The sequence below is a fragment of the Serratia marcescens genome, from assembly GCF_029846115.1.
Lineage (GTDB): Bacteria > Pseudomonadota > Gammaproteobacteria > Enterobacterales > Enterobacteriaceae > Serratia > Serratia marcescens_L.
This window is the reverse complement of record NZ_JARVZZ010000001.1, coordinates 2006232-2119742: the sequence shown is the minus strand read 5'-3', so window position 1 is coordinate 2119742 and position 113511 is coordinate 2006232. Positions and strand designations below refer to the sequence as shown.

At 60.9% G+C, this 113511-nt stretch carries 106 protein-coding genes, 1 tRNA gene, 1 other RNA gene and 1 other annotated feature (2 of these 109 running past the window's edge); of the genes, 46 read left to right on the top strand and 62 right to left on the bottom strand.

Translation table 11 applies throughout. From position 1 onward, the window contains the following. Both QDT79_RS09850 and QDT79_RS09845 read left to right on the top strand, forming a co-directional pair. Positions 1 to 314 carry the 3' portion of a TetR/AcrR family transcriptional regulator gene (locus QDT79_RS09850; protein WP_308316445.1) on the top strand. 283 nt of this gene lie to the left of the window's left edge, so only the last 314 of its 597 coding nucleotides appear in the window; its start codon lies beyond the left edge, outside the window; the stop codon is at positions 312 to 314. 6 nt (positions 315 to 320) lie between these two features. After that, positions 321 to 1511, top strand: a complete 1191-nt coding sequence (locus QDT79_RS09845) for a multidrug effflux MFS transporter (protein WP_063991079.1) — start codon at positions 321 to 323, stop codon at positions 1509 to 1511. A gap of 57 nt (positions 1512 to 1568) precedes the next feature. On the opposite strand, the gene cspE is transcribed toward QDT79_RS09845, so the two are convergent. Next, positions 1569 to 1778: a transcription antiterminator/RNA stability regulator CspE gene (cspE, locus tag QDT79_RS09840; RefSeq protein WP_004940030.1), complete on the bottom strand. Its 210-nt coding sequence runs from the start codon at positions 1776 to 1778 to the stop codon at positions 1569 to 1571. Between the two features lie 346 nt (positions 1779 to 2124). Here cspE and QDT79_RS09835 point away from each other — a divergent pair, with 346 nt between their 5' ends. The 6 genes from QDT79_RS09835 (at position 2125) to QDT79_RS09810 (ending at position 8041) form a co-directional block, all read left to right on the top strand. Further along, positions 2125 to 3288, top strand: coding sequence for a M20 peptidase aminoacylase family protein (locus QDT79_RS09835; RefSeq protein ID WP_063991078.1), 1164 nt, complete (start codon positions 2125 to 2127; stop codon positions 3286 to 3288). Between the two features lie 188 nt (positions 3289 to 3476). Then, positions 3477 to 4802, top strand: a complete 1326-nt coding sequence (locus tag QDT79_RS09830) for an LLM class flavin-dependent oxidoreductase (protein WP_063991077.1) — start codon at positions 3477 to 3479, stop codon at positions 4800 to 4802. 26 nt (positions 4803 to 4828) lie between these two features. Further along, entirely contained in the window at positions 4829 to 5749 is a 921-nt protein-coding gene (locus tag QDT79_RS09825) for an ABC transporter substrate-binding protein (protein WP_063991076.1), read from the top strand. Positions 5750 to 5758: 9 nt separating this feature from the next. Continuing rightward, the gene (locus tag QDT79_RS09820; RefSeq protein ID WP_107227266.1) at positions 5759 to 6286 is read left to right on the top strand and encodes a GNAT family N-acetyltransferase; all 528 of its coding nucleotides are present in this window, start codon (positions 5759 to 5761) and stop codon (positions 6284 to 6286) included. Between the two features lie 30 nt (positions 6287 to 6316). Next, positions 6317 to 7204 (top strand): amino acid ABC transporter permease, encoded by an 888-nt coding sequence (locus tag QDT79_RS09815; protein ID WP_063991074.1) that lies wholly within the window; start codon positions 6317 to 6319, stop codon positions 7202 to 7204. Positions 7205 to 7213: 9 nt separating this feature from the next. Further along, the gene (locus tag QDT79_RS09810) at positions 7214 to 8041 is read left to right on the top strand and encodes an amino acid ABC transporter ATP-binding protein (RefSeq protein ID WP_015376924.1); all 828 of its coding nucleotides are present in this window, start codon (positions 7214 to 7216) and stop codon (positions 8039 to 8041) included. Positions 8042 to 8077: 36 nt separating this feature from the next. On the opposite strand, the gene QDT79_RS09805 is transcribed toward QDT79_RS09810, so the two are convergent. Continuing rightward, the gene (locus tag QDT79_RS09805) at positions 8078 to 8587 is read right to left on the bottom strand and encodes a VOC family protein (protein ID WP_038877409.1); all 510 of its coding nucleotides are present in this window, start codon (positions 8585 to 8587) and stop codon (positions 8078 to 8080) included. Positions 8588 to 8753: 166 nt separating this feature from the next. On the opposite strand from QDT79_RS09805, the gene QDT79_RS09800 reads away from it, so the two are divergent. Continuing rightward, positions 8754 to 9233: a cold-shock protein gene (locus QDT79_RS09800; RefSeq protein ID WP_004940042.1), complete on the top strand. Its 480-nt coding sequence runs from the start codon at positions 8754 to 8756 to the stop codon at positions 9231 to 9233. Between the two features lie 81 nt (positions 9234 to 9314). After that, positions 9315 to 9476, top strand: a complete 162-nt coding sequence (locus tag QDT79_RS09795; protein ID WP_216637450.1) for a YnfU family zinc-binding protein — start codon at positions 9315 to 9317, stop codon at positions 9474 to 9476. Positions 9477 to 9482: 6 nt separating this feature from the next. On the opposite strand, the gene QDT79_RS09790 is transcribed toward QDT79_RS09795, so the two are convergent. The 3 genes from QDT79_RS09790 to QDT79_RS09780 all read right to left on the bottom strand — a co-directional run bounded on the left by QDT79_RS09790 (position 9483) and on the right by QDT79_RS09780 (position 13136). Continuing rightward, positions 9483 to 10931 (bottom strand): GGDEF domain-containing protein, encoded by a 1449-nt coding sequence (locus tag QDT79_RS09790; protein WP_063991178.1) that lies wholly within the window; start codon positions 10929 to 10931, stop codon positions 9483 to 9485. A gap of 629 nt (positions 10932 to 11560) precedes the next feature. Beyond that, positions 11561 to 12112 carry a flavodoxin family protein gene (locus QDT79_RS09785; RefSeq protein WP_004940045.1) on the bottom strand — a complete coding sequence of 184 codons (552 nt, stop codon included), beginning with the start codon at positions 12110 to 12112 and terminating at the stop codon, positions 11561 to 11563. 118 nt (positions 12113 to 12230) lie between these two features. After that, positions 12231 to 13136, bottom strand: a complete 906-nt coding sequence (locus tag QDT79_RS09780; RefSeq protein ID WP_063991072.1) for a LysR family transcriptional regulator — start codon at positions 13134 to 13136, stop codon at positions 12231 to 12233. A gap of 97 nt (positions 13137 to 13233) precedes the next feature. Here QDT79_RS09780 and QDT79_RS09775 point away from each other — a divergent pair, with 97 nt between their 5' ends. Further along, complete coding sequence (locus QDT79_RS09775) at positions 13234 to 14298, top strand: aldo/keto reductase (protein ID WP_308316444.1); 1065 nt, start codon at positions 13234 to 13236, stop codon at positions 14296 to 14298. 180 nt (positions 14299 to 14478) lie between these two features. Here the strand turns inward: QDT79_RS09775 and QDT79_RS09770 are convergent, their stop codons facing one another. The 5 genes from QDT79_RS09770 to QDT79_RS09750 all read right to left on the bottom strand — a co-directional run bounded on the left by QDT79_RS09770 (position 14479) and on the right by QDT79_RS09750 (position 17546). Further along, entirely contained in the window at positions 14479 to 16011 is a 1533-nt protein-coding gene (locus QDT79_RS09770) for a glycosyltransferase family 39 protein (protein WP_308316443.1), read from the bottom strand. 125 nt (positions 16012 to 16136) lie between these two features. Next, the gene (locus tag QDT79_RS09765) at positions 16137 to 16280 is read right to left on the bottom strand and encodes a hypothetical protein (RefSeq protein WP_162846218.1); all 144 of its coding nucleotides are present in this window, start codon (positions 16278 to 16280) and stop codon (positions 16137 to 16139) included. Positions 16281 to 16388: 108 nt separating this feature from the next. Beyond that, positions 16389 to 16715: a gamma-glutamylcyclotransferase family protein gene (locus tag QDT79_RS09760; protein WP_063991069.1), complete on the bottom strand. Its 327-nt coding sequence runs from the start codon at positions 16713 to 16715 to the stop codon at positions 16389 to 16391. Between the two features lie 131 nt (positions 16716 to 16846). Next, positions 16847 to 16923, bottom strand: a tRNA-Arg gene (locus QDT79_RS09755). Positions 16924 to 17336: 413 nt separating this feature from the next. Further along, a complete protein-coding gene (locus QDT79_RS09750) occupies positions 17337 to 17546 on the bottom strand; it encodes a hypothetical protein (RefSeq protein WP_074181293.1) in 210 nt (69 codons plus the stop codon). A 205-nt stretch (positions 17547 to 17751) separates the two neighbouring features. Here QDT79_RS09750 and folD point away from each other — a divergent pair, with 205 nt between their 5' ends. Both folD and ybcJ read left to right on the top strand, forming a co-directional pair. Then, positions 17752 to 18618 (top strand): bifunctional methylenetetrahydrofolate dehydrogenase/methenyltetrahydrofolate cyclohydrolase FolD, encoded by an 867-nt coding sequence (folD, locus tag QDT79_RS09745; protein ID WP_004940177.1) that lies wholly within the window; start codon positions 17752 to 17754, stop codon positions 18616 to 18618. 10 nt (positions 18619 to 18628) lie between these two features. Continuing rightward, the gene (ybcJ, locus tag QDT79_RS09740) at positions 18629 to 18841 is read left to right on the top strand and encodes a ribosome-associated protein YbcJ (RefSeq protein ID WP_055312584.1); all 213 of its coding nucleotides are present in this window, start codon (positions 18629 to 18631) and stop codon (positions 18839 to 18841) included. Between the two features lie 61 nt (positions 18842 to 18902). On the opposite strand, the gene cysS is transcribed toward ybcJ, so the two are convergent. Further along, positions 18903 to 20288: a cysteine--tRNA ligase gene (cysS, locus tag QDT79_RS09735; protein WP_308316442.1), complete on the bottom strand. Its 1386-nt coding sequence runs from the start codon at positions 20286 to 20288 to the stop codon at positions 18903 to 18905. A gap of 309 nt (positions 20289 to 20597) precedes the next feature. Here cysS and ppiB point away from each other — a divergent pair, with 309 nt between their 5' ends. The 4 genes from ppiB (at position 20598) to purK (ending at position 23563) form a co-directional block, all read left to right on the top strand. Then, positions 20598 to 21092: a peptidylprolyl isomerase B gene (gene ppiB / locus QDT79_RS09730; protein WP_004940183.1), complete on the top strand. Its 495-nt coding sequence runs from the start codon at positions 20598 to 20600 to the stop codon at positions 21090 to 21092. Positions 21093 to 21102: 10 nt separating this feature from the next. Beyond that, on the top strand, positions 21103 to 21825 hold the full coding sequence (locus QDT79_RS09725) for a UDP-2,3-diacylglucosamine diphosphatase (RefSeq protein WP_063991023.1): 723 nt from the start codon (positions 21103 to 21105) through the stop codon (positions 21823 to 21825). A gap of 149 nt (positions 21826 to 21974) precedes the next feature. Then, the gene (gene purE, locus QDT79_RS09720; RefSeq protein ID WP_033653219.1) at positions 21975 to 22499 is read left to right on the top strand and encodes a 5-(carboxyamino)imidazole ribonucleotide mutase; all 525 of its coding nucleotides are present in this window, start codon (positions 21975 to 21977) and stop codon (positions 22497 to 22499) included. After that, a complete protein-coding gene (gene purK, locus QDT79_RS09715) occupies positions 22496 to 23563 on the top strand; it encodes a 5-(carboxyamino)imidazole ribonucleotide synthase (RefSeq protein ID WP_063991022.1) in 1068 nt (355 codons plus the stop codon). The genes purE and purK overlap by 4 nt, the downstream gene beginning before the upstream one ends. Positions 23564 to 23627: 64 nt before the next feature. Here purK and QDT79_RS09710 read toward each other — a convergent pair whose 3' ends face one another. The 3 genes from QDT79_RS09710 to ybbA all read right to left on the bottom strand — a co-directional run bounded on the left by QDT79_RS09710 (position 23628) and on the right by ybbA (position 28503). Further along, positions 23628 to 25034, bottom strand: a complete 1407-nt coding sequence (locus tag QDT79_RS09710) for a sugar porter family MFS transporter (protein ID WP_033642138.1) — start codon at positions 25032 to 25034, stop codon at positions 23628 to 23630. Between the two features lie 353 nt (positions 25035 to 25387). Beyond that, positions 25388 to 27820, bottom strand: a complete 2433-nt coding sequence (gene ybbP, locus QDT79_RS09705) for a putative ABC transporter permease subunit YbbP (RefSeq protein WP_107227214.1) — start codon at positions 27818 to 27820, stop codon at positions 25388 to 25390. Then, a complete protein-coding gene (gene ybbA / locus QDT79_RS09700; RefSeq protein WP_063991019.1) occupies positions 27817 to 28503 on the bottom strand; it encodes a putative ABC transporter ATP-binding protein YbbA in 687 nt (228 codons plus the stop codon). The genes ybbP and ybbA overlap by 4 nt, the downstream gene beginning before the upstream one ends. On the opposite strand from ybbA, the gene tesA reads away from it, so the two are divergent. The 3 genes from tesA to QDT79_RS09685 all read left to right on the top strand — a co-directional run bounded on the left by tesA (position 28474) and on the right by QDT79_RS09685 (position 30847). Then, a complete protein-coding gene (gene tesA / locus QDT79_RS09695) occupies positions 28474 to 29112 on the top strand; it encodes a multifunctional acyl-CoA thioesterase I/protease I/lysophospholipase L1 (protein ID WP_199200131.1) in 639 nt (212 codons plus the stop codon). The two genes, ybbA and tesA, sit on opposite strands and share 30 nt — an antisense overlap. Positions 29113 to 29138: 26 nt before the next feature. Continuing rightward, on the top strand, positions 29139 to 29915 hold the full coding sequence (locus QDT79_RS09690) for an SDR family oxidoreductase (RefSeq protein WP_107227211.1): 777 nt from the start codon (positions 29139 to 29141) through the stop codon (positions 29913 to 29915). Between the two features lie 77 nt (positions 29916 to 29992). After that, positions 29993 to 30847 carry a co-chaperone YbbN gene (locus tag QDT79_RS09685; protein WP_033647233.1) on the top strand — a complete coding sequence of 285 codons (855 nt, stop codon included), beginning with the start codon at positions 29993 to 29995 and terminating at the stop codon, positions 30845 to 30847. Positions 30848 to 31130: 283 nt separating this feature from the next. Here the strand turns inward: QDT79_RS09685 and cfa are convergent, their stop codons facing one another. The 5 genes from cfa to QDT79_RS09660 all read right to left on the bottom strand — a co-directional run bounded on the left by cfa (position 31131) and on the right by QDT79_RS09660 (position 37229). Beyond that, the gene (gene cfa, locus QDT79_RS09680; RefSeq protein ID WP_107227210.1) at positions 31131 to 32282 is read right to left on the bottom strand and encodes a cyclopropane fatty acyl phospholipid synthase; all 1152 of its coding nucleotides are present in this window, start codon (positions 32280 to 32282) and stop codon (positions 31131 to 31133) included. Between the two features lie 194 nt (positions 32283 to 32476). Then, positions 32477 to 33379 (bottom strand): carbamate kinase, encoded by a 903-nt coding sequence (locus QDT79_RS09675; RefSeq protein WP_107227209.1) that lies wholly within the window; start codon positions 33377 to 33379, stop codon positions 32477 to 32479. Positions 33380 to 33400: 21 nt separating this feature from the next. Beyond that, positions 33401 to 34270, bottom strand: a complete 870-nt coding sequence (locus QDT79_RS09670; RefSeq protein WP_107227208.1) for an oxamate carbamoyltransferase subunit AllH family protein — start codon at positions 34268 to 34270, stop codon at positions 33401 to 33403. A gap of 16 nt (positions 34271 to 34286) precedes the next feature. Continuing rightward, complete coding sequence (locus tag QDT79_RS09665) at positions 34287 to 35552, bottom strand: YlbE family protein (protein WP_107227207.1); 1266 nt, start codon at positions 35550 to 35552, stop codon at positions 34287 to 34289. 9 nt (positions 35553 to 35561) lie between these two features. Beyond that, complete coding sequence (locus QDT79_RS09660; protein WP_308316441.1) at positions 35562 to 37229, bottom strand: acyl-CoA synthetase FdrA; 1668 nt, start codon at positions 37227 to 37229, stop codon at positions 35562 to 35564. A 358-nt stretch (positions 37230 to 37587) separates the two neighbouring features. Between QDT79_RS09660 and allD the strand changes: the two genes are divergently transcribed. The 4 genes from allD to allE all read left to right on the top strand — a co-directional run bounded on the left by allD (position 37588) and on the right by allE (position 42157). Continuing rightward, positions 37588 to 38637 (top strand): ureidoglycolate dehydrogenase, encoded by a 1050-nt coding sequence (gene allD, locus QDT79_RS09655; protein ID WP_060423493.1) that lies wholly within the window; start codon positions 37588 to 37590, stop codon positions 38635 to 38637. Positions 38638 to 38809: 172 nt separating this feature from the next. Further along, the gene (gene allC / locus QDT79_RS09650) at positions 38810 to 40057 is read left to right on the top strand and encodes an allantoate deiminase (protein ID WP_308316440.1); all 1248 of its coding nucleotides are present in this window, start codon (positions 38810 to 38812) and stop codon (positions 40055 to 40057) included. After that, complete coding sequence (locus QDT79_RS09645) at positions 40054 to 41313, top strand: MFS transporter (protein ID WP_130017554.1); 1260 nt, start codon at positions 40054 to 40056, stop codon at positions 41311 to 41313. The genes allC and QDT79_RS09645 overlap by 4 nt, the downstream gene beginning before the upstream one ends. 58 nt (positions 41314 to 41371) lie before the next feature. Beyond that, positions 41372 to 42157: a (S)-ureidoglycine aminohydrolase gene (gene allE, locus QDT79_RS09640; RefSeq protein ID WP_308316439.1), complete on the top strand. Its 786-nt coding sequence runs from the start codon at positions 41372 to 41374 to the stop codon at positions 42155 to 42157. 53 nt (positions 42158 to 42210) lie between these two features. On the opposite strand, the gene QDT79_RS09635 is transcribed toward allE, so the two are convergent. From QDT79_RS09635 to QDT79_RS09605, 7 genes are all read right to left on the bottom strand, one after another. Continuing rightward, entirely contained in the window at positions 42211 to 43353 is a 1143-nt protein-coding gene (locus tag QDT79_RS09635; protein WP_063991009.1) for a glycerate kinase, read from the bottom strand. 129 nt (positions 43354 to 43482) lie between these two features. After that, positions 43483 to 44736 carry an MFS transporter gene (locus QDT79_RS09630; protein ID WP_308316438.1) on the bottom strand — a complete coding sequence of 418 codons (1254 nt, stop codon included), beginning with the start codon at positions 44734 to 44736 and terminating at the stop codon, positions 43483 to 43485. Between the two features lie 254 nt (positions 44737 to 44990). Further along, positions 44991 to 45872, bottom strand: coding sequence for a 2-hydroxy-3-oxopropionate reductase (gene glxR, locus QDT79_RS09625; RefSeq protein WP_033647242.1), 882 nt, complete (start codon positions 45870 to 45872; stop codon positions 44991 to 44993). Positions 45873 to 45882: 10 nt separating this feature from the next. Beyond that, positions 45883 to 46662, bottom strand: a complete 780-nt coding sequence (gene hyi / locus QDT79_RS09620) for a hydroxypyruvate isomerase (protein WP_039566969.1) — start codon at positions 46660 to 46662, stop codon at positions 45883 to 45885. Between the two features lie 11 nt (positions 46663 to 46673). Beyond that, on the bottom strand, positions 46674 to 48455 hold the full coding sequence (gene gcl / locus QDT79_RS09615) for a glyoxylate carboligase (RefSeq protein ID WP_063991006.1): 1782 nt from the start codon (positions 48453 to 48455) through the stop codon (positions 46674 to 46676). Positions 48456 to 48574: 119 nt separating this feature from the next. Then, positions 48575 to 49390 (bottom strand): HTH-type transcriptional repressor AllR, encoded by an 816-nt coding sequence (gene allR, locus QDT79_RS09610; protein ID WP_308316437.1) that lies wholly within the window; start codon positions 49388 to 49390, stop codon positions 48575 to 48577. A gap of 70 nt (positions 49391 to 49460) precedes the next feature. Then, positions 49461 to 49946 (bottom strand): ureidoglycolate lyase, encoded by a 486-nt coding sequence (locus tag QDT79_RS09605; RefSeq protein WP_308316436.1) that lies wholly within the window; start codon positions 49944 to 49946, stop codon positions 49461 to 49463. Positions 49947 to 50299: 353 nt separating this feature from the next. Between QDT79_RS09605 and allS the strand changes: the two genes are divergently transcribed. From allS to QDT79_RS09590, 3 genes are all read left to right on the top strand, one after another. Continuing rightward, entirely contained in the window at positions 50300 to 51214 is a 915-nt protein-coding gene (gene allS / locus QDT79_RS09600) for an HTH-type transcriptional activator AllS (RefSeq protein WP_308316435.1), read from the top strand. 72 nt (positions 51215 to 51286) lie between these two features. Further along, positions 51287 to 52192, top strand: a complete 906-nt coding sequence (locus QDT79_RS09595) for an SPFH domain-containing protein (RefSeq protein ID WP_004940203.1) — start codon at positions 51287 to 51289, stop codon at positions 52190 to 52192. A gap of 2 nt (positions 52193 to 52194) precedes the next feature. Beyond that, complete coding sequence (locus QDT79_RS09590) at positions 52195 to 52656, top strand: NfeD family protein (RefSeq protein ID WP_025301808.1); 462 nt, start codon at positions 52195 to 52197, stop codon at positions 52654 to 52656. Here the strand turns inward: QDT79_RS09590 and cueR are convergent. Next, complete coding sequence (gene cueR, locus QDT79_RS09585; RefSeq protein ID WP_047728634.1) at positions 52653 to 53054, bottom strand: Cu(I)-responsive transcriptional regulator; 402 nt, start codon at positions 53052 to 53054, stop codon at positions 52653 to 52655. The two genes, QDT79_RS09590 and cueR, sit on opposite strands and share 4 nt — an antisense overlap. A 108-nt stretch (positions 53055 to 53162) precedes the next feature. On the opposite strand from cueR, the gene copA reads away from it, so the two are divergent. From copA to ybaK, 3 genes are all read left to right on the top strand, one after another. Next, entirely contained in the window at positions 53163 to 55874 is a 2712-nt protein-coding gene (gene copA / locus QDT79_RS09580; RefSeq protein WP_308316434.1) for a copper-exporting P-type ATPase CopA, read from the top strand. Between the two features lie 133 nt (positions 55875 to 56007). Next, a complete protein-coding gene (locus QDT79_RS09575; RefSeq protein ID WP_130017551.1) occupies positions 56008 to 56814 on the top strand; it encodes a TraB/GumN family protein in 807 nt (268 codons plus the stop codon). A 227-nt stretch (positions 56815 to 57041) separates the two neighbouring features. Then, a complete protein-coding gene (ybaK, locus tag QDT79_RS09570) occupies positions 57042 to 57521 on the top strand; it encodes a Cys-tRNA(Pro)/Cys-tRNA(Cys) deacylase YbaK (protein ID WP_004940240.1) in 480 nt (159 codons plus the stop codon). A gap of 10 nt (positions 57522 to 57531) precedes the next feature. Here the strand turns inward: ybaK and dacB are convergent, their stop codons facing one another. Together dacB and ushA are read right to left on the bottom strand one after the other, a co-directional pair. Continuing rightward, a complete protein-coding gene (gene dacB / locus QDT79_RS09565; protein WP_308316433.1) occupies positions 57532 to 58998 on the bottom strand; it encodes a D-alanyl-D-alanine carboxypeptidase/D-alanyl-D-alanine endopeptidase in 1467 nt (488 codons plus the stop codon). Positions 58999 to 59148: 150 nt separating this feature from the next. Next, positions 59149 to 60801 (bottom strand): bifunctional UDP-sugar hydrolase/5'-nucleotidase UshA, encoded by a 1653-nt coding sequence (gene ushA, locus QDT79_RS09560; RefSeq protein ID WP_063990997.1) that lies wholly within the window; start codon positions 60799 to 60801, stop codon positions 59149 to 59151. Between the two features lie 178 nt (positions 60802 to 60979). Here ushA and QDT79_RS09555 point away from each other — a divergent pair, with 178 nt between their 5' ends. Together QDT79_RS09555 and ybaL are read left to right on the top strand one after the other, a co-directional pair. Next, entirely contained in the window at positions 60980 to 62200 is a 1221-nt protein-coding gene (locus tag QDT79_RS09555) for an MFS transporter (RefSeq protein ID WP_130017548.1), read from the top strand. Between the two features lie 245 nt (positions 62201 to 62445). Further along, a complete protein-coding gene (ybaL, locus tag QDT79_RS09550) occupies positions 62446 to 64137 on the top strand; it encodes a YbaL family putative K(+) efflux transporter (RefSeq protein WP_004940247.1) in 1692 nt (563 codons plus the stop codon). Between the two features lie 58 nt (positions 64138 to 64195). Here ybaL and QDT79_RS09545 read toward each other — a convergent pair whose 3' ends face one another. From QDT79_RS09545 to QDT79_RS09490, 12 genes are all read right to left on the bottom strand, one after another. Next, on the bottom strand, positions 64196 to 65500 hold the full coding sequence (locus QDT79_RS09545) for an inosine/guanosine kinase (protein WP_025301797.1): 1305 nt from the start codon (positions 65498 to 65500) through the stop codon (positions 64196 to 64198). Positions 65501 to 65590: 90 nt separating this feature from the next. After that, positions 65591 to 66553 (bottom strand): ferrochelatase, encoded by a 963-nt coding sequence (gene hemH, locus QDT79_RS09540; protein ID WP_063990995.1) that lies wholly within the window; start codon positions 66551 to 66553, stop codon positions 65591 to 65593. Positions 66554 to 66672: 119 nt separating this feature from the next. Then, a complete protein-coding gene (locus QDT79_RS09535; RefSeq protein ID WP_063990994.1) occupies positions 66673 to 67836 on the bottom strand; it encodes a glycerate kinase in 1164 nt (387 codons plus the stop codon). Between the two features lie 9 nt (positions 67837 to 67845). After that, positions 67846 to 69111, bottom strand: coding sequence for a GntP family permease (locus QDT79_RS09530; protein ID WP_308316432.1), 1266 nt, complete (start codon positions 69109 to 69111; stop codon positions 67846 to 67848). A gap of 119 nt (positions 69112 to 69230) precedes the next feature. Next, positions 69231 to 70364 (bottom strand): sugar diacid recognition domain-containing protein, encoded by a 1134-nt coding sequence (locus tag QDT79_RS09525; RefSeq protein ID WP_308316431.1) that lies wholly within the window; start codon positions 70362 to 70364, stop codon positions 69231 to 69233. Positions 70365 to 70529: 165 nt separating this feature from the next. Next, positions 70530 to 71174, bottom strand: coding sequence for an adenylate kinase (gene adk, locus QDT79_RS09520; RefSeq protein WP_004940261.1), 645 nt, complete (start codon positions 71172 to 71174; stop codon positions 70530 to 70532). Positions 71175 to 71376: 202 nt separating this feature from the next. Further along, positions 71377 to 73242 (bottom strand): molecular chaperone HtpG, encoded by a 1866-nt coding sequence (gene htpG, locus QDT79_RS09515; protein ID WP_165384402.1) that lies wholly within the window; start codon positions 73240 to 73242, stop codon positions 71377 to 71379. Between the two features lie 144 nt (positions 73243 to 73386). Further along, positions 73387 to 73992 (bottom strand): recombination mediator RecR, encoded by a 606-nt coding sequence (gene recR / locus QDT79_RS09510; RefSeq protein ID WP_004940263.1) that lies wholly within the window; start codon positions 73990 to 73992, stop codon positions 73387 to 73389. Next, entirely contained in the window at positions 73992 to 74321 is a 330-nt protein-coding gene (locus tag QDT79_RS09505) for a YbaB/EbfC family nucleoid-associated protein (RefSeq protein WP_025301790.1), read from the bottom strand. Before QDT79_RS09505 ends, recR begins: the two co-directional genes overlap by 1 nt. Positions 74322 to 74362: 41 nt before the next feature. Further along, on the bottom strand, positions 74363 to 76321 hold the full coding sequence (gene dnaX / locus QDT79_RS09500) for a DNA polymerase III subunit gamma/tau (protein ID WP_107227191.1): 1959 nt from the start codon (positions 76319 to 76321) through the stop codon (positions 74363 to 74365). Further along, positions 74966 to 75030: a sequence feature (DnaX frameshifting element), on the bottom strand. (Overlaps the previous gene by 65 nt.) A 92-nt stretch (positions 76322 to 76413) precedes the next feature. Further along, complete coding sequence (apt, locus tag QDT79_RS09495; protein ID WP_063991172.1) at positions 76414 to 76965, bottom strand: adenine phosphoribosyltransferase; 552 nt, start codon at positions 76963 to 76965, stop codon at positions 76414 to 76416. 279 nt (positions 76966 to 77244) lie between these two features. Further along, positions 77245 to 77625 (bottom strand): DUF454 family protein, encoded by a 381-nt coding sequence (locus tag QDT79_RS09490; protein ID WP_063990990.1) that lies wholly within the window; start codon positions 77623 to 77625, stop codon positions 77245 to 77247. 134 nt (positions 77626 to 77759) lie between these two features. On the opposite strand from QDT79_RS09490, the gene priC reads away from it, so the two are divergent. Both priC and rsmS read left to right on the top strand, forming a co-directional pair. Beyond that, positions 77760 to 78296, top strand: a complete 537-nt coding sequence (gene priC, locus QDT79_RS09485; RefSeq protein ID WP_033637350.1) for a primosomal replication protein PriC — start codon at positions 77760 to 77762, stop codon at positions 78294 to 78296. Positions 78297 to 78404: 108 nt separating this feature from the next. Next, on the top strand, positions 78405 to 78584 hold the full coding sequence (gene rsmS / locus QDT79_RS09480; RefSeq protein WP_016928837.1) for a pleiotropic regulatory protein RsmS: 180 nt from the start codon (positions 78405 to 78407) through the stop codon (positions 78582 to 78584). A gap of 41 nt (positions 78585 to 78625) precedes the next feature. Here the strand turns inward: rsmS and mscK are convergent, their stop codons facing one another. The 3 genes from mscK to acrR form a co-directional block, all read right to left on the bottom strand. After that, positions 78626 to 82009 carry a mechanosensitive channel MscK gene (gene mscK / locus QDT79_RS09475; RefSeq protein WP_308316430.1) on the bottom strand — a complete coding sequence of 1128 codons (3384 nt, stop codon included), beginning with the start codon at positions 82007 to 82009 and terminating at the stop codon, positions 78626 to 78628. Positions 82010 to 82109: 100 nt separating this feature from the next. Next, a complete protein-coding gene (locus QDT79_RS09470; protein WP_308316429.1) occupies positions 82110 to 82463 on the bottom strand; it encodes a DsrE/DsrF/TusD sulfur relay family protein in 354 nt (117 codons plus the stop codon). An 11-nt stretch (positions 82464 to 82474) separates the two neighbouring features. Continuing rightward, positions 82475 to 83149, bottom strand: coding sequence for a multidrug efflux transporter transcriptional repressor AcrR (gene acrR / locus QDT79_RS09465; protein ID WP_063990987.1), 675 nt, complete (start codon positions 83147 to 83149; stop codon positions 82475 to 82477). Positions 83150 to 83291: 142 nt separating this feature from the next. Between acrR and sdeX the strand changes: the two genes are divergently transcribed. The 4 genes from sdeX (at position 83292) to ykgO (ending at position 88236) form a co-directional block, all read left to right on the top strand. Further along, complete coding sequence (gene sdeX, locus QDT79_RS09460) at positions 83292 to 84479, top strand: multidrug efflux RND transporter periplasmic adaptor subunit SdeX (protein WP_063990986.1); 1188 nt, start codon at positions 83292 to 83294, stop codon at positions 84477 to 84479. Between the two features lie 17 nt (positions 84480 to 84496). Then, a complete protein-coding gene (gene sdeY, locus QDT79_RS09455; RefSeq protein WP_060423439.1) occupies positions 84497 to 87643 on the top strand; it encodes a multidrug efflux RND transporter permease subunit SdeY in 3147 nt (1048 codons plus the stop codon). Positions 87644 to 87828: 185 nt separating this feature from the next. After that, positions 87829 to 88083 carry a type B 50S ribosomal protein L31 gene (locus QDT79_RS09450; protein WP_004940303.1) on the top strand — a complete coding sequence of 85 codons (255 nt, stop codon included), beginning with the start codon at positions 87829 to 87831 and terminating at the stop codon, positions 88081 to 88083. Between the two features lie 12 nt (positions 88084 to 88095). Further along, positions 88096 to 88236: a type B 50S ribosomal protein L36 gene (ykgO, locus tag QDT79_RS09445; protein ID WP_004940304.1), complete on the top strand. Its 141-nt coding sequence runs from the start codon at positions 88096 to 88098 to the stop codon at positions 88234 to 88236. Between the two features lie 106 nt (positions 88237 to 88342). On the opposite strand, the gene QDT79_RS09440 is transcribed toward ykgO, so the two are convergent. Genes QDT79_RS09440 through QDT79_RS09430 form a run of 3 tightly spaced genes read right to left on the bottom strand, consistent with a single transcriptional unit; the run spans position 88343 to position 90814 of the window. Next, positions 88343 to 89221 (bottom strand): metal ABC transporter substrate-binding protein, encoded by an 879-nt coding sequence (locus QDT79_RS09440; protein ID WP_049199910.1) that lies wholly within the window; start codon positions 89219 to 89221, stop codon positions 88343 to 88345. Positions 89222 to 89246: 25 nt separating this feature from the next. After that, positions 89247 to 90104, bottom strand: coding sequence for a metal ABC transporter permease (locus QDT79_RS09435; RefSeq protein ID WP_063990984.1), 858 nt, complete (start codon positions 90102 to 90104; stop codon positions 89247 to 89249). Then, positions 90101 to 90814, bottom strand: coding sequence for a metal ABC transporter ATP-binding protein (locus QDT79_RS09430; protein ID WP_308316428.1), 714 nt, complete (start codon positions 90812 to 90814; stop codon positions 90101 to 90103). Before QDT79_RS09430 ends, QDT79_RS09435 begins: the two co-directional genes overlap by 4 nt. A gap of 409 nt (positions 90815 to 91223) precedes the next feature. Here QDT79_RS09430 and QDT79_RS09425 point away from each other — a divergent pair, with 409 nt between their 5' ends. The 3 genes from QDT79_RS09425 to hha all read left to right on the top strand — a co-directional run bounded on the left by QDT79_RS09425 (position 91224) and on the right by hha (position 92357). Beyond that, positions 91224 to 91577 carry a hypothetical protein gene (locus QDT79_RS09425; RefSeq protein WP_063990982.1) on the top strand — a complete coding sequence of 118 codons (354 nt, stop codon included), beginning with the start codon at positions 91224 to 91226 and terminating at the stop codon, positions 91575 to 91577. Positions 91578 to 91735: 158 nt separating this feature from the next. Next, on the top strand, positions 91736 to 92104 hold the full coding sequence (gene tomB, locus QDT79_RS09420; RefSeq protein WP_004940312.1) for an Hha toxicity modulator TomB: 369 nt from the start codon (positions 91736 to 91738) through the stop codon (positions 92102 to 92104). A gap of 49 nt (positions 92105 to 92153) precedes the next feature. Continuing rightward, entirely contained in the window at positions 92154 to 92357 is a 204-nt protein-coding gene (hha, locus tag QDT79_RS09415; protein ID WP_004940313.1) for a hemolysin expression-modulating protein Hha, read from the top strand. Between the two features lie 331 nt (positions 92358 to 92688). Here hha and ffs read toward each other — a convergent pair. Further along, an RNA gene (gene ffs / locus QDT79_RS09410) (signal recognition particle sRNA small type) lies at positions 92689 to 92785 on the bottom strand. Positions 92786 to 92941: 156 nt separating this feature from the next. On the opposite strand from ffs, the gene QDT79_RS09405 reads away from it, so the two are divergent. Next, positions 92942 to 93256, top strand: coding sequence for an MGMT family protein (locus tag QDT79_RS09405; protein WP_019454177.1), 315 nt, complete (start codon positions 92942 to 92944; stop codon positions 93254 to 93256). A gap of 64 nt (positions 93257 to 93320) precedes the next feature. On the opposite strand, the gene QDT79_RS09400 is transcribed toward QDT79_RS09405, so the two are convergent. Continuing rightward, positions 93321 to 93812, bottom strand: coding sequence for a YbaY family lipoprotein (locus QDT79_RS09400; protein ID WP_060426627.1), 492 nt, complete (start codon positions 93810 to 93812; stop codon positions 93321 to 93323). A 231-nt stretch (positions 93813 to 94043) separates the two neighbouring features. On the opposite strand from QDT79_RS09400, the gene tesB reads away from it, so the two are divergent. Continuing rightward, positions 94044 to 94907 (top strand): acyl-CoA thioesterase II, encoded by an 864-nt coding sequence (gene tesB / locus QDT79_RS09395; RefSeq protein WP_004940320.1) that lies wholly within the window; start codon positions 94044 to 94046, stop codon positions 94905 to 94907. Positions 94908 to 94997: 90 nt separating this feature from the next. On the opposite strand, the gene amtB is transcribed toward tesB, so the two are convergent. The 5 genes from amtB to QDT79_RS09370 form a co-directional block, all read right to left on the bottom strand. Next, the gene (gene amtB, locus QDT79_RS09390) at positions 94998 to 96284 is read right to left on the bottom strand and encodes an ammonium transporter AmtB (protein ID WP_063990981.1); all 1287 of its coding nucleotides are present in this window, start codon (positions 96282 to 96284) and stop codon (positions 94998 to 95000) included. 36 nt (positions 96285 to 96320) lie between these two features. Further along, a complete protein-coding gene (gene glnK, locus QDT79_RS09385; RefSeq protein ID WP_004940327.1) occupies positions 96321 to 96659 on the bottom strand; it encodes a P-II family nitrogen regulator in 339 nt (112 codons plus the stop codon). Between the two features lie 278 nt (positions 96660 to 96937). After that, positions 96938 to 98716: a multidrug efflux ABC transporter permease/ATP-binding subunit SmdB gene (smdB, locus tag QDT79_RS09380; protein ID WP_063990980.1), complete on the bottom strand. Its 1779-nt coding sequence runs from the start codon at positions 98714 to 98716 to the stop codon at positions 96938 to 96940. Beyond that, positions 98709 to 100484 (bottom strand): multidrug efflux ABC transporter permease/ATP-binding subunit SmdA, encoded by a 1776-nt coding sequence (gene smdA, locus QDT79_RS09375; RefSeq protein ID WP_063990979.1) that lies wholly within the window; start codon positions 100482 to 100484, stop codon positions 98709 to 98711. Before smdA ends, smdB begins: the two co-directional genes overlap by 8 nt. Before the next feature lie 92 nt (positions 100485 to 100576). Further along, complete coding sequence (locus QDT79_RS09370) at positions 100577 to 101038, bottom strand: Lrp/AsnC family transcriptional regulator (RefSeq protein ID WP_004940330.1); 462 nt, start codon at positions 101036 to 101038, stop codon at positions 100577 to 100579. Positions 101039 to 101160: 122 nt separating this feature from the next. Here QDT79_RS09370 and QDT79_RS09365 point away from each other — a divergent pair, with 122 nt between their 5' ends. Next, positions 101161 to 102201, top strand: coding sequence for a PLP-dependent cysteine synthase family protein (locus tag QDT79_RS09365; RefSeq protein ID WP_015376851.1), 1041 nt, complete (start codon positions 101161 to 101163; stop codon positions 102199 to 102201). Between the two features lie 60 nt (positions 102202 to 102261). Here the strand turns inward: QDT79_RS09365 and cof are convergent, their stop codons facing one another. Beyond that, positions 102262 to 103086, bottom strand: a complete 825-nt coding sequence (cof, locus tag QDT79_RS09360) for an HMP-PP phosphatase (RefSeq protein WP_107227185.1) — start codon at positions 103084 to 103086, stop codon at positions 102262 to 102264. 104 nt (positions 103087 to 103190) lie between these two features. On the opposite strand from cof, the gene QDT79_RS09355 reads away from it, so the two are divergent. Both QDT79_RS09355 and queC read left to right on the top strand, forming a co-directional pair. Beyond that, positions 103191 to 104906 carry an SgrR family transcriptional regulator gene (locus QDT79_RS09355; RefSeq protein ID WP_308316427.1) on the top strand — a complete coding sequence of 572 codons (1716 nt, stop codon included), beginning with the start codon at positions 103191 to 103193 and terminating at the stop codon, positions 104904 to 104906. Between the two features lie 114 nt (positions 104907 to 105020). Beyond that, positions 105021 to 105719 (top strand): 7-cyano-7-deazaguanine synthase QueC, encoded by a 699-nt coding sequence (gene queC / locus QDT79_RS09350; RefSeq protein WP_025301770.1) that lies wholly within the window; start codon positions 105021 to 105023, stop codon positions 105717 to 105719. 35 nt (positions 105720 to 105754) lie between these two features. Here the strand turns inward: queC and QDT79_RS09345 are convergent, their stop codons facing one another. The 7 genes from QDT79_RS09345 to clpP form a co-directional block, all read right to left on the bottom strand. Further along, positions 105755 to 106168, bottom strand: coding sequence for an acyl-CoA thioesterase (locus QDT79_RS09345; RefSeq protein WP_063990977.1), 414 nt, complete (start codon positions 106166 to 106168; stop codon positions 105755 to 105757). A 154-nt stretch (positions 106169 to 106322) separates the two neighbouring features. Then, positions 106323 to 106700, bottom strand: coding sequence for a ComEA family DNA-binding protein (locus QDT79_RS09340; protein ID WP_063990976.1), 378 nt, complete (start codon positions 106698 to 106700; stop codon positions 106323 to 106325). 138 nt (positions 106701 to 106838) lie between these two features. Further along, the gene (ppiD, locus tag QDT79_RS09335) at positions 106839 to 108722 is read right to left on the bottom strand and encodes a peptidylprolyl isomerase (protein WP_130018527.1); all 1884 of its coding nucleotides are present in this window, start codon (positions 108720 to 108722) and stop codon (positions 106839 to 106841) included. A gap of 178 nt (positions 108723 to 108900) precedes the next feature. Further along, positions 108901 to 109173, bottom strand: a complete 273-nt coding sequence (hupB, locus tag QDT79_RS09330; protein WP_004940351.1) for a nucleoid-associated protein HU-beta — start codon at positions 109171 to 109173, stop codon at positions 108901 to 108903. Between the two features lie 216 nt (positions 109174 to 109389). Next, entirely contained in the window at positions 109390 to 111744 is a 2355-nt protein-coding gene (gene lon / locus QDT79_RS09325; protein ID WP_033647305.1) for an endopeptidase La, read from the bottom strand. A gap of 194 nt (positions 111745 to 111938) precedes the next feature. Continuing rightward, positions 111939 to 113210 (bottom strand): ATP-dependent protease ATP-binding subunit ClpX, encoded by a 1272-nt coding sequence (clpX, locus tag QDT79_RS09320; protein ID WP_004940354.1) that lies wholly within the window; start codon positions 113208 to 113210, stop codon positions 111939 to 111941. Positions 113211 to 113353: 143 nt separating this feature from the next. Then, a protein-coding gene (gene clpP, locus QDT79_RS09315; RefSeq protein WP_016928858.1) for an ATP-dependent Clp endopeptidase proteolytic subunit ClpP crosses the window boundary here: on the bottom strand, positions 113354 to 113511 show its final stretch. 466 nt of this gene lie beyond the right edge of the window; the window shows 158 of its 624 coding nt (coding positions 467-624); its start codon lies beyond the right edge, outside the window; its stop codon occupies positions 113354 to 113356.

The following is a 113511-nucleotide window of genomic DNA, read 5'->3' as shown; positions in this document are numbered from 1 at the left end:
CGCTGTTTCAGCAGCCGGGCGAAAGCGAAACCGATCACATGCTGATGCTGGAAGTGACCGCCGAAGCCACGCGCAACCCGGTGGTGGCCAAAATGCTCAGCGATGCGGAAGCGCGGCTGTTTCGCCACGTGTGCCACAATCTGCAGCGGCTGTATCCCCATTTCAGCGCGGAGGAGATCGCCGCGCGGGTGGAATTTATCGCCGTCATGAGCGAAGGCACCGGTTACCGTATCCTTACCACGCAAAAAGCCGATGCGTCCCTGCTGCGCGATCTGTATCAGCAGGCCATTTCTCACCTGTTCAGGAAATCTTAATCTCCCATGACCAAACACTTAGCCAGACAACGTCTGGTGTACGCCGTCGTGCTTGGCCTGTTGGCCGCGCTGGGGCCGCTGTGCACCGATCTCTACCTGCCCGCCCTGCCGGAAATGGCGGGCGAGCTGAATACCTCCACCGCCGCCGCGCAGCTCAGCCTGACCGCCGGGCTGCTCGGTCTGGGCGTCGGCCAGCTGATTTTCGGCCCTTACAGCGACAAACTGGGCCGCATGCGCCCGCTGTTGCTGTCGCTGATCCTGCTACTGGGCGCTTCGCTGTGGTGCGCGCTGGCGCCCACCATTGACCAGTTGCTGATCGCCCGCCTGCTGCAAGGCATCGCCGGCGCCGGTGGCGCGGTGATTTCCCGCGCCATTGCCCGCGATCTGTACGCCGGCCATGAGCTGACCCGCTTCTTCGCCCTGCTGATGCTGGTCAACGGCCTGGCGCCGATCGTCGCGCCGGTACTGGGCGGCGTTATGCTGCAGGTGATGAACTGGCGCGGTATCTTCGGCGTGCTGGCGGCCATCGCCGTGCTGCTGTTCAGCCTGTCGGCGCTGAAACTGCGCGAATCCCTGCCGGTAGAACGCCGCAGCCAGGGCGGTATCCTGGCGATGCTGATGTCGCTGGGCAGTCTGTTGACCCAACGCTACTTCATGGGCCTGTGCCTGACGCAGGGCTTCGTGATGGCCGGCATGTTCGCCTATATCGGCGCCTCGCCTTTCGTCTTGCAGCAGATCTACGGCCTCAGCCCGCAGATGTTCAGCCTGTGTTTCGCCATTAACGGCGTCGGGCTGATCATTGCGGCGCAGCTGGCCAGCCGCCTCAGTTCACGTTGGGGGGAGCGTCGGGTGTTGAGGGGCGGGCTAACGCTGGCGGCCGTCGCGTCGCTGTTGCTGCTGTTGGCCGCCGCGCTGCATGCGCCACTGGTATTGTTGCTGGTCCCGCTGTTCTTTTCGGTGGCGGTGATCGGCATCGTCGGCCCGACCGCCTCTTCGCTGGCCATGCAAAGCCAGGGTGACAAAGCGGGCAGCGCGTCGGCCTTGATCGGCGTGTGCATGTTCGCGCTCGGTGCCTGCGCCGTGCCGCTCACCGGGTTGGGCGGCACTTCCAGCCTGTCGATGGCGCTGACCATCGTCGGCTGCTACGCCGTCGCCATCCTGCTGTTCAGTCTGTTAGGCCGCCGTAGCGAGGCATAACGTACCCAATAAAAAACCCGCTCAATGAGCGGGTTTTAAGAAATTCAGCTACGCAGCTTAGATAGCAGTAACGTTAGCGGCAGATGGGCCTTTGGCACCGTTCGTGATTTCAAATTCTACACGCTGGCCTTCAGCAAGCGTTTTGAAACCGTTGCTAACGATGGCAGAGAAGTGAACGAAAACGTCCTTGCTACCATCTTCCGGAGTAATGAAACCGAAGCCTTTGGATTCATTAAACCACTTAACGCTACCTTTAATCTTAGACATCAAACTTACCTTTAACGTGAATGAAAGACACAAAACCTGTGTCGATTACAGTACAGCAAGCAGGCAGGATTTTGTCCACCACCGCGATCACAGAAATCCGATAAAGAGTGAAAAAATCCGTGTTGTCCGGTGTAAATGCATTGCACCGGTTGCGATAAGTTACCGTTCCAGGTCAATCCTCTCCATGCGCCGGCGAACAACGCGCGAACGCCCAAACCCGCCCGCTTACCCCAGCATTGACGCACCCGTGCAGACGCAATCGCTATGAAATATAACCAGATGGTCTTTTTGCTTCGGCGGCCGCTGCACTAGGGTTAGGGTTTATTTCCCACTGTGAGCCAAGCCTATGACCAGCCAGTTGGCAGACAAAATCATCGCCTATCGGCGTGAGCTGCACCAAAACCCGGAGCTTTCCAATCACGAATTCGCCACCACCGCCCGGCTGACGCGCTGGCTGCAAGAGGCGGGCATTCGTCTGCTGCCGCTGGCGCTGAAAACCGGCGTCGTGGCGGAGATCGGCAGCGGCAAGGGGCCGATTATCGCGCTGCGCGGCGACATCGACGCCCTGCCGATCGACGAAATCGCCGACGTGCCCTTCAGCTCGCAAAACCGCGGCGTGATGCACGCCTGCGGCCACGACTTTCATACCTCGGTGATGCTCGGCGCCGCACACCTGCTGAAAGCGCGTGAGGCCGACCTGCCCGGCACGGTGCGCATCTTCTTCCAGCCGGCGGAAGAGACCTTCAACGGTGCCCGGCACCTGATCGACGCCGGCGCACTGGATAACGTCGCGGCGGTATTTGGCCTGCATAATGCGCCGGAGCTGCCCACCGGCACTTTCGCCACCCGCGCAGGGCCGTTCTACGCCAACGTCGATCGCTTCCAGATCCTCATCACCGGCAAGGGCGCCCACGCCGCCAAACCGGAACAGGGCGTCGACACCATCGTCACCGCCAGCCAGATCGTCGGCGCGCTGCAGACGCTGCCCAGCCGCAGCTTCAGCTCGCTGGAATCACTGGTGGTGAGCGTAACGCGCATCGAAGGCGGCAATACCTGGAACGTGCTGCCGCAAACCGTGGAGCTGGAAGGCACGGTGCGCACCCACAGCGATGCGGTGCGCCGCCAGGTGCCGGACAAAATTCGCCAGGTGATCGACGGCATTGCCGCCGCGCTGGGCGCACAGGCCGAACTCCGCTGGCAGCCGGGGCCGCCGGCGGTGATCAATGACCCCCATTGGGCGGCGTTCAGCAAAACCGTCGCCGCCGAGGCCGGCTACCAGGTCGAAGAGGCGGACTTGCAGATGGGCGGTGAAGATTTCGCGCTGTATCTGCATCACGTGCCGGGCGTATTCGTCAGCATCGGCTCCGCCAGCGAGTTCGGTCTGCATCATCCGCGTTTCAATCCCGATGAACGCGCCCTGTTCCCCGCCGCGCAATATTTCACGCTGCTGGCGGAACGCACGCTGCAACAATTAACCACCGCGCCGGAAAAAGCCCTCAGCAACGCCTGAATAATGAAAAGTAGTATTTCCCCGACGCCGCACATGCCGCGTCGGGCTTTATTATTTCACCCGTCATGATATTTGCAGTTTTCAACATTTGAATATGCTGTTTTGTTGTTTTACATCCCGCCGCCGCTCATCAATAGTGAACCCATCAGACACCGCGCGCCTCTGCGGCGCATGACAGGATAATCACGATGAGCGACAACGCGAATAATCAACGGCAATTGCGCCTGGGCGCCATTCTGCATGGCGCATCGGGAAATATGTCCGCCTGGCGCCATCCGGACGCCACCGCCGACGCCAGCATTAACCTCGAATTTAATATCGCCTCGGCGAAAAAAGCCGAACAGGGGAAATTCGATTTCGTCTTCGTCGCCGATGGGTTATATATCAACGAAAAATCCATTCCGCATTTTCTTAATCGTTTCGAACCGCTCACCCTGCTGGCCGCGCTGTCCGCCGCCACCGATAAAATCGGCCTGGTGGGCACCCTCTCCACCTCCTATAGCGATCCGTTCACCGTCGCCCGCCAGTTCGCCAGCCTCGATCACCTGAGCAACGGCCGCGCCGGCTGGAACGTGGTGACGTCGCCGCTGGAAGGCTCGGCCAAAAACTTCTCGCGCACAGAACACCCGGAACACAGCCTGCGTTACCGTATCGCCGGCGAATTTCTCGACGTCGCCAAAGGGCTGTGGGATTCCTGGGAAGACGACGCTTTCGTGCGTAATAAGGCCAGCGGCGAATTCTTCCGCACCGGCAAACTGCACACACTCAATCACCAGGGGGAATTCTTCTCGGTGCAGGGGCCGCTGAACATCGGCCGCACGCCGCAGGGGCGCCCGATCCTGTTCCAGGCCGGCGCCTCAGAAGACGGCAAGCATCTGGCGGCCCAACACGCCGATGCGATCTTCACCCATCACGACACGCTTGAGCAGGCACAGGATTTCTATCAGGACGTGAAGCGGCAGCTGGTGGAACAGGGGCGCGAACCGGACGACCTGCGCATCTTCCAGGGCGTCAGCGTGATCGTCGGCGACGACGACGCGGACGTCGAGCGCCAGTACCAGGAGACCGCCCGCCTGGTCAGCATCGAGAATGCCCTCAACTACCTCGGCCGCTACTTCGAGCATTACGACTTCGCCCGTCATCCGCTGGACGCGCCCTTCCCGGACATCGGCGATCTGGGGCAAAACAGCTTCCGCAGCACCACCGACGCCATCAAGCGCAGCGCCCGCGAGCGTAATCTCACGCTGCGCCAGGTAGCGCTGGAGGCCGCCTCGCCGCGCCCGGTGTTCAGCGGCACGCCGGAAGCGGTGGCGGACGGTCTGCAACGCTGGTTCGACGGCAAAGCCGCCGACGGTTTCATCATCAGCGGCGGTACGCCCAACGCCTTCGGCCACTTCGTCGATCGGGTGGTGCCCGTCCTGCAACAACGTGGCCTGTTCCGCCAGGCGTACCACGGCGACACGCTGCGCGAACACCTGGGCCTGAAGCGCCCGTTGAACAGATTCACCCAATAATAAGATCGCTTTCAGGGATACCCGCTATGCAGAAAACCGTTACCGCCGCCCTCGTGGCGGCCTTGCTGAGCCTGACCGGCGCCGCGCAGGCGGGCACCGGCATCGATTTACAGGCCAATGAAATCCCGATCCACGCGCCGAAAAATCCGCAGGCGATCGCCAAACTGCCGGCCGATTTCCACTTCGTGAAGCCGGGCCAATTCACCGTCGCGATCGCCGCGCTCAACACGCCGCCGCTGGCGCTGTTCGCTGCCGACAACCGGCGGCTGATCGGCAGCGAAGTGGATATCGCGCAGCTGGTGGCCGACAGCCTGGGCCTAACGCTTAACGTGGTGCAAACCTCGTGGGAAGACTGGCCGCTCGGGGTGGTTTCCGGCAAGTATGATGCGGCCATCACCAACGTCACCGTGACCAAAGAGCGCAAAACCCGCTTCGACTTCGCCACCTACCGCATCGACTCGCTCGGCTTTTACGTCAAAACCGGCGGCAAGATCGCGACGATCAAACAGCCTGCCGATATCGCCGGATTAAAAATTATCGTCGGCTCCGGCACCAATCAGGAAGCCATCTTGCTGGCGTGGGACAAGCAGAATCAGCAGCAGGGGCTCAAACCCTTCCAGCCGATCTACGTGACCGACGATGCGGCCGCCACGCTGGCGATCCAGTCTGGTCGGGCCGACGCCTACTTCGGGCCGAACGTGCTGGGCGCCTATAAGGCGGCGCTGAACGGCCGCACCCGGCTGGCGGGCACGGTGGAAGGCGGTTGGCCCAAGGCGGCGCACATCGCCGTCACCACCCGTAAAGGCAACGGGCTGGTGCAGGCGGTGAACGAAGCGCTGAACGGCGCGATCCGCGGCGGGCAGTACGATCGGGTGCTCAACCGCTGGGGCGAGAGCGTCGAACGCCTTGCGCAGTCGGAAATCAACCCGCCCGGCCTGGGCGATTAGGAGCGCGCGATGACGCAAGACACCTTCATTCAAACGCTGCCGACCGATCCGCTGATCGCCCCGGTGATCGAGGGGCTGTTCGGCGAATATCGCCAGCGTTACGGCGACTATTTTGGTGACCAGGAACCGGAAGCGCTGGATCTGTACGCGCCGCCGCAAGGGGCCTTCATCGTGCTGTTGCGCGCCGGCACGCCGATCGCCATGGGCGCCTTCAAACGCTATGACGCACAAACCGCCGAGCTGAAGCGCATCTGGACGCGGGGCGATCTGCGGCGCCAGGGCCTGGCGCAGCGGGTGTTACAGCAGCTCGAAACGCTGGCGCTGGCGCAGGGATATCGCCGGCTCTATCTGACCACCGGTTTTCGCCAGCCCGAAGCGGTGGGCCTGTATCTGCGCAACGGGTATCAGCCGCAGTTCGATCCCACCGTCGACAGCGAGGTTTACAGCCGCCCGCCCTACGATGGCCGCCTGCCGTTCCGCAAAAGCCTGATTGCAGAGGACGCGTGTTGTTGCGCGTCGGAAAGGAAAATCGCCTAAGGCCCCTTTATCTGTATCAGGAGACATAAAATGTCCAAACAAGACGTCTTGAAAGTGGTGCCCGCCCGCTATCCGCTGCGGCTGATCGGCGCGCTGTTTTCGCTGTTTATTCTGGCCGCCATCGTGCAATCGGTGGCGGGCAACGCGCGCTGGGAGTGGGGCGTGTTCGCCGAATGGTTCTTCGCGCCGGCGGTGCTGGCGGGGCTGGGGCAAACCCTGCTGCTGACGCTGCTCGGCACGTTGTTCAGCATCCTGTTCGGCACCCTGCTGGCGCTGGCGCGGCTGTCGCGCTCTTACCTGTTGGCGTCGCTGGCCTGGGGTTATATCTGGCTGTTTCGCTCACTGCCGCTGATTCTGGTGCTGATCATCCTGTACAACTTTTCCTACCTGTACGAGGCCATCTCGCTGGGCATTCCCTTCACTTCCGTGGTGTTCGCCAGCTACCCGACCATCGACATTCTCGGCCAGTTCGCCGTGGCGGTGCTGGGCCTGACGCTGGTGCAGTCCGCCTACACCGCCGAGATCATCCGCGGCGGCATCCTGGGTGTGGATTACGGCCAGCACGAAGCGGCGGCGGCGCTGGGCCTGCCGGGCTATCGCCGCACCTTCCGCATCATTCTGCCGCAGGCGCTGCGCTCCATTATTCCGACCGGCTTCAACGAGATCATCAGCCTGGCGAAAGGCACCTCAATCGTTTACGTGCTGGCGCTGCCGGAGCTGTTTTACACCATTCAGGTGATCTATAACCGCACCCAGCAGGTGATACCGCTGCTGATGGTCGCCACCGTCTGGTATCTGTTCATCACCACCGCACTGTCGGTGATCCAATACTACATCGAGCGCTATTTCGCCCGAGGCGCAGTGCGCGAACTGCCGCCGACGCCCTGGCAGAAACTGGCCGGCTGGCTAAAACGTTAGGAGACCCACATGTCTGAAGCCATTGATTATTATGCCTTGCCCGAGCAGCCGGCGCGCAATCTCACCCCGGTGCCGGCACGCGGCCTGATCGAAATCAGCAACGTCAGCAAGTTCTTCGGCAAACACAAAGCGTTGGACGACGTTAGCCTGACGCTGCAGCCGGGTACCGTGACCGTGATCCTCGGCCCTTCTGGTTCCGGCAAGTCGACGCTGCTGCGGGCGATCAACCACCTAGAGCGCGTCGATGAGGGGTTTATCCGCATCGACGGCGACTACGTCGGCTATCGCCGCAAGGGCAACCGGCTGTATGAGCTGAAGGAAAAGGCCATCCTTCGGCAACGCATCAACGTCGGCTATGTGTTCCAGAATTTCAACCTGTTCCCGCACCTGACGGTGCTGGAAAACATCATCGAAGCGCCGGTGGTGCACAAGATCCACTCCCGCGAACGGGCAAAAGCGGTCGCCTATGAGCTGTTGGACACCGTCGGGCTGCGCCACAAGGCGGACGCCTACCCGCGCCACCTCTCCGGCGGCCAACAGCAGCGCATCGCCATTGCGCGCGCATTGGCGCTGAACCCGAAGGTGATCCTGTTCGATGAACCCACCTCCGCGCTCGATCCTGAGCTGGTCGGCGAAGTGCTGGACGTGATAAAGGGGTTGGCGGATCTGGGCGTCACGCTGGTGGTGGTTACCCATGAAATCGGCTTTGCGCGCGAAGCGGCGGATCGGGTGGTGTTTATGGTCGACGGGCAGATTGTCGAGCAGGGCGATGCCAGGCAAGTGCTGGCTCAGCCGCAGCATCCGCGCACCGTCAACTTCCTCAACAAAGTGCTGTGATCGTCGGGGCGCCGCGGCGCCCCGTACCCGAGCCGCTTACCGGCCGGCGAAACGCCGCTTTTCGGCGGCGAAATCCAGTGGGCGGATCCCCTGCTGGTTTTTGTCCTCGTCGGTCAGCAGCGCCGGCGGAATAAACCAGGTCACCTCGAACAGCAGCCCGTCCGGATCGTGACCATAAATGCTCTTGTGCACGCCGTGATCCTCTTCCAGCCCGAGAATGCCGCGTTCGGCCAACTGGTGACGAATGCGCTCCAGCTCCTCCAGGCTGTCCACTTCCCAGGCCAGATGGTACAACCCAGCCGGTGGCTCATGCTCCGCCGGCGGCTCGTTGTTGGCGCGAAAGACCCCGGCGCGCTGCTGGCCCAGGTTCTTGCTGAACAGCGCCAAATCGTGATCGTTGTCCGAATCGGCGGCCTGGGTAAACACCGCCCGATCGGGGCTGTCGGACGGCTTGAGCTTAAACCCCAACACCTGATGATAAAAGTCGGCGCTCTGCCGCACGTCGCTGACATACAGCACGGCGTGATTGAGACGTTTGATGCCCATCGATATTCCTTTTTCGCATTGAATGAAGTCAGCATGAACATAGCATGTGGGGGGAAAGCCGCTAAATGCCGTTATCGCATGACTAAATGCCGCCCGCGCAATCTGTCGCTGCAAGGCATTCCGCGCTATCATAAGCGCTGTATAGAACCCTTTTGTGAGAATAGCGATGAACGGCAAGATAACGACTTTTTTTGAAGACAAAGGCTTCGGCTTTATTACCGACGAGAACGGAGAAAATCGTTATTTTCACGTGATTAAAGTGCAAAACCCGGAGCTGATTAAGAAAAACGCAGCGGTGACCTTCGAACCGACCAACAACACCAAAGGCCCGTCGGCTTATGCGGTCAAAGTATTGGCGCCCAGCAAATACATCATCATCGCCAATGAAAGAATCAAGATCACCAGCATCAAGTCTTTCAATACTTTCACCAAGGAAGTGCCGGTCAAAGCCGACGTGGATAAAGAGAACACCGTGCTGTCGGTCGGCCTGCTGATGAACCGCATTCGCCCGCAGTCAGAAGACCAGGCGCAGGCCATGCAAACGCTGCGCATGCTGACCATCACCACCTTCCAGAACACCACCCATACCTTCTCCGAGCACGAGATCGATATGGATGAGACCATCAAGGCGCTGAAGAGCCTGTAAGCAGCGATGTGCAGAAAATAACCAACGTAATTTATCGTCTCCTGTGTTAGCGTGAGTTTTCACCTGGCACAGGCTATCGATATGTCCGATTCCCACAGCGTCAAAGGTTTTACCAACCGTTCCACCAACATCGTCTGCCCTAAATGCGGCTATGTTACCCGGCAAAAATGCGCGGCGATGCTGCAAGACGTAATACTGATTTGCCCTAATTGCGAGACCCGATTCGAACCCAGACAGGGCTGAAAACGCTTAGCGAAACAGGATATGCTCGACGCTGTTGCCGCTCACCACATTGAACGACTCCACCCGATTACGCCCCTGCGATTTGGCGCGATACAGCGCGATATCCGCCATATTCATCAACTGCTCCAGCGATTTGACCTCGTTCATCGCCAGGCTGGCGACGCCGACGCTGATGGTGATTTTCAGCGTCTGTTTGCCCTCCGCCTGCAGCTGCGCCTGCTCCACCAGCCGGCGCAGATGCTCCCCCAGCGCCACGCCCTGCGCCGCCAGCGCGCGCGGCAGCATGATGGCGAACTCTTCCCCGCCCAGGCGGCCGAACAGCTGATCGTGGCGCAGCTCGCGCCGCACGATGTGCGCGAACGACGCCAAAACCTGATCGCCGGCGCTGTGGCCGTGCGTATCGTTGATCTGCTTGAAATGATCGATGTCGATCAGCAGGAGCGACACCGCCTCTTTCGAGCGGTGCTTGTGCTCCAGCAGCTCGCCCGCTTTGCGCGTCATCGCGCTGCGCGCCAGCACCCCGGTCAGAAAATCGTGGTTGGCGCTGTGCTCCAGACGCCGCATCAGCTTGCGATTGGCGGCGATAGAGCTGGCGAGGATCAGCGGCCCCATCACCAGCATGGCGATGCCCAAGCGGGCGGACATCAGCGTGTCGAGGAAGGCGTTGTGGTTGTTCGGCGTTTCGTACAGCACCAGGTTGGCGGAAATGCTGCTGATTTCGGTCATGCCGGTCAACAGCGTCAGCAACGTCACGGGGAACAGCGGGTAGCGCACCGCGCACCACAGCAGCGCCGGGATCGGGAAGGCGATGGCGCCCGGCCCGCCGATATAGACGCTGAACACCAGCGACAGCAGCAGCGCCAGCAGCGGCAGGCAGCCTTTCAAACGCCAACGCACCTGCATGCGCAACAGCTGCTTCAGCCGCGGCGCCGCCATCAGCACCGGCAACAGCAGCAAGGTCGTCGAGAACTGCTCGCTGAACCAGGCCAGCCAGGCAACCACCACCGTGTTGTTGTACAGGCTGTCGTTGCGCAGCACCGACAGCGTCGACGCCACCGCCGCACCGGCCAGACTGGCGCTGAACATATAGAGTATCGCCTGGGGTTTACCCATGCGCCGTTGAGACTGGGGCAGCATCAGCATGATACCGTAACCGACGGCGATCAGCGACATGTTGCAGGCGTTCAGCCACAGCGCCAGGGACCAGCCTTCGCCGGTGCTGAGATCGGCGGCGACCATGCCCAGATAGGTGGTAAGCCAGCCGAGCGGCGTGGCATAAACGGGTTTGCGCAGCAGCAGGCCGAGCAGAATCGCATTCACCGGCCAAAATAAGGAAAGCGAGCCAATCGGTCGGCTAAGAATACCCACCAGAGAAAGTAAAAAAGCCAGCATGAAAAGATTGATCAGCTGAACCGTTAGCGGCAGGCCATGCCTGGCGTTTATTCTGGCGTTCATCGCCTCGCCCATATTTTGCTAATAACCAGAATAATAATATGCATACTCTCTCGCCCGGCCAGTGAGGGATAGTCAATTCGAATTTCAACCAAAAAAGCCAGACAAATCAATAATAAAAATCGTTAACATTTAATTAACAGACTTTTCTTAGCCTGATGCGACCGCGGCGGTCTCACCCGCATAGCGTCAGCAAATAATGCCGACTCTGCTGTCAGCATAGCGCATAGCGTAATAGGCCGCCGACGGCGTTAATTACATTAATAATTTTGTGGTTATTGGTCGTTGAATGATGTTTGAATAACTGCGCGATTATTTTCCTGCAACTGGGCCGCCCGTGCAATAACAACCCAAAAAAAGCCCGCATAGCGCGGGCTTGCCTGAACAACAGCAAATCGACAGTTACAACACGGCCATGCATTGCATGCCCGTGCTGCCGCGCAGTATAGCGGTGAAAGCTTAAGCAGACCTTAGCAACAAAAAACCCGGCCTAGGAACCGGGAATATTTGTACGAAATGCAGTGTTAGCCCAAGCAGGCTAATAACATTTCGCAGCTTACACGCCAATTGTGCAGAGAAAATGAACGCGGCGTCCGTTCAACCGCACCGCCGCTCTCTCTGCACGGAAGGCCTTACGCCAGTTTGGCGGCAAAGCCCGCTACGCGCTGGCCATAGAGCTTGGCGGTCGCCAGATCGCCCGACAACATCTCATCCACGCCGGCATCCGCCGGGGTCTGCACCAGCAGCCCCACCGAACCGCCCAGGTTATTGACGTCGGTGCGCTGCGCCGATTTGGTGTTGGCCGGCAGCAGCCCCAGGCTGACCCACAGGCCACCATGTTGCGAAGCCAGCGTCTGCAGCGCGATCAGCGTCACCTGCTTGTCGCCGTTCAGGCTGGCGCTGTTGGTAAAGCCGCCGAACACTTTGTCCTGCCACTTGCGGCCGAACCAGGCCTTGGAGCTCGCGTCGGCGAACTTCTTGAACTGCCACGACGGGCCCCCCATATAGGTTGGCGAACCAAAGATGATGGCGTCCGCCTCATCCAGCGTCTGCCAGGCTTCGTCGCTGATATCACCGTTCTGATCGATGGCGATCAGTTCCGCCCCGGCACCTTCCGCTACCACTTTCGCCAAACGCTCGGTATGGCCGTAGCCGGAATGAAACACCACTACTGTCTTCGCCATAGAAATTCTCCACTCATTGCACAAAGGCACCGACGGCACCCCTCTCGCGTTCAATCTAATCAAGCGCGCAGCGGCTGAATACCGAATAAAACTGACGGTGTTATTCAAAAAAATCGCGTTACACGCCCTGCTCTGCCGGTTGACGAGCAAAGTCGATAAAAGCGCGCAGCGGGCGCGGCATTTGGCGATTTGCCGGATAGTACAGATAGAAACCGGGGAACGGCGGCGTCCAGGCATCGAGCAGCGGCAACAACCGGCCATCGGCCATACCGGCGGCAACCTGTTGCTCAAACAGGTAGGCAATGCCAGCCCCATCCATCGCAGCCCGCACCAAGACTTCCGGCTCATCGACTATCACCGGCCCTTCCACGGCGATCTCCTGCTTTTCACCGTCGCGCTCAAATTCCCAGCGATACAAACTGCCGTTGGTCGGCCAGCGGTAATTCAAACAGCGATGTCGATGCAGGTCGCTCGGTGTTAACGGCCGGCCGTGACGCGCCAAGTACGCCGGCGAAGCGACGACGCGCATCCGCACCTCCCCGCCCAGTTTGACCGCCACCATATCTTTCGCCAGTTTCTCGTGCAGCCGCACGCCGGCGTCAAAACCGCCGGCAACGATATCCACCAGCCGCTCCTCAACATTAAGATCGAGCGTAATATCGGGGTATTGATGATGAAACGGCGCGATCAAGGGCGCCAGAAAATGCAACGCCGCCACGCGAGTTACGTTAAGCCGCAAAAGACCTGAGGGGTTCTGGCGTTGCTCTACCGCCTGCGCCACCGCCGCGTCGATCTCGGCCATCGCGGGCGTCAGGCGCGCCAACATCAGTCTTCCGGCTTCAGTCGGCGCCACGCTGCGAGTGGTGCGATTCAGTAAACGCACGCCCAGACGCGCCTCCAGGTTGCGCAGCGTTTGGCTGAGCGCCGAAGCGGACACGCCCAAATGTGCGGCGGCACGGGCGAAACCGCCGTGCTCAACAATCGCGGCAAAGGCGCGCAACTCGGCGAAATCACTGCCCCTCATTATGCTCTCTCTCCTTAATAATTCATGAAGATTATAGCGCATTCCTTAAACAACCTGCGGGCGCTATCGTAGACGCTACCTACACGGGAGAATGCCTATGAACACCTCACTATCGCTGGATCACTATCGTTTATTGGGCCGTTCCGGCCTGCGCGTTTCACCGCTGGCACTGGGCACCATGACCTTCGGCGCCGACTGGGGTTGGGGTGCCGAACAGGCCGAGGCTCGGCGCCTGTTTGACGTTTATGTCGAACGCGGCGGCAACTTTATCGATACCGCCAACCGCTATACCGAGGGCAGCGCCGAACGTTTCGTGGGGGAATTCGCCACCGGGCGCCGCGATCGGCTGGTGATCGCCACCAAATACACCCTGCCGATGCAGCCGGACGATCCCAATTCCGGCGGCAACCATCGCAAAAGCATGCTGCGATCGGTTGAAGAAAGCCTGCAACGGCTCAATACCGACTACATCGACCTGCTCTATCTGCACGCCTGGGATTTCACCACCCCGGTGGAAGAGGTCATGCGCGCCCTGGACGACCTGGTGCGCGCCGGGAAAGTGCTGTATGTGGCGGTGTCCGATCTCCCCGCCTGGCAGGCGTCCAGAATGCAAATGCTGGCGGACCTGCGCGGCTGGTCACCGCTGATCGCCCTGCAAATCGAGTACAGCCTGCTGGAACGCACCGTCGAACGCGAACTGCTGCCGATGGCGCAAGAATTGGGGTTAGGCGTGATCCCCTGGTCGCCGCTGGCCGGCGGCGTATTAAGCGGCAAATACCGGCGACAGGATCTGCAACCGTCGCCGGATGAAGCGCGCACTCGGCGCGAAGCCGTGCGCGCCAAGGGGACATTGAACGCACGCAATCTCGGTATCGCCGACGCCGTCAACCAGATAGCTCACGAGACCGGGTATACCCCATCACAAATCGCGCTGGCCTGGACTCTGCGTCACCCGACGGTTACCGCGCCGATTGTCGGCGCCCGTACCCTGTCGCAATTGGAAGATAACCTCGGTGCATTGAAGGTGGCGCTGGCGGAAGATCATTGGCGACGGTTGGACGATCTCAGCGCCATCGAGCTGGGATTCCCGCACGATTTTCTCGCCCTGCCGGTCACCCGCAACATCATGACCGGCGGCGTGCATCTCGCCCGGCGCAGATAAAAAAAATCCCGCACAAGGCGGGATAAACTTAACAGGGATGGGGTAATACACTACAGGGAATGGATAACACACAACATCATCGGGTAGAGCTACAGTACCAATCCCAATGTATAGAACTGTCATCCCCGCGTAAGTTTGCTCGGCCAGATGTAACGCCGAATGGGAAATATGACATTTTTCTCAACGCACCACGAACAGGCGTGACTCAAAACCGCCGCTTTTGAAGGTGCTGGTATTGACCCATCCCGGCGGCGAACGGCCGAAGTCCTGATTGAAATCGCCGCCGCTGACCAGCCAGACCCGGCGATGGCCTTTCGATAAAACGCTGAGCTTATCGACGTAGGTCTGCGCCGCCCGGTCATGGAAGAAAGTGCCGAAACCATAGGCATTGGGCTTGCCCGAAATGCCGTTGGGCCTGGCCGGGGTATACAGCAGAGCGCGATAGCCCTTCTTGTTGTAATACACATAGCTGAGGTAGTTGAACATATTGCTGACCACCACCGCATCGTTGGGCTGATAGTGGCTGTTGATGTAGTGCACCATCGCCTTGAACTCATCTTTCTCGACCGGGTAATCGTTACGCACGCCGCAGCCGAACAGCAAACTGAAGAACAACAGCAAAGAGATCCCCCGCACCCGGCTTTTCGTTCCTGCGATCAGCACGCCCAACACCAACGGAATGCCGAGCGCAGCCGAGTAGAGATAGCGATCGACAAACAGCGGCGAACGCCAGGAAATGGCGAATACCAACGTCACCGGGATCAGAATGCCGCCGAGCAGCAGCAGCGAGAATGTTCTCGGCGTCTCCCGCCGCCACAGTAGCAATGAACATAGGGCGATAAACATCGCCGGCAGCAGCCAGAGAATGACCGTCGGATAATTGCTGCCATCATGACCGGTGAGAAAACGCCAATACATCGCCGGCAGATCGCCCCAGGAAACCTGAGGGATCCAACCGACGTCGCCGCCGACCCGCAGCTCGGCGATATGCGCCAGCAGATTGAACAGCACCAGCAGCCAGGGAATGTAGGCCACCCCGATCGCCACATTGGCCAGCCACCACGCCGGCTGCTTGATGTAACGTACGCCTTCGCGGCGGCACGACAGCGCCAGCAGCACCAGCCAGTGAGCGATCAGCGTAAAAATCGTGAAGTAGTGGGTATAAAAGCTCAGCGTCATCAATAACGCATACAGCGCCAGGTAACGGTGGTTATCCGGCGTTTTCAGCCACTTCGCCAACGCCATGGCGGCGGCGATCGCCAGCATCCCCATCAGCGCGTACATGCGCGCCTCCTGGCTGTAACGCACCGCCATCGGCATGATTGCCATCAGCCACCCCGCTATCAGCGCCGCCCGCTCATTGGCCAACCAACGGGTAAAGCGCATCGCCAGCGCCACCGTCATTACGCCGAACACCAAGCTCAGCGAGCGGGCCGCCATGATGCCGTCGCCAAACAGCGCCATCCAGCCATGCAGCAACAGGTAATAAAGCGGCGGGTGAACATCGAAAGAAGCGTGGTACAGCAAAGCGCCCACGTCATAGCGGCTGGTCAGTACGCTGGAGGCTTCATCGCACCAAAAATACCGATCTGATAAGGAAATAAATCGCACGATCGCCGAAAACGCCACGATCGCCAACGCGAAATGTTTGTAACCGATGCCCTTTAAGCCGTTGTTGCTCAAAGAAACATTCGATACCTGCTGCAGTGACATAACGGCATTCCGCCCAAGAGAACCACACCGTGTGGAGACGCAGCGTCATCATTGCCGACGGCGGGTAAATGGCGGGTAAATCAGTGCGAAAAAGTCGGTGCAATCACCGCGGCGCCGCGTGGCTCTCAGCGGATTTCAACGGTGATATCCGGGTAAGCTTTCTCGCCATCGCTGAGGTAATGCCCCAGCGCCCGGTAAGCCATGACGTACAGCACGGCGGCGGCGCACAGGCACAGCAAGGTCACGAGCAGGAATCTGGATTTGCGCACGATAGGCTCCACGGGGAAATTTTCGCCTATTGTAGCGCGGCAAAATAAACGAAAGTTCAATTGCCGGCGGGTCAAGCACCTCGCACCCACTCGGCGAGGCGGTTCGTATCATTTCTTCAACATGTAGATAAACGAATCGACGGTTTCGCCGCCGGCGGTGGTGACGCTGACCGCCACCCGCGCATAACCCTCGCCTTCGAACGCATCGAGAGTCGGCCAGTGATTGACGAGATTAGCTGAACGGAACAGAAAACCGTTCACCCGATTGCCGCTGTTATCCAGCACGATGCCCGGGTAGCCCATCTCGGCGCCCCAGCCTTGGTTAAGCAGCGATCCGCCGACGCTGCCTTCTTCCCAGCTGCCGCCGATGGCTTCCATGATGTGCGCGTTGGGTCTGCCCGGCCCCAGGGTGCCGTATACGAATAAGCTTTGCATTTTTCACTCTGCCACTGTCTTAAATTTAGCGAACGAACATAGCATGGCGCTCAATGGCGAGCCAACGGGAGTATGGATTACACAGTCGAATTTTCAAGGGAAAAAGTAGGGGGAAGAACATCAGGGAGTAATGGCACGCCCTATAGGATTCGAACCTATGACCTACGGCTTAGAAGGCCGTTGCTCTATCCAACTGAGCTAAGGGCGCATTGAGATGCGGCAACCTGCGGCTGCGGGTTGGGATTATACGGTCAGAGGTTAGCGAGTCAATGCCTTTTCATGACGTTACGGCGGCGGCCGTGCTTTATGGCGTTTTTTCCGCCAGCGCCCGCGCGGCGAGGGTTCCCGTCAACCGGTCGCCACGATGCTGAACCAGACCGACGCCTACGTAAATCGGCGCGCGTTCAGACCACTGCCGCACGTCGCCCCGCCACCGGCAAAGGTGAGCTGACTGCACCACCGCGGCGATGTTACCCCAATCCGCAAGCTCAACCCCCCGTGCGTTGCAGGTCGTCGCCATCCTTTCCCCCAGTGTAGCGTCAGGGCGTGCGCTGTTTAAAGAAGCCTGGCTCCACGGCGCCCAAACCAACAATAGCGTGCAGCCTACCCAGGCGCAGCCCTTCATGCGCACAGCCTCCGCCACAGCGCGCTCAAGCGCGCCCGCCACGACGGCGCTCCTTCATGCTTACCGAGCTGATGCAGCGCGGTGAGTTGCGCGCTGTCCGCCGGATGCAGCGAAGAATCGAACACCGTTTCTCCCACATGTTTAGGCTCCACCGGTTGCTCGCCAGGCTGGTGATGCAACGGATAAAGCCGGGTTATCGCTCTCATGATCCTGCCCTCTTTCGCCCTGTGTATGGCCCCAGCGTATGCAAATGCAGGTAAAAATGGCGTAGAGGATCCTGAGGCGGGCATAAAAAAAGCGTAAATCGCCGCCGGCAACGGTCGCGAGGGTGATTCTGCGCCTGACAGCGCGCTCAGCTTCTGCCAGAATAGCGGCATCCCCGCTTTTCTTAATTGATGGATTTCCACACTGATGTCAGCAAAGATTATTGATGGTAAAACGATTGCGCAGCAGGTTAGAAACGAAGTGGCTGAGCAAGTGAAACAACGTCTGGCGGCCGGCAAACGCGCCCCAGGGCTGGCGGTTGTGCTGGTCGGCGAGAACCCGGCTTCGCAAATTTACGTCGCCAGCAAGCGCCGCGCCTGCGATGAAGTCGGCTTCCTTTCCCGCTCCTACGACCTGCCCGCTGCCACCAGTGAAGCCGAGCTGCTGGCGTTGATCGACCAGCTGAACGCCGATGAGGAAATCGACGGCATTCTGGTGCAGCTGCCGCTGCCGGCCGGCATCGATAACGTCAAGGTGCTGGAACGCATCCACCCGGACAAAGACGTCGACGGCTTCCACCCATACAACGTCGGCCGCCTGTGCCAGCGCGCCCCTAAGCTGCGCCCGTGCACGCCGCGCGGCATCGTCACCCTGCTGGAGCGTTATAACATCGATACCTACGGCCTGAACGCCGTGGTGGTCGGCGCGTCCAACATCGTCGGCCGCCCGATGAGCATGGAGCTGCTGCTGGCCGGCTGCACCACCACCGTCACCCACCGCTTCACCAAGAATCTGCGTCATCACGTCGAGAACGCCGATCTGCTGGTGGTGGCGGTCGGTAAGCCGGGCTTCATTCCGGGCGACTGGATCAAACCGGGCGCCATCGTGGTGGACGTCGGCATCAACCGCTTGGAAAGCGGTAAAGTGGTGGGCGACGTCGATTTCGACGCCGCCAGCGAGCGCGCCGCCTACATCACCCCGGTGCCGGGTGGCGTTGGCCCGATGACCGTTGCTACACTGATCCAAAATACCTTGCAGGCCTGCGAGGAATATCACGACGTTCAACCTAAATAAGTAAGGCAGTATGGAAATTTTCAATCTGGACAATCATCCCCACGTCGAACTGTGCGATCTGCTGAAGTTCCAGGGCTGGTGTGAAAGCGGCGGCGGCGCCAAAGAAGTCATCGCCGAAGGGCGGGTGAAAGTCGACGGCAAGGTCGAAACCCGTAAGCGCTGCAAGATCGTCGCCGATCAGGTAGTGGAGTTCAACGGCGGCAAGGTCGTGGTTAAACCCTAACCCGCAGCCATAGAAAAAGGCGCTGAATTCAGCGCCTTTTTTGTTTTTCCCTGCGGCCGGATTACTTGCGGCGCCAGGTGGTGCCCTGTGGGCCGTCTTCCAGCACGATATTCATCTCGTTCAACCGATCGCGAGCGGCATCCGCCAGCGCCCAATCCTTCGCGGCGCGCGCTTCGTTACGCTGTTTGATCAGCGCTTCGATCTCCGCCACTTCGCCGTCGTCAACCTGAGCGCCCCCTTGCAGGAACTGCTCTGGCTCCTGCTGCAGCAGGCCGAGCACGTTCGCCAGCTTGCGCAGTTCCGCCGCCATGCCGTTGGCCGCCACCATGTCTTCACCCTTGAGGCGGTTAACCTCGCGCGCCAGATCGAACAGCGCCGAATAGGCTTCCGGGGTGTTGAAGTCGTCGTCCATCGCTTCGCGGAAGCGGGCTTCGAACGCTTCGCCGCCGGCCGGCGCGGCGTCGGCATCGGTGCCGCGCAGCGCGGTATAGAGGCGCTCCAGCGCGGTGCGCGCCTGCTTGAGGTTCTCTTCGCTGTAGTTCAGCTGGCTGCGATAGTGGCCGGACATCAGGAAGTAACGCACCGTCTCCGCATCATAATGGCCGAGCACGTCGCGAATGGTGAAGAAGTTATCCAGCGATTTGGACATCTTCTCTTTGTCGATCATCACCATGCCGGAGTGCATCCAGTAATTGACGTACGGACCGTCGTGGGCGCAGCTCGACTGCGCGATCTCGTTCTCGTGGTGCGGGAACATCAGATCGGAACCGCCGCCGTGGATGTCGAAGTGGGTGCCCAGCTGCTTGCAGTTCATGGCGGAGCATTCGATATGCCAGCCCGGACGGCCCGGCCCCCACGGCGACTGCCAGCTCGGCTCACCCGGCTTGGACATCTTCCACAGCACGAAGTCCATCGGGTTGCGCTTCACGTCGTCGATCTCTACGCGCGCGCCGGCCTGCAGCTGATCCAGATCCTGGCGCGACAGCAGCCCGTATTGCGGATCGCTGTCGATGGAGAACATCACGTCGCCGTTGCTGGCCACGTAGGCGTGATCGCGATCGATCAGGCGCTGGGTGATCTCGATGATCTCGGCGATATGCTGGGTCGCACGCGGCTCTTGATCCGGGCGATCGATCAGCAGCGCGTCGAAGTCGGCGTGCATTTCCGCCAGCATACGTTCGGTCAGCTGGTCGCAAGTCTCATGATTTTCCGCTGCACGGCGGATGATTTTGTCGTCCACGTCGGTGACATTGCGCACGTAGTTTAGCGAATAGCCGAGATAGCGCAGGTAACGCGCCACCACGTCGAAAGCGACAAAGGTACGACCGTGCCCGATGTGACACAGGTCATAGATGGTTACCCCGCACACGTACATGCCCACTTTCCCGGCATGAATGGGTTTGAATTCCTCTTTTTGACGACTCAGGGTATTAAAAATCTTTAGCATCGGGAGATTCCGTGGTGTGCGTGATAACAAAAAAGATAACCGGGCTTCAGGTTTTCCGCCCGGTAGCGTATTGAAACCTGAAGCCTGATCTATTGCAAGGTTAAGGCCATGCTTTGCTGACTTCACGCGAATAAAATGCACGAAATTCAGCGGCCGACGTAATTGTTATAATATAACAACTACGCGATTACCACAGACAGTGCGCGGTTGAGCCGCTGCTGACTCGCTGGGGCGGATATGTTATAAGGGCGGTCTGAATGTTCACTCGCTTTACGTGACGTCTCACTTCACCTTGTTAGGATTAAAACTATGGTTACTTTCCACACCAATCACGGCGATATCGTTATCAAGACCTTTGCTGACAAAGCGCCGGTTACCGTTGAAAACTTCCTGAACTACTGCCGCGCCGGTTTCTACGACAACACCATCTTCCACCGTGTGATCAACGGCTTCATGATCCAGGGCGGCGGTTTCGAGCCGGGCATGAACCAGAAAGCGACCAACGCGACCATCAAGAACGAAGCCAACAACGGTCTGAAAAACACCATCGGTACCCTGGCAATGGCGCGTACCAACGATCCGCACTCCGCCACCGCACAGTTCTTCATCAACGTGGCTGACAACGACTTCCTGAACTTCCGCGGCGAAAACGTGCAGGGCTGGGGCTACTGCGTGTTCGCTGAAGTGGTTGAAGGCATGGACGTGGTCAACAAGATCAAAGGCGTGAAAACCGGCCGCAGCGGCATGCACCAGGACGTACCGGTAGAAGACGTCGTGATCAACAGCGTGACCGTCAGCGAGTAATCGCGGCTGCATGAGTACGCTGTTCATCGCAGATCTGCACTTGTGCGCACAGGAACCGGCAATCACTGCCGGTTTTCTGCGTTTTTTACGGCGCGAAGCGGTGCACGCCGACGCGCTGTACATCCTTGGCGACCTGTTTGAAGCCTGGATCGGCGACGACGATCCCGAGCCGCTGCACGCGGAGATCGCCGCGGCGCTGAAAGCGCTGCAACAGGCCGGCGTGCCCTGCTACTTCATCCACGGCAACCGCGATTTTCTGCTCGGCAAGCGCTTCGCTCGCGCCAGCGGCATGCAGCTGCTGCCGGAAGAAAAAGTGCTGGAGCTGTACGGCCGCAGGATCCTGATCCTGCACGGCGACACCCTGTGCACCGACGATCAAGCCTATCAGCAATTCCGCCGTAAAGTGCACAACCCGCTGATTCAAAAACTGTTCCTCGCGCTGCCGCTGCGCTGGCGACTGAAGATCGCCGCCAACATGCGCGCCCGCAGCCAGCAATCCAACCAGGGCAAGTCGGACGCCATCATGGACGTCAACCCGCAGGCAGTCGAACAGACGATGCTGCACCACGACGTGCACTGGATGATCCACGGCCATACCCATCGCCCGGCGGTGCACCGGCTGGCGTTGAGCAACGGCGAAGCCCATCGCGCGGTGCTGGGCGCCTGGCACGTCGAAGGATCGATGATCAAAGTCAGCGCCGACGCCGTCGAGCTGATCCAATTCCCATTCTGAGCCCCGGGCTGGCGCGCGAGTGAAAATTCGCGCTTTCGGCGCTGAAAACCGGCGACGCAACCGTTTTCCTCGCCGTGCGCTCATGGTATGCTCTACGCCCTCATTCGGCCCTCAGCCGACGCCAGAAAAATCACAGGAGCCTTACACCCATGGGAGCCAACGCCGCTTCAGCCGCCACTACCGGGGCGAAAATCGCAATTGTAATGGGATCGAAAAGTGACTGGGCCACCATGCAGTTCGCCGCCGAAGTCCTGACCCAGCTCGATGTCCCCTTCCATGTCGAAGTCGTTTCCGCTCACCGCACGCCGGACAAGCTGTTCAGCTTCGCCGAGCAGGCTACCGCCAACGGTTTTGACGTGATCATCGCCGGCGCCGGCGGTGCGGCGCACCTGCCGGGCATGCTGGCGGCGAAAACCCTGGTGCCGGTGCTGGGCGTGCCGGTGCAAAGCGCCGCGCTGAGCGGCGTAGACAGCCTGTACTCCATCGTCCAGATGCCGCGCGGCATTCCGGTGGGCACGCTGGCGATCGGCAAAGCCGGCGCCGCCAACGCCGGGCTGCTGGCGATGCAGATCCTGGCGCTGCACGATGCCGCATTGGCACAACGTTTGGCGGACTGGCGTCAGGCACAGACCGAAGACGTCTTGAACCACCCCGATCCGCGGGAGGACGCATGAAGCCGGTTTGCGTACTGGGCAACGGCCAACTGGGGCGCATGCTGCGCCAGGCCGGCGAACCGCTGGGCATTGCCGTCTACCCTGTCGGCATCGATGCCGAGCCCGAGGCGGTGCCGTATCAGAACAGCGTCATTACCGCCGAGATCGAACGCTGGCCGGAAACCGCGCTGACGCGCGAGTTGGCGACCCACAGCGCCTTCGTCAACCGCGACATCTTTCCGCGTCTGGCGGATCGCCTGACGCAAAAACAGCTGCTCGACCAGCTCGGCCTGGCGACCGCGCCGTGGCAGCTGCTGGCGAGCGCCGCCGAATGGCCGCAGGTATTCGCTTCGCTGGGCGAGTTGGCGATCGTCAAACGCCGAGTCGGCGGCTATGACGGCCGCGGCCAATGGCGTTTGCGTCCGGGCCAGGAAGCCGAACTGCCGGCCGACGCCTATGGCGAGTGCATCGTCGAGCAAGGCATCAATTTCTCCGGCGAAGTATCGCTGGTGGGCGCACGCGGCCACGACGGCCGTTCGGTATTCTACCCGCTGACCCACAACCTGCATGAAGACGGCATCCTGCGCACCAGCGTGGCGCTGCCGCAGCCCAACGCGGCGCTGCAGCAACAGGCCGAGCAGATGCTGGCGGCGATCCTGAACGAGCTGAACTACGTCGGCGTAATGGCGATGGAGTGCTTTATCGTCGGCGATCGGCTTCTGATCAACGAACTGGCGCCGCGCGTGCACAACAGCGGCCACTGGACGCAAAACGGCGCGTCCATCAGCCAGTTCGAACTGCATCTGCGCGCCATCCTCGGCCTGCCGTTGCCGCAGCCGGTGGTGAGCACACCGTCGGTGATGGTCAACCTGATCGGCACCGCCGTCAACGAACAGTGGCTGTCGCTGCCGCTGGTGCATCTGCACTGGTATGAGAAAGAGGTGCGCCCGGGCCGCAAGGTCGGCCATCTCAATCTGAACGACCCGAGCGCCGCCGATCTGCGCCAGGCACTGCAGGCGCTGGCGCCGCTGCTGCCGGGCGAATACCAAAGCGGGCTGGCCTGGGCACAGCAGAAGCTGGCTTAACGGTTTACACCGCCGAAAAGAAGAAGGTTCAGCCCAGGCTGAACCTTTTTTATTGCCGCAAAGATCAACGTGAGCCGATGTTACGCAACGGTTTGCCGGCCATCAGATTGCGTTCAATGTGTTCCAGCGAAATATTTTTGGTTTCCGGGATTAGCGCCAGCGTGATGAAAACAAACAGCACGTTAAGCCCCGCGTAGACCCAAAAGGTGTGAGCGCTACCCAACGAATTCAGCATGGTCAGGAATGTCGCCCCCACGATCATATTGGCGATCCAGTTAGTGGCGGTGGAACAGGTGATGCCGAAATCGCGGCCTTTCAATGGCTGGATCTCTGAGCACAGCACCCAAATCAACGGGCCGGCGCTCATGGCAAAGCCGACGATAAACATCAGTAGCATGACGATGGCGAAATATTGCTCCGCCGCCGAGTTCATGCCGATGTTCATCATGGTTCCCAGCGCCCCCATGCCGACAGCCATCACGATAAACCCGAGGATCAGGGTGGGTTTGCGGCCCCAGCGATCGACCAGTCCAATAGCGATAAAGGTGGCCAGCACGTTGACCAAACCGACGATCACCGTGCCCCACATCTGCTGTTCCGTACTGGCGAAGCCCGCCAGACCGAAAATCTTCGGCGCGTAATACATGGTGACGTTCATCCCGGTGAACTGCTGCATCACCTGGAGAAGAATGCCAAGGAAAACCGCGCGGCGGAAATTTTTATTGCCTTTGAACAACGCCCAACCGCTTTGCTTCAGTTTGAGGCTTTCACGAATTTCATTCAGCTCATACTGCGCCTGGGCACTGCTGTCGCGCAGCTTCTCCAACACCTGACGCGCCTGCTCATGACGATTGCGCGAGGCCAACCACCGCGGGCTGTCAGGTAAAAAGAACACGCCGACCAACAACAGCCCCGCCGGGATGGTGATGACGCCCAACATCCAGCGCCAGGCACCGGTATAGCTGAACGCCGTATCAGACAGGTAAGCCGCCAAAATACCAATGGTGATCATCAATTGATACATCGAGATCATGCTGCCACGGATTTTTTCCGGCGCGATTTCAGAGAGATAAATCGGCGCAGTATAAGAAGCGATACCCACCGCCAATCCCAGCAGAATGCGTGAAACGATCAGGACCTCCACGTTGGGGGCGAACGCAGAACACAGCGATCCCGCCACGAACAGGATGGCGCCGATCATCAAACTGTATTTGCGCCCCAGCCGGAAGTTCATCCAACCGCTGCCGATGGCACCGACGGCGGCGCCAAACATCATTGAGCTGACCACCCACTCCTGCTGAGAGCTGGTGATCTGAAATGTGTCGGTAATAAACGGCAGAGCGCCGGCGATTACGCCGATATCCAGACCGAACAACAGGCCGGCCAACGCGGCTAAAAAACAGACGAAAAAAGTCATGCCGACATGGGTCGGGCTTTTCTCCGCCGGTGTAACTTTGACGGTATCGCTCATACAGCCTCCAGGAGAAAACGGTCATCAGTGTGCGACATGATAGGAGGCAATGCGTCGGAGATAAGTGAGTGCGATCACATTAGTGAAAACGATTACACCCTATTAAAAATGGATGCGCTGTTTTTTAAGGCGACAAAGTCACTTGATTTATGCATAAAACTCTAAATTAATGCATAAAACAGGCGAGACTGACCCGATACCCGTTGCACCGATGATTAACGGCAGCCGTATCGACATGACATAAATGTAATCGATTTCACTCAGGGTGGGCATGAAGATGAATAGCGCCAGTAACGCGCGAAAAAACGGCAGGCCCGGCCACGCCTGGCGGCAACAGACCTGCGATAGCAAGATCAGCCCTCATAACTGCGGAACAGCGCCCGGCCGCGCAGCAGGCGCACGCCCAGCCAACCGCCGCACAGCGACAGCAGCAGCGCGCTGGTCAGCGGCAGCGCCCACCACAGCACCGGCGTCGGCGTCCACGGGAAGTCGAATACCCGGCTCTGCAGCAGCCACAGCGCCGCCTCGGCACCCACCGCCGCCGCGATGCCCGCCACCAGCCCCAGCAGGGCGAACTCGCACCACAGCGTGCGGCGCAGCAGCCGTTTGCCGGCCCCCAGCGTGCGGTACACCACCAGCTCCTGACGCCGCTGACGCATGCCGACCTGCACCTGCGCCAGCAACAGCAGGCCGCCGCACAGCACCACCAGCACCACCATCACTTCCAGCGCGCGGCTGACCTGCTGCAGCACGCCGCCGACCTGTTTCAGGATCGCGCCGATATCCAGCAGGCTGAGCGTCGGAAACTGGCGGTTGAGCTGGGTCAGCATCTGGCCGTCGCCGTCGTAGCGGAAGCTGGTGAGCCAGGTCTGCGGCTGGCCGTCCAGCGCGCCGGGCGGGAAGATAAAGTAAAAGTTCGGCTTCAGGCTTTCCCAATCCACCTGGCGCAGGCTGGTGACCTTCGCGCTAAACGCCTGGGTATCGCCGCTGAAGGTCAGCGTGTCGCCCAGCGTGATCTTCAGCCGCCCGGCAATGCCTTCATCCATCGAGACCTCGCCGCTTTTCGGCGGCCAACTGCCCGCCACCAGCGGATTGTGAGCCGGCAGATCGGCCAACCAGGTCAGGTTCAGCTCGCGGTTCACCGCCTCGCCGCCCGGATCGTCTTCATGCACCCGCTCGGTCGCCACCTGCTGGTTTATCTCGGTCAGACGCACTCGAACGATCGGATAATAGGTTTCCGGCTTGATCTGGTGCTGCTGCAGGAAGGTTTTCACCTGCGGCACCTGCGCCTCGGTCATGTTGAGCAGGAAATAGTTCGGGCTGTCCGGCGGCAGCTGTTGCTGCCAGCGTTCGAGCAGATCGCCGCGCAGCACCAACAGCAGCGCCAGCAGCATGAACGACAGCGAAAATGCCGCCAGCTGGCTGATGGTCACCCACGGCTGATGCAGCAGGCGGTTGACCGCCAGCCGCAGCGCCAGGCTCTTGAGCGTGATGCGTCGCAGCAACAGCAGGCTGCCCCAGCCGATGCCGCCCAGCAGCAGCGCCAGCACCGCCATACCGGCCAGGATCGCCCACAGCAGTGTGCTGGCCCCCATCAGCGTCACCAGCAGCGCCACCACGACCGCCGCCGTCACCGGCAGGAAGTAGCGCAGCGGCCAGACGTTGGCCACCACATCGCGGCGCAGCACCCGCAGCGGCTGGGTAGCCAGCAACTGACGGTACGGCCGCAGCCCGACCAGCAGTGAAATCAGCACCAGCGCGCCGAGCGCCCACAGCCACGGCCAGGCGCCGGCGGCGGGCAATGCGGCCGGCAACACCGGCTTCAGCAGGCGAATCAACAGCGCTTCGAACGCCAGCCCGATCCCCCCGCCACACACCGCCGCCAGCGCCATCACCGCCAGCCACTGGCCGACGATCAGCTTACGCAGCGCGCCGCGCCCGGCGCCGAGGGTTTTCAGCACCGCGATCAGATCGTAGCGGCTGCGGCAATAGTGGCTCATCGCCACCGCCACGGCGGCGATCGACAACAGCAGCGTCAGCAGGGCCGACAGCAGCAGGAACTGTTGGGATCGCTGCAGCGACTTGCCGAGCGCGCTGCCGGACTCCTGCAGCCCGAACCAGCGCTGATCCGGCGTCAACAGCGGCGTCAACCGTTCTTCGTAACGCTGAATATCCGGCTCGGCGCCGGCGAACATGTAGCGATAGGTCAAACGACTGCCCGGCTGCACCGCGCCGGTCTTATCGACGTCCGCCAGGTTGATCATGATGCGCGGCGCGGTCTGGAACGGGTTGAAGCCGGCGTCCGGCTCCTGAATGATTTCACCGGCGATGCGCAGCGTGGTGTCGCCCACCTCAAGCGAATCCCCCACTTTCACGTTCAGCAGCGCCAGCAAACGCGGCGCCACCAGCACGCTGCCCGGTTCGGGTTTGATGTTGGCCGGGCGCGTTTCCAGCTTGCCGTACAGCGGATAGGCCAGATCGGTGGCTTTCACGTCCGCCAGTTGCGGCCGATCGCCGGCATAGGTCATGGTGGTGAACGACAGCTGACGGCTCAGTTTCAGCCCCTGCTGCTGCGCGTCCAGCAGCCAGCCTTCCGGTACCGGATGCGCGCTGCGCAGCACCCGATCGCCGGCGATAAAGTCGCGGCTCTGCTGGCTGAGCCCTTTGTCCATGCGATCGCTGATGCTGCCCAGCGCCAGCACGCAAGCGACGGAGAGCGTCAGCGCCAGCCAAACGATCAGCAGCGACGGCGAGCGCCATTCGCGCCAGAACCAGCGCCAGATCATGCTTCCTCCCACAGCTTGCCTTCGCGCAGCCGCAGCCGCCGCTGGCAGCGCGCCGCCAGCGTTTCGTCATGGGTCACCAGGATCAGGGTGGTGTCAAAATCGCGGTTGAGGGAAAACAGCAGGTCAGCGATGCGATCGCCGGTCTGGCGATCGAGGTTGCCGGTCGGTTCATCGGCGAACAGCACCCGCGGCCGGCCGCTGAAGGCGCGCGCCAGCGCCACGCGCTGCTGCTCGCCGCCGGACAGCTGCGCCGGTAGGTGATCGAGCCGTTTCCCCAGCCCCAGCTGTTCCAGCAGTTGCACCGCCTGCTCGCGGCTCTGTCTGTCGCTCTCGCCGCGCAGCAGCGCCGGCAGCTGCACGTTCTCCAGCGCGTTCAGCGTCGGCACCAGCATGAACGACTGAAACACGAAGCCGACGTTCTTGGCGCGCAGCGCGGCGCGCCCCTCTTCGTCCAGCGCGGTCAGCGACTCGCCGAGCAGGCGCACCTCGCCCTCGCTGCCGTCATCCAGCCCGGCCAAAATGCCCAGCAGGGTCGATTTCCCCGATCCGGATTCGCCGATCAGGGCGATCGTCTGCGCGGGTTTGACAAGCAGCTCGACTCCGGTAAGGATGGTGAGCTGATGCTCACCCTGACCAACGTGTTTACTAAGATGATGAACTTCAAGAACGTTTTCCGCTGGCATCTTCCCTTCCTTTTGCTGTTGGGATTATTCAGTTTACGCGCTGCCGCCGCCGATACCTTGTTGATTTTGGGCGACAGTTTAAGCGCCGGCTACCGCCTGCCGATCGAGCGGGCCTGGCCGACGCTGTTGGCCGAACAGTGGCAGAAAAAACCGGGCGCGCCGCAGCTGGTCAACGCCAGCATCAGCGGCGACACCGCCGCACAGGGGCTGGCGCGTCTGCCCGCGCTGTTGAAACAGCATCAGCCGCGCTGGGTGCTGATCGAGCTGGGCGCCAACGACGGCCTGCGCGGCTTCCCGGCGCAGGACATACAGCGCGAACTCGGCCAGATCATCACGCAGGTGCAGCAGGCCGGCGCACAGCCGCTGCTGATGCAGATCCGTATCCCGCCGAACTACGGCCGCCGCTATACCGAGGCGTTCAGCGCCGTCTACCCGGCGCTGGCCAAACAGTTCAACATTCCGCTGCTGCCGTTCTATATGGAACAGGTGGTGGTGAAGCCGGAATGGATGCAAGATGACGGATTGCACCCCAATGGGGACGCCCAGCCGTTTATCGCCACTTGGATGGCGGAGCGCCTGGAACCGCTAGTAAAACATGAGTCTAACTAAATTAGGGTCGTACACTAGGTAAAGTTATGCAAAAAGCGGTATTGATAACCGGCTGCTCCAGCGGGATTGGACTGATTGCGGCGCAGGATCTGCGCAACCGCGGCTACCGGGTGTTGGCCGCCTGCCGCAAGCCGGAGGACGTGGAAAACATGCGCCAGCTCGGGCTGGAAGGCATCGAGCTGGATCTGGACGACAGCGCCAGCGTCGAGCGCGCCGCCGCCGAGGTGATCGCGCTGACCGACGGTCGCCTGTACGGCCTGTTCAACAACGGCGGTTTCGGCGTTTACGGCCCGCTCAGCCGCATTTCGCGCAGCCAGCTGGAGCGGCAGTTCGCCACCAACCTGTTCGGCACCCACCAGCTGACCCAGCTGCTGTTGCCGGCAATGTTGCCGCACGGCGAAGGGCGCATTATCCAGACCAGTTCGGTGATGGGGCTGGTCTCTAGCGCCGGGCGCGGCGCCTACGCCGCCAGCAAGTTCGCGCTGGAGGCCTGGTCGGACGCGCTGCGCATGGAGCTGCACGGCAGCGGCATTCAGGTCAGCCTGATCGAACCGGGGCCGATTTCCACTCACTTTAGCCAGAACGTCAACCAGGCGCAGAGCGACAAGCCGGTGCACAACCCCGGCATCGCCAAACGCCTGACGCTGCCGCCGGAGGCCATTCTGCCCAAACTGCGCCACGCGCTGGAAAGCCCGCGCGCCAAACTGCGCTACCCGGTGACCCTGCTGGCGCACGCCATGAGCGTGCTGCGCCGTATTCTGCCGGGCCGCTGTCTGGATTGGCTGCTGCGCAGCAACGCTTAATTCGCCCGCCGGGGTTGAAGAATGGCGGCGCGCCCCCATCTACACCCCATGGCTCCGCACGATCAGAGAGAAAAAAGATGCTAGCTCAAGCTGTTGTTGATATTAACGAAACTAACCTGCACCAGACGCTGGAACAATCGATGTCCATTCCGGTGCTGTTCTACTTCTGGTCCGAGCGCAGCCAACACTGCCTGCAGCTCACGCCGGTGCTGGACAAGCTGGCGGCGGAATACGCCGGTCAGTTCATTCTGGCCAAGGTGGACTGCGACGCCGAACAAATGATCGCCTCCCAGTTCGGGCTGCGCTCCATTCCGACGGTCTACCTGTTCAAAGACGGCCAGCCGGTCGACGGCTTCCAGGGCCCGCAGCCGGAAGAAGCGATCCGCGACTTGCTGCAGCGTTTCCTGCCGAAGGAAGAAGATCTGAAACTGGCGCAGGCGCAGGAACTGCTGGCCGCCGGCAACGCCGCCGAAGCGCTGCCGCTGCTGAAAGACGCCTGGCAGAGCAGCCAACAGCGCAGCGACATCGGCCTGACCCTGGCCGAAACTCAGATCGCGCTCAGCCGCAGCGAAGACGCCGAAGCGGTGCTGGCGACCATCCCGCTGCAGGATCGCGATACCCGCTATCAGGGCCTGGTGGCGCAGATTGAACTGTTGAAGCAGGCGGCGGACACGCCGGAAATCCAACAGCTGCAACAGCAGGTGCAGCAGCAACCGGGCAACGTCGAGCTGGCAGTACAGCTGGCGCTGCAGCTGCATCAGGTCGGGCGTAACGAAGAAGCGCTGGAACTGCTGATGGGGCATCTGAAGAAAGATCTGGCCGCCGCCAACGGCAACGCGCGCAAGACCCTGATGGACATTCTGGCCGCGCTCGGCACCGGCGACGCGCTGGCCGCTAAATATCGCCGCCAGCTGTACTCGCTGCTGTACTGATATACCCTTCGTCTTTCCAGCCGCATCGTTGTTGGCTGCACGTTCGAACCCCAGTCTCTTAGTTATCTAAGCGCCTGGGGTTTCTCACGTTTGCCGCCTGGACGCAACTGGAAATCCATTGGGTATATGTGTTGTCCCAAAGTAAATATTGAAGGGTATCCCCTAAATAGTTCGAGTTGCATCAAGGCGGCAAGTTTGTCAGTCCCCGGGAACTTACTCAAGTAAGCGACCGGGGCGCGCAAACGCAGCCAGCACAGATGTAGCTTGAAATATGACGGGGATATCAACGATAGACCCGCACCCCGCCCTCCACGCCCGCCGGGCTGAACAACACCTGCCACAGCTGAATGTTGCGCGAACGGAACGCGCCGGCGCAGGCGTTCAGGTAGTAAGTGAACATGCGTTCGAAGCGCTCGGAATAGCCGCCCGCCAACTCTGGCCACGCCCGCTTGAAGTTCTCCAGCCAGGCCATCAGCGTGCGATCGTAATCGGCACCAAAGTTGTGCCAATCCTCCATCACGAAACGCCCTTCGCTGGCCTCGGCGATATGCCGCACAGAAGGCAGGCAGCCGTTGGGGAAGATGTATTTGTCTATCCAGGCGTCGACGTTGAGATCGGTCTGATTGGAACCGATGGTATGCAGCAGGAACAGGCCATCGGGCTTCAGGTTGCGCGCCGCGACGCTGAAATAGGTCTCGTAGTTTTTCGGCCCGACGTGCTCAAACATGCCGACCGACACGATGCGATCGAACTGGCGATCCAGATCGCGGTAATCCTGCAGCAAAATCTCGACGTTCAGCCCGGCGCAGCGTTCCTGCGCCAGCTTCTGCTGCTCGGCCGAAATGGTCACGCCGTGCACCGTGACGCCGTAGTTTTGCGCCGCAAACTGCGCCAACCCGCCCCAGCCGCAGCCGATATCCAGCAGCGTCATGCCCGGTTTCAGCTGCAGTTTTTCGCAGATCATCCGCAGCTTGGCCTGCTGTGCCTGCTCCAGCGTCTGCGCCTCTTTCCAATAGCCGCAGGAGTATTGCATGTAAGGGTCGAGCATCGCCCGGAACAGGTCGTTGCCGATGTCGTAGTGCTCTTTGCCCACCTGCCAGGCGCGCTTGCGCGATTGGCGGTTGAACAGCCGGGCATAGGCAACGCGCGCAATGTCGCTCAAGCTTTTCGGCAGCCGCTCATCGACGCCGGCCTGCAGAATGCGGGTGAACAGCATGTCCAGGCGTTCGCACTCCCACCAGCCGTCCATGTAGCCTTCGCCAAAACCGAGCGAGCCTTCCTGCAAAATGCGTTTGAACAGCGCCGGGTTGTGCACCCGGATATCCCAGGCGCGCGGGCCGTTGATGGCGACGCCGGCTTCCGCCAACATCTCCTCCACAATGCGATACCAGCGATCCTTCTTCTGGGCGAGTTCATCAACACTGAGCGAATCCATAACAATCCTTGGCCGAAATGTCATTTCAAAAAGCATAGTCGCAAATAAAAATGACAAATTTTTGACGGTAAATACCGGGGTGTTTTTACTCTAGCCAAGGCGAGCAACATCATGAAATGAATAAAAATTATTGAAATCATGCCATTTAGGCATACTTATCCGCGCCAGCGCGAGCGCGGATCAACCGACGGTGGCTAAGGTAAAATAGAGGTGCCGGCCTGGCCCGCCAGCACCGCGTCGATATCCTGCAGGCCACCGATATGGGCCGTCCGCCCGGTGCGATCGACGAAGCGGCTGACCGCCATGATCTTCGGCCCCATGGCGCCGTCCGCCACCGCCATCGGCGCCAGCTCCTGCGTGGTGGTGCGCCGAATGGCGCGCTGGCGCGGCGTGCCCCACTCCTGGTACACCGCGTCGGCATCGGTGAGGATCACCAGATGATCGGCCCCCACCTGCTCCGCCAACAGCGCCGCCGCCAGATCTTTGTCGATCACCGCTTCGCTGCCCATCAGCCCATGCTCGCCGGCGATCATCGGAATACCGCCGCCGCCGTTGCAGATCACGATGTGCCGCTGCGACAGCAGCAGCGTGATCGCCTCGATGTCGAGGATCTTCTGCGGTGCCGGCGAAGGCACCACCCGGCGGATGTAGTTGCCGTCCGCCTTCAGCGTCCAGCCGTATTTGGCCTCCAGCGCCTGCCGCTGTTCCGGCGCATACACCGGCCCGATGAACTTGCTCGGCGCCTGATAATCCGCATCCTGCGCATCCACCAGCACCCGCGTCAGCAGCGTGGACACCGGCTGCTGCGGATGGCTGGCGCTCAGCTGCTGCGCCAGCATATAGCCGATCATGCCCTGGCTTTCGGCCACCAGAATATCCAGCGGATAAGGCGGCACATCGCGGTACGCCAAGTTCTGCAACGCCAGCAGCCCCACCTGCGGCCCGTTGCCGTGTACGATGGCGATGCGGTATTTCTGCGCCAGTTTGCCGATGGCGTCGGCGATCAGGGCGATGCTCTTATACTGATTTTCCGCAGAGAGCACAGCTCCGCGCTGCAACAGGGCGTTGCCGCCCAACGCAATGACCAAGGTTTTCATGGCTTGCACCCGTAGTTGAAATCATACCGTCCCGGCCGGATCCGCGATCCGGCCCTCGTGTTCACACCGCGCGCCGCACAGTGCGTTAATCGTCGTCACCCCCAGCCACACGCCCAGTAGCGTGTCCGCTCCCGAGAAGTGCCCCAGACTCAGCACCGCCTTCACCGCCGCCGATACCTCTTCAGGCGCCCGCAGCCCCTGCGCCAACGTATGCAGCGGCGTGGCGAACACGCCCTGCTCGGCGTAACGCAGGTAATGCGCGCTCACCAGCGTGGTCAGCGCGTCCAGCGGTGGCGTCTGGGCGAAAAACGGCGCCAGCCCGGTAACCTGGATGCGGCTGTCGAGGTGGGCGCTCAGCAGCAGGCCGAGCAAGGTGTCGTCGTTGCTCGGCGTCAGCCCCGGCCCCTTGCCCAGCGCCTGGCGCCAGTCGACCGTGTCGCCCCGCAGCCAACGGGAAAAATCCCGCACCAGCGCGGCCGGCTCCGGCGTTAACGGCTGCCTCACCAATCGGCCCAGCTCGCCGTGCAACCCACACAGCGCCGTGCAGTGCTGCAATACCGCCGTCAGCGGCCGATCGGCAATGGCCGCACGCGGCGCCAGCGCCAGATCCCGGGCCGCCGCCGCAGGACGGACAAAGAGCGTATCCAGCAAGAGGCCAGAGGCGGAGAAAGCGCAGCGTCGTACGGACGGCACCGCACGCCGCACGCGATCGAAACCCCGCGCGCCGAGCTGCCACCCCATCGGGCTCAGGCCGCTGCCGGCGCGGTGCAGCGTCAGCAGCCGCGCGTTTTCCGTCAGGAAATTGATCGCGTTGTTGAAGCTGCCGACGCAGCGCAGCGCGCCGTAGTCCTGCGTCGCATGGCGGCTGCCGGCTAACGCGATAATGTCCATACGCGCCTCCGTTCGTTTACGCCGTAATGCCGAGCTTATCGGCCAGCGCTTCGATCGCTTTCTCAAAGCAGCCGAGCGGCGCGCGCACCGTGCCGGCGCCGATCTGTCCGACTCCGGCTTCGCGGTGGGCGATGCCGGTGTTGATCAGCGGCGTGATGCCGGTTTCCACCACCCGGCGAGCATCCAGCCCCAGGCAGGCGCCCTGGAAGTCCCAGGTCGGGATCTGCAGCATCATGTTGCGTTCGAGGTAGATCTCCGCCATTTCCTCGGAGATGTCGGTGGCGGCGCTCATGCCGCCGGAAGCCCCGACGAAGCGCGTCACGCCTGGTGCCGCCACCATCGCCGCGCCGCCAATGCCGAAGGTTTCGGTGATCGCGCTGTCGCCGATGTCCGGGTTGGCGTCCGCCTGGCTGAAACCGGAGAAGAACAACCCTTCCGGCGTATTGACGGGGGCGGTGAACCAACGATCGCCCATCCCGCTGATCTTGATGCCGAAGTTCTTGCCGTTGCGGGTCATTACCGTGACGATGGTGCCCTGCTCAATCTCCGCCCCGGCGTCCATCGCCGCCTTGCAGTAGGCCATCGCCAGATTGAGGAAGAACTGATCGGTGATGCTGAGGAACTGCATTACCTGCGCCAGCTCCGCCTTATCGCGCGGCAGCAGGCTGATCTCCGGCGCCAGCCTGCGCATCAGCAGCGCCGAGGCCGCGATATTGCGCTGGTGGAATTCGTCCCCCATGCTGATCGCCTGCGCCATCAAGGCGGTCAGATCGATCCCCTCCTCCAGCGTCGCCAACACCGCTTTCAACACCGGGGCCAGCGAATCGCGCATCCAGCGCAGGCGCTGCTGCACGTCCTCGCCGTAGGCGCCGAAGCGCATCACTTTGCCGATACCTTCGTTCATGTTGCAGTAGGCGTAGTTGCCGTGAACGGTGTTCCTGACTACCACCATCGGCATGTGGCCCGAGGTGATGCCGCCCATGGGCCCCACCGCGCTCACGCTGTGGCACGGGATAAACTCGATTTCCCCCTGCTCCAGCAGCGCCAGCGCCTGCTGCTCATCCTGCGCCCAGCCTTCGAACAGGCAGGCGCCGATGCAGGCGCCGCGCACCGGGCCGCTCATCTCTTGCCAGGTGACCGGCGGGCCGGCGTGCAGCAGCTTGCGCCCTTCGGCCAGCTGCGGGATCAAGCGGTGCGCCAGATCCACATCCTGCCAGTGCGGGCGCGCCTCGCGGATACGGGCGATAACGGCGGCGTTTGCTTGCTCAATCGTTGCGTACATAGCGGTTCCTTACTTTAATTTTTTCAAGATGTTGGCTAATCGTTGATCGCCACCGGCCACCGGCGCCCACTGGTAATGCACCACCGGAATGTCGCTGGTTTGCAGGTCATCGGCGAAGCTGCGCAGCCCGGCATTGATCACCGCGACACCGTCCAGCAAGGCCGGCCGTTCGCGTTCAGGTGCGGGTAAGACGGGGGTAATCAGCTGATGCGCCAGCGCGACCGCCGCCGGCAGCGACGGCATCACCGCGATGCCGGCTTCCTGCAGGGTGGCGATTTGCCGCGAGCGCTGCTGCGGATCCTGTTCGGTGCCGGTGACGGTGGCGATCGCCGCCAGCGGGTGGGCCGCGCCGCGCGCCGCGCGCACGTTGGCCACCTCGGCCGCCAGCGACGCCGCCGGATCGTCCTGAGCGCCGAAGCCGATCACCACGTCCAGCAGCAACACGCCGGTCTGCGGCTGCTGCGCCAGGCGGGCGATCTCTTGATTGCGGGCGGTCGGGTCAATCATCGGGTGCGGGCGCCCCTGGGTGTAGAAGTCATCGCCCATGTCGATGATGCGATGGCCGTTGGCCACCAGCATGGCGCCGCGCGGGTGCTCGCTATCCAGCGGCAGGGACAGTTTTTCCGCCAGTAGCATCGCGCATTCGGCCGCCAGCGTGCCGCCGGCGTACAGCCCGGCGATTTTGCCGCCGGGCACCGCAGGCTGCTGCGCCGCCTGTTGCTGCACACAGCCCTGCATCGCCGCCAGCCGCGCCGCTTCATCCAGCGTGGCGGCGAACGTGATATTGCCATCCTGGCGCACGGCGGACTGCGCGCCGAGGAACAGCGCCACCACCGGCTTGCCGAGCGCTTTCATCTCGTCGATCACCCGTTGGCGCACCTCGGGCGCCGGCGGTTTGGACACGAACGCCAGCACATGACTCTGCGGATCCGCCGCCAGCATGCGCAGCGCGCTGATGGCGCTGATGCCGCCGATCTCCGCCGTCAAATCCCGCCCGCCGAGGCCAATGGCGTGCGAGATGCCCTGGCCTGCCAGGGTAATTTGCGAAATAAGCTCCTGAATGCCGGTGCCGGAGGCGCCCACCACGCCGATAGATCCGGCGGGCGCCACGTTGGCGAACGCCAGCGGCGCGCCGGCGATGCAGGCGGTGCCGCAGTCCGGCCCCATCACGATCAGCCCGCGTTCGCGCGCCTTGGTTTTCAGCGCCACTTCCTGCGCCGGGCTGACGTTATCGGAGAACATCATCACGTTGCAGCCGTCTTCCAGCGCGCTATCCGCCAGCTCCGCCGCGTATTCGCCGGCGATCGAGATCAGCGCCAGATTGGCGGCGGGCAGCTTTTGCCTGGCGGTGCGCCAGCTGCGCGCCCGCAGCAGTTTTTTGCCGCCCTGGCTCCCCTGCGCAATCGCCTTGAGCGCCATCTCCAACGCCGCGCCGATCTCCTCGGCGATCGTCTCGTCGGTGGACTCCGCTTTGATCGCCACGCAAATATCGTTCGGCGTCGCTTCGCTAAACTGCGGGTGCCAGAAACCGGTCACCTCCAATAAAGATTTATTGGCCGGTGTCCCCATCATGACGGATATTTCCTCGACCTTGGGAGATTCACTGAGTTTGCGGGAGATCAACATCAGGCTGACGGAATCCTGAAAGCTCCCCTTTTTAATAAAAGCATGGATCATGGTGATATCCTTAAGACAGCATTTAATAATATCGGCAATATTTCCCGTACCGGCGGCACGGCGATGCATTGAATCCAGCGAAAAGGTTAATGATCAAGCTACAAATTAAAACCACGCCCAGAGGTGAGTACGGTCACACTTTATTCATTGTTAGAAAAAATAACTTAATCGCCTGAATATTAGTTAATCCAGACGGGAAAAAGCATTTATAAAAAAACTTCTAACAATGGCGATTTAATTCAACTAATTTTTAATCCAATCGGATAAAACGCATCTGGATCACATTATTCCCACCCGGTATTTATACATTACAACGCAGAGGCGAATTAAATAAACCGTAGTGATAAAAGGACTGTATATGAAGGTCTCTAAACAACAATTACATCAGCTTATCCAGCAAAAAATTCACGCCGCCGGCCTGAGCCAGGAACACGCCGGCATCGTCGCCGACGTGCTGGTTCATGCCGATGCGCGCGGCATTCATTCTCACGGCGCGGTCAGGGTCGAATACTATTCCGAACGCATCAGCAAAGGCGGCACCAACAATCACCCGCATTTCACCTTTGAAAAAACCGGTCCCTGCAGCGCCATTTTCGACGGCGACAACGGCGCCGGGCACGTGGCGGCCAAGCTGAGCATGGATCGCGCCATCGAGATGGCGAAAGAGAACGGCGTGGCGGTGGTGGGCGTACGCCGCATCGGCCACAGCGGGGCACTGTCGTACTTCGTGCAACAGGCGGCGCGCGCCGGCATGATCGGCATTTCGCTGTGCCAGTCCGATCCGATGGTGGTGCCGTACGGCGGCGCCGAAGTCTACTACGGCACCAACCCCATCGCCTTCTCCGCGCCGGGCGAAGGCGACGAGCTGATCACCTTCGATATGGCCACCACCGTACAGGCCTGGGGCAAAGTGCTGGACGCCCGCTCGCGCAACGCCGCCATCCCGGATACCTGGGCGGTGGACGCCGAGGGCAAGCACACCACCGATCCGTTCGCCGTCAGCGGGCTGCTGCCGATCGCCGGGCCGAAAGGCTACGGCCTGATGATGATGGTCGACGTGCTGTCGGGCATTTTGCTCGGCCTGCCGTTCGGCAAACACGTCAGCTCGATGTATCACGATCTCAGCGCCGGCCGGGAATTGGGCCAATTGCATATCGTTCTGAACCCGGGTTATTTCACCAACGAATCCGCATTCCGTAAAAATATCAGCCAGGTCATGAAAGAATTGAATGCCGTTAAGCCGGCGCCGGGCGTCAGCAAAGTGCTTTATCCAGGGCAGAACAGCCATGCGCGTGAAATGGAAAGCGAGAAAAACGGTATCGAAATCGTCGACGATATTTATCAATACTTAATTTCAAATGCTATTTACCAGCGTTCTTACGACCATAAAGATCCCTTCGCCAGTTAACGCACTCTTATTATCGTGGGCTTTTTACGCCGCGGCTCGCGGTTGATATGTCAGAGCCGGGGAGAAAAAAGAAAACCTTCATCAGCGCGCTCAGCGCAATAGGCCGGCCGGCGGCGAATAGCATCAGCCCTGGCCGCATCGCCGCTGAGACACAACATGCGGGCAGGTAAAAATGAAAGACTTCCAACAAGAAATCCGTGATATTTCCGGCTGGTTATCGAAAATCGGCGCCGATCCCAGCGGCGGCATGACGCGTCTGCTTTATACTCCGGAATGGATCGAAGCGCAGCACGCGTTGAAAAATACCTTCGAGGCCGCTGGGCTGAGCACCCATTTTGATGCGGTCGGCAACCTGTTCGGCCGACTGGAGGGCAGCAAATACCCCGACCAGGTGATTCTCTCCGGTTCGCACATCGACACGGTGGTCAACGGCGGCAACCTCGACGGCCAGTTCGGTATCGAAGCCGCCTTCATGGCGATCAAATACCTTAAAGACACCTACGGTCCGCCGCTACGCAGCCTGGAAGTCATCGCGCTGGCGGAAGAAGAAGGCAGCCGCTTCCCTTATGTGTTCTGGGGCAGCAAGAACATCGTCGGCCTGGCCCGGCGGGAAGACGTGCAGCACATTACGGACGCCAAGGGCGTCGGCTTCGTCAACGCCATGCGCGACGCCGGTTTCGATTTCCCCCCGCCGCATCAGCCGCTGCGCAGCGACATCGCGGCCTTCGTCGAGATCCATATCGAACAGGGCAAGGTTCTGGAAACCGAAGGCAAAACCATCGGCGTGGTGACCAGTATCGTCGGCCAACGGCGTTATGACGTGCGGCTGCAGGGCGAAGCCAACCACGCCGGCACCACCCCGATGAGCTACCGCCGGGATACCGTGCACGCCTTTAGCCGCATCTGCTGCGAATCGATCGCCAAGGCGCGCGCCGAGGGCGACCCGCTGGTGCTGACCTTCGGCAAGGTGGAGCCGAAGCCGAACACTGTCAACGTGGTGCCGGGCTTCACCCACTTCACCCTCGACTGCCGCCACACCGATCAGGCCGCGCTGCTGCGCTTCACACAGGAGATCGAGCAGGATATCCAGCGCATCTGCGCCGAGATGGGCATCGAGGCCGAGATCGATCTGTGGATGGACGAAGCGCCGATCCCGATGAACGAACAGCTGGTGGCCTGCGTTAGCCGCCTGTGCGAAACGCAGCGGCTGAATTACCGCATGATGCACAGCGGCGCCGGGCACGACTCGCAAATCTTCGCCCCGCGCGTGCCGACGGTGATGATATTCGTGCCGAGCATCGCCGGCATCAGCCATAACCCGGCGGAAAAAACCGCCGTCGCCGATTTGAACGAAGGGGTGAAAATCCTGGCGCAGACGCTGTATCAGCTGGCCTATACCGAACAGGGGGCCGAGGCATGAGCAACGACATCGACCCGCGCTACTGGAAAAAGATCGTCGTCGTGCTCTGTCTGGGCTGGGCGGTGATCTGGATCTATCGCACCGTCCTGACGCCGATCTTCCCCGAGATCCAACAAACCATCGGCGCGCACTCCAATGCGGAAATGGGGCTGATCGCCAGCTTCTACTTCTTCGCCTACACCGGGATGCAGATCCCGGCGGGCATCCTGGTGGACAAATTCGGCAAGAAGGTGGTGCTGATCCCGGGCTTCTGCCTGTTCATCATCGCCACGCTGCTGATCGGCAACGCCACCAGCCTGACCATGGTCTATGCCGGCAGCCTGCTGGCGGGCATGGGCTGCGGCTCGTATTACGGCTCGGCCTACTCCCTGTCGTCGGAGAATATCCCGCTGGAACGCCGAGGCCTGGCGACCGCGGTGATCAACAGCGGCTCGGCGCTCGGCATGGCCATCGGCCTGATCGCCTCCAGCCTGCTGGTGAAAAGCTTCAACATGAACTGGCAGATCATGCTGTTCATCATCACCGGCCTGCTGGTGGTGATGACGCTGGTGTTCGCCGTGGTCATCAAAGGCTCGCAGCCTCAAGCCGCGGCGGCCGTCAGCCAGACCGTTGCGCCGACGGCTGCCGAGCCCGAAGAGGACGGCCAGCCCAGCGGCCTGTTCAGCCTGCGCATGATCTCCGCCTACGCGATGTACTTCGCCACCTGCTACGGCTACTACATGATAGTCACCTGGCTGCCCTCGTTCCTGCAGCAGGAGCGCGGCTTTGAAGGGGTGGCCATCGGCTTCTCCTCCGCCCTGGTGGCGTTCGCGTCGGTGCCGGGCGCGCTGTTCTTCAGCCGCATGTCCGACCGTTTCCGCAACAAGAAGGTACAGCTGATCATTTTCCTCGAGCTGTGCGCGGCGGTGATGCTGGTTTGCACCGTCATTTCGCCGGACTCCACCATGCTGCTGATCAGCCTGATCCTGTACGGATTGCTGGGTAAACTGGCGGTCGATCCGATCATGATCTCCTTCGTCGCCGACAACGCGCCGAAGAAAGGCTATGGCACCAGCTTCGGCGTGTTCAACTTCTTCGGCATGTCCTCGTCGGTGATCGCCCCCTTCCTCACCGGCGTGATCTCCGACAGCACCGGCTCCAAGGTGATGGGTTTTTACATCTCCGCCGCCATCCTGCTGGTGGGCACCGCTATTTTCTTCACCGTCAACGTCTTGATGAAACGCACTACGGCAGCCCAAACGGCCACCGAGGCCTGACGGCGATTTTTTTACCGGGCGCCGCCGCGGCGCCCTTTCAACGATCAGGAGAATCAACGTGGGTTACTTCAACAATCAAACCGGTTATCCAACCGACATTCTGTCAACGCGCGCCATCATCAAACGCGGCAACTATGCGCTGATCCCGCCGAACGGTCTGGTGCGCAACGTCATTCCCGGTTTTGAAAACTGCGACGTCACCATCTTGTCGACGCCGAAACTGGGCGCCACCTTCGTCGATTATCTGGTGACGCTGCACGACTGCGGCCGCAACACCAAAGGCTTTGGCGGCGAAGAGATCGAAACCTTCGTGTACGTCATCGACGGCGCCATCACTGCTTCCGCCGACGCCACCGACTACCCGCTGACCGCCGGCGGCTACCTTTACTGCCCGGCGGGCGTCACGATCCGGCTGGAAAACGCCAACGGCGGTCAATCCAGCCGCCTGTTCCTCTACAAGCGCCGCTACCAGCGCATCAAGGGCTATGAAGCGCACGTGGTCAGCAACAACGTCGCCAACCTGGAGAAGATCCACTACGAGGGTATGAGCGAGGTGATCCTGCAGGATCTGCTGCCGAAAGATCTGGGCTTCGACATGAATATGCACATCCTCTCCTTCGCCCCCGGCGCCAGCCACGGCTACATCGAGACCCACGTGCAGGAACATGGCGCCTACATTCTCAGCGGTGCCGGCGTGTATAACCTGGACAATGAATGGATGCCGGTGAAGCAAGGCGACTACATCTTCATGGGCGCCTATGTGCAGCAGGCGGGCTATGCAGTGGGCCAGGAAACCTTCAGCTACATCTACTCCAAGGACTGCAACCGCGACGTCGAGCCGTAAGCGCTTCGCCGCCAAAACCAAGGCCACCTGCTCGCGCAGCGTGGCCTTCTTTTTTATCCCAATCGGCGGCCGATGCGCATCGCGCGGGCGATGTTGGCGGCGCTGCGCTGCAGGTTGAGTTCCCCTTGCGACAGCGCGACCTCCAGCGTACTCAGGCGCGGCAGAATGCTGAACATCGCGTCGATTCCCTGCGCGTGCAGCGCCTCCGCCCCGTCCTCCACCACGCCGGCCAACGCGATCATCGGCAGGCCGCGCGCGCGCGCCAGACGGGCGACGCCGGACAGCGCCTTGCCGCCCAGCGTTTGGCTGTCGATGCGTCCTTCGCCGGTGATCAGCAAATCAGCCTCCGCTAGCGCCTGCTCCAGGCCCAGCGCCGCCATCACGATCTCGATACCCGGCTTCAGCGTTGCGCCGAGAAACACCTGGCAGGCGATCCCCATGCCGCCCGCCGCCCCGCCGCCGGCGACGTGCCGCACGTCGTGACCGGTGCTCTGGCGGAGCACCTCGGCATACTGCGTCAGGCCCTGTTCCAACTGCGCCACCATCGCCGCCGTCGCGCCCTTCTGCGGCCCGAACACCGCCGCCGCGCCGCGCGGCCCCACCAGCGGATTGTCTACGTCGCAGGCGACCTCGATTCGGCACTGCCGCAGGCGCGCATCCAGCGTACTGAGATCGATTCCGCTCAGCGTCGCCAGCTCGCCGCCGCCCCACGGCAACGCCTTGCCGTCCGGGCGGTAGAAGCGCCCGCCCAGCGCCTGCACCATGCCGACGCCGCCATCCACCGTGGCGCTACCGCCGATGCCGAGGATCAGGTGGCGAATGCCCTGATCCAGTGCATGCCGGATCAGTTCACCGGTGCCGTAGCTGGTCGCCAGCAGCGGGTTACGGCGCGCCGCCGGCGTCAGCATCAATCCACTGGCCGCCGCCATTTCGATCACCGCCGTCTTGCCGTCGCCGCTGATGCCATAAAACGCCGTCACCCGTTCCCCCAGCGGCCCCGTCGCCGATACCGTCACCTTGCGCCCGCCGGTGGCGGCCACCAGCGCGTCCACCGTGCCTTCGCCGCCGTCGGCGATCGGCAGGCAGACGCACTCGGCATCGGGATAAACCTCGTGAAAGCCGCGCGCGATCGCCTGCGCCGCCCGTTCTGCGCTGACGCTTTCTTTAAATGAATCCGGTGCAATAACAATTTTCATGCTGCCTCCTTTATTCGAGACGAAATAAAAATGGCCATGCCTTCCCCCGCTGAAATAATCAGATGAGAAATGCATGGCGAAATAAAAATAAAACTGTTGCCGACTATTTAATGAAGCTGAAGGAAAGTGTTATTTATTGACCCATTTCGCCGGCACGCTGTAGGTTAATATCGCCCCCAGTATCATCATCGTCGACAAGACGCACATCGCCGCCAAATTGCTGTGGGTCAGCTGTTTGAAATAGCCGATGATATAAGGCGAAATAAAACCGCCGATATTGGCGATGGAATTGATGAGCGCAATGCCCGCCGCAGCGCAGGTGCCGGTAAAAATGGCGTTCGGCAGGCTCCAGAACAGCGGCGACGGCACCAGGCTCGACGCCACCGCCACGCACAGCGCCGCCATCACCACGTGCTTGTTGTCCGGGAACAGGCCGATAAAGATCAGCGACACCGCGGCGATGCAGAACGGCACGATGATGTGCCAGCGCCGCTCGCGATGCTTGTCCGAACTGCGTGCGGCCGCCAGCATTGCCACCACCGCCAGCATGTACGGCAGCATGGTCAGCAGGCCGATATCCATCACCGAGGTCACGCCGGTGTCGCGAATAATGGTCGGCACCCAAAACGCCAGCCCGCCCTGGCCCATCACGGTGCAGAAGCAAATCAGCCACATTTTGGTGAACGCGGACGATCTCAGCATGCTTTTCATCGTCCACTCCTGCCCGCCGGCGGCGCCCGGGCGCGGCGTGCTCTGCGCCATATCCTCTTTGATCAGCGCCTTCTCCTGCGAGCTGAGCCACTTGGCGCTCTGATAGGTATTATCCAGGAAACAGAAGATGACGATGGCGATCAGCAGCGCGCGCGGGCCGCTGATAAAGAACAGCCACTGCCAACCGGAGAGATTCATCAGGCCGTTCATGTGCTCGATGATCCACCCACACAGCGGGCCGCCGATGATGTTGCTGACCGGGATGCCGCATACGAACAGCGCCGTCATCTTGGCGCGCTGGCTGGACGGGAACCACAGCGTCAGATAGAGGATCACACCGGGGTAGAAGCCGGCCTCCGCCAGCCCCAGCAGGAAACGCGCCAGGTAGAATTGCCAGGGGTTGGTGATAAAGATGCTCAGCATCGAGATCGCCCCCCACACCACCATCAGCAGCGCGATGATCTTTCTGGCGCCGTAGCGGCTCAGCAGAATGTTACTGGGTACCCCGGCGATGATATAGCCGATGAAAAACACCCCGGCGCCCAGCCCGTAAACGGCTTCGGCCATCGAGACATTGCCGTTCAGAATATCGGGCATCATTTGGAATTTCGAAAACGAGATCCCAACCCGATCGAGATAACCGACGATATAGCTCACTAATAAAATGGGCATAATGCGCCAGGCGATTTTTCGATATAAACGGTTTTTGTCAGGGGCGGTAAGAATATCTTTATCAATAACAGCATTATCGGTTGCCATATTCAGTGTCTCCTCGGTTGGCATCCTGCTTTTTACTTTTTATTGTGCTGAATCATTTTTTATTGGATTGGCGGGGACCCTCTTTATTTATCATAAAGAGGGCGTTATTAATGTCGAACATCTCTGATTCTAACGATAAGCCGGCAAATCAAATGCCGGGGGTGCTCTTAGCCGGCCACCCGGTGGTTGCCCATGATTTCCAGCGCCCGCACCAGCGCGGAGTGATCCAGCTCGCCGTCGCCATTGGCGGCGCAGACGTTGAACAGCTCCTGGCAGGTGGCGGTATTCGGCAGGCTGAGCGCCAGCGCCTTCGCGCCCTGCAGCGCCAGGTTGAGATCCTTCTGGTGCAGCGAGATACGGAACCCCGGCGCGAACGCCCGCTTGATCATCCGCTCGCCGTGCACCTCCAGAATGCGCGACGAGGCGAAACCGCCCATCAGGGCTTCGCGCACCCGGGCCGGATCGGCGCCGGCGCGCGAGGCGAAGACCAGCGCCTCGGAGACCGCTTCGATAGTCAACGCCACGATGATCTGGTTGGCGACCTTGCAGGTTTGCCCGTCGCCGTTGCCGCCGATCAGCGTGATGTTCTTGCCCATCAGCGCCAGCAGCGGCTGCACCCGTTCGAAGGTCGCTTCCTCGCCGCCCACCATGATGGTCAGCGTGCCCTGTTTGGCGCCCACTTCGCCGCCGGAAACCGGCGCGTCCAGGTACTGGGCGCCCAGCTGGTTGATGCGCTGCGCAAACCGCTTGGTCTCCAGCGGTGAAATGGAGCTCATGTCCACCACCACTTTGCCGTTCAGCTTGCCGGCGGCGCAGCCGCGTTCACCGAACAGCACCTCCTCCACCTGCGGCGTATCCGGCACCATGATAAAGATCACGTCCGCCTCATCCGCCACCTGCTGCGGATCGCGGCAGGCGATGGCCCCTTGCTGCAACAGCGCCGCCGGCACCTCATGCCGGGTGTGGGCGTAAAGCGTGTGCCCACCCGCCAGCAGTTTTTCCGCCATCGGCGCGCCCATGATGCCCAGACCGATAAATCCCACTTTCATTTTCATCTCCTCAAGACAGGTATTTTTTAATCCATGACAGGCCGCTTTCCGTGGTGGTGAGCGGTTTGTATTCACAGCCGATCCAGCCGCGATAACCCATGCGATCCAGCTGCGCGAAGATAAACTCGCAGTTGATTTCGCCGGTGCCCGGCTCATGCCGCCCCGGGTTGTCGGCGACCTGAACGTGGTCGATCTTCGCCAGCAGGCGCTCGAGGGTCTGCGTCAGCTCCCCCTCCATGCGCTGCATGTGGTAAAGGTCGTACTGCAGATACAGGTTGGGGCTGCCGATCGCTTCGATCAGTTCGATCGCCTGCCGGGAGGTTTGCAGGTAGAACTGCGGCATGTCGTAGCGGTTGATCGGTTCGATCAACAGACGGATATTCTGCCGCGCCAGAGTGTCGGCGGCGTAGCTCAGGTTCTCCTTCACCCGTTCGTCGGTGGTGTGGCGGCTGACGGCGGGATCAGGATTGCCGATCAGGCAGTTGATGCGATCGCAGCCCAGCGCCTGCGCATACTCGATCGCGCGCCCGACGCCGTCGCGGAACTCCGCTTCACGCCCCGGCAAGCAGGCGATGCCCCGTTCGCCCGCCGCCCAGTCGCCGGCCGGCAGGTTGAACAGCACCTGGCTCAGGCGATGCGCCTCCAGTTCGCTGCGCAACGCGGCGATCGGGTAGTCATAGGGGAACATGTATTCCACCGCGCTGAAGCCCTGCTCCTTCGCCCGGCGGAAGCGCTGCATGAAATCGACTTCGGTGAACAGCATGGACAGGTTGGCTGAAAATTTCGGCATGGTAAGGCTCCTCAACGGTAATCAAAGAAGTTGACCGAGGTCGGCGCGTCTTCCGGCGTTGCCGCCACCGGTTCGAACTCGTTGACGTTATCCAGCTCGGTACCCATGGAAATATTGGTGACGCGCTCCAGGATGATTTCCACCACCACCGGCACCCGGTGCTGCTGCATCAGTTCCTGGGCCTGACGGAACGCCGGCGCGATCTCTTCCGGTTTGAACACCCGCAGCGCCTTGCAGCCCAGTCCTTCCGCCACCTTGACGTGATCGACGCCGTACTCGCCAATCTCCGCATTGTTGATGTTTTCAAACGACAGCTGCACGCAGTAATCCATATCGAACCCGCGCTGCGCCTGGCGGATCAGCCCCAGATAGGCGTTGTTCACCAGCACGTGGATATAGGGCAGCTTGAACTGTGCGCCGACCGCCAGCTCTTCGATCATGAATTGGAAATCATAGTCGCCCGACAGCGCGACCACCTTGCGCTGCGGATCGGCGGCGCATACGCCCAGCGCCGCAGGCAGCGTCCAGCCCAGCGGGCCGGCCTGGCCGGCGTTGATCCAGTGACGCGGCTCGAAAACGTGCAGCATTTGCGCGGCGGCGATCTGCGACAGCCCGATGGTGGTGACGTAGCAGGCGTCGCGGCCGAAGGCGCGGTTCATCTCTTCATACACCCGCTGCGGCTTGACCGGCACGTTGTCGAAGTGGGTTTTGCGCAGCAGCGTTTGCTTGCGCTGCAGGCAAGCGGCGCACCAGGCGTCGCGATTCGGCAACTCGCCGCGTTCGAAGCGGCGCTTTGCCGTGTCCACCAGCATTTGCAGCGCGATGCGCGCGTCGGAGACGATACCCAGATCCGGGCAGATCACCCGGCCAATCTGCGTCGGCTCGATATCGATGTGCACCACCTTGCGCCCGGCGGTGTACTTGTCCACCGAGCCGGTGTGGCGGTTGGCCCAGCGGTTGCCGATGCCGAACACCAGATCCGAATCCAGCAGGTTGGCGTTGCCGTAGCGGTGCGAGGTTTGCAGGCCCGCCATGCCCGCCATCAACGGGTGATCGTCCGCAATGGCGCCCCAGCCCATCAGCGTCGGGATCACCGGCACATTGCAGATCTCCGCCAGCTGCTGCAGCAGATCCGCCGCGTCGGCGTTGTGAATGCCGCCGCCGGCGATGATCAGCGGTTTTTTCGCCGCGCACAGCAGATCCAGCGCTTTGTCGATCTGCATCTGGGTGGCCGCCGGCTTATAGGCGGGCAGTGAAGAGTAGGTGTCCGGATCGAACTCGATCTCCGCCATCTGCACGTCGAACGGCAGATCGATCAGCACCGGGCCCGGTCGGCCGGAGCGCATCAGGTGAAACGCCTGTTGCAGCACGCGCGGCACCAGCGCCGGTTCCTGCACGGTGACCGCCATCTTGGTCACCGGCTTGGCGATCGATTCGATGTCTACCGCCTGAAAATCTTCTTTGTGCAAACGCGCACGCGGCGCCTGGCCGGTGATGCACAGGATCGGGATCGAATCGGCGGAGGCGGAGTAAAGCCCGGTGATCATGTCGGTGCCCGCCGGGCCGGAGGTGCCGATGCACACGCCGATGTTGCCGGCGGCGGCGCGAGTGTACCCTTCCGCCATGTGCGAGGCCCCTTCCACGTGCCGCGCCAGGTAGTGTTTGATGCCGCCGTGCCGCCGCATCGCATCGTAGAACGGGTTGATCGCCGCGCCGGGCACGCCGAACGCAGTGGTGATCCCTTCTTTTTCCAGCACGTGCATTGCCGCGTCTACCGCTCGCATAATTGCCATGTGATGCTCTCCTTAATTTATTGGAAAATTTTTCCAACTTAAAATTGCGGTCAAAAAAACCCGTTTGCTCATCAAACGGGGAGTCTTGCTTCGCGCCGGTTCAGCCCGGCGCGCGACGTTTACGCCCTGCTGCGCGATTCGCCCAGCGCGGCGCTGATATCTCTGGCCACTTCACCCACCAGTTCACCCAGCTCCTTGAACCGCTCCTTGCCGACTCGCGAACTCGGCCCTGAGATGGAGATGGCGGCGATCACGTTGTTGTTGCGATCGAAAATCGCCGAAGCCAGGCAGTTCAGGCCAAGCGCGTGCTCTTCATCGTCGATGGTGTAGCCCTGCGCCAGCGACTGATACAGATCCTTGCGCAGCAGGTTCACGCTGGTCAGCGTCTTCGGCGTGTAGGATTGCAGCCCCGAACGCACGATCAGATCCAGCATCTCCTCTTCCGCCAGCGGGTACAGCAGCGCCTTGCCGGCGCCCGAGGCGTGCAGCGGCAAACGGCTGCCCAGCGGCGCGCACATGCGCACCATCGCCTGACACTCGCATTGACGAATCAGCACCGCGTCGAAATTGTTGCGGATCGCCAGGTTGGCGGTCTCGCCGGACAGCAACATCAACCGGCGCATGAACGGCCCGGCCACCGATACCACATCGCGATCGTTCATGTAAGCGGAACCGACGGTGAACGACTGAATGCCGATATGCCACCAGCCCAGCTGTGGATCCTGAAAGACGAACTCCGATTTCTCCAGCACTTTCAACAATCTGAAGGTGGTGGACAGCGGCAACTCCAGCTTTTCGGACAGCACGGAAACCGACGAACTCCCCCCGGCGTTGGCCAGGTACTGGAGGATCTCCAGCCCGCGATCCAACGCCTGCGCCCCTTTGGTGGCACCGGCTTCGGTGGCGGGTCGTCCTTTCCTGCGTAATTCGGTCATTCAAGCTTCCTTTATCAGTAACGGCATGGGTGACGCTATGATAAACGCCCTGCGCGGCGTGCGGCCAGCGCTATGCCAAAACTATGCGATACGGCTCCGGCAAGCGGCTGACCACGCAGTTGTCGGCGCCCGCGCGATCGATAGTGAAAAAGTCGGTGACCTTCGCATAGGCAAACAGCGGGTGATGCCAGACGTTACGATGATAGTTGATCCCCTGCTTGCCGTTGGTGATAAAGGCGCGCAGCGTGCCGATGGGGATGGTGTCGCCCGGTTCGGCGACGATCACCACGAAGCGTTCGCCGTTCATCGGCACAAAGGCCTGCGACGAGAGCGGATGCTTTTCCAACAGGGAAAAGGTCATCGGCAGCTCGCTGGGTTCCGCCCGGTTGATGCTGGCGAGCACCCGGTTGCCGTCGGACACCTCTATCTTGGCGAGATCGTGATAACGCTCGGTTTTCCCGTCATTGATATGAAAGAAACGCGAGCCCTCTATCTGCAATACATCGCCGTAAGGCGCAAAGGCCGCCGGCGTTAATTCTTCGATGACTAAATCCATGTGATTCTCCAAAACGCATGACCCAGACGACGATTGAACGGCAATATTTCACCCAACGACTTCACTCTAGACAGCGCGTGGTGAATTTGACAGCATTTTTTTGGAAAATTTTTCCACAATAAGATCACCCGCACACTTTACGATCGAATAACAATATTAGTTGCGTTAAATCAATGAATTAAAAAATCACCTGATTCATCATCGGGCAAAATGGGGCGGCGCATATTCATCGCTATCGGATGATTCTGTGACCGGGATCGTGGGGTTGGGCTTTGCCGCTGCCTATCGCGCCGCAACATCAGTAGATTCTTCTCACCGATAACCGAAAAGGCGGTGTCAGCCAAGGACCCCACATGCTGGATCACGAAACCATTCGTTCGTTTATCAAAGTTGCCGAGTGCCAAAGCTTCTCGCGCGCGGCAGAATTGCTGCATAAAACCACCGCCACCATCAGCTACCGCATCAAAACGCTGGAAGAGAGCATCGGCACGCAGCTGTTTATCCGCACCACCCGCACCGTCAACCTGACGCCGGCCGGAGAATATTTACTGGAGCGCTGCCGCCAGTGGCACACCTGGTTGGACGCCATGCCGGGCGAACTGCGGCAAATCAACGACGGCGTAGAGCATCAGGTGAATATCGTGATCAACAACCTGCTGTACGACGCCGCCGCCGTGGCCGGGCTGTTGGCCCACCTGCACGACAAATACCCGTTCACCCAATTCCACATTTCTCGCCAGGTGTACATGGGCGTGTGGGACGCGCTGCTGAATGAGGATTGCCATCTGGCGATCGGCGCGGCGGGCAACGAATCGCTGGAAAACAGCATCAAGGTACTGCCGCTGGGCAAGATCGATTGGGTGTTCGCCATCTCGCCGACGCACCCGCTGGCCGCCGCTGCCGATCCGCTGAACGAAACGCAGCTGCGCCCTTACGCCGCGATCAACGTCGAAGATACCGCGCGCCATCTGGCCAAACGCACCGCCTGGCTACTGTCGGGCCAGCAGGAGATCAAGGTGCCGGATCTGCGCACCAAGCTGGAGTGCCATCTGCGCGGCCTCGGGATCGGTTTCCTTCCGCGCCAGCTGTGCCAAACTTACCTTGATAGCGGCGAGTTGGTGGCCAGGCAGCTCAAATATCCGCGCCAGCCCTCTCCCCTGTCGCTGGCCTGGTCCGACGCTCGCGGCGGTGAGGCGGTGCGCACCCTTATCAGCCTGTTCCAGACGCGGGATCCGCTGATCGCGGGTTTGGTCGGCGCCCTGGATTAAGTCGCGGTAACGGTAGGCATTTTTCCGGCGCTGACGTAATATCTGTTTACATATGTCTGACAGGAGGTTTGCATGCTTACTTTTATTCCCATCGTGATCGTCGTCGCGCTGATTGTGGTGTTCGCCGGCGTCAAAATTGTGCCGCAGGGGTTCCAATGGACGGTAGAACGCTTCGGCCGCTACACCAAAACGCTGATGCCGGGCCTGAACCTGGTGGTGCCGTTCATGGACCGCATCGGCCGTAAAATCAACATGATGGAGCAGGTGCTGGACATTCCCTCGCAGGAGGTGATTTCCCGCGATAACGCCAACGTCGCCATCGACGCGGTGTGCTTTATCCAGGTGGTCGATCCGGCACGCGCCGCCTACGAGGTCAGCAACCTCGAACAGGCGATCGTCAACCTCACCATGACCAACTTTCGTACCGTGCTCGGCTCGATGGAGCTGGACGAAATGCTGTCGCAACGCGACAGCATCAACAGCCGCCTGCTGCACATCGTCGATGAAGCGACCAATCCGTGGGGAGTGAAAATCACCCGTATCGAGATCCGCGACGTGCGACCACCGGCGGAACTGATCGCCTCGATGAACGCCCAGATGAAGGCCGAACGTACTAAACGTGCCGACATCCTCGAGGCGGAAGGGGTGCGTCAGGCGGCCATTCTGCGCGCCGAAGGGGAGAAACAATCGCAGATCCTGAAGGCCGAGGGCGAACGCCAGTCGGCGTTCCTGCAGGCGGAAGCGCGTGAACGCGCCGCCGAGGCCGAGGCGCGCGCCACCCAGCTGGTGTCCGACGCCATCGCCAGCGGTAACATTCAGGCGGTGAACTACTTCGTGGCGCAGAAATACACCGACGCGCTGCAGAAGATCGGTTCCTCCAACAACAGCAAAGTGGTGATGATGCCGCTGGATGCCAGCAGCCTGCTCGGCTCGATCGGCGGCATTACCGAACTGCTGAAAGAAAGCAAAGGCAAATAATCATGCTCGAACTGATCGCGGCGAATCCGCTGTGGTTTTGGCTCTCCCTCGGGGGCGTGTTGCTGGCGGCGGAAATGCTCGGCGCCGGCGGCTACCTGCTGTGGAGCGGCGTGGCGGCGCTGTTGGTCGGTGCTCTGATCTGGCTGCTGCCGCCGCTTTCCTGGGCGTGGCAGGGCATGATCTTCGCCGTCCTGACCGTCGTCGTCGCCTACCTGTGGTGGTACTGGCTGCGCCGGCGCCCGGCGGCCGCATCCGGCGGTTCGCCGGTGCTCAACCAGCGCAACCGCCAGCTGATCGGCACCCGCGCTACGCTGACGGAGCCGATGCACAACGGCATGGGGCGCATCAATATCGGCGACAGCAGTTGGCGCGCGCAAGCGGCAGAAGATCTGCCCGCCGGCACCGAAGTGGAAGTGGTGGCGGTGGAAGGCGTCACGCTGGTGATCCGCGCCATCAGCCGTTAATTCGAACGACAGCACCCCGCCAGGTTATTGATGATGGGGCACTCCGCCCCCTCGTCGCCCGGGCATTGGTCGGCCAGCGCCAGCAGGCGTTGGCGCATTTCGCCCAGTTCGCTGATGTGCCTTTCAATCTCCGCCACCTTCTGCAACGTGCGCGCCTTCACGTCGGCGCTGTGGCGGGCCGGATCGTTGAACAACGCCACCAGCTCGCGGCACTCGTCGAGGTTGAAGCCCACCTGCCGCGCCTGGCGCAGCAGCGTCAGCTCTTCGACGTGCCTGGCGGAATAGTGGCGATAACCGTTATCGCTGCGGATCGGGGCGGTAATCAGCGCTTTCTCTTCGTAAAAACGAATCGTCTTGCTGGTTAACCCGGTTTTTTTCGCGACGTCGCTAATATTCATTTTCCCTCCTTGACCTTACCCTTGCTGGAAGGTTTAAGCTCCATTCTTAGTGAAAACAGGTCAGGCGGTCAACCTTTAAACACCGCCTTCTACGCAAGGAGTCCAATCATGTCACACACCACTATGCTGGCGTTGCAGGGGCTGTCCTGCATGAACTGCGCGCAGCGGGTGAAAAAAGCCCTGGAAAGCCGCAGCGATGTCGAACAGGCGGACGTTAACGTACATTACGCCAAAGTGACCGGCGACGCGCCGGACAGCGCGCTGATCGACAGCGTGATTGCCGCCGGTTATCAAGCCGAGGTCGCGCCGCACGCCGATACCGAACTGCAACTGAGCGGCCTGAGCTGCATGCACTGCGTCGGCACCACCCGCAAAGCGCTGGAAGCGGTGCCGGGCGTGTTCGCCGCCGAGGTCGAGATCGACAGCGCGAAAGTGTACGGCGATGCCGATCCACAGGCGCTGATCGCCGCGGTGGAAGATGCCGGTTATCACGCCAGCGTGGCGAGCGCCGTCGCCCCAAAAACTGAGCCGTTGACTGACGCAACACCTTCGTTGCCGGACGTTCAGCCAGCGGCGCAATCTCCCCTTCCGGCAACCGACGGCGCGGACGACAGCGTACAGCTGCTGCTCAGCGGCATGACCTGCGCCAGCTGCGTAAATAAAGTGCAGCAGGCGCTGCAAAGCGTTCCCGGCGTAGAGCACGCACGCGTCAACCTGGCGGAACGCAGCGCGCTGGTGACCGGCGGCGCCGATGCGCAGGCGCTGGTGGCGGCGGTGAAAAAAGCCGGCTACGGTGCCGAAATGATTCAGGACGAGACCGAACGCCGCGAGCGCCAGCAGCAGACCGCACGCGCCAACATGAAGCGCTTTAGCTGGCAGGCGGCGCTGGGTCTGGCGTTGGGTATCCCGCTGATGGCCTGGGGGCTGTTCGGCGGCAGCATGACGCTGACGCCGGAAACCCAGCGGCCCTGGCTGCTGGTCGGCGTTATCACTCTGGCGGTGATGGTGTTCGCCGGTGGGCACTTCTACCGCAACGCCTGGCGCGCGCTGATGAACGGCAGCGCCACCATGGATACCCTGGTGGCGCTCGGCACCGGCGCCGCCTGGCTCTATTCGATCGCCGTCAACATTTGGCCCGATTTCTTCCCGATGGCAGCGCGTCACCTCTATTACGAGGCCAGCGCGATGATCATCGGTTTGATCAACCTCGGCCATGCGCTGGAGCAGCGCGCTCGTCAGCGTTCTTCGCAGGCGCTGGAGCGGTTGCTGGATCTGACGCCGCCTACCGCGCGCCTGGTGACCGACGACGGCGAGCGCGATATCCCACTGGCGGAGGTGCAGCTCGGCATGACGCTGCGGCTGACCACCGGCGATCGCGTGCCGGTCGACGGTGACATCGTGCAGGGCGAAGTCTGGCTCGATGAAGCGATGCTGACCGGCGAAGCGGTGCCGCAGCAGAAAGGCCCCGGCGATACGGTGCATGCCGGGACAGTAGTCGACGACGGCAGCGTGCTGTTCCGCGCCGCCGCCATCGGCAGCCAAACCACGCTGGCGCGCATCATCAAACTGGTGCGTCAGGCGCAGAGCAGTAAACCGGCGATCGGCCAACTGGCCGACCGCGTCTCGGCGGTGTTCGTGCCGGCGGTGGTAGCGATCGCCCTGTTCAGCGCGGCGATGTGGTACTTCTTCGGCCCGCAGCCGCAGCTGGTCTACACGCTGGTGATCGCCACCACGGTGCTGATCATCGCCTGCCCGTGCGCCTTGGGCCTGGCGACGCCGATGTCGATCATCTCCGGCGTCGGCCGCGCGGCGGAGTTCGGCGTGCTGGTACGCGACGCCGACGCCCTGCAGCAGGCCAGCCAGCTGGACACCCTGGTGTTCGACAAAACCGGCACCCTGACCGAAGGGAAACCGCAGGTGGTGGACATCCTCACTTTCAATCAGGTCAGCGAGCAGCAGGCGATCGGCTGGGCCGCCGCGCTGGAGCAAGGTTCCAACCACCCGCTGGCGCGCGCCATCATGGAACGCGCCAGCGGGCAAACCCTGCCGCAGGTCGCGCAGTTCCGCACCCTGCGCGGCGCTGGCGTCAGCGGGGAGATCGACGGCGTGCAGCTGCTGCTGGGCAACGCCGCGCTGCTGGAGCAGCATCAGGTTGCGACCGCCGAACTGGAGGCGCCGATGCGCGCCCAGGCCGAACGCGGCGTGACGCCGGTGCTGCTGGCCGTTGACGGTAAACCGGCCGCGCTGTTCGCCATTCGCGATCCGCTGCGCGAGGACAGCGTCGCGGCGCTGCAGCGCCTGCACCAGCAGGGATATCAGTTGGTAATGCTGACCGGCGACAACCCGGTGACCGCCAACGCCATCGCCAAAGAGGCCGGTATCGATCGGGTGATTGCCGGAGTGCTGCCGGACGGCAAAGCGGCGGCGATCAAGCAGCTGCAGGCGCAGGGCCAGCGCGTGGCGATGGTCGGCGACGGCATCAACGACGCCCCGGCGCTGGCGCAGGCCGACGTGGGCATCGCGATGGGCGGCGGCAGCGACATCGCCATCGAGACCGCCGCCATCACCCTGATGCGCCACAGCCTGCACGGCGTGGCGGATGCGGTGGAACTGTCGAAGGCCACGCTGCGCAACATGAAGCAGAACCTGTTCGGCGCCTTTATCTACAATACGCTGGGCATCCCGATCGCCGCCGGCGTGCTTTACCCGCTGACCGGCACGCTGCTCAGCCCGGTGGTGGCGGGCGCGGCGATGGCGCTGTCGTCGATTACCGTCGTCAGCAATGCCAACCGGCTGCTGCGTTTTAAACCCAGGAAGTGATCGCCGGGGCGCCGTCATGGCGCCCCGCCGTTTTCCGGGCTTTCCTGCGCGGCGGATAGCGTTTAGCATGAATGATGATTTTCTCTCGCCTTTCATGCTGAAACGCGCACCCGTTATTCAGGAGCCACGCCGTATGGGTCAACTGTTACGCCGCCTCGCCGCCTTTCTCGGCCTGATCTCCCCCAAACGTTATGCTTATCCGGCGCTGGACATCACTCTGTCGGGCGATCGTCGGCTGCATCTGGTGGGCAGCATCCATATGGGCACCGTCGATATGTCGCCGTTGCCGCCCCGGCTGACCGCCCGGCTGCAACAGGCCGACGCGCTGATCGTCGAAGCCGATATCACCGGCGCCGCCTCCCCTTTCGACCACGCAGAACAGCAGCCGGCGCTGGAACAGCGTCTGTCCGCCGAAGAATTTCAACGGCTGCTGACGCTGTGCCACGAGTTGGGCACCGATCCGCACGCCTTCGCCACCCTGCCCGGCTGGCAGGTGGCGCTGATGATGCAGGCGCGCCAGGCTCAGCGTCTGGGGCTGCGGGCAGAGTACGGCGTGGACTATCAGCTGCTGCAGGCCGCCAGGGCGCAGGACAAACCGGTGATCGAACTGGAAGGGGCGCAGCAGCAGTTGGCGATGCTGGAACAGCTGCCGGAAGGCGGCATTGCGCTGCTGCGCGATACGCTGGAACACTGGCACACCAACGCGCGGCTGCTGCAAACCATGGTGAGCTGGTGGCTGGACGCCAAACCGCGCGGCACGCTGGACACCCTGCCCGCCACCTTCAGCGCCGGGCTGTATGACGTGCTGATGCATCAGCGCAATCGCGACTGGCGGCGTCAGCTGGAGGCGCTGCCGGCCGGGGACTATGTGGTGGCGGTTGGCGCATTGCACCTGTACGGCGAGGATAACCTGCCGGCGATGCTGCAGCCGCAGGGCTAAAAAAGAGGCCAATATCGCTATTGGCCAGTCAAAGAGGAATTTCTTGTATTCTAGTTATACGCATAGCAACCGTGTTAACGGTTACAACAAACAGGGTAGCAACCCCGTGAATATCTTGGCAACCCGCTTTATGTAACAGCCGCTCAGGTTGCCGTACAGGTTGGATTTTTGTATTTTTAAGACTGGTTATCACCCTTCCCCTACAGGGACATTCTGGACAACACATCATGACGCCCGCAGTCGTTCTGCTTGAGAAACAAAAGGTCGCCTTTACCCTTCATCCGTATCACCACGACAGCGATGAAACCAACTTCGGCGACGAGGCGGTGAGAAAGCTGGGGCTGGATGCCGATCGGGTTTACAAAACGCTGCTGGTGGCGCTGAACGGCGACGCCAAACACCTGGCGGTGGCGGTCACGCCGGTCGCCACCCAGTTGGATCTGAAAAAGGTCGCCCGCGCGCTTGGCGCCAAAAAGGCCGAGATGGCCGATCCGCAGTTGGCGCAGCGCGTCACCGGGTATCTGGTGGGCGGCATCAGCCCGCTGGGGCAGAAAAAACGGCTGCCGACGGTGATCGACAGCCCGGCGCAAGCGTTCGCCACCATCTACGTTTCCGGCGGCAAACGCGGGCTGGACATCGAGCTGGCCGCCGCCGATCTGTGCCGCCTGCTGGCCGGCAGCTTCGCCGACATCGCCAAACGCGACTGACGCCGCGCGCTCAGCGGCACACCACGGTGGCGTCACAGGCCGCCAGCGTCTCGACCAGGCGGTCCTCCAGCGCCTTCACCTCCGCGCCGGGTACCAGATAGTTGTTGCTGATGATGGCGAACGCCAACGGCCGCCCGGCCGCCGAGTCGACATAGCCGCTGAGCGACGATACCCCGGTCATGGAACCGCTCTTGGCGTGGGCGCGGCCCGCCGCCGCGCTTTTTACCATACGGCTCTGCAGCGTGCCGCCCACCAGCAACCCCGGCTGGCCCGCGACGGGCAAGGCGCGATACCAGTCGGCGAACCACGGCTGTTTTCTGGCCGCCAACAGCAGCGTCGTTAGCTGCTGCGGCGTGATTTGGTTCATGCGCGACAGCCCGGAACCGTCCACCTGACGGTACGCGCCGGCCTCGATGCCCTGGCTTTGCACAAACCGGCTAATCGCCTGCAGGCCGGCGGCCCAATCCCCCTTGCCCTGCGTCTTGCGGCCCATCGCTTTGGTCAGTACCTCGCCGTAACCGTTGTTGGACACCTTCAGGAAGGTGACGGCCAGGCGGGAGAGCGGCGGCGAGGTTTTTTCGGCCAGCAGCCGGGCATCGGCAGGGGTCACGCCCTCTTCAGCGTTACCGCGCAGCGTGATGCCATGCGTGCGCAGGGCATTTTGCAATAAGGCGCCAACCACGCGGGCCGGTTGATCGACGGTGATCAATCGCGAGCGGGTCTCCTCCTGCGTGGCGATGGTGCCGCTGACCACGATTCGATTGCTGCCCGGCAGGCGATCGAACGTCAGTGCGGTGTCGCCGCCGGTGCTGGTGCGGTTGACCAGCGTCACCGCGTCATTGGCGGGATAGAAGCTCACCCGGCCCGGCGCACCGGCGCGGGCACCCGCCTGCACCTCCACCCGCACCACGTTGATATCGCCGCCAGGGGTAAAGGCGTAGTTCAGCGCCGAGATCGGCGCGGCAAAGGCGAAGGGTTCGTCGTCCCAGCTCCAACCGGCGCCGAAGGGCGTTTGATCGAACGCGTTGGCGTCCAGGATCAGCCGCCCATGAATATGGCGAATGCCGCGCTGCGCCAGCGTGGCGGCGAAAGTGTCGAGATCGTCCGGATGCAACGTCGGATCGCCGCTGCCCTGCAGATAGAGATCCCCCCGCAAGGTGTCGCCGCGCTGCTCGCCGGTGGTCAGCAACCGGGTTTCAAACCGGTAATCCGCCCCCAGCACGCCGAATGCCGCCAGAGAAGTGAACATCTTCATGTTGGAAGCCGGCGCCAGGCGCTGCTCCGCGTGCGACTGATACAGCACGGTGCCGCTGTCGGCATCGCGCACCATCACGCCGCTCGACGCGCCAACCAGCGCCTTGTCCTGGCCGAGGGCCGCCAGCGCCTGGCTGAGCGTTTGCTCATGGCGTTGGCCGGATGACGAACACCCCGCCAGCGCCAGGATGGTGGGCAGCAGCCAGCCTGCGGTTTTCAACATGTCATCTCCCTGCTTGCGTTATCAAAACCAAATTGTTGCTCAGGCTATCATTGGAAGGCGGCGGCGGCGACTTTTGCGTGCATTTGAGGCAGGGTTTTCGGCGGGGAAACAGGCGGCCCGCCCACGAGGGGCTGGCCGCTGCGGTGGCGATTAGCGATAAACGATCTCGCCCTTCGGTTCGTAAGCCGCCGCATCCAGCGGCGAGTGTTTCTCGATGTACTGCTTGAGCACCTCGGCATCGATAAAGCCGGTGTTGACGTAGCTCGGCAGCCCGTCCAGCTTCGGATAGCCGTCGCCACCCAGCGCGTTGAAGTTCAGCGTCGCCATACGGTAGGTTTTATCCGCCTGCAGCGGCTGGCCGTTGATCTTCACCTCGCTGACGCCCTTGCCGTCCGCCACCAGGCTGACGTTGGCGAACTGGGCGTAGGCGCCTGAATCCGGCTTCATGTTGGCCACCACCGCCAGGTATTGCTCAATCTCGCTGCCTGTCATATCGACATGCACCAGGGTGTTGCCGAACGGCTGTACCTTGAGCACGTTCTTGTAAGTGATATCACCGCTTTCAATCGAATCGCGCACCCCGCCGCCGCTCATCACGGCGAAGTCGGCATCGGCGCGCTCCCTCTGCGCGGCCAGCATCACCCGCGCCAGGTTGGTCTGCACGAAGCGCACCTTGCTTCGATCGCCCTCCAGCTTGCCGTTAACGCTGCCGATCTTCACGCTCAACTGCGCTTTGCCCTTCTCCTGGAACGGCGTCAGCAGCTTCATCATGGTCGAATCTTCCGCAATTTGCTGGGTGTAGTACACCCGCTCGCTGGTGCCGTCCGCCTTCTCCACCTTCTTCTTCAGGTTTACCGGGATCAGCTGATAATGCACCAGCTTCAGCTCGCCGTTGCGGAATTCGAAGTCGGCGCGGCCCACGTATTTGCCCCACTCGTGCGCCTGCACGATCCAGGTGCCGTTCTGGCGATCCGGCGAGCACGGCGTGCCCGGCACATAATCCACCTGTTTGCGGTTGTCGCCGGCCATACACACCGGATCCTGCGAATGGCCGCCGACGATCATGTCGAGATATCCGGTCGGCAGGCTGCGCGCCATCTCCACGTCGCCCGGCGCGTTCGAGCCGTGTTCGCCGTTGTCGTAGTGCCCCATGTGGGTGGCGGCGATAATCACGTCCGGCTTCTCGTCCTTACGCAGTTGCTCCACCACCTGCTTCGCTTCCTGCGCCGGCACGCGGAACTCCATGTCGGTGAAGTATTCCGGATTGCCAATCTTGGCGGTGTCGTCGGTCGTCAGACCGATAACGGCAATCTTGATGCCCTGCTTGTCGAACAAGGCGTAAGGCTTGAACAGGCGCTGGCCGGTGCTTTTCTGATAGATGTTGGCGGACAGCAGCGGGAAGGTTGCCCATTTTTCCTGCTGACGCAACACGCTCAGCGGGTTGTCGAATTCGTGGTTGCCGATCGCCATCGCGTCATAGCCCACCAGGTTCATGCCGCGGAAGTCCGGCTCGGCGTCCTGCAAGTCCGATTCCGGCACGCCGGTGTTGATATCACCGCCGGACAACAGCAGCAGGCTGCCGCCCTGCGCCGCCACGTCCTGACGAATGCCGTCCACCAGCGTTTTCTGCGCGCCCAGACCGTATTCGCCATGATCGTTCTGCCAGAAGTGACCGTGATGATCGTTGGTGTGCAGAATGGTAATGGCGTAGGTTTTATCCTTTTCCCAGGCACTGGCGCTCCCCGACAGCAACGTCAGGGAAACGGCCAACGCGCATGCGGTGGTTTTCAGCGAAAAACGCATGGCGGATCTCCGTGTATTCAATAGCTTTTATGATGAGGACGGAATTGTAGCGCGAATTAATGACAGCTGATTTCAAATTTTTGCGATGTGAGTCTGATTATTTCAGATATGGTAAAAATTGGGCGCCCTGCCTAAGATGTCATCTCTGTGCTCAACAACTTATCAGGCTAATAATAATATGACCGACAGTAGCCAAAGCGCGATGCCGCCCGCCAAGGGCAGTGCGGTGAAAGGCACCGCCTTCTCCATCCTCGGCGCCATCAGCGTGTCTCACCTGCTCAACGATATGATCCAGTCGCTGATCCTGGCGATTTACCCGATCCTGCAAGCCGATTTCCATCTCAGCTTCGTGCAGATCGGCATGATTACCCTGACCTATCAGCTGACGGCCTCGCTGCTGCAACCGCTGATCGGGTATTACACCGATAAACACCCGCAGCCTTACTCGTTGCCGATCGGCATGGGCTTTACCCTGTCCGGCCTGCTGCTGCTGTCGGTGGCGAGCACCTTCCCGCTGGTGCTGCTGGCGGCGGCGCTGGTGGGCACTGGCTCATCGGTGTTCCACCCGGAATCCTCGCGCGTGGCGCGCATGGCCTCCGGCGGGCGGCACGGCCTGGCGCAGTCGCTGTTCCAGGTCGGCGGCAACTTCGGCAGCTCGCTCGGCCCACTGCTGGCGGCGCTGATCATCGCGCCTTACGGCAAGGGCAACGTCGCCTGGTTCTCGCTGGCGGCGCTGCTGGCGATCGTGGTGTTGCTGCAGGTCAGCAAGTGGTATCAACATCAGCATCGGGCAACCAAAGGGCAGCCAAAAAGCCCGTCGCTGCTGAAACCGCTGCCAAAACGTACCGTGGCCTACTCGATGGGCATCCTGCTGGTGCTGATTTTCTCCAAATACTTCTATCTGGCCAGCATCAGCAGCTATTACACCTTTTATCTGATACATAAGTTTGGCGTTTCGGTGCAGAACGCGCAGATTCACCTGTTCGCCTTTCTGTTCGCGGTAGCGGCAGGCACCATTATCGGCGGGCCTCTCGGCGACAAGATAGGGCGTAAATATGTTATTTGGGGCTCCATTCTCGGTGCAGCGCCGTTTACCCTTGTTTTACCCTATGCATCGCTCTATTGGACCGGCATTTTAACGGTGATCATCGGGGTTATTCTCGCCTCGGCGTTCTCCGCCATCCTGGTCTACGCACAGGAGCTGATCCCCGGTAAAGTCGGCATGGTTTCCGGCTTATTCTTCGGTTTTGCTTTCGGTATGGGCGGGTTAGGCGCGGCAGTTCTTGGTTATGTCGCCGATTTGACCAGTATCGAGCTGGTCTACCAAATCTGTGCTTTCCTGCCGCTGATCGGCATTATCACGGTGCTACTGCCCAATATGGAACATAAAGCGCAATAACCCCGCCGAACACCCGGATGAAATTATTTATTCATCCGGGTTATCCCACGGATAAACCAATGTTATTTGGCTTATCTGACACAAAATTGCCTCATTGCCGCGCCTTAAGTGAAATCCTCTGCTTTTTTACAAAAAAGGCCAAATTAGCCAAGCAAGCCGCGAACAAATGCAATAAACTAAATGTATCTTTTCGTAACTTTGTTGCGTTTCTCCCGTGCCGCGATGCATAGCCAGAAGGAGTATGGATGCATAATTCAACACCGCTCATTACCACCATCGTCGGAGGGTTAGTACTCGCCTTCCTCCTCGGCATGCTGGCGAACCGCCTGCGCATCTCCCCTCTGGTGGGGTATCTGGCCGCAGGGGTGCTCGCCGGCCCGTTCACCCCCGGTTTCGTCGCCGATACCTCACTGGCGCCGGAACTGGCGGAAATCGGCGTTATCCTGTTGATGTTCGGTGTTGGCCTGCACTTCTCTTTGAAAGACCTCCTCGCAGTAAAATCTATCGCCATTCCCGGCGCCGTGGCGCAGATAGCCGTCGCGACCCTGCTCGGCATGGGGCTGTCCAAGCTGCTCGGCTGGGATCTGATCTCCGGCCTGGTGTTCGGCCTCTGCCTCTCCACCGCCAGCACCGTGGTGCTGCTGCGCGCCCTGGAGGAACGGCAGCTGATCGACAGCCAGCGCGGGCAAATCGCCATCGGCTGGCTGATCGTCGAAGATTTGGCGATGGTGCTGACGCTGGTATTGCTGCCGGCCTTCGGCAATATGCTGGGCAACGACAACGCCAGCAGCAGCCAGCTGCTGATGGAGCTGGCGCTGACCATCGGTAAGGTCATCGCCTTCATCGCGTTGATGATCGTGGTCGGCCGCCGCCTGGTGCCGTGGATCCTGTCGAAAACCGCCAGCACCGGCTCGCGCGAGCTGTTCACCCTGGCGGTATTGGCGCTGGCGCTCGGCATCGCCTACGGCGCGGTGAAGCTGTTCGACGTCTCCTTCGCGCTGGGCGCCTTCTTCGCCGGCATGGTGCTGAACGAGTCCGAGCTGAGCCACCGCGCGGCGCACGACACCCTTCCGCTGCGCGACGCGTTTGCGGTGCTGTTCTTCGTCTCGGTCGGCATGCTGTTCGATCCGATGATCGTGATTAACGAACCGCTGGCGGTACTGGCGACGCTGGCAATCATCGTGTTCGGCAAATCCGCCGCCGCGTTCCTGTTGGTGAAAATGTTCGGTCACTCCAAGCGCACCGCGCTGACCATCTCCGCCAGCCTGGCGCAGATCGGCGAGTTCGCCTTTATTCTGGCGGGCCTCGGCATCGCGCTGGGCATGATGTCGGAACACGGGCGCAATCTGGTGCTGGCCGGCGCCATTCTGTCCATCATGCTCAACCCGCTGCTGTTCACCCTGCTGGAACGCTATCTGGCCAAGACCGAAACCATCGAAGAGCAAATCCTCGAAGAGGCGGTGGAAGAAGAGAAGCAGATCCCGGTGGACATGTGCAATCATGCGCTGGTGGTCGGCTACGGCCGCGTCGGCAGCCTGCTGGGCGGCAAACTGGCCGAGGCGGGCATTCCGCTGGTGGTGATCGAGAACTCCCGTCCGCGGGTGGAAGCGCTGCGCGAACAGGGCATCAAGACGGTGCTGGGCAACGCCGCCAATCCGGAAGTGATGGACCTGGCGCGGCTGGACTGCGCGCGCTGGCTGCTGCTGACCATCCCCAACGGCTATGAGGCCGGCGAGATCGTCGCCTCGGCGCGCGCCAAGCGGCCGAACATCGAAATCATCGCCCGCGCCCACTACGACGACGAAGTGGCCTACATCACCGATCGCGGCGCTAACCAGGTGGTGATGGGCGAACGGGAGATCGCCAACAGCATGCTGAACATCCTGCAGCTGGACACCCTGAGCGAAGAAGAAAAAATGGGCGGCTGCCCGATCTGAAGCGCCACGGCGCACAAAAAAAGGTCCGGCATTGCCGGACCTTTTCTTTTTCAGCGGGTTAACGCTCCCAGTAAGACTCTTCCAGGCTGTCTTCCCGCTCCGGCAGGCCACGGGTGAGGCGCGGCGAATGCTGATTCAACACCTGATAGCTGACGCGGTTGGCGTATTTACACACCTGCGCCAGGGAGGAGTAAGTCAGGTAGCTGCGCACGTGCTTGCTGGAATTCGGCACGTTATGGCGGTGATAGCCGTTGGCGGCGATATCGTGCAGCAACGCCGACAGCGCGCCGTCGCCGGCGCCGTTGGTGTTCATGATCCTCTCCGGCCCGCCCATATACGGCGCGATATGCGAATAAACGCGCAGCGGATTTTCACAGTGTTCGCGGCGCATTGCGCGGCTGAACTCGTAGCGGTTGAACTCGGCGATATGCCCCGGCAGCAGCGGGTGCTGGGTCTGGCGCTTGTTGGCTTCTTCGGTGTAACCCGCCATGTACAGGCCGTTCGGCCCGGCGGTGCACAGCACCAGATCCACCCACTCCAGCGCCATGTCCGAGGCGGTCAGCGGATCGCTCAGCCCGGTCAGCTCCAGCGCTTCGTCTTCGTTCATCGCCAGAATCGTCACGTTTTCCTTCAGGAAGTCGCGCCACCACTGCGGGTTGTCGGCGATCACGTACTTGGTGCCCAGCGTCAACACCACCGGCACGTCGTGCTTTTTGGCGTATTCGATCGCCTGCAGGGTGGCGGCCTTCATCGGCTCTCCCTCCTTGCAGCGCACCAGATAAGAGCTCAGCACCAGCGCCGACGCGCCGGCGATCACCTCTTCAGGAATGCTTTCCGGGCGCAGCTGGTTCATTTGGCCTGGGTTGATGGCGAAGGTGCGCTCGCCGCTTTCACCGATCAGCGTGAAGCAGCGGCCGATGGCGCCGTCTACGCCCTGCAGATAGTTGAGATCGGTACGGCTGGAGGTATTGCACAGATAACGGTAGGCATAGCTGCCGATTTTCACGTTGCTGCACATCACGCCGAGCAGCACCGAGCGATCGTCCGCCAGCACCGAATAGTTGTGCATGGTATTGCCGATGGTGCCGCCGGCGAACTGATGGGTAACCAGGTTGTTTTCATTCAGTTCCTGATACAGCGCCTCGGCGACGTCGTCTTCGATCACCAGAGAGTGGCCCAGGCTCAGGCCGTAGCGCTGGACAAAAGCGTCGTCCACCTTCGCCTCGATATCCACCAGCGTCTGGTCGATGCCGACGATATACGAGGTGCTGATTTCACTTTCGGGCTGAGCCTGCTGCAGAAGCGGATCGCGGGCGCTCACCGGGAAATAGTGTTTGGACTTGCGTTTACCAGGAAATTTCATGTGATTGGCGGTGGTGGCGGTTTAACAAGCGGAGAATGTTAACACATTCCCGCCCGATCACGATGATTCTAATATACAGATTATGGATGATTAGAGGCGCTGCGCCACCAGCTGCTGCATCATATCGATATGCGCCGGCTCGTCGTTCAACGCCGAGATATACTCAAACTTCTCGCCGCCGGCCTTGAGGAAGATCTCGCGGTTCTGTTCTTTGATCTCTTCCAGCGTTTCCAGGCAGTCCGCCGAGAAGCCGGGGCAAATCAGCTGAATGTGCTTCACGCCCTGCGCCGGCAGCCCCTTCAGGGTCTCATCGGTGTACGGCGTCAGCCACGGCTCGCGGCCGAAGCGCGATTGGTATGTCATCATCACTCGTTCCGGCGCCAGCGGCAGCGTGGCGCTCAGCGCACGCAGCGTATCCTCGCAGCGTTGCGGGTAGTCGTCGCCCAGGCGCGCATAGCGTTTGGGAATGCCGTGGAACGACAGCACCAGCCGGTCCGGCTGGCCGTGCTCGGCGAACGAGCGCTCCACGCTTTGCTGCAGCGCGGCGATGTAGGCCGGGTGTTCGGCGTAATCGCGGATGAAGGCCACAGAAGGCAAACGGCGATAGCCTTTCAGCACCCGCGCTACGCCATCCCATACCGCCGCGCTGGTGGAACAGGAATATTGTGGATAGAGCGGCAGCACCACCAGGTTGGTCACGCCCTGAGACAGCAGCTTGTCGATGGCTTCCGCCAGGCTCGGCGAGCCGTAGCTCATGCCCAGCTCCACCGGCGTATTCGGCATGCGCGCCGCCAGCGCCCGCTGTTGGCGGCGGCTGAACACCAGCAGCGGCGAGCCCTCTTCCATCCAAACCGACTGATACAGCTTCGCCACGCGCGGCGAGCGGATCGGCAAGATCGCGCCGTTGAGGATCGGCCACCAGATCAGCGGCGCCGTGTCGACCACGCGATCGTCACTGAGGAATTCCTTCAGATAGCGTTTGACCGCCGACGAGGTCGGCGCATCTGGCGTGCCCAGGTTCACCAGCAATACGCCGTGTTTCTCTTGCTTCATCTCAGTTCCCCTCATTTCCTTTCCGGCCGGCATTCCGTTCTGGGTCGGGATGTCAGCAGCCATTAATGCCGGCTATTGTAACGGAAAAGTCCTGCGTCGGAACCGATAACAGCAACAGGCTATGCCTGTGGGCCTTCCCTTTGCGCCAATTGCCATACCGCCGCCACGTTGCGCGCCGTCACCTGCAGATTGCGATCGGCGTCCGCCAGCGCGTCTTCCAGCGTCACGATGCGGTCGAGCACCGAAAACGCCGCGTCGATACCGTGTTGATGCACCACCGAATAATCCGGCGTCAGGCTGCCGGCGATGGCGATCACCGGCACGCCGTGGCGCTTGGCCACCCGCGCCACGCCGATCGGCGTTTTGCCGTGGATCGACTGGCTGTCCAGCCGCCCTTCGCCGGTGATCACCAGATCGGCATCGCGCACCGCCTCATCCAGGCGCAGGGTTTCGGTGACGATCTCGATGCCCGGCCGCAAACGCGCATCAAGCATGCCGAGCAGCGCCGCCCCCATGCCGCCCGCCGCGCCCGCGCCCGGCTGGGTGATCACCGCGCGGCCGGTTTCCCGTTCCAGCAGTTCGCCATAGTGATGCAGCGCCGCATCGAGCTGCGCCACCATCTCCGGCGTCGCCCCCTTCTGCGGCCCGAACACCGCCGAGGCGCCCTTTTCGCCGCACAGCGGATTATCGACGTCGCAGGCGGCGGTTACGCTCACCCGTTGCCAACGCGCATCCAGCCCGGCGAGATCGAGATGCGCCAGCTGCGCCAGCGCCGCCCCGCCCACCGGCAGCGATCGGCGCTCCTTATCCAGCAACTTCACGCCCAGCGCCTGCATCATCCCGGCGCCGCCGTCGTTGGTGGCACTGCCGCCGATGCCGAGAATGATCGCCTTCACGCCGCGCTCCAGCGCCGCCAGCATCAGTTCGCCGGTGCCGTAACTGGTGGTGATGCGCGGATCGCGCCGGCCGGGCGGCGCCAGGTGCAGCCCGGAAGCGGCGGCCATTTCAATCACTGCTGTTGCGCCGTCGCCCAGCAGGCCATAGAACCCCTGCACCGGCTCCCCCAGCGGCCCGGTGACCGTCACCTGGACGATTTCGCCGCCAGTGGCCGCCACCATCGACTCCACCGTGCCTTCGCCGCCGTCCGCCATCGGCAGCTTCACGTAGTGCGCCTGCGGATAAATTTGGCGGAATCCCCGCTCGATGGCGTCGGCAACGCCGAGCGCGCTCAGGCTCTCTTTGAAAGAATCCGGGGCAATAACCACTTTTTTCAGCGTTTTCATCACTGTTCCTTATCCCGCCAGGTTAAATACGCCAAACATCAGCGCCGAGATTGCCGCGATGGTGAATCCCACCAGCGTTTCATACGGCAACAGCTTCAGCCGCTCGTGCACCGCCATATTGACGCTGCCGCCGGTAGCGTGGAAGAAGCTGCCGTGCGGCAGGTGATCCAGCACCGTGGCGCCCGCATGGATCATCGCCGCACCGGCCAGCCCGCTCACGCCCAGCTCGAGCAGCGTAGAGCTGAACACCCCGGAAGCCACGGCGGTGCCGGCGGTGGTCGATGCGGTCGCCATCGACATCAGCGCGCCGGACAGCGGCGCCAGCAGCCAGGCCGGCAGCCCGGTGTGCGTTAAGCCGTTAATCAAGACATCCTTCAGCGCCGAGTTGGCGATAATGCCCGCCAGCGTGCCGGTGCCGAGCAGCATGATCGCTACCGGTGCCATGCGCGACAGGCCGGAAACCATAAACTGATTGCATTGGCGGATGCGCCCCATCAGCAGCGCGCCCGCCAACCCGCCGGCCGGCAGCGCGATCAGCGGATCGACGGCGATACCGGCGATCGGCCGCAGCGACAGCAGCAGGATCGCCACCAGCGGCGCGCTGATCGCCGCAGCGAAGCCCGGCCGCGCCCCTTCGGCATGCTGAGTCAGCTCTTCGGCCATCACTTTGCTGCCTTTATCGCTCAGGCGACGCGCCAGCAGATAGGCCACCACCAGGCCGCACAGCCCCGGCACGATGCCGGCCATCATCACCGAGGTGAGCGGCACGTGGAAGTTGTCCGCCGCCGCGATGGTGTTCGGGTTGGGCGACATCACGTTGCCGGCCTTGCCGCCGCCGATCATCGCCAGCAGGATCGCCGCGCGCGAAATGCCGGCCTTCTGGGCGATCGATAGCGCGATCGGCGCGACGGTGATCACCGCCACGTCGATAAATACCCCCACCGCCGTCAGGATCAGTGTAGCCACCGCCAGCGCCAGCAGCGCGCGGGTTTCACCCACCTTGCGGACAATGGTTTCGGCGATGGTGTGCGCCGCGCCGGATTCGATCAGCACCCCGGCCAGCACCCCCGCCGCCAGAATGCGCATCACGGCGTTGGTGATGCCCTGCGCCCCGCCGATCATCAGCGTTACGGTCTGCACCAGATCGGCACCGCCGCACAGTCCGCCCGCCAGCGCGCCGGCAATCATGCCGTAAGCCGGTGGCACCTTGCTTAAAATCAGGACGATGGCGACGGCTAACGCCACCAGCGCTCCCAGAGTGGATACGGTTGTCATTGTTGTTTTCTCCGTGGTTGATGTGCAGGCCAACATATCCCGCGCGCCCGGCGTTAGCCTGAGGGGAAACAACAAAAAATCGCCGAAGGAACGGCATGGAATTTGTGGGTTGGCACAACTCAGTCGTGCATCAACATGCCGATATACAACCGCAGAGCGTCGGTTAATTGATTGATTTTCATGCCGGTTATCGCTTCGATGCGCTGCAGGCGATAGCGCAGGGTATTGACGTGGATATGCAGCTGCGCGGCGGTCTGCGTCTGATCACAATTCTGCGAAAAATAGTGGCGCAGCGTGCCGCGCAGCACGCCTTTTTCGTCCTGTTCGCCCAGCGTCCGCCAGGGGCGCCCCAGCTCCTGCGCGCGCCAGTCCTCCCCCAGATCGCACAGCAGCGACGGCAGCGGATAGTCGTGGTAGAACAGCGTGGCATGGCGCAGTTTCAGGCGCTGCGCCATCGCCTGGGTGGCGCGCGCCGTCAGGCTGGAACGGTAGGCGCTTTGCGGATCGTCATAAAAACCGCCGACGATCAAGCGCACCCGAAAGCGGTGTTTGAGCTGGTTTTGCAAACGCTGGGCCTGTTGGCGCTCCAGCTTCAGGCTCCATTCGCCCTGCGCCATACAGGCCGGGCGCAGCAGGGTCATTTCATTGAAGCCGGTAATGGCGATCAACGCGTCGCGCTGGGTGGCTTCCAGCTCCGCCAGCAACTCGCGCAGCAGGTGCGGCTGCGCCTCTTGCAGCTCGACGATCCACACGATGCGCGCCTGGCGCAGTTCCAATCCCAGATACGCCGCCATCGCCGCCAGCGACGCAGTGTTCGGCTGCGGTTGCAGCAGCTGATTCGCCAGCTCTTCCCGATAGCGTTTTTCCCACTGGTGCTGATCCAGCAGCGCCGCCTGCTCTACCATCATCTCCGCCGCCATCTTCACCAGCTCGGCGTAGGCACGCACCTCGGCCGGTTCACCGGAGATGCCGATCACCCCCACCCGCTGGTTGCGAAAGCTGAACAGCAGGTTGATGCCGGGCCGCACGCCCTTCAGGTGTTCGGCGGTGACACGGTCGATTTCCACCACCCGGTTCTCCGCCAGCGCCAGCACCGCGCCTTCGTGGCGCTGGAACAGGCGCTGCGGGTTGCCGGAGGCGATGATCACACCGTTGCTGTCCATCACGTTGACGGAATGGCTGATGATACCCATCGCACGCTGGACGATCTGGCGCGCGGTGGCTTCCGCCAGAAGATTGGTCTGTCTGAACATGCCCGCTCCCTGCTGAGGGTGAAAACGCAGCCCTGTTATACGCCATTTGGCGTAAGCGATTAACGGGCACGGCCGCAACAAGCTGCCGCGATCACAATTTGGCGGGAAAACGGCAAAAAAAAACGCCGGGCCACGGGCCCGGCGTCATGCACAATGCGCTTGCGATCAACCGAGGATGGTCGCCAGCTCTGCGCTCACTTCGGCGACCTTGCGGGTGCCGTCGATTTTGCGGTATTGGGTGTTGCCCGCTGCCGCTTCTTTGCTGTAGTAAGAGATCAGCGGCGCGGTCATCTGATGGTATTCCACCAGGCGCTTGCGCACGGTCTCTTCCTGATCGTCCTTGCGCGTGGTCAGCTCTTCGCCGGTCACGTCGTCTTTACCTTCCACCTGCGGCGGATTGAACTTCACGTGGTATACGCGGCCGGACGGCGCGTGCACGCGGCGGCCAACGATGCGGTCAACGATCAGCTCGTCCGGCACGTCGAACTCCAGCACGAAGTCCACGTTGATGCCGGCTTCTTTCATCGCGTCAGCCTGCGGAATGGTGCGTGGGAAACCGTCCAACAGGAAGCCCTTGCGGCAATCTTCCTGAGCGATGCGCTCTTTGACCAGCGCGATCACCAGCTCATCGGTCACCAGCTTGCCGGCGTCCATGATCTCTTTCGCCTGCTTGCCCAGTTCACTGCCGGCCTTCACGGCTGCGCGCAACATATCACCGGTGGAGATTTGCGGAATGCCGTATTTCTCCATGATGAATTGAGCCTGAGTACCTTTACCAGCGCCCGGAGCGCCCAGCAGAATGATACGCATTGCGTAAATCCCCTTGCTATGTAGTTTTTATAAAATTGCGAAAACGCTCAACGATACCATTTCAGGGGGGGCAGGCTCAAGGCGCGCGAAGGAAATCGATTGCGGAATGTGCAAAAAAGCGGACAAGCAAAAGGCGAGAAAAAGCGGGGAAAAAACGGCAATGCGCCCCTAACGGTGCCGTTAAGGGCGCATATCTTCAGCTTTAGGCGGACAGTAACTTATTCATGCGACGGATGAACAGGTTCGGATCCTCCAGCGTGCCGCGTTCAGCCAGCAGCGCCTGATCCAATAACAGGTCGATCCATTCGGCGAAATGTTCGTTATCGCCCACGTCAGATGCGCGTTTGACCAACGCATGCTCAGGATTAAGCTCGAAAATGTACTTCACTTCCGGCGCCTGCTGGCCGGCGGCGGCGAACAGCTTGGCCATCTGGGTGCTCATTTCGTCGGCGTCGGTCACCACGATCGCCGGCGTATCGGTCAGGCGGTGCGTCAGGCGCACATCCTTCACGCGCTCGCCCAGCAGGGTTTTCACGCGTTCGATGAACGGTTCCAGCTGCTTCTCGGCGGCCTTCTGCTCTTCGGTTTCATCCGCCAGTTTATCCAGCGCTTCATCCGCTTTGCTGACCGACTGGAACGGCTTGCCGTCGAACTCGGTCAGGTAGCTCATCATCCACTCGTCGATGCGATCGGACAGCAGCAACACTTCGATGCCTTTCTTGCGGAACAGCTCCAGGTGCGGGCTGCTCTTGGCGGCGGCGTAGCTGTCGGCGGTGATGTAATAAATCTTCTCCTGCCCTTCCGCCATGCGGCCGACGTACTCTTCCAGCGACACGGTCTGCGCCGAACTGTCGCCGTGGGTGGAGGCAAAGCGCAGCAATTTGGCGATCGCTTCCTGGTTGCCGTTGTCTTCCGCCGGACCCTCTTTCAGCACCAGACCGAACTGCTGCCAGAATTTCTGGTAGCCTTCGGCGTCGTCTTTGGCCAGCTTATCCAGCATCTGCAGCACGCGCTTGGTCAGCGCGCCGCGCAGGTTTTGCGTCACGCGGCTGTCTTGCAGGATCTCGCGCGACACGTTCAGCGGCAGATCGTTGGAATCGATCAACCCGCGCACGAAGCGCAGGTAGTTCGGCATGAATTGCTCGGCGTCGTCCATGATGAACACGCGCTGCACATACAGCTTCAGGCCGTGCTTGTGATCGCGGTTCCACATGTCCCACGGCGCCTGCGCCGGGATATACAGCAGGCTGGTGTACTCCTGCTTGCCTTCCACCCGGTTGTGGCTCCAGCTCAGCGGATCGGTGAAGTCGTGGGCAATGTGCTTGTAGAACTCTTTGTACTCTTCGTCGGTCACATCCGCCTTGCTGCGGGTCCACAGGGCCTGCGCCTTGTTGATCTTCTCCCAGGTGACGGTATCGTCTTCTTCGTTTTTGCTTTCGATCTCTACCGGCAAGGCGATGTGATCGGAATATTTGCCGATCACCGAGCGCAGGCGCCAGGCGTCGAGGTACTCATCTTCGCCTTCGCGCAGATGCAGGGTGATTTCGGTGCCGCGGGTCTCTTTGGTGATATCGGCGATGGTGTAGTCGCCTTCGCCGGCAGACTCCCAGAACACGCCTTCGTCATCGGCGGCACCGGCGGCGCGGGTGCGCACGGTCACTTTGTCCGCCACGATGAACGCCGAGTAGAAACCGACGCCGAACTGGCCGATCAGCTGGCTGTCTTTCGCCTGATCGGAACCGATGGATTCCAGGAACGCTTTGGTGCCGGACTTGGCGATGGTGCCGAGGTTTTCGATCACTTCTTCGCGGCGCATGCCGATGCCGTTGTCGGCGATGGTCAGGGTGCGCTGCTCTTTATCGAAGGACAAACGTACGCGCAGCTCGCCGTCGCCGGCGTACAGCTCTGGCGCGGACAGGGCGCGGAAGCGCAGCTTGTCGGCGGCGTCAGAGGCGTTGGAAATCAGCTCGCGCAGGAAAATTTCTTTGTTGGAGTACAGCGAATGGATCATCAAATGAAGCAGCTGTTTTACTTCAGACTGGAACCCGCGGGTTTCTTGACCTTTCATACTCATTGATTACCTCAAAAGACAATGGCTACCAAAATCGAACAATGAGGATCAGATGAGGGTCAGGGTCTTGTTTTTCAAGCGGACGGCGGGAGATTTTTGGCAAAAAAATGACGGGGCCGAACGGCCCCATCCGGGAAAACATCAGAACTTGATGGCGTGACGCCCGGCCAGCGAATGCGACAGCGTGGTGCCATCGACCATTTCCAGCTCGCCGCCCACCGGCACGCCGTGGGCGATACGGCTGGCGAGCACGCCATACTGGCCGCACATCTCAGCGATGTAGTTGGCGGTCGCTTCCCCTTCCACCGTCGGGTTGGTGGCGAGGATCACTTCGGTGATGCTTTCCTTTTCCAGCCGTTGCTCCAGGCGATCCAGACCGATATCGCCCGGCCCGATGCCGTCCAGCGGCGACAGATGCCCCATCAACACAAAGTAGCGCCCGGCGAACTGGCCGGTCTGCTCGATGGCGTGGATATCCGCCGGGCTTTCCACCACGCAAATCTGGCCGTTTTGCTGACGGCGCGGGTTGGCGCAGATGGTGCAGACGTCCTGTTCGGTGAAGGTGCGGCAATCGGCGCAGTGGCCGATCTCCGACATCGCGCGCGTCAACGCCTGCGCCAGGCGCATACCACCGCTGCGATCGCGCTGCAGCAGCTGAAACGCCATGCGCTGCGCCGATTTCGGGCCAACGCCCGGCAGGCAACGCAGCGCCTCCATCAGGGATTCAAGGAGCGGGCTGGTTTGCATCAGAACGGCATCTTGAAGCCAGGCGGCAACTGCATGCCGCTGGAAACGGAGGCCATTTTCTCTTTCTGGGTCTCTTCGATACGGCGCGCGGCGTCGTTAAACGCGGCGGCGATCAGATCTTCCAGCATGTCTTTGTCGTCTTCCATCAGGCTAGGATCGATCTCCACGCGGCGGCAGTTGTGCGCGCCGTTGATGGTGACCTTCACCAGGCCCGCGCCAGACTCGCCGGTTACTTCCAATTTGGCGACTTCTTCCTGCATCTGCTGCATTTTTTCTTGCATTTGCTGGGCTTGCTTCATCAGGTTGCCCAGACCGCCTTTACCAAACATAGTCGTCTCTCGTCGCTAGGGCCGCGCACCTCGCGCGGCGTTTAAAGGGGGCGGATACTCTCTTCATCCAGATCCGCGTCGAAGAACCGGCACAGCGTCTGAATATGGGTATCCGCAACGATGGACTGGCGCGCCTGCGCCAGCTTTTCTTCATAGATGGCTTGTCGCCACTCCAGCGGGGTGCGCTCCGCCGGATTATCGTCCTCTATCACGGTCAGCTCGATCGGGCTGCCGTACAGCTCACCGAGCGCTTCGGCCAACGTCTTCTGCGCCGAAGGCGAATTCAGATGACGCTGCGAAGACCGCAGATGGAGGCAAATCTTGCCCGCTTCCGGCTGCTGCTTGAAGGCGTTCAACGCCAGCTGCTGCACCAGTTTCGGGATCTTCAGCTTGTCGATTTCCGCCGCCCAGGCGTCGCGCTCCAGCGACTCCACCACCAGCTTGGCGGCCAGCTCCGGCGTTTTCTCGTGCTCCAACGCCGTGCGCAGCGCTTTCGGCGTCGCCAACGGTTCCGGCGCCGCTTCCGGCTCGGTCTGCGCGCGCCAGCGATAGGCTTCCGGCTTGGCCGGTTTTTCCGGCACCTTCTTCTCCGCCAGGCGCTGCTGGCTACGCTCGGTCACGGAAGCCAAACGCCCCAGTGCCGAGTTTGCCGGCCGCGCTATTCCTGGCGCCGCCGGCTCATTCTTTTTTGGTGTGGATGCTCCCTGCTGCCGTTGCAGCTGGGACCGCGCTTTCAACAGCTGGGCGGTGGCATCCGGTAATGGGGTCGATGATTGTCGCTGTGGCGCGGCCGGCTGCCCTAACGGCGGCGGCGCGTCCTGAAACTGCGGCGGCTGTTGCGCTGCGGCCGCCTGCGGTTGCGCCATCGGCGCCGGCGCGGTCTGCACCAACGCCACCGGCTCCGGGATCACCGCTTTCGGGTGAAACGCCAGCGCGCGCAGCAGGGTCATCTCAACCCCCATGCGGCGATCCGGCGCATAGGCCAGCTCTTTGCGGCCCACCAACAGCGTCTGGTAGTAAAGTTGCACATCGGCCGGCGGCAGGGTGCGCGCCAGCTCGCGCAGCCGTTGTTCCACGGCGGCGTAGTGGTTGTCGAGCATCGAAGGCAGCAGCTGCACCATCGCAATGCGGTGCAGCAGCGCCAGCGTCTCCACCAGCAGGTTTTCCCAGTCCACGCCGCGCGAAGCGGCCTGCGCGACCTGCGCCATCACCTTTTCGCCGTCGGCGCTGACCAGCGCTTCGAGGATCGCCAGCGGCTGCTCATCATCGAGCGTGCCGAGCATCTGGCTGACGGTGGCGGCGGTCACCTGCCCCTGCCCCATGGCGATCGCCTGATCGGTCAGGCTCAGCGCATCGCGCATGCTGCCGTCGGCGGCGCGCGCCAGCAGCTGCAGCGCGCGGGCATCGCTGGTGATCTGTTCCGCCGTCAGCACCGTTTCCAGCTGCTGGCGGATCTGATCGACGTCCAGCGCCTTGAGGTGGAACTGCAGACAGCGCGAGAGAATGGTCACCGGCAGCTTTTGCGGATCGGTAGTGGCCAACAGGAATTTGACGTGCGGCGGCGGCTCTTCCAGCGTCTTCAGCAACGCGTTGAAGCTATGGCGCGAGAGCATGTGCACTTCGTCGATCAGGTAGACCTTGAAGCGGCCGCGTGCCGGCGCGTACTGGACGTTGTCCAGCAGATCGCGGGTATCTTCCACCTTGGTTCGGGAAGCGGCGTCGATCTCGATCAAATCGACGAAGCGCCCCTGCTCGATCTCGCGGCAGTTGTCGCATTGACCGCACGGCGTGGCGGTGATGCCGGTTTCACAGTTCAGGCCTTTGGCCAGCAGGCGCGCGATAGTGGTTTTCCCCACGCCGCGGGTGCCCGAGAACAGATAGGCGTGATGGATCCGCCCCAGCGAGAGGCCGTTGGCCAGCGCGGTCAGGACATGTTCCTGGCCGACCACGTCTGCGAACGTTTGAGGGCGCCACTTACGGGCGAGAACCTGATAGCTCATTAATACCGGAGAAGTCGAGGAATCTGGAGGGTCATGCTAACACAGCCCCGCGGCGATCCGCGAGGCCGTTGTGCCCAAGGGGCGTTGCCGCATCAATGGCCGGCGAAGTCCACCAGGCAGTAGCAGTCGATGCCCAGCTTGTTCAGACGCGCTTCCCCGCCCAAATCCGGCAGGTTGATGATGAACGCGGCGTCTTTCACTTCACCGCCCAGGCGGCGGATCAGTTTGGTGGTCGCTTCGATGGTGCCGCCGGTCGCCAGCAGATCGTCCACCACCAGCACTTTGTCACCCGCGGTGATGGCGTCGGTGTGGATCTCCAGCTTGTCGGTGCCGTACTCCAGCTCATAGCTTTCGCTGAGCGTGGCGCGCGGCAGTTTGCCCGGTTTGCGCACCGGCACGAAACCGACGCCCAATGCCAGCGCGACGGGCGCGCCGAACAGGAAACCACGCGCTTCGGTACCCACCACCTTGGTCACGCCCGCTTCGCGATAGCGCTCAACCAGCAGCTCGATGCTGGCGGCGTAGGCCAACGGGTGTTCCAGCAGGCTGGTCACGTCGCGGAACAGGATGCCCGGCTTCGGATAATCCGGGATGGTTTTGATACTGTCTTTAATAAACTGAAGCTGCTGCGCAGTAGCGGTCATAATTGTTGCCTGATAAAACTGCCTGAAAACCGGCGCGCCGCTCACCCACCGCCCTCGGGTGAAACACACCGGAGAAGAAATGGCAGGCGATCCGCGCACGAAAACGCCCAAATCTATGCAAACTGGCGGACAAATGCAACTCTCCCCTGCATCTTTCAACCCGCAGCGTTGCTGACCGCACGCATTCCCCCCCGGTCACTCACCTAAGTCAGCTCTTGGAGATGCCTGCGTTTGTCGCCTGGCTGCGGCTTGAAAGCTATTGGGGAGTTTAAGGGACAATCAGCGCTGTTTTTGTTGCGGCAGATCAATAACCGGCAGGCGCAGCATAAAGGTCAGCAAAATAGCCAGCATCAGCAGCAACAGCCCGCGCACCCACCAGATTTTCACCAGCCACAGCGAACAGGCGAAGGTGAGCACGATCACCAGCACTGCCTTCCACTTCGCCCCCGGCGGCAGCGCGCGATGCTGCTGCCAGTGGCGCAGGTAGGGGCCGAACCAGGAACGGTGCAGCAGCCAGTGATGAAAGCGCGGCGAAGAGCGGGCGAAGCACCAGGCGGCCAACAGCAGGAACGGCGTGGTCGGCAGCAGCGGCAGCACCACGCCCAACGTCGCCAGCACCACCGCCAGCCAGCCTAAAATGATCAATAACCCACGCGCCATGCGGCTCTTCGCTCCTCAATCGGTTGCCGCCTACTGTAGCATCGGCGCCGCGCAGGTGGAATATGCGTGCGGCGCTTGTTTCACGGCAGGATCGCGGGCAAGCTTACGCCAGTTGAAATCAAGAGGGAGCTTATGTGAGCACTCAGCGTCTATTACAGGTGTTGGCACAGCAGATCGCGGCGCTGGCGGCCGAAGTGACCCCGCGCGGCGACGCCCCGATCCCGCAGGCACGCTTCGACGCTGCCCTGTTCGCCAACCGCGGCACGCGGCTGCGCGACTATTTGGCCGAAGTGGAGAAGAATTTCGCCCAGTTGCAAAGCGCCGCCAACGACAGCCGCACCAGCCAGGTGGCCTTTCTGGCCGAAAAACTGGTGGCTCAGATCGCCGCCCTGCAGCGCGAGCTGGCAACCCAGGCGCTGCGGCGCAAGAACCAGCCGAAAGAAGCCCCCGAGGCCGATCTGTACCACAAGCTGGCCGAGCATCAGGACTACGAACGCCGGCTGATCGCCATGATTCAGGATCGGGAAAGCCTGCTCGGCCGCCAAACCACGCTGGCGGCGCAGCAGAAGCTGCAGCACGAGCTGGCGGCGTTGGAGGGGCGCCTGATGCGCTGCCGCCAAGCGCTGGCGCGCATCGAGCGCAATATCGAGCGCAAAGAAAACGGTTTTTGAAGATTTATCACAATATTTTAATGATTATTCCCGGTTGCGCGCCGGGTTCACTATACTCTGCCGGTACGCGAGTGATTCATCCCATTAATTAATATAAGCGCAGGTGCTATGTCTCTGGAAAACGCCTCACCCGAACTGCAGCTGGCGGTAGACTTGATTTACCTGCTGGAGTGCAACGAGATCGATCCGGCCACCGCGCTGGCGGCGCTGGATATCGTCAAACGGGATTATCAGGAAAAACTGCAGCGCGCCGGCGTCACCTCTCCCTATCTGCCTGCCGGACAGTAATCAGGGACAGCGACGCTGTCCCTTTCGTCTTTCAACGCTTATCAGCCCGCCGTCTGGCCGCCTTCATCCGGCGACAGCGTTCTTTTCACTTCCTGCACTTCGTTGCCCTGCTGGTTATGCAGATAGACCTCCAGCTGGTTGAAGGCGATGTCGATGTCGTTCTCCCGACACAAACGATCGATTGAGCGGTTCAGCTCGTCGACGGTGTAGCTGCGATCGCGCAGTTCGCGCACATACAGCCGCAGCTCATGATCCAGCGTGCTGGCGCCGAAATTGAGGAAGAACACCTGCGGTTCGGGATCGGTCATCACCCGCGGGTTGTCGTGCGCCGCCTGCAGCAGCACCTTTTTCACCTTGTCGAGATCGGAACCGTAGGCCACGCCCACCTTGATCAGCACGCGGGTGATGGTGTCCGACAGTGACCAGTTGATCAACCTCTCGGTGACGAACGCCTTGTTCGGAATGATCACCTCTTTGCGATCGAAGTCGGTAATGGTGGTGGCGCGAATGCGGATCTTGCTGACCGAACCGGAGAAGGTGCCGATGGTGATGGTATCGCCGATGCGGATCGGGCGTTCGAACAGAATGATCAGGCCGGAGACGAAGTTGGCGAAGATCTCCTGCAGGCCAAAGCCCAGCCCGACCGTCAGACCGGCGGCCAGCCATTGCAGTTTGTCCCAGGAAACGCCCAGCGATCCCAATGCGACCACTGCGCCCACGGCGGTGATCAGGTAAGTGAGCACGGTGGTGATGGCATAGGACGCACCCTGCCGCAGCTGCAGCCGCGACAGCACCACCACCTCCAGCAGACCGGGCAGGTTGCGGGTGAGCACATAGGCGACGATCACCGCGGCGAACGCCACCATCATGTTGCCCAACGTCACCGCCTGCGACACGCTGCTGCCCGCCACGGTGCTGGTGTAATGCCACAGCGTGATGCTGTCCAGGTAGGCGATGACCGTCACCAGATCCGACCAAATGGCGTAGAAGGCGCTGGCGAAGATAGCAAACAGCACCAGGGTGGTCAGGCGCAGCGACTGCTGGTTGATCTGATCGAGCGCCAGCGGCGGCTCTTCCACCACCGGCTCGCCGCCTTCGGCCCCCTCCTTCGCCACGTTTTGCCGCCGCGCCAACGCGCGCCGGTAGGCCAGGCGCCGCGCCGCCACGCTCAGGCCGCGCAGCGCGGTCAGATACACGATATTCCACAGGAAGAACAGATACAGGCTGTCTATCCAGCGGCTCGCCAGCCGCAGCGTGGTATAGAAGTAGCCGGCAAACATCAGCCCCAGCAGGATAAGCGGCGTGGCGGCGAGCGCGGTGACCACCACCAGCCGCACGGCGTGCGAGCCTTTTTCACGCCAGCTGTCGCGGCACAGCGGGAACACCAGCACCGTGAGCAGCGCCAGCGTCAACATCACCACGATCTGGCCGATGACGTCTTCCACCAGGCGCAGCGGCGCTTTTTCGCCCAAGACCGACCAGAAGATCAGCGGCTGCAGCGCCAGCCCCAGCCGCAGCGTCTGGCGGCGGTAATGCGCGCACAGGTTGGCGCCGAAGTTGAAATGCCGCTCGGCGATGCCGCCCGGTTTCAGCATGCGGTAGCTGAAGCCGAACACCAGCCACGACAACGCCAGCTGCTGCGACAGCGCCCAAATAAAGTCGCTGATGCCAAAATCCGCGCGATACATCCAGAAACCGACGCCGAGCAGCAGCGCGGCGCCGGGCAACACCTTCAGCAAGGTCAGCGCGATGGCCTTCGGCGTATGCAGTTGGCCGTCGCGTTTAAGCTGCCCCACGTCGTTGGCCAATTTTTGCAGATGGCCGTCGATCAGCCGATAGCGCCAGCGCAATAGCCCGATCGCCAGCAGCATCGGGATCAGGAACACCAGCGCATTCAAGCCGCCCTGCAATAGCTTGCCGCCGTCGAATTTGATATCGAGCCCGGCGAGCTGATCGCGCACCGCCTCCGGCATCGCCTTCAGCCACGCCAGATCGACCGGCTTGTTGCTGTTGACCCAGAAAATCTGCTGGGTCAGCGTATCCTGCAACGAACCGTAGACGCTGGTGAGCTGCTGCTGGTTGATCTGCAGGTTGATCGATAACGACAGCTGGTTGCTGAGCTGCTTGTTCAGCTGATCCAGCAGCTCGCGGCGCATGTCGATAATTTCCTTCAGCGCGTCGATCACTTCCGGGCCGGCCTTTTCCTTGCTTTCGGCCACCAGTTGGTTGATGTAATCCTCTCCCTTGAACAGATCGTCGCGTTGCTGATTGATATCGAACTGCTCCAGCCGCAGATCGGCGATGCGCGTGTCTATGTCCGCCAGCAGCGTGCCCTGCGGCAGGCTCTGCTGCTGCTGATACAGGATGCGCGACAGCACCAGGCTGCCCTTCAGCACCTGGATCTGCTCTTTCAGGTTACGTTCCGCCTGCAGACCGCGATCGAGCCAGTTTTTGACCCGAATATTCTGCTGGAACAGGGTGTTGCTCTCTTCGGTGGCGGCGATCAACTGCTGACTCAACTGGCGGTTGACGTCCAGCTGCTTGCTGACCAACTGATCGTGCTGGATATCGGTGGCGTCTTCCGGGTTCTGCGCCTCTTTGGCGGTTTTTTCAGACAGCGTCAGGCGCTTACTGTTGACGAGCTCCTGCAGCAGCTGCACCGACCGATCCAGCGCGTCGATATGCGCCGTGGTGTAATCGCGCTGTTTTTGCAGCAGATCTTGTAGCGTGGTGTTGGCTTCCAGACTCTTGCGCTGCAGCTCCAGCTGCGCGTTGAGCAGCGCCTGTTCGGTGTTCAGCATCACCTGCTGGCTGTTGCGCAGCGAATCTTGCCCCGGCGTCTGGCCGCTGAGCTGGCTGCGGATCTCCTGCAGGCGCTGCGAAGCGGCGTACATGGTGCTTTGCACCCGCTCGGGCTGGGTTTGCAGCGACACCAGTTGGCTGTTGTAAGTGGAGAGGCTCTCCTGCGCGCTTTGCAGCTCGTCGAGCGTTTGATACAGCCGGCTTTCCAGCTGGCGCAGCGACAGCGGCAACAGCGCGGCGCGCGCCGCCGCATTATCCACCGGCTGCTTCAGCGCATCCAGTTCGGCGGTGACCTGATTGAGCTTCGCCGGCGCCTGCTGCACCTGCTGTTTAAGCTGTGCGGTGTCCTGCCGGTTGCGCTCGATGGCGTCCAGCAGCTCCAGCGTGCGGGTCAAATCCTGCTGGGAGAGTTTTTCGACCGGCGTCAGGGCTTTTTGCTTGTTCAGCGTTTCCAGCTGGCTTTGCACGTCGCTGCGCTGCGGCAGATCGCCGTTCAGCGCCGCCTGCGCTGGCAAGCTGAGCACGCAAATCAGGAAAAGGAGTGTCGCGGCGGCGATACGCCGCCGGCATGCGCCGACAAACGTGAGCGGCGCCAGAAAAGGCAGAGTCAACCAGCGATGCATGATTTAGCTTCGGATCGGTTAAGAAGCCTGAAGATTATCACGATCGCCGGCGGGCAACGAACAACAAAAGCGTTGCCGGTGATGTCCCGTTGTCGCGAAATCAGAAAGTCAGCACTTTCTCCGCCGCCAGCGTCCATTGCGCCAGCTCGACCAGCGTGCCGATCGCCACGCCGTCCGCCAGCGGCAAGCGGCTGACGCCGCGCGCGTCGGCGCAGGTCTTGCACAGCTTGATCGGCACCTGCTGCGCGGTGAGGATCTCCAGCATCTGCTGCAGGTGATACCCTTCATGCGGCTGCTGCCCGGCCAGCCCGGCCACCACCGCATCGGACATCAGAAACAGCCGCAGATCGAGGCTGCTCTGCTGCTCTTTCAGCTCAATGGCCAGCCGCAGCGCATTGAACAAGGATTCATGGCCATAGGCGGCGCCATTGGCGATGAGAACGATGGATGACATGAAATTTCTCCTTATAAAGGAAGGCGGTCGGCGCCAGGCGTCGCCGCGTCGGGTTTGAGGCGCAAGGTGGGGCAAAACTGCAGCATCTCCAAAAACGCGTCCACCAGCGCTTCGGCTTCGGCCCGCAGATCGAAACTTTCCGGCATAAACAGCCAGTTTTCCATCAGGCCGGTGATATAACCGCGCAGGATGATCGCCGCACGGCGGGTATGTAAATCGGCGGGCAATTGCTCGTGGTGAATGCAGTTATACAGCACCGCTTCAATGCGTTCGTAGCCGGCGAGGTACAGCACCTTGCGCGAATCCAGCAGCGGCATCATTTCACCGACAAACTCGCATTTGTGGAATATAATTTCCATCAACGCCCGCCTACGGCCGTCTTCAACCGTAGACGTCAGAATGTAAATCAGAATTTCTCGGATAACCCGCAGTGGATTATCGGGAAACTTTGCCTGATACTCTGTTTCGAGCTGGTCAATTTTCGGCTCGGTAGATTCCCAAACTTCATTAAACAGGTCTACCTTATTCTTGAAGTGCCAGTAGATGGCTCCACGCGTAACCCCGGCAGCGGTGGCAATATCTGTCAGTGACGTTGCAGCAACGCCACGTTCAGAGAACTCTCTCACCGCAGCATCAAGGATTTGCTGTCGGGTTTCTTGCGCCTGCTGTTTGGTTTTTCGTGCCATGGCATTGTTATTTAGGGGGAGTGTGATTTACATACATTCGCGAATGTATGTACCATAGCACGCACATATAATTAACGCAGCAATGGGTTTTAAAGCTTGTGATCCATTGATCATTTTGAAATCGGACACTTGAGGTTTTTCTATGAACAAAAACAGAGGGTTAACGCCTCTGGCGGCCGTTCTGATGCTTTCAGGCAGCTTAGTGCTAACAGGATGTAACGATAAAGAAACCCAACAGCAAGGCGCCCAACAACAGGCTCCTGAAGTGGGCGTAGTCACCTTGAAGGCCGAGCCTCTCAACATCACTACCGATCTTCCTGGCCGCACCGCTGCGTATCGTATCGCCGAAGTTCGCCCTCAGGTCAGCGGCATCATCCTGAAGCGCAACTTCGTTGAAGGCAGCGATATCAAGGCCGGGACGTCTCTGTACCAAATCGATCCCGCCACTTATCAAGCCAGCTACGACAGCGCGAAAGGCGATTTGGCCAAAGCACAGGCCAGCGCTTCCATCGCACGCGTGACGGTAAACCGCTACAAGCCATTGCTGGGCACGAGCTACATCAGTAAACAGGACTACGACAACGCCGTCTCCACGCTGCAGCAGGCGGACGCCGCCGTGGTGGCCGCCAAGGCCGCCGTGGAAACCGCGCGCATCAACCTGGCGTACACCAAGGTGACCTCCCCGATCTCCGGCCGCATCGGCAAGTCCGCCGTGACCGAAGGCGCACTGGTCAGCAACGGCCAGGCAACCGCACTGTCTACCGTGCAGCAGCTGGATCCGATGTATGTCGACGTCACCCAGTCGAGCACCGACTTCCTGCGCCTGAAGCAAGAACTGGCCAGCGGCGCGCTGAAGCAGGAAAACGGCAAGGCCAAAGTGAAACTGATGCTGGAAAACGGCACCGAATACGCGCAGGAAGGCACGCTGGAGTTCTCCGATGTCACCGTCGATGAGACCACCGGCTCCATCACCATTCGCGCTTTGTTCCCTAACCCGAACGATACGCTGTTGCCGGGCATGTTCGTACGCGCCCGTCTGGACGAAGGCGTGCGCAGCGATGCGCTGCTGGTACCTCAGCAAGGCGTTACCCGCAACCCGCGTGGCGACGCGACGGCGTTGGTGGTAGGGGCAGACGACAAAGTTGAGCTGCGCACGCTGAAGGCAGACCAGGCGATTGGCGACAAATGGCTGGTTACCGATGGCCTGAAAGCCGGCGATCGCGTGATCGTCACCGGCCTGATGAAAGTGCATCCGGGCGCGCAGGTAAAAGTGCAGGAAGTTGACACTCAGGCGCAAAAACAGCCGCAGTCTGAAGCGCAGAAGTCATAAAAAGGAGCCTGTAATACATGGCTAAGTTCTTTATAGACCGCCCAATTTTCGCCTGGGTAATCGCCATTATCGTCATGTTGGCGGGGGTGCTTGCAATAATGAAACTGCCTATCGCGCAGTATCCCACTATTGCACCGCCGGCGGTGAGTATTTCCGCCAACTACCCGGGCGCAGATGCCAAAACGGTGCAGGATACCGTCACGCAGATTATCGAACAGAACATGAACGGTATCGATAACCTGATGTACATGTCCTCCACCAGTGATTCCTCTGGTAGCGTCACCATTACCCTGACGTTTGATTCCGGCACCGATCCTGACATCGCGCAGGTTCAGGTCCAGAACAAACTGTCGTTGGCCACTCCGTTGCTGCCGCAAGAAGTTCAGCAACAGGGCCTGAAAGTAGAAAAATCCAGCAGCAGCTTCCTGATGGTGGCCGGCTTCGTTTCCGACGATCCGAACATGACTCAGGACGATATTGCGGACTACGTGGCGTCCAACATCAAGGACCCGATCAGCCGTTCGTCCGGCGTGGGTGAAGTGCAGCTGTTCGGTGCCCAGTACGCGATGCGTATCTGGCTGGATCCGAACAAGCTGAACAACTACCAGCTGACGACTACGGACGTGACCTCCGCCATCACCGAGCAGAACAACCAGATCGCCGCAGGCCAGCTGGGCGGCCTGCCGCCGGTGCCGGGGCAGCAGTTGAACGCCTCGATCATCGCGCAGACCCGTCTGACTTCGCCGGAAGAGTTCGGCAAGATCCTGCTGAAGGTGAATACCGACGGTTCCCAGGTGCGCCTGCGCGACGTCGCTCACATCGAGCGCGGCGCGGAAAGCTACGCGGTTACGGCTCGCTATAACGGTAAGCCTGCCGCCGGTCTGGGTATCAAACTGGCTACCGGTGCCAACGCACTGAACACCGCCAAAGGTGTGAAAGACGAGTTGGCCAAGATGGCGCCATTCTTCCCGCAAGGGATGAAAGTGGTTTATCCGTACGACACCACCCCGTTCGTTAAAATCTCCATCAACGAAGTGGTGAAAACGCTGATCGAAGCCATCATCCTGGTATTCCTGGTGATGTATCTGTTCCTGCAGAACTTCCGCGCGACGCTGATCCCAACCATCGCGGTGCCGGTGGTACTGCTGGGGACCTTTGCGATCCTTGCGGCGTTCGGCTTCTCGATAAACACCCTGACGATGTTCGGCATGGTGTTGGCGATCGGCCTGCTGGTGGATGACGCCATCGTGGTGGTGGAAAACGTCGAGCGCGTCATGTCCGAAGAGGGGCTGCCGCCGAAAGAAGCGACCCGCAAATCGATGGGCCAGATCCAGGGCGCGTTGGTGGGTATCGCCATGGTGCTGTCGGCGGTATTCGTGCCGATGGCGTTCTTCGGCGGTTCAACCGGCGCCATCTATCGCCAGTTCTCGATCACCATCGTGTCCGCGATGGCGCTGTCGGTGCTGGTGGCCTTGATCCTGACGCCGGCGCTGTGCGCCACCATGCTCAAACCGATCCCGAAAGGCGATCACGGGGTTAAAACAGGCTTCTTCGGCTGGTTTAACCGCATGTTCGAGAAGAGCACGCATCACTATACCGACAGCGTGGGCAATATCCTGCGCAGCACCGGTCGCTACCTGATCATCTACCTGCTGATCGTGGTTGGCATGGGCCTGCTGTTCCTGCGCCTGCCTTCCTCGTTCCTGCCGGACGAAGATCAGGGCATCCTGTTGACCATGGTGCAGTTGCCTGCCGGCGCCACCGAGTCCCGTACCAACAAAGTGCTGGAAGAAGTCTCCGACTACTTCCTGAACAAGGAAAAGGACAACGTGGTTTCGGTGTTTACCGTCGCGGGCTTCGGCTTCAACGGTAACGGCCAGAACAACGGCCTGGCATTCGTCAGCCTGAAAGACTGGGGTGAGCGCCCAGGGGCAGGGAACAAGGTCGAGGCGATCGCAGGCCGTGCCATGGGCGCGTTCTCGCAGATTAAAGAAGGCCTGGTGTTCCCGTTCAACCTGCCGGCGATTATCGAACTCGGTACCGCAACCGGCTTCGACTTCGAGCTGATTGACCAGGGCGGCCTGGGGCACGAGAAACTGACCGAAGCGCGTAACCAGCTGTTGGGCATGGTTGCTCAGCACCCGGACGTGCTGGTGGGCGTGCGCCCGAACGGCCTGGAAGATACGCCGCAGTTCAAACTGATCGTCGATCAGGAGAAAGCCAAGGCGTTGGGCGTCAGCATCACTACCATCAACAGCACGCTGAGCACCGCACTGGGTGGCTCGTACGTCAACGACTTCATCGACCGCGGTCGTGTGAAGAAGGTGTACGTACAGGCCGAGGCGCCGTTCCGTATGCTGCCGGAAGACATCAACAAGTGGTACGTGCGCGGTACCAGCGGCCAGATGGTGCCATTCTCCGCCTTCTCTTCGGCGAAGTGGGAATACGGCTCACCGCGTCTGGAACGCTATAACGGCTTGCCGTCGATGGAAATTCTGGGCCAGGCCGCACCGGGCAAGAGTACCGGTGAAGCGATGAACCTGATGGAACAGCTGGCGTCCAAACTGCCAAGCGGCATCGGTTACGACTGGACCGGCATGTCCTATCAGGAACGTCTGTCGGGCAACCAGGCGCCGGCGCTGTATGCCATCTCGATTCTGGTGGTGTTCCTGTGTCTGGCGGCACTGTATGAAAGCTGGTCTGTGCCGTTCTCGGTCATGCTGGTATTGCCGCTGGGGGTTATCGGTGCGTTGCTGGCCGCGACGATGCGCGGCATGAACAACGACGTGTACTTCCAGGTGGGGCTGCTGACCACCATAGGTCTGTCGGCGAAGAACGCCATCCTGATCGTGGAATTCGCCAAAGACCTGATGGAGAAAGAAGGCAAAGGCCTGATCGAAGCGACGTTGGAAGCGGTGCGTATGCGTCTGCGTCCAATCCTCATGACGTCTCTGGCCTTCATCCTCGGGGTTCTGCCGCTGGTTATCAGCAGCGGTGCGGGCTCCGGCGCACAGAACGCGGTAGGTACCGGCGTAATGGGCGGGATGATCACCGCCACCGTCTTGGCGATCTTCTTCGTACCGGTGTTCTTCGTGGTGGTTCGCCGCCGCTTCAGCAAGAAGAACGAGGACCTGGAACACAGCCATCCGGTAGAGCACCACTGATCGCTCAGTGATATGAGCTCCACCCGATAATCGAAAGGCCGCGCATGCGGCCTTTTTCTTTTGCTTCAGCTGCTTAATGCAAACCGTTCTCATTAATTCACTCTTGTGTGCAATTTGCGCTTGATCGCGATGCCAGGTCGGCGCATAATTACTGTTATAGTATAACATTACATGAGAGAGCCATTATGAAACCCGGCATCCATCCCGATTACCGCACCGTGGTGTTCCACGACGTCAGCGCCAACGCCTACTTCAAAGTGGGATCGACCATCAAAACCGATCGCACCATCGAACTGGACGGCGAAAGCTGGCCGTATGTCACCCTTGACGTCTCTTCCGCTTCGCATCCGTATTACACCGGCAAGCAGAAAGACTATTCCAAAGAAGGCAGCACGGCGCGCTTCCAGCAGCGCTTTGGCCGCTTTATCGGCAATAAGTAACAAGGAAATCCCATGCAGGTATTGAGTTCATTGCGTTCGGCGAAAAATCGCCACCCGGATTGCAAAGTCGTGCGTCGTCGTGGCCGCATCTATGTGATCTGTAAAAGCAATCCGCGATTCAAAGCGGTACAGGGACGTAAGAAAAAGCGTTAACTCCCCAGTGTCATCTGTCGCCAAGCCCCGTTGCTGCTCAACGGGGCTTTTTTTATGGCGAGAAAGTGCCTGCAAGCCGTCCCCCGCCGGCAGGCGGGGGCAGAGATTACTTCATGCTGCTCAGCAGCGCGTCGACATTGTGCTTGAACGCCTGCTCATAGGTGGCCGCCGGGCCGCCCGCGCGGGAGAGCGCTTCAGGGTACAGCTCGCCGCCCGCCTTGGCGCCGGTGGCGGCGGCAATCTGTTTCACCAGCCGCGGATCGGTCTGATTTTCGATAAAGTAAGCGTTAACCTTTTCCTGTTTGATCTGCTTGATCAGGCCCGCCACGTCGCTGGCGCTGGCTTCGGCCTCGGTGGAAAATCCGACCGGGGCAAGGAAGGTGACGCCATACTCTTGCCCAAAGTAGCCAAAAGCGTCATGGCTGGTCAGCACCTTACGTTTCTGTGGCGGCACTGCGGCGAACTGGGTTTTGGCCCACAGGTCCAGCTTTTGCAACTGCTGAATGTATTCGGCTCCGCGCTGGCGAAAATAGTTGGCATCCTCGGGGTCGGCGGCAATCAGGGCGTTCATCACGTTGGTGGCGTACTGCACGCCGTTTTTCATGCTGTTCCAGGCATGGGGATCGGTAATCGGTTTGCCGTCCTCCTCCATCTGGCGGGTGCTGATCCCCTGTGAAGCGGTGATTACCTGCCCTTTATAACCCGAAGCGCTGACCAGGCGATCGATCCACCCTTCCAGCCCCAGGCCGCTGACGAACACCACATCAGCCTGAGCCAGCTTCTTGCCGTCCTGCGGCGAAGGTTCGAAACTGTGCGGATCGCCATCCGGCCCCACCAGCGTGCTGACCTTGACGTGATCGCCACCCACCTGTTTGACGATATCGCCCAGAATGGAAAAGCTGGCGACGGCGTCGACGGTCTTCGCCATCGCCCATGGGCTGGCCAGCAGAGCAGCAACCGCCAGCGATATAGGTAAACGTTTCATACTTTCTCCTTGCAAATGGCACTTCTCAACGGCGCGCGAAGGCGCAAATGCCTCCGCGCGTTCCAAACAGGATCGAGACGAAAAAGATGACGCTGGCGCTGAGCACGATCGCCGGGCCGGCAGGCAGCGACGCATAATAGGACCACACCAGCCCAATCAGGCTGGAAAGCGCGCCGATGCCCATCGCCACCGCCAGCGTCTGCGGCAGATTGCGCGCCCAGAAGCGCGCACTGGCGGCGGGCAGCATCATCAGCCCCACCGACATCAGGGTGCCAAGGATCTGGAATCCCGCCACCAGATTGACCACCACCAGCGACAGAAACAGGCCGTGGATCAGCGCCAACCGGCGCGGGGCGTTGACGCGCAGAAAAGTCACGTCGAAGGATTCGATCACTAACGCGCGGTACAGCGCCGCCAGCGCCAGCAGCGAAACCGAGGCGATCGCACCGACCATCAGCATCGCCTGGGCATCCACCGCCAGGATCGAACCGAACAGCACGTGCAGCAGATCTACGCTGGAGCCACGCAGCGAGACCAGCGTGACCCCCAGCGCCAGTGAGCCCAGGTAGAACCCGGCGAAGCTGGCATCCTCTTTCAGCGGCGTGCGGCGGCTCACCAGGCCGGACAGCATCGCCACCGCCAGTCCGGCGATAAAGCCGCCCACGCCCATCGCCACCAGCGACATGCCGGAGATCAGATAGCCGATCGCCGCGCCCGGCAACACCGCGTGGGATAACGCATCCCCCACCAGGCTCATGCGGCGCAACAACAGAAACACGCCCAGCGGGGCAGCGCTGAGCGACAATGCCAGGCACGCCATGAGCGCGCGGCGCATAAAACCGAAAGAGAGAAAAGGATCGATAAGCCCATGCCACAGCATCATGGCGCCACCGCCCGCAGATCCGGCTGCCGTTCGGCGGCACGATACCTCGGCACCTGTTCCAGCACCCGCTCGGCCGCGCCCCAATCGCAAGCCTGCGGCGTCAGCAACAGCGCCTGTGGAAAATGCTCGGCAACCATCGACATATCGTGCAGCACGGCGATCACCGTTCTCCCCTGCCGGTGCAGTTGCGCGATCGCCTGCAGCAAAATCTGCGTGGTGGCGCTGTCGATGCCGGTAAAAGGCTCATCCAGCAAAATCAGCGGCGCCTGTTGGACCAGCAGGCGCGCAAACAACACCCGCTGCAGCTGGCCGCCGGACAGTTCGCCCACCGGGCTACGCGCCAGCGCGCTCATGCCAACGTTCGCCAGCGCCTCATTGACCTGGCTCGCCGCACGCTTGTTCATGCCGCCGAACATGCCGCTTTGTGGCCAACAGCCCATCGCCACCAGATCGCTCACCGCGATGGGGAACTGCCGATCCAGCTCCGCCTGCTGCGGCAAATAAGCTCTGCGCGGTGGCTTTCCGCCGCTAAAACTCAGGCAGCCCCCCAACGGCGGCAACAATCCGGCGAAGGTTTTCAACAGCGTCGACTTACCTGCCCCGTTGACGCCCACCACAGCGGTTAACGATCCGGCGGTAAACTGCCCGCTCAGCGGCGGGAAAAGTGGCTTGGTCCCATAGCCTATCGCCAGCTGACGCAAGGTAATCATGGCAGTGACACCGCCCAGAAGATGCCGAGCCACAGCAGGGCCAGCAGCATAACGGCACCTGCGCAACGCGCGGCAGCGGAGGTGGTGAACAACGAATTCAGTGACGGCGCGGCGTCATGTTGCGAAGTGGGGGTCAATGTCGTGGCCAAAATGGTGAGTTAATAGTTATAATATAACATCACAACAACTACCGTATCTCAAGCTATGGCGCGACAATAATGCAACGGAACGTAACAGTCCCTCGCGCAGCGGATCTTCCCCCCATAACCCTCCCTTACCAAACCCAGGGATATTTCCGTTCGGTTGGAATGTTGGCGTAAGGTAAAGAACAGCGGTAAATCGAAAAATTTACCGACGAGGCCGGAAAAGGAGTAAGATAAGTAGATAACATTGTTGTTGGCCGAGATTAATGCTTGTTACCCTTGCCTGTAACCTGGAAGTCAACGCACTTTCTGTTAAAGAATTAAAGAAAGTGATTAATGACAATATAGCGGAGTTAGTGCCAGCGCTGACCAGCGGACTCAGTTTTTATTCTGAAAGCGCACGCTATGTCGAGGATTCATTAGAAATACTTGATATAGTGCAACAAGGTGACGGCGATTATTCAATGAGTTATCGCTATAAGTGGGGCATTTTTAATGCCTGCCTGGATATCAACAGCGAAGATATCATCAACGACAGCGTCCGGTTTCGAGTGACGGCGCGGGGTTTAATCTTCGACATCATTGATAACTCACGCCCATCAACTGCGGATGAATTGTAAGTTTACGTAATAACTACAGGCCAAACGCGAAAAAATGATTTATATTCATTTTACGGGAAGTTTATTTAACCACCGTTAAGCTGCCTCCGTTCATGATGTAAATCAGCTTACTCACATAGTGTTATCACACCGCAATTAAGACTTACGGAGGGGATGATATGGATGAGTATTCGCCTAAGCGACACGACATTGCTCAGCTCAAATTCTTGTGCGAAAATTTGTATGATGAAGGTATCGCTACCCTGGGAGACAGCCATCATGGGTGGGTCAACGATCCGACGTCCTCCGTCAACCTGCAGCTTAATGAGTTGATCGAACATATCGCTTCGTTTGTGATGAGCTATAAAATTAAATACATGGACGAATCTGACCTGTCGGAGTTAGTCGAAGAATATCTCGACGATACCTATACGCTGTTCAGCAGCTACGGTATCAATGATTCCGACCTGCGCCGCTGGCAAAAAACCAAGGCGAGATTATTCAGAATGTTCTCAGGAGAGGACATCTGTACGACAATGAAAACTTAGGGGATAATTATTCCCGAGCTATTTTACGGTTATTAAACTAAAGGCCACCATGACTAAAACCGACTATCTGATGCGTTTACGTAAATGCACCACGATTGATACTCTCGAACGTGTTATTGAGAAAAATAAGTACGAGCTGTCCGATGATGAACTGGAGCTGTTTTACTCAGCGGCCGATCACCGTCTGGCCGAGCTCACCATGAACAAACTGTATGACAAAATCCCCACCTCCGTTTGGAAATATGTCAGATAATCAGCCCCCCGACGCGTTGAGCCGATGCTTTTATCGGCTTCAATGGCCACGTTGAATGCGTACTTTTCCTATTGACAGTAAAACTTCATTTACGCTCCCTCTTTCGAAAATAATATTGCCCGGAAACAATTTTCTTTTTTAATCGAGGCAGGTTACCTCATCGCCCACCTCACTATGCCCGCTCCCCAGAACCGCTAATTCATTATCCAAAAGAATTGAGGGCGGGAAGAAATGAAATGCGTGTCGCTCTGCCTGATGGCAGAAATGGATAATAGATACGTGGAAGAGAGGTAACAAAAACGCGGATTGGCGAAGCCCAAATGGGTGGGGACCCTGCCAGCTACATCCCGGCACACACGTCACCTGCTGCGGCTGCTTCCTTCCGGACCTGACCGAGTTCACAAGTTAGTGTTGCGGGAGAACCAACAGGGCCCCCATTGACGGCTTCTGTACTCCGAAGCGGTGGGCATTATCGGCGATACCCTATCAAATAGCAAGCCAACCGGGACCAACCGCTGTTTTCTTACCCACCTGCGCTGTGGCACACTCTCCGCCTGGGTTTTGACTCGCGCAGGAACAGCAATATGCAACCAGAAGACGCCTCTTTCAGCCAGCGGGTATTCCACGTCGTGGCCGCCATTCCTTACGGCAAAGTCACCACCTACGGCGAAGTCGCCCGGCTGGCCGGCTCGCCGCGCGCCGCGCGTCAGGTCGGCGGCGTGCTGCGGCGTTTGCCGGAAGGCAGCACGCTGCCCTGGCACCGGGTGATCAACCGCCACGGACAGATATCGCAGCAGGGGGAGGATTTTCAACGGCAACGGCAGGCATTGCTGGCGGAGGGGATTATTTTCGGCCCGCACAGCACGGTCGATTTCGATCGCTACGGCTGGCGCTGGTAAAACAAAACAGCCTTTGGCCGAAGCGCAAAGGCTGTTGATTTCATCTTGCTGTACCGCAGTAAGATTACTGCATGGCGGTTGGCGCAGCCTGAATCGGCACACCCTGAACCGGAACCAGCAGCAGATCGGCACGGGTGCCGTTGCGGTTAACCACTTCCTGGATGGTGTCGGTAATAAACATCAGTCGCCCGTTGACCGTCACCGCCGCGCTCAGAATGATACGCGCATTCGGTTGGATGTCGGACGGGTTATACGGCAGCGTAAAGTTGAACGGCGCCTGTTGCCCTTCAGTGCGTACCGCGCGCTGTGCAATCACTTTGGACGGCGCATCCGCCAGCGAGGCGTCAGAGAGGGTGACCGTCAGCACGGCGTCCGGCGGCAGCGCAATGCGCTGACGTATATTAACCGAACCTGTCACCGCCGGGCCCTGAATCTGCGTTTGCGCAGCCGCCGGGTTACCGGCCGCCTGTGTAGGCACATCAGCACTCTTTTGCGCGCATCCTGCCAGCGTGATCGTCAGTGCCGCGGCACCGCCTACGATTTGCCAGAGTTTCATGGATCGGTCTCCTTTTTTATTATCAACATGTTGGTGGCTTTCACCACCTCACCTATTAAACCTAGCACAAAACACTGATAAATCCACTTTGCCCCGCCTATTAATCACTTAAACAGGCCAAGGCGCCCAGGATTAAGAGCATTCTCATCGGCCCCTTAACGCAAAATGTTGACGCCGCGCCGTGATATTCCGCACACTGCGCAAAATGATTATTAGAAAGGTAACAATTTTATGAGCCAGGCATTGCAAAACCTCCTCGATCTGCTGGATCTGGAGAAAATCGAAGAAGGACTGTTCCGCGGCCAGAGTGAAGATCTGGGGCTGCGCCAGGTGTTCGGCGGACAGGTGGTCGGCCAGGCGCTGTACGCCGCCAAGCAGACGGTGCCTGACGAGCGCAGCGTGCATTCGTTCCACAGCTACTTCCTGCGCCCGGGCGACAGCAGCAAGCCTATCGTTTACGACGTGGAAACCCTGCGCGACGGCAACAGCTTCAGCGCACGCCGCGTCAGCGCCATCCAGCACGGCAAACCTATCTTCTATATGACCGCCTCCTTCCAGAGCCCGGAGGCAGGTTTCGAGCACCAGAACCTGATGCCGGACGTGCCGCCGCCGGAAGGGCTGTTGTCCGAATCAGAGATCGCCCAGAAGCTGGCGCATATGCTGCCGGAAAAAGTGCGCGAAAAATTTATCGGCCAGAAGCCGATCGAAATGCGCCCGGTGAAATTCCACAATCCGTTGAAAGGCAGCGTGGAAGAACCTCATCGCTACGTGTGGTTCCGCGCCAACGGCAGCATGCCGGACGATCAACGCATCCACCAATACCTGCTGGGCTACGCGTCGGACTTTAACTTCCTGCCGACCGCGCTGCAGCCGCACGGCGTCGGCTTCCTCGAGCCGGGCATGCAGGTGGCCACCATTGACCACTCCATGTGGTTCCACCGTCCGTTCCGCATGGATGACTGGCTGCTGTACGCGGTGGAGAGCTCCTCCGCCTCCGGCGCACGGGGCTTTGTACGCGGCCAGATCTATACCCGCGACGGCGTACTGGTCGCCACCACCGTGCAGGAAGGGGTGATTCGCCAGCGCGACGCCTGATCCGCAGCATAAAGAAAGGGGCGATGTTTCCATCGCCCCTTTTGGCTTCATCATTATTTTAGTCTTTAGCGCACTGCCCTGCTTCGAGTCTTATTGGTTGTAGGCGCTCTCGCCGTGGCTGTTGACGTCCAGCCCCTCGCGTTCCTGCTCTTCCGGCACTCTCAGACCCACCATCGCTCCCGCGATCTTGAAGGCGATAAAGGCGACGACGCTCGACCATACCAGCGTGATCAGCACGCTCACCAGCTGGATCCAGACCTGATGGCCCATCGTCACCCCTTCGGCATAGCCGGTGCCACCCAGTGAAGAGGCGGTGAACACCCCGGTCAGCAGACAGCCGACGATGCCGCACACCCCGTGTACGCCGAACACGTCGCAGGTGTCGTCCACTTTCAGCCATTTCTTCAGCGTCACTACGCCCCACAGGCCGGCGACGCCGCCCACCAGGCCGATGATCAACGCCCCGCCCACGCCCACGGTGCCCGCCGCCGGCGTCACCGCAACCAGCCCGGCGATCATGCCGGAGCAGGCGCCCAGCAGCGAAGGCTTGCCGCGCAGCACCCACTCGGCGAAGGTCCAGGAGAGAATGGCGCCCGCAGTGGCGACCACGGTATTGAGGAATGCCAGGGCCGCAATGCCGTTGGCCGCGCTGGCGGAGCCGGCGTTGAAACCGAACCAGCCGATATACAGGATGGACGCCCCGGTAAACACCATCGGCAGGTTGTGCGGTTTGAACGCCTCTTTACCGAAGCCGGCGCGCTTGCCGATCAGGTAGGCACCGATCAACCCGGCGCTGGCGGCGTTGATGTGCACCACGGTGCCGCCGGCGAAGTCCAATGCGCCGTCGGCGGCCAGGTAGCCGCCGCCCCACACCATGTGCGCAATCGGCAGATAAGACAGGGTGAACCATACGATCGCGAAGATCAGCACCGCCGAGAAGCGAATGCGTTCGGCGAAGCCCCCCACCACCAGCGCCACGGTAATGCAGGCGAAGGACGCCTGGAAGGCGACGTGGATCATCTGGCTGATGCTGCCGGTGACGCTGTCGATGCCGATGCCTTTCAGCATCGCCGTTTCGAACCCGCCGAACACCGCATTGCCCTCGCTGAACGCCAGGCTGTAGCCATACAACACCCACAGTACGCAGACCAGCGCGAAGGTGACGGTGACCTGCGTCAGCATCGACAGCACGTTTTTGCCGCGCAGCAGGCCACCATAAAACAGCGCGATGCCCGGCAGCGTCATGAACAGCACCAACGCGGTGCAGATCATCATAAAGGCGTTGTCGGCCTTATCGGCGACCGCCGGGGCGGCCAGGGCCAAAGAAGGAACCAGGGTTACCGAACTCAGGCCCAACATGGATAACAGTCTTTTCATTATCAATCCATCCCCATCACTTAACTGAGTTCGCGGTTACAGTGCCGATTCGTCGGTTTCGCCGGTGCGAATGCGGATCACGCGTTGCAACTCGGCAACGAAAATTTTGCCGTCGCCGATTTTGCCGGTGTAGGCGGCTTTGCTAATCACATCAACCACTTCATCCAACTGATCGTCGGCAATGGCGATATCGATTTTGACCTTGGGCAGGAAGTTGACGTTATACTCGGCGCCGCGATACAGCTCGGCATGCCCCTTCTGGCGGCCAAAGCCCTTCACTTCGGTTACGGTCAACCCCTGAATGCCCACGGAGGACAGAGCCTCGCGCACGTCCTCCAGCTTGAACGGTTTGATTACCACGGTCACCAGCTTCATATTGCCCCTCCACGAATTAAGCCCAAACTCACCCCTGGTACGCGTCATATGTAGCAAGGGCTGTGCCATATTTAATTTTGCATGGTGATTCAGTGGATTAGCGGGTACGCGGGCACCATCAGGCCCCGTCGCCGTACCGATACCTTAAATTGATTAAATATCGCGCACTAATTTGGTGCGCATCGCGTCGAAAAAGTGCAGAAAGGGGGCGTGATGCAGGCGGGTTGCCTGCTTGTGGTGCGAGGGAAAGAAAGAAGGGCCGCGATCGCGGCCCATGTTCAGGCGGGTTGGCTCTCTTCGCGCACCGCTTCCGCCAGCTGCTCGCCCGCCAGCTGCAGCTGGTACATCTGGTAGTAGCGCCCCTGCTGCGCCAGCAGCTGCTGATGGTTACCCTGCTCTACCGCCTGGCCGCGATGCAGCACCAGGATGGAATCGGCATCGACGATGGTCGACAGCCGGTGGGCGATCACCACCAGCGTGGTGTGCTCGCGGATCGCACGCAACGCGCGCTGGATCGCCTGTTCGGTGCCCGAGTCGATGTTGGCGGTCGCCTCGTCGAGGATCAGGATCTGCGGCGCCTGCACCAAGACCCGCGCCATCGCCAGCAGCTGTTTCTGCCCGACCGACAGGTTATTGCCCTGCTCCCCCAGCCGGGTGTGAATACCCTGCGGGAAGCCGCGCACCAGATCCGCCAGCTGCACCGTTTCCAGCGCCCGCCACACGGCGTCTTCCTCGATGTTGCGCCCCAACGTGACGTTGGCCAGCACCGAATCGGCGATCACCACCGGATCCTGCTGCACCATCGCCACGCCCTGGCGCAGCGTGCGGTGCGACAGGCTGGATAGCGGGCGGCCATCGAGGCGCACTTCCCCCTCGCTGACCGGGTAATAGCCCATCAGCAGGTTGGCTAAGGTGCTCTTGCCGCTGCCGGTATGCCCAACCAGTGCCACGAAGCCGCGCGAAGGCACCGCCAGCGAAATGTGCTGCAGCACCTTTTTGTCCGCGCGGTAAGCGAAGCTCAGATCGGTGATGTCGATGCGGCCACCGGCCAACGGACGATCGTCGGCGCCGTAACTCTGCTGGCTGCGATCCATCAGCTCGAAAATGCGTTCGCCGGCCACTACCGCCTGCTGCAGGATCGATTGCTGCGACGTGAGCTCGATCAGCGGTTCGTTCAGGCGCCCCAGGTAGTTGATGAAGGCGTAGAGCACGCCGACGCCAATCACCCCCTCGCCGCTGAAGCCGAACAGCATCAGCAATCCGCACAGCACCAGCGCCGAAAACAGGCTGAGCAGCGGCCGCAGCAGGAAACCGTCGAGCCGCAGGGTCTGCATGCGCGCCAGATAGTGCGACTGGCTGGCGGCGCTCATGCGTTCGCCGAAGCGCACCTGCTGGCGGAACTGCTGAATCACGCCCATGCCGTTGATCACTTCGTTGAAGCCGTCGTTGATGTCCGCCAGATAGCTGCGCACCCGTCGCACGATCGGTGTGCTGTAGTATTGATAGATGCCCATCACCACGAACACCGCCGGGAAGATGCAGACCGCCACCAGCGCCATGCGCCAGTCGAGGCTGAACATCGCCACCAGCATGGTGCCGATCAGCGCGGCGCTTTTCAGCACCGTGGAGACCACCATCACGTACAGATCCTTGATCACCTCGGTGTCGTTGGTGACGCGCGAGATCAATTGCCCGACCGGCTGCGTATCGAAGGCGCTGAGCGGCTGGCGCAGCGCGGCGTCCATCACGTCGGTGCGCAGCCGCTGCACCACGCCCACCGCCGCCTGGTTGAACAGCAGCGCCTGAAAGTAGTGCAGCGCCGCCGCCAGCAGCTCCAGCAGAATGTAAGCCGCCGCCAGCCCGCCGACGATCATCAGCGGCAATTGTCCTTTGGCGACGTAGTTATCGATAAAATAGCTCACCAGGATCGGCCCGGCGACTTCCGCCGCCGCCGCTATCCACAGCATCAACACCGCCAGCCCCAGCGGTTTGCGGTACGGCGAGCCGTAGGCCAGCAGCCGCTTCAGCGTCGGCCACAGCTTTTGCACTTTATTCATCGGCCAACGCCTCCTCGCCGTTTTCCGGCGCTTCGTCCAGCGCCGCTTCCAGCTGCTGATAACGGTACATATCGCGATACCAGCCCGGCTGCGCCGCCAGCGCCGCCGGATCGCCGCGCTGGGCAACGCCACCGTGCTGCATCACCAGGATCTCGCTGGCTTCAGTCAATGCCGACAGCCGGTGCGCGCTGATGATCACCGTGCGATCTTGCCCCCAGCTGCGCAGGTTATGCAGGATCTGGTGTTCGGTACGGCCGTCCACCGCCGACAACGCGTCGTCGAGGATCAGGATCTCCGCATCCAGCAGCAGCGCACGCGCAATGGAGATACGCTGTTTCTGCCCACCCGACAGCATCACGCCGCGCTCGCCCACCTCGGTGTCATAGCCCTGCGGCAGCCGCAGAATGTCCTCATGAACGCTGGCCAACCGCGCCGCCTGTTCGATCTGCGCCTGCGTCGCGCCCGGATGGCCCAACGCGATGTTGTTCGCCACGGTATCGGAGAACAGGAACGGCGTTTGGCTCACCACCGACAGCCGCGAACGCCAGTCGTCGAGTTTGACCTGCGGCAACGGCAGGCCGTGATAGCGGATCTGCCCTTCGTTGACATCGAACTGGCGCTGAATTAGCGACAGTAATGTCGATTTACCGGCCCCGGTCGGCCCGCACAGCCCCAGCATTTGCCCCGGCTTTAGCGTCAGCGTCACGTCATGCAGCGCCGGGCGCGGGTTTTCCGGGTAGTGGAACGCGCGGATATCCACGTCCAGCACGCCGCGCCCGGCCGGCAGCGCCTGCGGGCCGTCCTGCACCGCCGGCGCCTCGTCGAGCAGGCTGCGGATGCGGCTGTAGGCCGCGCTGCCGCGCTCGACGATGTTGAACATCCAGGCCAGCGCCAGCATCGGCCAGATCATCAGGCCGAGATACATCACAAAGCTGGTCAGTTGCCCGAGCGTCAGCGAACCGTTCACCACCATCCAGCTGCCACCGCCGATGGCCAGCAGGTTAGAGGCGCCGATGGCGATATAAATGGTCGGATCGAAGCGTGCATCCACCCGCGCCACGTGCATGTTCTTGGCGCCGGTCTGCGCCGCGACTTCGGCGAAGCGGTTGGATTGGTGATCTTCCAGCCCGAAAGCCTTGATCATGCGGATGCTGGTCATGCTTTCCTGCGCCTGATCGTTCAGGCTGGAAAACGCCGCCTGCGCCGATTTAAAGCGCTGGTGCAGCTGGTCGCCGTAATATTTGATGGCGATCGCCATCAGCGGCATCGGGATCAATGCCAGCACCGTCAGCTGCCAGCTGATTTGGGTGCTCATCACCACCAGCACCACCAACCCCATCACCAGCGAATCCACCAGCGTCAGCACGCCTTCACCGGCGGCGAACACCACGCGGTCCACGTCGTTGGTGGCACGCGCCATCAGATCGCCGGTGCGGTGGCGCAGGTAGAACGCCGGGTTTTGCCGGCTGAGCTGGCGGTAAAAGTTTTCGCGCAGCTCGACCGCCAGCTGATAGGACGCGCCGAACAGCAACACCCGCCACACATAGCGCAGCAGGTAAACGACGATCGCGGTGCCGATCATCAGCCCGAGCCAGGCCATCAGCACGCCGGTAGACATTTGTTTTTCGGTGACGCCGTCCACGATGATGCCGACCAGCTTAGGCGGCAGCAGTTGCAGGATGGCGATGACGATCAGCAGCACCACCGCCCCGAGGTAGCGGCGCCACTCCCGGCGGAAGTACCAGCCGATTTGAGCAAATAATCTCACGCAGTTTGATTCCAGGGTTTTATGGGATTTGTCTCTTTTTCTGCTTCAGCAGAGCAGGATACCACCGTTGAGCCGCCCGTCCGGTGAACTTTTCACTCCGGCACCGGCAGCGCGGTGGTGTATTTGATTTTTTCCATGGCAAAGCTCGAGGTGACGTCGATGAGGCCCGGTACGCCGTTCACCAGGCGCTTGTAAAAACCGTCGTAGCTTTTCATGTCCGCCACTTCGACCTGCATCAGGTAGTCGTACTCCCCCGCCATGCGGTAGAACGCCAGCACCTCGGGCATCTGGCTGGTCAGCTGCACAAACGCCTGATACCACTCGCTGCTGTGCTGCTGGGTCTTGATCAGCACGAACGCCGTCAGCCCCAGGCCGAGCTTTTCGTTATCCAGCAAGGCCACCCGGCCGCGGATATAACCCTCGTCTTCCAGGCGCTTCAGCCGTTTCCAGCACGGCGTCGAGGTCAAATTGACCGCATCGGCCAGCGCCTGCAGCGACTGGGTGCAGTCTTGCTGCAGCATGCACAGCAGCTTACGGTCTGTTTTATCTAACATAGCGGCCACCAGGAGAAAAATTTTCTCTCATTAGGCGATTAAACAGGGAAAATAGCAATCCTTTTTTCCTGCCGACAGGCTATGCTACGCCATAAACCTGCCCCCTATTCTGAGGCCAAATCATGACAAACTCTTGGGTAAAATATGCTATCGGTGAAATAGAAGCGGATTTTCAGCGCTCCGCCGATACGCACCTGATTCGCCTGAACCTACCGGCATTTCCCGGCATTTGCCTGTATCTGAAGGATGAGAGCACCCACCCGACCGGCAGCCTGAAACACCGTCTGGCGCGCTCGCTGTTCCTTTACGGCCTGTGCAACGGCTGGATCACCGAGAACACCACCATCATCGAGGCCTCTTCCGGCAGCACCGCGGTGTCCGAAGCCTACTTCGCTCGTCTGATCGGCCTGCCATTCATCGCAGTGATGCCGTCCTGCACCGCACGCCGCAAGGTGGAGCAGATCGCCTTTTACGGCGGCCGCTGTCACTTCGTCGATCACGCCGCCCAGATCTACGCCGCCTCCGAACAGCTGGCGAAAGAGCTGAACGGCCACTATATGGATCAGTTCACCTACGCCGAGCGCGCCACCGACTGGCGTGGCAACAACAACATCGCCGACAGCATCTTCCGCCAGATGGCGCGCGAACCCTTCCCGGTGCCGAAACACATCGTGATGAGCGCCGGCACCGGCGGCACCTCCGCCACGCTGGGTCGCTACATCCGCTATCAGGGGCACGACACCCAATTGACGGTGGTCGATCCGGAAAATTCGGTGTTCTATGACTGCTTCCACCACGGCGATCGCACCCTGATCGGCAGCTGCGGCAGCCGTATCGAAGGCATCGGCCGCCCGCGCGCCGAGCCGTCGTTCATCCCGTCGGTGGTCGACAACATGCTGCGGGTGCCGGATGCCGCCAGCGTCGCCACCATTCACTGGCTGGAAGGCGTGCTCGGCCGCAAGGTTGGCGCCTCCACCGGCACCAACGTCTGGGGTGCGCTGCAGTTGGCGAAACAGATGCGGGAAAACGGCGAGCAAGGGTCGATCGTCACCCTGCTGTGCGACAGCGGCGAGCGTTATCTGGATACCTATTACAACCCGGAATGGGTCAGCAATAACATCGGCGATTTGCAGCCGTATCTGGCGCAGCTGGCGGATTTATAACGTCAGGCTCCGGATAAAAAAAAGCCGGGTAGTCATACCCGGCCGGCTGTAAGGAGAACCTCATTCTTCGGGGGAATAGGTGAGGCAAGGTGAACGCAGCCAATGTTGTAAATAGTGGGCCACCGCCTGCTGTTGGCAATGGCCGATAACCGGTAGTTGCGGCAGCAGGGATTTCAGCTGCGGCAGGGCGTTGCCCATCACCACGCCGTGCCCCACTGCCCCCAGCATCTCTTTGTCGTTCATCGCGTCGCCGAACGCCATGCAGTCGGCCATCGTCAACCCCAGATGGCGGCTCAGCCGGTCCAGCGCCGTGCCCTTGTTGCAACCGAGCGGCAGCACCTCCAGGCAGTCGTAGGCGGAAAAGCACAGGTCTGCCTCGTCACCCAGCTGCGCCCGCAGCTGCACTTGCAACGCCAGCAGCTCCTCGTGCGGCGCGACAAAGCACACTTTGCTGTTGCCGAACGCCGGCAGGCGGCGTACGTCGGCCAGCTGAAAACGAAAGCCGCTCAGGTGGTGCGCCCGCAGCATCTCTTCCGGCACGGGAAACTCGGTCAGCCAACCTTCGTCGCGGAACACATGCATGCTGGCGCGGGTGTGCCAATGATGATGCAGCACCTCTTCGGCGACCGCCGCCGGCAAATCGGTGGCGTGCAGCTGTTGGCCACGGTTGTCATACACTCGCGTGCCATTGCCGGTGATCAGGTAACCCTGCAGCCCCAGTTGCGCCATGATGGGTTGCGCGTCGAGGTAGTGCCGCCCTGTGGCGAACGTCACCACCATCTCCCGTTCCACCAGCTGGTTCAGCACCGCCAGCGTTTCCGGGCCAACCCGGTGATCCGGCATCAACAGCGTGCCGTCCATATCGAAAGCTGCCAGGCGATACATAAAGACCTCTTGAATGTGAACGCGATTACAATCAATGCAGTATGGGATGGTATTTACGGAAGTAATAGTGAACAATTTGAGAAAACTGTTCCGGATTTCTGCCCATGCGCCTGGTTCACCGTCTCAGCCAATATCAACGCCTGTACCAACAGCTCGGCAGCGCGCCGGTCGCCGTGACCATCGGCGCGCTGGCGGCGATGTTCTACTGCAGCGAACGGCACGCCCGCACGCTGGTGCAACAGCTGCAGGATCAGGGCTGGCTGAGCTGGCATTCGCAACCCGGACGCGGCAAACGCGCCCGCCTGCACTGCCTGAAAACCCCGGATGAACTGCGCGCGCAGCTGCTGCAACAGCTGCTGCAACAGGGCAACCATCAGGGGGCGCTGGAGATGGCGCAGCTCGATCCGCAGCACCTGCAGGATCTGCTCAGCCCGCACCTCGGCGGGCAATGGCAGGCCGGCAGCCCGACGCTACGCATTCCCTATTACCGCACGCTGGAAACGCTCGACCCGCTCACGCTGACCGGCCGCGCCGAGCAACATCTGGTATCGACCCTGCACGCCGGGCTGACACGCCTGATGACCGGTAACCCGGAACCGCAGCCCGATCTGGCGCACCACTGGCAGATTGACGAGCACGGCCTGCGCTGGCGCTTCTTTCTACGCAGCCAGCTGCGCTGGCACAACGGTGAATCGCTGACCGGCCAACAGCTGCTGCAAACGCTGGAAAAACTGCAGCGCCACCCGCGCAGCCAACCCAGCCTGGCCAACGTCGCGCACATCAGCCTGCCGCATCCGCTGTGCATCCAGTTCGATCTGCACCTGCCGGACTACTGGTTGGCCCACCGGCTGGCGGAGCTGCCTTGCCTGATGACCCACCCGGAGCTGCCGGCCATCGGCGCCGGCCCGTTCAAGCTGACGTTGAATGAGCCGCAGTTGGTGCGGCTGGAACAGCACGCCGGTTACCACCTGCAGCATCCGTATCTGGACACCATCGAATACTGGATCACCTCCGACCTGCACATCGCCGGCGCCGACACCAGTTGCCAGCATCCAGTGCGCATCACCATCGGTCAGCAAGACGATTTGGCGCAGGCCCGGCCGGTGCAGCGCAGCATGAGCCTGGGCTGGTGTTATCTGGCGCTGAACCTGCGCCACGGCGTGCTGAGCGAGGCCCAGGGGCAAAAGCTGCTGATGCTGATCCAGCAGTCCGGCCTGCTAAGCCATCTGCCAATCCCCAACAGCGTGATCACCCCCAGCCATGAAATGCTGCCCGGCTGGCGTATTCCCAGCCAACGGATTGAGGAGGACGTCACTCTGCCCGCCCGGCTGACGCTGCTGTATCGGCCGCCGGTCGAGTTGGAAACGGTGACGGTCGCACTGCAGCGGTTGCTCGCACAGCACGGCTGCGAGCTGGAGGTGCGCTACTATGCCGGCAAGCGCTGGCAAAGCGAAGCGCAGATCGCCCAGGCCGACCTGCTGCTGGCGGACAACCTGATCGGCGAGGCGCCGGAGGCGACGCTGGAGAGCTGGCTGCGGCAGGATACGCTGTGGCGCGGCATCCTGACGGAAAGCCGCTGGCAGCAGCAACAGGAGACGCTGCGGCAGATCCAGCAGCTCCAGGCGCAGCAACCGCGCTTCGAGCGGCTGCAGGCCTATTATCAACGGCTGATGGCCGCCGCCATCATCACGCCGCTGTTTCACTACCAGTATCAGATCAGCGCGCCGCCGCGCATGCATGGCGTGACGCTGACCGCCCACGGCTGGTTCGATTTTTGCCAAGCGTGGCTGCCGCCGCCGGTGGACGATGCCCCGGCCTGAGCCGAACCGCCCTGCGCCTGACGGCCCTTTCTGCTACTATTGTCGCCGCAACGCAATTTTATCCTGCCGCCCGAATGTGTATCGGGAGAGGCCAAAGCCCAAAAAGGTGATTTTATGAAGCGCGCGGTTGTCGTTTTCAGCGGTGGACAAGACTCCACGACCTGCTTGATCCAGGCATTGCAACAGTATGATGAAGTTCACTGCGTCACGTTCGATTACGGCCAGCGCCATCGCGCCGAGATTGAAGTGGCTCAGGAGCTGTCGGTGGCCCTCGGTGCCAAGGCGCACAAGGTGCTGGACGTAACGCTGCTCAATGAACTGGCCGTCAGCAGCCTGACGCGCGACAATATTCCGGTTCCCGCCTACGATCCCAATCAGAAAAATGCGCTGCCGAGCACCTTCGTGCCGGGCCGCAACATCCTGTTCCTGACGCTGGCGGCGATCTACGCCTACCAGGTGGAAGCGGAAGCGGTGATCACCGGCGTGTGTGAAACCGATTTCTCCGGCTATCCGGATTGCCGCGACGAGTTCGTTAAAGCGTTGAACAAGGCGGTGACGCTGGGCATCGCCCGCGATATCCGCTTCGAAACGCCGCTGATGTGGCTGAACAAGGCCGAGACCTGGGCGCTGGCGGATTATTACCACCAGCTGGATCGCGTGCGCCAGGATACGTTGACCTGCTACAACGGTATCAAGGGTGACGGCTGCGGCGAATGTGCCGCCTGCAACCTGCGCGCCAATGGCCTGATGCAGTACCGGGCCAACCAAGCGGAAGTGATGGCGGCGTTGAAACAGAAGGCCGCTCTGGCCTGAGGCAGTGACGGTGGCAGCCACTGCCACCCGTGAGCTTACTGCAGATTATCCTTCGGCGTGAGCACCTCCAGGTGCTCACGCAATTCTCCTTCGATCGGCAGCGCACGCTGCGTTTTCAGATCGACACACACGAAAGTCAGCAGCGCGTCGGCCACCGGCGTCCCCGCCGGATCCTGCGTCACCTTTTGGCTCAGCACCCCACTCTTGCCGTTGAGCTGCACCATCTGGCTGTCGATACGCAGCTTATCCCCCAATACCGCCGGGCTGCGGTAATTGATATTGATGTTCACCACGATGAAGGCGATGTTGTTTTCCGTCATCCAGCGGAATCCGGCCTCGTTCTCCAGCCATTCCCAGCGCGCCTCTTCCAGAAACTCCAGATAGCGGGCGTTGTTAACGTGCTGGTAAACATCAAGGTGATAACCGCGAACTTTGATAAAGGTTTGCATAGGGAACGATCGCTCCTGCCTGGTGATTACAGAAAAAGGGAGCCGCGGCGGCTCCCTCGCCCGTTTGGTCAATGCGCCAAACTGGTAAGACCTGTAAAATGTAGCAGAGGAGTCACGGCCTCAGCGGCATTTTGCCACGCAGCCGCGACCGGGATCACATTTTCAGCCGGGTGCGGTTCTTCTCAAACAGCGCCGGCCCGATGCCCGGCACCTCCTGTAACTGCTCAACCTGGGTGAACGGCCCGTTCTGCTCGCGGTAGCGCACGATGCCTTCCGCCTTCTTCAGACCGACGCCGCTCAAGGCGGCGGCCAGCTGTTCGGCGGTGGCCTGATTGATGCTGACCGCCGCCTCTTCGGTTGCCTTGGTCATCACCGATTGCCCGCCATTGCTCGCTGGTGTTGAGAGCATCGGCGCCTCGGTTTTATCCACCGCGGCGGCCGGCCCCGCCAGGCACAACAGCAGCGCGGTCAGCGCAGCTTTAATGTGATGCTGATAACCTGATAACGCTGATTTTTTCTCTGTATGTTGCATGCTGTATCCTCCTTGTGTGTGACAGCATGGCTACCTTGCCGCGGCGGCGGATATTCAGCAATCGGCCGATATCAGATATGGAAAAGGCCGCGAAAGCGGCCTTTGTTTGTTGCACTGCGTTGCAGAAAAATGCGGCGATTACTGCGGCTGTTGCTCAGCGGCGCCCATTTTGATCTTGGCTTCTTTACGCAGGCTCGCCAGCAGCGAATCGAAGGAAACGCCGGTCGCGCCCTCTTCCATCTTGCCGACGAAGGTTTTCATTTCGTCTTCCGGCAGCGTGCCTGGCTTCACCGCATCGAGTGCGATCAGCACCACGTTATCCTGGCGATCCTGCGACATGCCGTACACCGGTTTGCCGTCCTGCGGGTGCGGCAGCGCGAACACGCTCTCCACCAGCTGGCTGTCTTCCGGCGCGCGCGCCATCTTCTGCACTGCGCCAAAGCTCAGGCCGGCGGCTTTCATCGCCTCATCGCCCTTGCCCTGCTTCAACTCAACCAGCAGCTTCTCGCCCTGCAGCTTCGCTGCCTGCAGCGCCTTGTTGCGCTTCACCAGCTCAGCCACGCGATCTTTCACCTGGTCGAACGGTTCGATGCCTTCCGGCTTGTGGCCGCTCACGCGCACCACGAAAGCGCGGTCGCCGTCTACGGTGATCACGTCGGAGTTGCTGCCCGGCGCGCCGTTCTCGCCGATCAGCGAGCCGTCGAAGATCGCCTGCACGACCGGCTTGAAGTTCAGCGCGGCAGGAATGTTGTCACGGGTGAACCAGTCGCTTTGCGCCGCTTTCACGCCGGCCGCTTCTTCAGCCGAGGCCAGAGATTCGTTGTCGCTGGTCGCCGCTTCGCTCACCTTCTGCTGCAGCGCGTAATACGCGTCTACCGCTTTCTCCTGCTGCACCTGCTTGGCGATGGCGTCATGCACTTCGCTCAGCGGCTTCACTTTTTCAGGTGCGATATCGTTCAAACGCACGATCAGGTAGCCGACGGAAGATTTCACCACGCCGGACAGTTGCCCTTTCTCGGTCAGGTTAGCCTGCTTCAGCTCGTCGGCGGTGGTTTCCGGCTCCAGCCAACCCAGCTCACCGCCGGTACGGCGTGAGATGATGTCGGTGGATTTCTCTTTCGCCAGGGTGGCGAAATCGGCGCCCTTCTTCAGCTCGTCCAGCACCGCGTTGGCTTCCGCCTCGGTTTTCAGCTGGATCACGCTGTAGTTTTTACGCTCCGGCTGGCCGTAGCTGCTCTTGTGCTGGTCGTAGTAAGCGCTGATGTCCTCTTCGCTCACTTTCACCTTGTCCTGCATGGACGCGGCGTCCAGCGGGATATAGCTCACCTTCACCTGCTCAGGCGCGATGAAGCTGTTCTTGTTCTGATCGTAATACGCCTTCAGTTCGTCGTCGCCGGCGCTCTGTTTCGTTTGCAGCGCTTTCAAATCGATGGTCGCCAGGCGCACGTCGCGCTCCTGCAGCACCAACGCTGCCATGGCTTGCGATTCGGACGGCAGCACGAAGCCGGAGTCGCCGAAGGCCTGGATCACCTGCTGATTGACCAACTGCTGGCGCATCGACTGCGCGAAGTTGTCAGCGGTGTAGCCCATGCGGCCGATCAGATCGAGGTATTTGGCGTTATCGAACTGGCCATTGGTCTGGAAGTAAGGCGCCTTGCGGATGGCGTCCTTGATCTGATCGTCGCTGACCGCCAGGCCCAGCTTCTTGGCGTACTGGTCGAGCAGCATGTTGTCGATCAACTGGGACAACACCTGACGGCGCATCTGCTGCATGTAGCCTTCGTTGCCGGCCAGCGCAGAGAACTGGTCACCCAGCTGCTGCTGCATGCGGCTACGCTCGCTTTGGAAAGCCTGTTCCAGCTGAGCGCGTTCGATCGTCTGACCATTTACTTTCGCAGCATAATCGCCGGAGCCGCCGATCAGGTAGTTACCCACCCCGGTCAGAACGAATGACAGGATGATCAGGGCCAGGATGATTTTGAGCACGACGTGATTAGCAGCCGCGCGTAAATTGTCCATCATAGTGTGACAACACTCCGCTGTGATGTGGATTAACAACCCTTGTGCAGGCGCGTTCCCTGCGACAAAAATAAAAAAAGCGCATCAATCCGATGCGCCTTGTATCTTACCTTACCAGCACCGCTGCGTCAGGTGATTGTTTATTACAAAACCCTGTTACGCTAAACGGTTAGACGCCAAATCAGTTTACAGCGTCTTTCAGCGCTTTCCCTGCACGGAAGGCCGGTACTTTGGCTGCCGCGATTTTGATCTCTTTACCGGTCTGCGGGTTACGGCCGGTACGAGCCGAACGTTCACGCACGGTGAAGGAACCGAAACCTACCAGAGCCACGTCATCCCCTGCTTTCAGAGAGTCGGTAACGGAAGCGATTACTGCGTCTAAAGCACGTCCCGCTGCCGCTTTGGAAATATCAGCACCTGCGGCAATCTTGTCGATCAGTTGTGACTTATTCACTCTATCATCCCCTCTAGAATTCTATCGTCGCACCGAAAAATCCCTACGGTTGCGACAGCGCAGCTGTTATATCAATCCCATCGAACCTTGGCAAGCCACCGACTGGGTGGCAAAACGCCGGCCGACAGAGATCTAACTTAGCGGTACAAAAAAATACTGGCAAGTCCGAAATGGCTTGCCAGTATAAGTTTTATCAATGGTTTTTGCGATTCGTCACTATTTTGCCGCTACCGGCAGTGCGCCGAAGGCCGGGTTTTGCAACGCAATGTTCAAAACTTCATCGATTCGCTGCACCGGATGAATCTCCAGATCGGCGATAACATTGTCCGGAATCTCTTCCAGATCGCGCTTGTTCTCGTAAGGGATCAGCACGGTTTTGATGCCGCCGCGATGCGCCGCCAACAGCTTCTCTTTCAGGCCGCCGATCGGCAACACCTGACCGCGCAGCGTGATCTCGCCGGTCATCGCCACATCGGCGCGTACCGGGTTGCCGGTCAGGCAGGAGACCAGCGCGGTGCACATCGCGATACCGGCGCTCGGGCCGTCTTTCGGCGTCGCCCCTTCCGGCACGTGTACGTGGATGTCGCGTTTCTCGTAGAAATCGGCGTTGATGCCCAATTTCTCCGCGCGTGCGCGCACCACGGTCAGCGCCGCCTGAATCGATTCCTGCATCACTTCACCCAAGGAACCGGTGTAGGTCAGCTTGCCTTTGCCCGGCACGCAGGCGGTTTCGATGGTCAGCAGATCGCCGCCCACTTCCGTCCACGCCAGCCCGGTGACTTCACCCACGCGGTTTTCGGTATCCGCACGGCCGTAATCGACGCGCTGCACGCCCAGGTAATCCTTAAGGTTGTCGCCGTTGATCTCGATATGCTTAAGCTTCTTGTCCATCAGCAGCGTTTTCACCGCTTTACGGCACAGCTTGGAGATTTCACGCTCCAGGCTACGCACCCCGGCTTCGCGGGTGTAGAAGCGAATGATGCCGATGATGGCGCTGTCGTCGACCGTCAGCTCGCCTTTTTTCAGCGCGTTGCGCTCAAGCTGCTTCGGCAGCAGGTGCTGCTTGGCGATGTTGAGCTTCTCGTCCTCGGTGTAACCCGACAGGCGGATCACTTCCATACGGTCCAACAGCGGCGCAGGAATGTTCATCGAGTTCGAGGTGGCGACGAACATCACGTCGGACAGATCGTAATCCACTTCCAGGTAGTGGTCGTTGAACGCCACGTTCTGTTCCGGATCCAGCACCTCCAACAGAGCGGAGGCCGGATCGCCACGCATGTCGGAAGACATCTTGTCGATCTCATCCAGCAGGAACAGCGGGTTCTTCACCCCAACCTTGGCCATCTTCTGGATCAGTTTGCCCGGCATCGAACCGATGTAGGTACGACGGTGACCGCGGATTTCCGCTTCGTCACGCACGCCGCCCAGCGCCATGCGCACGTACTGGCGACCGGTCGCTTTGGCGATCGACTGCCCCAGCGAGGTTTTACCCACGCCCGGCGGCCCCACCAGACACAGGATCGGCCCCTTGATCTTGCTGACGCGGCTCTGCACCGCGAGGTACTCGAGGATGCGATCCTTGACGCGCTCCAGGCCGTAGTGATCGGTATCGAGCACTTCCTGCGCCTTGTTCAGGTCTTTTTTCACCTTGCTGCGCGCATTCCACGGCACCTGCAGCATCCAGTCGATGTAACCGCGTACCACAGTCGCTTCCGCCGACATCGGCGACATCATCTTCAGCTTTTGCAGTTCCGCTTCGGTTTTCTCGCGCGCCTCTTTCGGCATTTTCGCCGCATCGATCTTGCGCTTCAGCGCTTCGTGCTCGTCCGGCGCGTCGTCCATCTCGCCCAGTTCTTTCTGAATCGCCTTCATCTGCTCATTCAGATAGTACTCGCGCTGGCTCTTCTCCATCTGCTTCTTGACGCGGTTGCGGATACGTTTCTCGACCTGCAGCAGGTCGATCTCCGATTCCATCATCGCCATCAGGTATTCCAGACGTTCGGTGATGTCGGACATCTCGAGCACCGACTGCTTGTCGCTGAGTTTCAGCGGCATATGGGCGGCGATGGTGTCCGCCAGGCGCGCGGCGTCGTCGATGCTGTTCAGTGAAGTCAGCACCTCCGGCGGGATTTTTTTGTTCAGCTTGATATAGCCTTCAAACTGATTGATCGCAGTGCGCACCAGCACTTCCTGCTCGCGCTCGTCGATCGCCGGCGACTCAAGGTATTCCGCCTGCGCGGCGAAATGCTCACCGCTGTCGGACAGCGTAGTGATGCGCGCGCGCTGCAGCCCCTCGACCAGCACTTTTACCGTGCCGTCCGGCAGCTTCAGCATCTGCAGGATCGACGCTACGGTGCCAACCGAGAACAAGTCGTTAATGCCAGGTTCATCCGTTGAGGCCTCTTTCTGTGCCACCAGCATGATCTTCTTATCGTGATCCATTGCGGCTTCGAGGCACCGAATCGATTTTTCCCGGCCAACAAATAACGGGATCACCATGTGCGGATAAACCACCACGTCGCGCAATGGCAGAACGGGGATTTCAATGCGTTCGGAACGCTCAGGGTTCATAGAGCTCTCTCTTAGTTTAATTTCCGCCAGGTTGAGGGGGAATCTCATGAGACGCAAGCATCTAACGTTTCATAAAATCTGGTTAATGAGTATATGGGGATGAATCGCTTACATTCAACGGCAAGAATGCAGGAAAAAGAAATGGGGGATGAAATCCCCCATTTTGCTGATAACGCTCTGGTTTGACTGGCTAATTATTCACCAGATGCCTGGGCTTCCGGCTTGCCGTAAATCAGCAGCGGCTTGGATTGGCCGGCGATGACCGACTCGTCGATCACCACTTTGTCTACGCTGTCCATCGACGGCAGATCGTACATGGTGTCGAGCAGCGCGCCTTCCACGATGGAACGCAGGCCGCGGGCGCCGGTTTTGCGTGCCATGGCTTTCTTGGCGATGGCGTTCAGCGCTTCGTCGCGGAACTCCAGCTCCACGCCTTCCAGATTGAACAGCGCCTGATACTGCTTGGTCAGGGCGTTCTTCGGCTCTTTCAGGATCTGAATCAGCGCGTCTTCGCTCAGCTCGCTCAGGGTCGCTACCACCGGCAGACGGCCGATGAACTCTGGGATCAGACCGAACTTGATCAAATCTTCCGGTTCGGCCTGCAGCAGCAGTTCGCCTTCGGTCGCCTTCTCGGACTCGCCCTTGACGGTCGCGCCGAAGCCGATGCCCGAGCCGGTGTTGACGCGCTGGCCGATCACCTTATCCAGGCCGGCGAATGCGCCACCGCAGATAAACAGGATCTTGGAAGTGTCAACCTGCAGGAACTCCTGTTGCGGATGCTTGCGCCCCCCCTGCGGCGGAACCGCGGCGATGGTGCCTTCAATCAGCTTCAGCAGCGCCTGCTGCACGCCTTCACCCGAGACGTCACGCGTGATCGACGGGTTGTCGGACTTACGGGAAATCTTATCGATTTCATCGATATAAACGATGCCGCGCTGCGCTTTCTGCACGTCATAGTCACATTTTTGCAACAGCTTCTGGATAATATTTTCCACGTCCTCGCCCACGTAACCGGCTTCGGTCAGCGTGGTGGCGTCGGCCATGGTGAACGGCACGTCCAGGAAGCGCGCCAGCGTTTCCGCCAGCAGGGTTTTACCGCTGCCGGTCGGGCCGATCAGCAAGATGTTGCTCTTGCCCAACTCGATACCGTTGCTGGTATCGCCGTTGCGCAGGCGTTTGTAGTGGTTGTACACCGCAACCGCCAGCACTTTCTTCGCCTGCTCCTGGCCGATGACGTAGTCATCCAGGTGGTGGCGAATTTCGTGCGGCGTCGGCAGCGCACTGCGCTCACGATGCGGGGCAACTTCTTTAATCTCTTCGCGAATAATGTCGTTACACAGATCGACACATTCATCGCAGATATACACTGACGGCCCGGCAATCAGCTTACGCACTTCATGCTGGCTTTTGCCGCAAAAAGAGCAGTACAGCAGCTTTCCTGAACCGTCTTTGCGCTTATCTGTCATCAGTCAAACCTCTTCTTTAGTCTTGTCCCGCAGGAAAATCACGGCGGCAGTGCGCCCAAACTCATATCGGGAACGCCGAGGGGCCACAACAGAGCGAGCCCCTGCCCACTCTGATTACTATAGTCCATCGGCGCCGCGTGGTTCTAGCTGCGGTGTGTCAGAATGCCGTCAACCAGGCCGTATTCCACGGCTTCTTCCGCGGTCATAAAGCGATCGCGCTCGGTGTCGCGCTCGATCTGCTCCAGCGGCTGGCCGGTATGCTCGGCCATCAGTTCGTTCATGCGCGCTTTCACCTTGAGGA

Coding starts and splice junctions, on each gene's coding strand:
- QDT79_RS09470 (WP_308316429.1), bottom strand. CDS start 82,463: ATGTCATCCATCGTTCTCATCGCCAATGGCGCCGCCTATGGCCATGAA.
- cfa (WP_107227210.1), bottom strand. CDS start 32,282: ATGGATTCGCTCAGTGTTGATGAACTCGCCCAGAAGAAGGATCGCTGG.
- QDT79_RS09365 (WP_015376851.1), top strand. CDS start 101,161: ATGACAAACTCTTGGGTAAAATATGCTATCGGTGAAATAGAAGCGGAT.
- ppiD (WP_130018527.1), bottom strand. CDS start 108,722: ATGATGGACAATTTACGCGCGGCTGCTAATCACGTCGTGCTCAAAATC.
- cysS (WP_308316442.1), bottom strand. CDS start 20,288: ATGCTAAAGATTTTTAATACCCTGAGTCGTCAAAAAGAGGAATTCAAA.
- apt (WP_063991172.1), bottom strand. CDS start 76,965: ATGACCGCTACTGCGCAGCAGCTTCAGTTTATTAAAGACAGTATCAAA.
- gcl (WP_063991006.1), bottom strand. CDS start 48,455: ATGGCAATTATGCGAGCGGTAGACGCGGCAATGCACGTGCTGGAAAAA.
- allC (WP_308316440.1), top strand. CDS start 38,810: ATGAAAGACTTCCAACAAGAAATCCGTGATATTTCCGGCTGGTTATCG.
- QDT79_RS09810 (WP_015376924.1), top strand. CDS start 7,214: ATGTCTGAAGCCATTGATTATTATGCCTTGCCCGAGCAGCCGGCGCGC.
- QDT79_RS09790 (WP_063991178.1), bottom strand. CDS start 10,931: ATGAACGCCAGAATAAACGCCAGGCATGGCCTGCCGCTAACGGTTCAG.
- QDT79_RS09490 (WP_063990990.1), bottom strand. CDS start 77,625: ATGGCGCGTGGGTTATTGATCATTTTAGGCTGGCTGGCGGTGGTGCTG.
- QDT79_RS09845 (WP_063991079.1), top strand. CDS start 321: ATGACCAAACACTTAGCCAGACAACGTCTGGTGTACGCCGTCGTGCTT.
- QDT79_RS09435 (WP_063990984.1), bottom strand. CDS start 90,104: ATGATGCTGTGGCATGGGCTTATCGATCCTTTTCTCTCTTTCGGTTTT.
- rsmS (WP_016928837.1), top strand. CDS start 78,405: ATGTCTCTGGAAAACGCCTCACCCGAACTGCAGCTGGCGGTAGACTTG.
- QDT79_RS09355 (WP_308316427.1), top strand. CDS start 103,191: ATGCGCCTGGTTCACCGTCTCAGCCAATATCAACGCCTGTACCAACAG.
- QDT79_RS09685 (WP_033647233.1), top strand. CDS start 29,993: ATGCTAGCTCAAGCTGTTGTTGATATTAACGAAACTAACCTGCACCAG.
- QDT79_RS09555 (WP_130017548.1), top strand. CDS start 60,980: ATGACCGACAGTAGCCAAAGCGCGATGCCGCCCGCCAAGGGCAGTGCG.
- smdB (WP_063990980.1), bottom strand. CDS start 98,716: ATGAATAAAGTGCAAAAGCTGTGGCCGACGCTGAAGCGGCTGCTGGCC.
- QDT79_RS09795 (WP_216637450.1), top strand. CDS start 9,315: ATGTCCGATTCCCACAGCGTCAAAGGTTTTACCAACCGTTCCACCAAC.
- lon (WP_033647305.1), bottom strand. CDS start 111,744: ATGAACCCTGAGCGTTCCGAACGCATTGAAATCCCCGTTCTGCCATTG.
- sdeX (WP_063990986.1), top strand. CDS start 83,292: ATGAACAAAAACAGAGGGTTAACGCCTCTGGCGGCCGTTCTGATGCTT.
- QDT79_RS09505 (WP_025301790.1), bottom strand. CDS start 74,321: ATGTTTGGTAAAGGCGGTCTGGGCAACCTGATGAAGCAAGCCCAGCAA.
- QDT79_RS09545 (WP_025301797.1), bottom strand. CDS start 65,500: ATGAAATTTCCTGGTAAACGCAAGTCCAAACACTATTTCCCGGTGAGC.
- QDT79_RS09575 (WP_130017551.1), top strand. CDS start 56,008: ATGGGTCAACTGTTACGCCGCCTCGCCGCCTTTCTCGGCCTGATCTCC.
- glxR (WP_033647242.1), bottom strand. CDS start 45,872: ATGAAAGTGGGATTTATCGGTCTGGGCATCATGGGCGCGCCGATGGCG.
- QDT79_RS09340 (WP_063990976.1), bottom strand. CDS start 106,700: ATGCAACATACAGAGAAAAAATCAGCGTTATCAGGTTATCAGCATCAC.
- QDT79_RS09775 (WP_308316444.1), top strand. CDS start 13,234: ATGAACACCTCACTATCGCTGGATCACTATCGTTTATTGGGCCGTTCC.
- tomB (WP_004940312.1), top strand. CDS start 91,736: ATGGATGAGTATTCGCCTAAGCGACACGACATTGCTCAGCTCAAATTC.
- allR (WP_308316437.1), bottom strand. CDS start 49,390: ATGACCGAATTACGCAGGAAAGGACGACCCGCCACCGAAGCCGGTGCC.
- cof (WP_107227185.1), bottom strand. CDS start 103,086: ATGTATCGCCTGGCAGCTTTCGATATGGACGGCACGCTGTTGATGCCG.
- dnaX (WP_107227191.1), bottom strand. CDS start 76,321: ATGAGCTATCAGGTTCTCGCCCGTAAGTGGCGCCCTCAAACGTTCGCA.
- allS (WP_308316435.1), top strand. CDS start 50,300: ATGCTGGATCACGAAACCATTCGTTCGTTTATCAAAGTTGCCGAGTGC.
- sdeY (WP_060423439.1), top strand. CDS start 84,497: ATGGCTAAGTTCTTTATAGACCGCCCAATTTTCGCCTGGGTAATCGCC.
- ushA (WP_063990997.1), bottom strand. CDS start 60,801: ATGCGTTTTTCGCTGAAAACCACCGCATGCGCGTTGGCCGTTTCCCTG.
- QDT79_RS09815 (WP_063991074.1), top strand. CDS start 6,317: ATGTCCAAACAAGACGTCTTGAAAGTGGTGCCCGCCCGCTATCCGCTG.
- clpX (WP_004940354.1), bottom strand. CDS start 113,210: ATGACAGATAAGCGCAAAGACGGTTCAGGAAAGCTGCTGTACTGCTCT.
- ybcJ (WP_055312584.1), top strand. CDS start 18,629: ATGGAAATTTTCAATCTGGACAATCATCCCCACGTCGAACTGTGCGAT.
- QDT79_RS09785 (WP_004940045.1), bottom strand. CDS start 12,112: ATGGCGAAGACAGTAGTGGTGTTTCATTCCGGCTACGGCCATACCGAG.
- ykgO (WP_004940304.1), top strand. CDS start 88,096: ATGCAGGTATTGAGTTCATTGCGTTCGGCGAAAAATCGCCACCCGGAT.
- QDT79_RS09595 (WP_004940203.1), top strand. CDS start 51,287: ATGCTTACTTTTATTCCCATCGTGATCGTCGTCGCGCTGATTGTGGTG.
- QDT79_RS09800 (WP_004940042.1), top strand. CDS start 8,754: ATGAACGGCAAGATAACGACTTTTTTTGAAGACAAAGGCTTCGGCTTT.
- mscK (WP_308316430.1), bottom strand. CDS start 82,009: ATGCATCGCTGGTTGACTCTGCCTTTTCTGGCGCCGCTCACGTTTGTC.
- QDT79_RS09660 (WP_308316441.1), bottom strand. CDS start 37,229: ATGATCCATGCTTTTATTAAAAAGGGGAGCTTTCAGGATTCCGTCAGC.
- hha (WP_004940313.1), top strand. CDS start 92,154: ATGACTAAAACCGACTATCTGATGCGTTTACGTAAATGCACCACGATT.
- QDT79_RS09665 (WP_107227207.1), bottom strand. CDS start 35,552: ATGTACGCAACGATTGAGCAAGCAAACGCCGCCGTTATCGCCCGTATC.
- QDT79_RS09525 (WP_308316431.1), bottom strand. CDS start 70,364: ATGTTCAGACAGACCAATCTTCTGGCGGAAGCCACCGCGCGCCAGATC.
- cueR (WP_047728634.1), bottom strand. CDS start 53,054: ATGAATATTAGCGACGTCGCGAAAAAAACCGGGTTAACCAGCAAGACG.
- ybbP (WP_107227214.1), bottom strand. CDS start 27,820: ATGATCTGGCGCTGGTTCTGGCGCGAATGGCGCTCGCCGTCGCTGCTG.
- adk (WP_004940261.1), bottom strand. CDS start 71,174: ATGCGTATCATTCTGCTGGGCGCTCCGGGCGCTGGTAAAGGTACTCAG.
- QDT79_RS09405 (WP_019454177.1), top strand. CDS start 92,942: ATGCAACCAGAAGACGCCTCTTTCAGCCAGCGGGTATTCCACGTCGTG.
- htpG (WP_165384402.1), bottom strand. CDS start 73,242: ATGAAAGGTCAAGAAACCCGCGGGTTCCAGTCTGAAGTAAAACAGCTG.
- acrR (WP_063990987.1), bottom strand. CDS start 83,149: ATGGCACGAAAAACCAAACAGCAGGCGCAAGAAACCCGACAGCAAATC.
- recR (WP_004940263.1), bottom strand. CDS start 73,992: ATGCAAACCAGCCCGCTCCTTGAATCCCTGATGGAGGCGCTGCGTTGC.
- folD (WP_004940177.1), top strand. CDS start 17,752: ATGTCAGCAAAGATTATTGATGGTAAAACGATTGCGCAGCAGGTTAGA.
- hyi (WP_039566969.1), bottom strand. CDS start 46,662: ATGCCGAAATTTTCAGCCAACCTGTCCATGCTGTTCACCGAAGTCGAT.
- QDT79_RS09345 (WP_063990977.1), bottom strand. CDS start 106,168: ATGCAAACCTTTATCAAAGTTCGCGGTTATCACCTTGATGTTTACCAG.
- QDT79_RS09635 (WP_063991009.1), bottom strand. CDS start 43,353: ATGAAAATTGTTATTGCACCGGATTCATTTAAAGAAAGCGTCAGCGCA.
- ybaL (WP_004940247.1), top strand. CDS start 62,446: ATGCATAATTCAACACCGCTCATTACCACCATCGTCGGAGGGTTAGTA.
- QDT79_RS09530 (WP_308316432.1), bottom strand. CDS start 69,111: ATGACAACCGTATCCACTCTGGGAGCGCTGGTGGCGTTAGCCGTCGCC.
- QDT79_RS09725 (WP_063991023.1), top strand. CDS start 21,103: ATGAGTACGCTGTTCATCGCAGATCTGCACTTGTGCGCACAGGAACCG.
- QDT79_RS09760 (WP_063991069.1), bottom strand. CDS start 16,715: ATGCAAAGCTTATTCGTATACGGCACCCTGGGGCCGGGCAGACCCAAC.
- QDT79_RS09590 (WP_025301808.1), top strand. CDS start 52,195: ATGCTCGAACTGATCGCGGCGAATCCGCTGTGGTTTTGGCTCTCCCTC.
- QDT79_RS09820 (WP_107227266.1), top strand. CDS start 5,759: ATGACGCAAGACACCTTCATTCAAACGCTGCCGACCGATCCGCTGATC.
- cspE (WP_004940030.1), bottom strand. CDS start 1,778: ATGTCTAAGATTAAAGGTAGCGTTAAGTGGTTTAATGAATCCAAAGGC.
- copA (WP_308316434.1), top strand. CDS start 53,163: ATGTCACACACCACTATGCTGGCGTTGCAGGGGCTGTCCTGCATGAAC.
- QDT79_RS09425 (WP_063990982.1), top strand. CDS start 91,224: ATGCTTGTTACCCTTGCCTGTAACCTGGAAGTCAACGCACTTTCTGTT.
- QDT79_RS09370 (WP_004940330.1), bottom strand. CDS start 101,038: ATGTTAGATAAAACAGACCGTAAGCTGCTGTGCATGCTGCAGCAAGAC.
- QDT79_RS09780 (WP_063991072.1), bottom strand. CDS start 13,136: ATGAGGGGCAGTGATTTCGCCGAGTTGCGCGCCTTTGCCGCGATTGTT.
- glnK (WP_004940327.1), bottom strand. CDS start 96,659: ATGAAGCTGGTGACCGTGGTAATCAAACCGTTCAAGCTGGAGGACGTG.
- QDT79_RS09605 (WP_308316436.1), bottom strand. CDS start 49,946: ATGGATTTAGTCATCGAAGAATTAACGCCGGCGGCCTTTGCGCCTTAC.
- QDT79_RS09400 (WP_060426627.1), bottom strand. CDS start 93,812: ATGAAACTCTGGCAAATCGTAGGCGGTGCCGCGGCACTGACGATCACG.
- QDT79_RS09630 (WP_308316438.1), bottom strand. CDS start 44,736: ATGCCCATTTTATTAGTGAGCTATATCGTCGGTTATCTCGATCGGGTT.
- QDT79_RS09535 (WP_063990994.1), bottom strand. CDS start 67,836: ATGAAAACGCTGAAAAAAGTGGTTATTGCCCCGGATTCTTTCAAAGAG.
- QDT79_RS09835 (WP_063991078.1), top strand. CDS start 2,125: ATGACCAGCCAGTTGGCAGACAAAATCATCGCCTATCGGCGTGAGCTG.
- amtB (WP_063990981.1), bottom strand. CDS start 96,284: ATGAAAAGACTGTTATCCATGTTGGGCCTGAGTTCGGTAACCCTGGTT.
- QDT79_RS09670 (WP_107227208.1), bottom strand. CDS start 34,270: ATGGACATTATCGCGTTAGCCGGCAGCCGCCATGCGACGCAGGACTAC.
- QDT79_RS09440 (WP_049199910.1), bottom strand. CDS start 89,221: ATGAAACGTTTACCTATATCGCTGGCGGTTGCTGCTCTGCTGGCCAGC.
- hemH (WP_063990995.1), bottom strand. CDS start 66,553: ATGAAGCAAGAGAAACACGGCGTATTGCTGGTGAACCTGGGCACGCCA.
- QDT79_RS09830 (WP_063991077.1), top strand. CDS start 3,477: ATGAGCGACAACGCGAATAATCAACGGCAATTGCGCCTGGGCGCCATT.
- QDT79_RS09430 (WP_308316428.1), bottom strand. CDS start 90,814: ATGATTACCTTGCGTCAGCTGGCGATAGGCTATGGGACCAAGCCACTT.
- tesB (WP_004940320.1), top strand. CDS start 94,044: ATGAGCCAGGCATTGCAAAACCTCCTCGATCTGCTGGATCTGGAGAAA.
- ybaK (WP_004940240.1), top strand. CDS start 57,042: ATGACGCCCGCAGTCGTTCTGCTTGAGAAACAAAAGGTCGCCTTTACC.
- QDT79_RS09750 (WP_074181293.1), bottom strand. CDS start 17,546: ATGAGAGCGATAACCCGGCTTTATCCGTTGCATCACCAGCCTGGCGAG.
- QDT79_RS09770 (WP_308316443.1), bottom strand. CDS start 16,011: ATGTCACTGCAGCAGGTATCGAATGTTTCTTTGAGCAACAACGGCTTA.
- purK (WP_063991022.1), top strand. CDS start 22,496: ATGAAGCCGGTTTGCGTACTGGGCAACGGCCAACTGGGGCGCATGCTG.
- ybbA (WP_063991019.1), bottom strand. CDS start 28,503: ATGCCAGCGGAAAACGTTCTTGAAGTTCATCATCTTAGTAAACACGTT.
- allD (WP_060423493.1), top strand. CDS start 37,588: ATGAAGGTCTCTAAACAACAATTACATCAGCTTATCCAGCAAAAAATT.
- QDT79_RS09690 (WP_107227211.1), top strand. CDS start 29,139: ATGCAAAAAGCGGTATTGATAACCGGCTGCTCCAGCGGGATTGGACTG.
- QDT79_RS09825 (WP_063991076.1), top strand. CDS start 4,829: ATGCAGAAAACCGTTACCGCCGCCCTCGTGGCGGCCTTGCTGAGCCTG.
- QDT79_RS09645 (WP_130017554.1), top strand. CDS start 40,054: ATGAGCAACGACATCGACCCGCGCTACTGGAAAAAGATCGTCGTCGTG.
- QDT79_RS09450 (WP_004940303.1), top strand. CDS start 87,829: ATGAAACCCGGCATCCATCCCGATTACCGCACCGTGGTGTTCCACGAC.
- QDT79_RS09675 (WP_107227209.1), bottom strand. CDS start 33,379: ATGAAAACCTTGGTCATTGCGTTGGGCGGCAACGCCCTGTTGCAGCGC.
- QDT79_RS09805 (WP_038877409.1), bottom strand. CDS start 8,587: ATGGGCATCAAACGTCTCAATCACGCCGTGCTGTATGTCAGCGACGTG.
- tesA (WP_199200131.1), top strand. CDS start 28,474: ATGAACTTCAAGAACGTTTTCCGCTGGCATCTTCCCTTCCTTTTGCTG.
- ppiB (WP_004940183.1), top strand. CDS start 20,598: ATGGTTACTTTCCACACCAATCACGGCGATATCGTTATCAAGACCTTT.
- QDT79_RS09710 (WP_033642138.1), bottom strand. CDS start 25,034: ATGAGCGATACCGTCAAAGTTACACCGGCGGAGAAAAGCCCGACCCAT.
- dacB (WP_308316433.1), bottom strand. CDS start 58,998: ATGTTGAAAACCGCAGGCTGGCTGCTGCCCACCATCCTGGCGCTGGCG.
- purE (WP_033653219.1), top strand. CDS start 21,975: ATGGGAGCCAACGCCGCTTCAGCCGCCACTACCGGGGCGAAAATCGCA.
- queC (WP_025301770.1), top strand. CDS start 105,021: ATGAAGCGCGCGGTTGTCGTTTTCAGCGGTGGACAAGACTCCACGACC.